An 82,134-nucleotide genomic window follows, 5' to 3' on the forward strand; every position below is an offset into this window, starting at 1 on the left:
GGGCACGTTGTGCCGGGTTGCCGCCGACGGCGGCGTAGCGCAGGGGCAGCAGTTCGAAGCGGCGGGTGCAGTCGGCGACGGGGCTGTTGCGCAGGGCCGGGCGGTAGCCGGAGGTGATGCGCCTGCACAGTTCGAGGGTTTCTTTCAACGAGTCCATGTATAGCTCCAGCGAGCAGGGATGATCATCAAATGCATGCAAGCGTTGCATTCGACCCGAGGCTGGACACTAGCGAGGAATCACTTCTCAAAGGAGCATTGCGCTTCCGATAGGTGCGTAGGAAATTTCTGATTAAGCGGTATCGTTGACGTTACCAGGGTTTTCATCGCCTTTCACGTCAACCCGTCCGCTGTCACGGGGCAGGCCCATCGTTACTGGGTGGAGGCGCCACCCTGGTCGCTATTTTAAATACGGTCCGCATCCAGACAGGGCCGCAAAGCGGCCCGATCGTTCCCCGGAAAGTACTTCAGAACGCCCCTTGCAATGTCACCATGAAATTGCGCGGTTCACCATAGAAGTTGCCCCACGCCGGCGCGCCGATGGTGGCGTAGTACTTCTTGTCGAACAGGTTGTTGCCGTTGAGCGCGACAGTCCAGTTCGGGTCGAGGCGGTACTGCACACGGCCGTTCCACACGGTGTAGCCCGCCTGCTCGACACGGGTAGTGCCGGTGGTTCGGAAGTTCTCGCTCTGGCTGTTCAGGCCTGCGCCGAGGGTCCAGCGCTCCAGAGCACCGCCCAGCTGGTAGTCACCCCATACCTTGAGCATGTGCCGTGGGATGAAGCTGGAGGTGAAGGTCAGCTCGGTCGGGTCAGTGTCTTCGATGGTACTCAGGTACTTCGTCTGGGTGTAGGTGTAGCCCGCCAACAGCTGCAACCGCTCGATCGGCGAGCCGCTGATCTCGGCTTCGAACCCCTGTGCGCGTACCTTGCCGCTGTCGTTGTAGCAATACCCGTCGCCTGAGGGGCAGGTATCGACGTAGTCCGTTTCTGCGCGGTGATTCTCGACAGTGCGGAACAGGTTGAAGGAGGTGTTCAACGCGCCGTCGAGCAGCTCGCCCTTGATGCCGACTTCATAGTTGGCGCCGGTCTTTGGCTGTAACGCCTGCCGCTCGGCATTCACCTTGTCGCTCTGTGGCTGGAAGATGTCGGCGTAGCTGGCATAGGCGGTCCACTGCTCGTTCAGGTCGTACAGCACGGCGGCAAACGGCGTGACCTGACCGTTTTCCTGGCTGCGATTATGCACCCAGTAATCGTAGAACTGGGTATAGGAGTCGCTCTTGTTACGGTACCAGCTGACCCGCGCGCCCAGCACCAAGGTCAGTGGCTCTGCCAGTTTCAGGCGCAGGTTGGCGTAAGTGCCGTACTGGGTGGTAGTGGTATCGGTTGGCACACTGCCACCGCGGCTCGGGTTGACCAGGTAATCGGCCTTGGACGGGTGTGTGAAGTTCGCGGATGGGTTGAACGGGTCCTGCTTGCCGTCCAGCAGCATCAGCGCGAAGTAATCATGGGTTTTCTGTCGGCTGGCGTTGACACCCATGATCAGCTCGTGCTGCAGGCCGAACGCCTCGAACTTGCCATCGACATAGCTATCGAAGCCGTAGTCGTCCTGGTCGTAGTCGAAACGGCCGGCCCGGACGTTCATGCTGGCGGTGCTGGCGCCGACGGGTACCGTGCCTTCGGAATAAGCGTATTCGATGTCCTGGGTGTTGTGGGTGTAGATCGAGGCGAAGTTCAGGGTCCAGTCATCGTTGAAGCGGTGCTTGAGGTCGGCAAAGCCGGTAATACGCTGGCTTTGCATGTCGTTCCAGCTGGCCCCCAGGCAGGTGGAGCGCGACAGCTTCAGGTCACTGCCATCGGCGTAGCGTGGCAGGCCGGCGTAGCAAGGGGTGGCATCGACATCCTCGTAAGCCAGGCCAGCGCCCACGGTGGTGTCGGCCGTGACGTCCCAGTCGATGGCGCCGTACAGTATCTGGTCCTGGCGCTTGGCCGTGTCATAGAAGTACTGGCGGTCCTGCAGCGTCGCCACGGCGCGCCCCCGCACGGTGCCCGACGCGTTCAGCGGGCCGCCCACGTCCACTTGCCCGCGGTAGTTGTCCCAGCTGCCGGCTGACAGGGTGACGGTGGTGGCGGCTTTTTCCTGCCCCCGTTTGCGCACGAAGTTGACGCCCCCGGCGGAGGAGCCAGAGCCTTTCATCATGCCGGCCGCACCTTTAAGCACCTCGACGCGGTCATAGAACGCCATGTCGCTGGAAAAGCTGTTGGCCTGCACGTAGTTGCCGCCCACGTCCAAGGGCACGCCGTCGTACTGGTACTGGCCATCCAGGTTGAAACCACGGGAATAGAAATACTTGCCGCCCATGGGCGAGTCATACACGGTGATGCCCGGGGTCTTGTCCAGTACCTGCTCCAGTGTGTTGAGGTTCTGGTCGTCGAGCATCTTGCGGGTCATCACGGTGACCGACTGCGGGGTTTCTTTCAGCGTGTGTACGCCCTTGCCGATGGTGATGGCACGGGCGGCGTAGGACTGGGTGCCTTCGCTGGTCGCATCCAGGCGGTTGGCGTCGATGTTCATCGGCGCCAGTTCCATGGCCGAGCCGTTTTGCGCAGCGACCAGCACATAGCCACCATTACCCTGACGCTGCGCCTGCAGGCCACTGTTGCCCAGCAGCCGCGCCAGACCTTCCTCGACACTGAAGCTGCCTTCCAGGCCCGCGCTGTCGAGGTTGCGCGTCTGTGCGGTGTCGAACGAAATGGTCACACCCGCCTGTACGCCAAACTGGGTGATGGCGTTGCCCAGTGAGCCAGCGGGGACATGGTAGGTGGCCTGGCTTTGGGCCATTGCCTGGGCAGGCACCAGCAGCAGGCCGGGCGCGCTGGCCAGGGACATGCCGAACAGCACCAGGCGGACGGCCTGGCTGAGCTTGGTTGCTGGGGTAGGGTGCAGGTGTGGCATTTCGTGGTCCTTCCGAGTCATGGCAGAAAGTCGCTGTCGTCGCGGCTTGTGTCAGGGACGGACGAGAATAGAAATCAGCAAGATTGCGGCGAAAGTTTTCCCGCAGTTGCTCAGGCGGGCTCCACACTCACCCAGTAGCGGCTTAAGTAGCGCACTTTCACGGGCAAGGTTTTCGGCAGGTTGGCCAGGGCGATATCGGTGTCGTCAATGCGGAACGCACCGGAAATGCTCATGGCCTGGATCGACGAGGCACAGCGCAGCACACCTGGACGATAGCGCCCCAGTTCTTCGAGGAAATCGCCAAGGCGCCAGTCGTTCACGCTGAGCATGCCTTGCAACCAGGCCGTGGAATCGGCGGGGAGGGCATGGGCGTCGAGGACGACATCCTGATCAAAACTCACTTGCTGGCCAGCGTGCAGTCGCAGCACTCGATCAGGGTGGCGCAGGGGGCGAACTTCGACGCTGGCCTCAAGCACACCCACGCGGGTCTCCTGCGCCAGTTTGCGGACGCTGAGCGCGGTACTGCGGGCCAGTACGCTGCCGTCATCGGTGTGCACGATAAACGGGCGCTGCTGACGATCGCTGACCGGACGCACCAGAATTTCCCCCTGATACAGCTGAATCGCCCTCACCTTTGTGGCGTAGCGCACATCCAGCGCGGTATCCACGTTCAGTTCCAGCTGTGAACCATCCTCCAGGTGCAGGGCGCGGCGCTCGCCGCTGCGGGTACTGTGCTGGGCCAGCAAGGCACGATAGGGCACCTGCTCGGCCGCCAGCCAGCTGCCGCCCCCCATGGCCATCAGCAGGCCCAGCACTTTCAGCACGTCACGCCGCTGCGCCTGGGCCGCGCCAAGGCCGGACAGCGCCGCCTGCGGCGGCACCATGGCCCATTGCTGCTGCAGCTTTTCTACCCGCGCCCAGGCGGCTGCGTGCAGGGGGCTGGCCTGCAGCCACTGTCGCCAGGCCTGGGTGCGGGCCTCGCTATTGGCGCCGTCGTTGAGCTGAACATACCAGGTGGCAGCGGCTTCGAGTGTCTTGAGATCCATGGGCGTCAGCCTTCGACTGCCAGCAGGCAGCGAGTCATGGCCTTGATCAGGTGATTCTTCACGGTGGTGATCGACACGCCGAAGCGCTCGGCCGCAGCGCCGTAGGTCAGGCCTTCGAGTTGAACGGCAAGGAAGATGGCGCGGGTCTTGGCGCCGAGTTCGTCGAGCAGGCTGTCCACGGCCACCAGCATCTCTATGATGGACAAGCGCACCTCCGGCGACACCTCTACCGGTTCCGGACGCAGGGCCAGCGCCTGCAGGTAAGCTTTTTCGATGATGCGACGGCGAGCTTTGTCTATCAGAAGGGCGCGGGCGATAGCGCTGAGGTAGCTGCGCGGCTCACGGATCGGCAACGGGTTACGCGCGGTCATTACCCGCAAGAACGTGTCGTGCGCCAGGTCGGAAGCGTCGGCGGCGTTGCCCAGGCGGGCGCGCAGCCAGCCCTTCAGCCAGCTGTTGTTTTCGCTGTACAGCTCGTGCAGGGCCTGGGGATCGAGCGTTGCCATGGCGTCAAGACCGCAATATTAATGGGAATTGATCGCATTGTCGCGAGAGGCGGGGCTTATTGCAAGGACCGCGAGCACACACCCTGTGGGAGCGGCCTTGCGTCGCGATTGGGCCGCAAATCGGCCCGGGTTTCGGCATCACGGCTACATTTGTGGGGCTGCTGTGCAGCCCTATCGCGACGCAAGGCCGCTCCCACAAAGAGTCGTGCAGGCTTGCAGGGCAGTGGTTAGAACCCGGCCTCCAGGCTCAGCAGGTCCTGCACCGTCTGGCGCCGGCGGATCATCCGCAGGGCACCGTTCTCGATCAGGAACTCCGGCAGCAGCGGCCGGCTGTTGTAGTTCGACGACATCGACGCGCCATAGGCCCCGGCATCGTGGATCACCAGCAGGTCGCCCACCTGTGCCTGAGGCAGGTCCTGCGGGGTCAGCGCCTGGTCATCCTGAGTGAACACGTCACCCGATTCACACAACGGCCCGGCCACGACGGTCGGCTGGCGCGGGCGATCTACTGCCTGGCCATCGGCATCGAGCAGGGTCATGCCGTGGTAGGCGCCGTACATCGCCGGGCGCATCAGGTCGTTGAAGCCGGCATCGATCATGACGAAGGTATTGCGCCCCACCTGTTTCACGGCACGGACTTCGGCCACCAGGTAGCCCGACTCCGCCACCAGGAAGCGCCCGGGTTCGATCTCCATGCGCACCGGGTGGCCGAGCATCGCTTCGATCTCCTTGCGCGCCACCGCCCAGGTCTGCGCATAACGCTGCAGGTCGACCGGTTTGTCGGTGCTGCGGTAAGGCGTGGAAAGCCCGCCGCCGATGGAGAACGCCTCGATGTCCACGCCCAGGCGGCCGATCAGCTCGATCATCGAGCGGGCCACCTGTTCCAGGTGCTGGTAGTCCACCCCGGAACCAATGTGCATGTGCACGCCCACCAGGTGCAGGCCATGGGCCTTGATGCACGCCAGCGCCTCGTCCAGCTCTTCGTGCCAGATGCCATGCTTGCTGTTTTCGCCGCCGGTATTGGTCTTGCGGCTGTGACCATGGCCGAAGCCCGGGTTGATGCGGATCCACACGCGGTGGCCGGGCGAGCGTTCACCCAGTTGGCGCAGCATGTCAATGGAGCCGGCATTGACTTCGATCTTTGACGCCACCACGCGCTCCAGGGTGGGGCGGTCCAGCGCGTCGCAGGTCAGCACCACGCCGGCAGGGTCACCGTCCACGCTCGCACCCGCGGCGAAGGCCCGTTCCATCTCACCCAGCGACACGGCGTCCAGCACCAGGCCATGGGCGCGCATCAGGCGCAACACATGCAGGTTGGGGTTGGCTTTCTGGGCGAAGCGCACGGTGTCGAATACGTTCAACTGCTCGACACGCTCGGCGATGGTGCTGGCGTCGTACGCCCAAAGCGGCGAGCCGTGCTGGCGAACCGCCTCGGCCAGAAGGGTGAAGGGTGCGGTCATGGTGGCGCTACTCGGATAAGGAAGGCCACGAGGATGAATCAAAGCGTGGATTCAGAAAAATAGCTATTTTTCTGCCAGTCATTCATATCTGATATACCCATTGTCGACTCACCGGGTGCTGCCGTGAAACTGTCCGTCCGCCACATCGAAGTGTTCCGCGCCATCATGGCCGCTGGTAGTGTCACCGGTGCGGCGCGCCTGCTGTTCACCTCGCAGCCGACTGTCAGCCGCGAACTGGCGCGGCTGGAGCAGGTGACTGGCCTGAACCTGTTCGAGCGCGAGGGCGGGCGCCTGGTGGCGACGGCCCAGGCGCTGCTGTTGATCGAAGAGGTCGAGCGCGCCTACGTCGGGCTGGAGCGGATCGATCGCTTTGCCCAGGCCATCCGCAACTTCGAGCAGGGCCGGCTGGCCATCACCTGCCTGCCGCTGTTCTCGCAAACCTTGTTGCCCAAGGCCTGCCAGCGCTTTCACCAGCAGCACAGCGGCGTGAGTGTGAGCATTCTGGCGCAGGAGTCGCCTTTGCTGGAGGAGTCACTGGTTGCCCAGCAGCATGACCTTGGCCTGACTGAAGTCGAACAGATACCGCGCGGCGCGTATGGTGAATTGCTGTTCAGTGCCAACATGGTGTGCGTGTTGCCCGAGCATCACCCGATGCAGGTGAAGGCTGAACTGGAGCTGAGTGATTTCCATGAGGTCGATTTCATCAACCTGGCCAGCCTGGATACCTACCGCCAGCGTCTGGATCAGCACTTTCGTGCGGCCGGGGTTAACCGCCGCACGGTCATCGAGACCACCAGTGCCGCTTCGGTGTGCGCCATGGTCAGGCAAGGCCTGGGGGTGGCGATCATCAACCCACTGAGCGGGCTGGAGGCGGCGCAAGGCGGGTTGCCGATCCGCAGGTTACGGGTTTCGGTGCCCTATCAGGTGATGCTGATACGCCCGGACCATCGGCCGGCATCGGCAGCGGTGGAGCCGTTTTGCGAGGCGTTGCGGGTGCAGGCCAAAGAGATGCAACAGGCGCTGGCCTGATCATTGTGGGGGCGGCCTTGTGTCGCGATAGGGGCGCAAAGCGGCCCCAGCAATCTATGCATGATGTCGAGATCCTGGGGCCGCTGCGCGGCCCTATCGCGACACAAGGCCGCTCCCACAGGGATCGCGCCAGCTTTTAGAAGTTGAGCAAGACAGTTGCTCCCACAGGGACCGCGCTCCCACTAGGCAGGGGCAGGGTTCAAAGCTCGCAGACCAAGGTTCCAGTACCGGCCAGGATGTTCTCCAGGGTTTCCTTCACTTCATCCATGTCACTCAGCTCGCTGGTCAGGTTGATTTCCAGTGCTTCATCCCCCTTCAGCGCGTCCCGGTCGCCGGCCGCCACTTCGATCAGCAGGCGCTTGGCGCTCAGGGTCACTTTAAGGCCATCCAGCGTCGACGGCTCGTCATCCAGCGTCAGGTCGACGGTGTCCTCGTCCGGGTAACGGGTAAGCAGGAACATCTGACCCTTGTCGCTGTGGCAGCACAGGGTCGCCATGTTGTCTTCCTCGTCATCGCAAGGGGTGGCGAACAGCAGGGCGGTGTTGATTTGCATGAGCAGGCTCGGGTCAAAGGAAACGGAAGGGAATTCTGACAGTCTTGCGTACAGGTATAAACGTAAAGTTACCGCCCCTTGACCGAAATTGTCGCAGCGCTGCAAGCGTAGATGACCGATCAGTCGTTAAGCTTCGGCGAGCCCTGGGCGTGCCTGCGCACGTTCAACGTCTGGTTTTTACCGTCCGTCATGCCACGGGTTGGCTATCGTTGATCCGTACACGGCGCACGCAGCGACGCTTCAATTATTACAAAGCCCAAGCGGAGTACCACAGATGGCGTTCTTCACCGCAGCCAGCAAAGCCGACTTCCAGCATCAACTGCAAGCGGCCCTGGCGCAGCACATCAGCGAGCAGTCCCTGCCACAAGTGGCGCTGTTCGCCGAGCAGTTCTTCGGCATCATCTCTCTGGACGAACTCACCCAGCGCAGGCTTTCCGACCTGGCCGGCTGCACCCTTTCAGCCTGGCGCATCATCGAGCGTTTCGACCCCGAATACCCGCAAGTGCGGGTGTACAACCCTGATTACGAACGCAATGGCTGGCAGTCGACCCATACCGTGGTCGAAGTGTTGCACCATGACTTGCCGTTCCTGGTCGACTCGGTGCGTACCGAGCTCAACCGCCGTGGCTACAGCATCCACACCCTGCAAACCACCGTGCTCAGCGTGCGCCGTGGCGCCAAGGGCGAGCTGTTGGAACTGCTGCCCAAGGGCACCCAGGGCGAGGGCGTGCGCTACGAGTCACTGATGTACCTGGAGATCGACCGCTGCGCCAATGCCGCCGAGCTGACAGTGCTGACCCGCGAGATCGAGCAGGTGCTGGCCGAGGTACGGGTGGTGGTGGCCGACTTCGAGCCGATGAAGGCCAAGCTGCGTGAAGTGGTGGCGCAGGTGGAACAGACCGGCTTTGGTCCTGCCCAAAACGAGAAGGGCGAAGTCAAGGCCTTCCTCGAGTGGCTGCTGGATAACCACTTCACCTTCCTGGGCTATGAAGAATTCACCGTCAAGGGCGACGCCGATGGCGGCCAGATGGTCTACGACGAGCAGTCGTTCCTCGGCTTGCCGCGCCGTCTGCGCGTGGGCCTGACCGCAGAAGAGCTGCGCATCGAAGACTACGCTGTGGCCTACCTAAACGAGCCGCTGCTGCTGTCGTTCGCCAAGGCTGCGCTGCCCAGCCGCGTGCATCGCCCGGCCTACCCGGACTATGTGTCGATCCGCCAGCTGGACGCCGACGGCAAGGTCATCAAGGAGCACCGCTTCATGGGGCTGTACACCTCGTCGGTGTATGGCGAAAGCGTGCATGCCATTCCGTACATCCGCGTGAAGGTGGCCGAAGTCGAGCGCCGTTCGGGCTTCGATCCCAAGGCCCACCTGGGCAAGGAACTGGCCCAGGTGCTGGAAGTGCTGCCGCGCGACGACCTGTTCCAGACGCCGATCGACGAGCTGTTCAGCACGGTCATGGCAATCGTGCAGATCCAGGAGCGCAACAAGATCCGCGTGTTCCTGCGCAAAGACCCGTATGGCCGCTTCTGCTACTGCCTGGCCTACGTCCCGCGGGAAATCTACTCCACCGAAGTGCGGCAGAAGATCCAGCAGGTGCTGATGGAGCGCCTGAAGGCCAGCGACTGCGAGTTCTGGACCTTCTTCTCCGAATCGGTACTGGCCCGTGTGCAACTGATTCTGCGGGTCGACCCCAAGAACCGTATCGACATCGACCCGCAGCAGCTGGAACGCGAAGTCATCCAGGCCTGCCGCTCGTGGCATGACGACTACTCGGCACTGGTGGTGGAGAACTTCGGCGAAGCCCAAGGCACCAACATCCTCGCCGATTTCCCCAAAGGCTTCCCGGCCGGATACCGCGAGCGCTTCGCCGCGCACTCGGCGGTGGTCGACCTGCAGCATGTGCTGAACCTGTCGGAAAGCAAGCCGCTGGCAATGAGCTTCTACCAGCCGTTGACCCAGGTGGGCGAGCGCATCCTGCACTGCAAGCTGTACCACGCCGACACCCCGCTGGCGCTGTCCGACGTGCTGCCGATCCTGGAAAACCTCGGCCTGCGCGTGCTCGGCGAGTTCCCGTATCGCCTGCGCCATGCCAATGGCCGTGAATACTGGATCCACGACTTCGCCTTCACCTACAGCGAAGGCCTGAGCCTGGACATCCAGCAGCTCAACGACACCCTGCAGGACGCCTTCATCCACATCGTCCGTGGTGACGCCGAGAACGACGCTTTCAACCGCCTGGTGCTCACCGCCGGCTTGCCGTGGCGCGACGTGGCCTTGCTGCGTGCCTACGCCCGTTACCTGAAACAGATCCGTCTGGGCTTCGATCTGGGCTATATCGCCAGCACCCTGAACAACCACACCGACATCGCCCGTGAGCTGACCCGGTTGTTCAAGACCCGCTTCTACCTGGCGCGCAAGCTTACCCAGGACGACCTTGACGACAAGCAGCAGCGCCTGGAACAGGCCATCCTGAGCGCCCTGGACGACGTGCAGGTGCTCAACGAAGACCGCATCCTGCGGCGCTACCTGGACTTGATCAAGGCCACCCTGCGTACCAACTTCTACCAGCCCGACGCAAACGGCCAGAACAAGTCGTACTTCAGCTTCAAGTTCAACCCCAAGCTGATCCCCGAACTGCCCAAACCGGTGCCAAAGTTCGAGATATTCGTCTATTCGCCACGCGTCGAGGGCGTGCACCTGCGCTTTGGCAACGTTGCCCGTGGTGGCCTGCGCTGGTCCGACCGCGAAGAGGACTTCCGTACCGAAGTGCTGGGGCTGGTGAAAGCCCAGCAGGTGAAGAACTCGGTCATCGTGCCGGTCGGCGCCAAGGGTGGTTTCCTGCCGCGTCGCCTGCCGCTGGGCGGCAGCCGTGACGAGATTGCCGCCGAAGGCGTGGCGTGCTACCGCATCTTCATTTCCGGCCTGCTCGACATCACCGACAACCTCAAGGACGGTGGCGTGGTGCCGCCGGCCAACGTGGTGCGCCATGACGATGACGACCCGTACCTGGTGGTAGCGGCCGACAAAGGCACCGCGACCTTCTCCGACATCGCCAACGGCATCGCTATCGACTACGGTTTCTGGCTGGGCGATGCTTTTGCTTCCGGCGGCTCGGCCGGTTATGACCACAAGAAGATGGGCATTACCGCGCGCGGTGCCTGGGTGGGCGTGCAGCGCCACTTCCGCGAGCGCGGCATCAACGTGCAGGAAGACCCGATCACCGTCATTGGTGTGGGCGATATGGCCGGCGACGTGTTCGGCAATGGCCTGCTGATGTCCGACAAGCTGCAACTGGTGGCCGCGTTCAACCACCTGCATATCTTCATCGATCCCAACCCGGAGCCCGCTTCCAGCTTCGCTGAACGTAAGCGCCTGTTCGACCTGCCGCGCTCGGCCTGGAGCGACTACGACACCAGCATCATGTCCGAAGGCGGCGGGATCTTCCCGCGCAGTGCCAAGAGCATCGCCATCAGCCCGCAGATGAAAGAGCGCTTCGCCATCGAAGCCGACCGCCTGACCCCGACCGAGTTGCTCAATGCGCTGCTCAAGGCCCCGGTAGACCTGCTGTGGAACGGTGGCATCGGGACCTATGTCAAGGCCAGTACGGAGAGCCACGCCGATGTCGGCGACAAGGCCAACGATGCGCTGCGGGTCAACGGTAACGAACTGCGCTGCAAGGTGGTGGGCGAGGGCGGCAACCTGGGCATGACCCAGCTTGGCCGCGTCGAGTTCGGCCTGAACGGCGGCGCCACCAACACCGACTTCATCGACAACGCCGGCGGCGTGGACTGCTCCGACCACGAGGTCAACATCAAGATCCTGCTCAACGAAGTGGTGCAGGGTGGCGACATGACCGAGAAGCAGCGCAACCAGCTGCTGGGCAGCATGACCGACGAAGTCGCCGGGCTGGTACTGGGCAACAACTACAAGCAGACCCAGGCATTGTCGCTGGCTGCCCGCCGCGCCCGCGAGCGGATTGCCGAGTACAAGCGCCTGATGGCCGACCTCGAGGCGCGGGGCAAGCTGGACCGTGCCATCGAATTCCTGCCGTCCGAAGAGCAGTTGGCCGAACGCCTGGCTGCCGGCCACGGCCTGACCCGCGCCGAGCTGTCGGTGCTGATCTCGTACAGCAAGATCGACCTCAAGGAGCAACTGCTCAAGTCGCTGGTGCCGGACGACGACTACCTGACCCGTGACATGGAAACCGCTTTCCCGCCGTCCCTGGTCAGCAAGTTCGCCGAGGCCATGCGCCGCCACCGCCTGAAGCGCGAAATTGTCAGCACCCAGATCGCCAACGACCTGGTCAACAACATGGGTATCACCTTCGTCCAGCGCCTGAAGGAGTCGACCGGCATGAGCCCGGCCAACGTGGCCGGTGCTTACGTGATCGTGCGCGACATCTTCCACCTGCCGCACTGGTTCCGCCAGATCGAGGCGCTGGACTATCAGGTGCCGGCGGAAATCCAGCTTACCCTGATGGACGAGCTGATGCGCCTGGGCCGCCGTGCCACCCGCTGGTTCCTGCGAAGCCGCCGTAACGAACAGGACGCCGGGCGCGATACCGCGCACTTCGGGCCGAAGATTGCGCAGTTGGGTCTGAAGCTGGATGAGCTGCTCGAAGGCCCCACCCGCGAACGCTGGATGGTGCGCTACCAAGGCTTTGTCGACGCCGGTGTGCCGGAGTTGCTGGCGCGTATGGTGGCGGGTACCAGCCACCTGTACACCCTGCTGCCGATCATTGAAGCGGCCGACGTTACCGGCCATGAGCCTGCGCAGGTGGCCAAGGCATTCTTCGCCGTGGGCAGCGCGCTGGACCTGACCTGGTACCTGCAGGAAATCAGCAACCTGCCGGTGGAAAACAACTGGCAGGCGCTGGCGCGCGAGGCATTCCGCGACGATATCGACTTGCAGCAGCGGGCGATCACCATTTCGGTCCTGCAGATGGCCGATGCACCGCAAGACATGGATGCCCGCGTGGCGCTGTGGTCAGAGCAGCATCGGGGAATGGTGGAGCGTTGGCGCGCCATGCTCGACGACCTGCGCAATGCCACGGGCACTGACTATGCGATGTACGCGGTGGCCAACCGCGAGCTGGTCGACCTGGCCATGAGCGGGCAGGCAGCGGTGGTGCCGTCCTGAGCCTTGTGGTGAGGTAAAACAAAGCCCCGGCAGTGATGCCGGGGCTTTTTTTGTATGCCTGGGCTGGCCCTTTCGCGGGTGAACCCGCTCCTACAGCGACCTGTGCCAAACCACCGAGCTGGGCCCAACCCCTGATGCGTTTTCTCCTCCGTGTAGGAGCGGGTTTACCCGCGAATACGGTGGCGGCGGCAACGGTGAACGGCCGCTGGAGATTGGCCAGCAGGGCCGGCCCTTTCGCGGGTAAACCCGCTCCTACAGGGGGGGCGGGGCCGTTACTTGAACCGTCTCTCCACGCCTTTTTCGACCAGGATCTTGGCGGAAATCTCTTCCACCGAAAAATGCGTGGAATTGATATTGGGAATGTTCTCCCTGCGGAACAGGCTTTCCACTTCACGCACTTCGAATTCGCACTGGGCAAAGCTGGAATAACGGCTGTTGGGCTTGCGTTCGTGGCGGATGGCGGTGAGGCGGTCGGGGTCGATGGTCAGGCCGAACAGCTTGCTGTGGTGCTTTTTCAGCACCGCCGGCAGCTGCAGGCGCTCCATGTCGTCCTCGGTCAGCGGGTAATTGGCGGCACGGATGCCGAACTGCATGGCCATGTACAGGCAGGTTGGGGTTTTGCCGCAACGCGACACGCCAACCAGAATCAGGTCGGCTTTGTCGTAGTAGTGGGTGCGTGCACCATCGTCGTTATCCAGGGCGAAATTCACCGCCTCGATGCGTTCCATGTAGTTGGAATTGCCACCAATCGAGTGGGATTTGCCCACGGAATACGACGAATGGGCGATCAATTCCTGCTCAAGTGGGGATAAAAACGAAGAAAAGATGTCGATCATGAAGCCATTCGACGTCGCCAGGATCTCGCGGATGTCCTGGTTGACAATGGTGTCGAAGATGATCGGGCGGACCCCATCCCGCTCGGCCGCAGCGTTTATTTGCTGGACCATGGCCCGCGCTTTGTCCGGCGAATCGATGTAAGGACGGGTGAATTTGTTGAAGGGAATGCTCTCAAATTGCGCGAGCAAACTCTGGCCCAGGGTTTCGGCAGTGATACCGGTGCCGTCGGAGATGAAGAACGCGGTTCGTTTCATTTGCGATCTGGGCCTTAAGCTGATGACGATTCTTGGATATGATAAGTTCGGTTTGCCGAATGCGGCTGTCGACATTCTGCCACATTTGCAGCGCCTATTTTCCAGGTACAGGCCACAAACGCCCGGCCAAGTCATAGAAGACAGGCGGGCGCCTTTTGAGCTTTTCCAACACAGTTAGTGGAGAGATCACCTTGGTAGAGTACGTAGTTTCCCTCGATAAGCTCGGCGTCCATGATGTGGAGCATGTGGGGGGCAAGAACGCATCCCTGGGCGAGATGATCAGTAACCTCGCCGGTGCCGGCGTGTCGGTGCCGGGCGGCTTTGCCACTACGGCTCAGGCGTACCGTGACTTTCTCGAGCAGAGTGGGCTGAACGACCGCATTCACGCCGCGCTCGACGCGCTGGACGTTGACGACATCAATGCCCTGACCAAGACCGGCGCGCAGATTCGCCAGTGGGTCATGGAAGCCGAATTCCCGCCACGCCTGGATTCGGAAATCCGTACGGCCTTCGCCGAAATGGCCGCCGGCAACGACAACATGGCCGTTGCCGTGCGTTCCTCGGCTACCGCTGAAGACCTGCCGGACGCCTCGTTCGCCGGCCAGCAGGAAACCTTCCTCAACATCCGCGGCGTCGATAACGTGATCCGCGCGGCCAAGGAAGTGTTCGCTTCGCTGTTCAACGACCGCGCCATCGCCTACCGCGTGCACCAGGGCTTCGACCACAAGCTGGTGGCCCTGTCTGCCGGCGTGCAGCGCATGGTCCGCTCGGAAACCGGCACTGCCGGGGTGATGTTCACCCTCGACACCGAGTCGGGCTTCCGCGACGTGGTGTTCATCACTGGCGCCTATGGCCTGGGCGAAACCGTCGTACAGGGTGCAGTCAACCCTGACGAATTCTACGTGCACAAGAACACCCTGCAGGCCGGCCGCCCGGCCATCCTGCGCCGTAACCTGGGCAGCAAGGCGATCAAGATGATCTACGGCGACGAGGCTAAGGCCGGTCGTTCGGTCAAGACCGTCGAAGTCGACCGCGCCGAGCGCGCACGCTTCTGCCTGACCGATGCCGAGGTCAGCGAGCTGGCCAAGCAGGCCATGATCATCGAGCAGCACTACCAGCGCCCGATGGACATCGAGTGGGCCAAGGACGGTGACGACGGCAAGCTGTACATTGTCCAGGCCCGCCCTGAGACGGTGAAGAGCCGTTCCAGCGCCAACGTCATGGAACGCTACCTGCTCAAAGAGAAAGGCACCGTGCTGGTCGAAGGCCGTGCCATTGGCCAGCGTATCGGCGCCGGCAAGGTTCGCGTCATCAACGACGTCTCGGAAATGGACAAGGTCCAGCCGGGCGACGTACTGGTCTCCGACATGACCGACCCTGACTGGGAACCGGTGATGAAGCGCGCCAGTGCCATCGTCACCAACCGCGGTGGCCGTACCTGCCACGCGGCGATCATCGCTCGTGAGCTGGGTATCCCGGCGGTTGTCGGTTGCGGCAACGCTACCCAGGTGCTGAAAGACGGCCAGGGCGTGACCGTTTCCTGTGCCGAAGGCGACACCGGCTTCATCTTCGAAGGTGAGCTGGGCTTCGACATCAAGCAGAACTCGGTCGATGCCATGCCGGAACTGCCGTTCAAGATCATGATGAACGTCGGCAACCCGGACCGCGCCTTCGACTTCGCCCAGCTGCCCAACGCCGGTGTCGGTCTGGCACGCCTGGAGTTCATCATCAACCGCATGATCGGCGTGCACCCCAAGGCACTGCTGAACTACGCGGGCCTGCCTGCCGACCTGAAAGACAGCGTCGACAAGCGCATTGCCGGCTACAACGACCCGGTCGGCTTCTATGTCGAGAAGCTGGTCGAGGGTATCAGCACCCTGGCGGCGGCCTTCTACCCGAAAAAGGTCATCGTGCGCCTGTCGGACTTCAAGTCCAACGAGTACGCCAACTTGATCGGCGGCAAGCTGTACGAGCCAGAAGAAGAAAACCCGATGCTGGGCTTCCGCGGTGCGTCGCGCTACATCAGCGAATCGTTCCGTGACTGCTTCGAGCTCGAGTGCCGTGCACTGAAGCGTGTGCGCAACGAAATGGGCCTGACCAACGTCGAGATCATGGTGCCGTTCGTGCGCACCTTGGGCGAAGCCAGCCAGGTTGTCGACCTGCTCGCCGAAAACGGCCTGGCCCGTGGCGACAACGGCCTGCGCGTAATCATGATGTGCGAACTGCCGTCCAACGCCATCCTCGCCGAAGAGTTCCTGGAATACTTCGACGGCTTCTCGATCGGCTCTAACGACCTGACCCAGCTGACCCTGGGCCTGGACCGTGACTCGGGCATCATTGCCCACCTGTTCGACGAGCGTAACCCTGCGGTGAAGAAGCTGCTGGCCAACGCCATTGCCGCCTGCAACAAGGCTGGCAAGTACATCGGCATCTGCGGCCAAGGCCCATCGGACCACCCGGACCTGGCCAAGTGGCTGATGGAGCAGGGCATCGAAAGCGTCTCGCTGAACCCGGACTCGGTACTCGAGACCTGGTTCTTCCTGGCCGAAGGCCAAGGCGCGGCCTGATGCAGTAAAACGCGGGGGGACGTCTGGCGTCCTCCTGCCTGGTTTTTTCCAGGGCGAGCTCCAGCAATGGACCCCGCCCTTTTTTGTGCACCAAGCAACCTTATGCAAAGCAGCAGCACTTTATTTCCCGTGGCCCTGCTCAGTGCCGAGCGCCGCGGCGATCTCAGCGAAGACGTGTATCGGATCAAGGCCGGTAATGGCCCGGACCCCAGCGTCGAGCTCGCCATCACCCGTCTGGGACTGGCCGACCAAGGGCAGGCCCAAGGCGTGCCGGTCATTCTCCTGCACGGCAGTTTTTCCAATCGGCGATTCTGGTATTCGCCCAAAGGGGTTGGCCTGGGTGCCTACCTTGCGCGCGCCGGTTTCGATGTCTGGATCCCGGAAATGCGAGGCCATGGCTTGTCGCCGCGCAACCTTGCCTGGAAGCACAACAGTGTTGCTGCCTACGCCCGTGATGACCTGCCGCTGATCAACGCCTTCGTGCGCGAGCAATCGGGCCAGGCGCCGCACTGGGTGGGCCATTCGCTGGGGGGGACGACATTGGCGGCAGCACTGGGTGGCGGCTTCCTGGCGCCTGGGCAAGTCGCCAGTGTGGCGTTGTTCGGTACCCAGATCAGCCGTGTCTATTGGCCATTGAAAGTGCCGCCGCTGGCTTGGGGCGCGAAGCTGGTGCTCAAGCGTTGGGGACAGATATCCGGGCCACGTTTCAAGCGTGGGCCTGAAGACGAGCCGATAGGCCTCGCCTTGGAGAGCATGCGCTGGCACGGCCTGTTCGGGCGCTTTGGCGACAAGCAGAACGATTGGTGGGCAGGGCTGGCTGAAGTGGATGTACCGCTGCTGGCAGTGGCCGGTGCAGGGGACTTCCAGGACCCGGTGTGGGCCTGTCGCAAGCTGTTCGAGCAGTTGGGCGGCGAGCGCAAGCAGTTCCTGCGGCTGGGTCGTGAAGAAGGTTTCGAGGCCTTTGGGCATGTCGACATGCTGGTGAGCAAGGCCGCGCAGGTGCAGGTGTGGCCGCTGGTGGAGCGCTGGCTGCGCAACCCGCTGCTGCCGGTGCATGCGTCCACTGTCGTTGCGGAACCTGTGCCTGCCAGCTGAGTTTGCTGTACCTGTTATGGCCTCTTCGCGGGTGAACCCGCTCCTACACAGATTGGTGGTGGACGCACATCGGGGGGTGGACACAGGCCGCCGTAAGGGCGGGTTTACCCGCGAAAGGGCCGGGCCTGCTGGCCAATTTCCTCCGGCCGTTCACCGTTGCCGCCGCCACCGTATTCGCGGGTAAACCCGCTCCTACACCGGATTGGTGGTGGACGCACATCGGGGGTTGGACACAGGCCGTCGTGTAGGAGCGGGTTTACCCGCGAAGAGGCCGGCCCTGCTGGCCAATCTCCACCGGCCGTTCACCTTTGACGCCGCTACCGTATTCGCGGGTAAACCCGCTCCTACACCTGGATAACGGCGCGTTCCTGTGCAGGAACGGGTCACGCGTGGAAGGCCCGGTGCAGGATGAATACAAATGACTGCCCGGTCCCGGATGACTGCGACAGCCTCCAAGGTGTAGCCTTGGCCGATACCCGCTTTCGTTGTGACTGACAGGAGCTTCCCATGCAGCATTACGTAACGCCCGACCTGTGTGACGCCTACCCGGACCTGGTACAAGTGCTGGAACCGATGTTCAGCAATTTCGGTGGCCGCGATTCGTTCGGTGGCCAGATCGTTACCATCAAGTGTTTCGAGGACAATTCGCTGGTCAAGGAGCAGGTCGAACTCGACGGCAAGGGCAAAGTGCTGGTGGTCGATGGCGGGGGGTCGCTGCGCCGTGCGCTGCTGGGCGACATGCTCGCCGAAAAAGCCGCAAAAAACGGTTGGGAAGGCTTGGTGATCTACGGCTGTGTGCGTGATGTCGACGTGCTGATCCAGACCGACGTTGGCGTGCAGGCCCTGGCCAGCCACCCAATGAAGACTGACAAGCGCGGTATCGGCGATCTCAACGTGGTGGTGACCTTCGCCGGGGTCACCTTCCGCCCGGGCGAATATGTGTATGCCGACAACAATGGCGTGCTGGTCTCGCCGAGCCCGCTGAAAATGCCGGAGTAATGCGCAGCACGCGCTGATGGAGCTTTGATGTTCGAGGAAGACAACGCGCAGTGGGGGCTGGTGCATGCCCTGGTGCTCGATGGCAAAGGCGGCGCGCGTTCTATTGCCCGTACCGAACTGGACGACCTGCAGTTGCAACCGGAGCAGAGCCTGTGGCTCCACTGGGATCGCAGCCATCCGCAAACCCGCTCCTGGCTGCTGCACGACAGCGGCCTGAGCGAGTTCGCCTGCGAGCTGCTGCTGGAAGAAAACACCCGCCCGCGCCTGCTGCCCATGGCGGACGAACAGCTGTTGCTGTTCCTGCGGGGGGTCAACCTCAACCCGGGTGCCGAGCCCGAAGACATGGTTTCGGTACGCATCTTCGCCGAGGCGCAGCGGGTTATCTCGCTGCGCCTGCGGCCGTTGCGCGCCAGCGATGAAATTCTCCAGCTGCTGGAACAGGGCAGGGGACCGAAATCGGCCTCGGAACTGTTGTTGTTGATGGGTGAGTTGCTCACCGAAAAGGTCCAGGGCCTGGTCAGCGACCTGGCCGAGCTCGTCGACCTGGAGGAAGAAAAGGTCGAATCCGACGAGCGGTATGCCCCGGAGCAGGGCAGCCTGCAGCAGATTCGCCGCCGTGCCGCTGGCTTGCGCCGCTTTCTCGCCCCGCAACGGGAAATCTACGCGCAGTTGTCGCGCAGCAAATGGAGCTGGTTCGCCAATGCCGACGCCGATTACTGGAATGAACTCAACAACAGCCTGATCCGCTACCTCGAAGAGCTGGAACTGGCCCGCGAACGCGCTGCGCTGGTGCTGGAAAGCGAGGACCGGCGGCGCAGCGAGCGGATGAACCGCACCATGTACCGCTTTGGCATCATCACCTGCATCTTCCTGCCCATGAGCTTTGTCACCGGGCTGCTGGGCATCAATGTCGGCGGCATCCCCGGGGCGGAAAACCCTTTGGGCTTCCTGTTCGCCTGCATCGTCGTGCTGGGGTTGGCCGTGGGGCAGTGGTGGCTGTTCCGGCGGTTGCGATGGGTATAGCGGTGCAATTTGAAACCGTCGTGCCAACAGGATGTGTGACCCGTCGCCCGGCCGTCTCGTCTCTTGCTGACACTGCGCGAGGTGCCCATGCACGATCCGTTTGAAGAATCCCTGCGCGACCTGCTCAAGGCGTCACCCTCCGGCAATGACCGGGACGACCGGGACGACGCCGCTTGCCTGGGTCGCGTGCTGAAAACCGCCAACCGCCAGGTTGGCGCGGGTGATCTGTTCAGCCTGCTTGGCCGTTGGAGCCAGGCGCTGCTGATTGCCGTGAACAATGGCTCGGCGCATGTTGCGCCGGTGCGTCGACACTCTTCCCGCAACGCTGCCCCCGGCAGCAAAGCAGATAAGGCCGATTGAATATGGAACTCGATCTCTGGACCCAGAGCCTGGTCACCGCGATGACAGCCCTTTGGACCAAGGTAGCGAACTTCATCCCCAACCTGTTCGGCGCGCTGGTCGTGGTGCTGCTCGGTTTCGTGGTGGCCAAGCTGCTCGACACGCTGCTGTCCAAACTGTTGGCCAAATTTGGCCTGGACCGCCTGATGGCCGGTACCGGCCTCACCAAAATGCTCGGTCGGGGCGGCATCCAGGTGCCAATCTCGACCCTGATCGGCAAGATCGTCTATTGGTTCGTGCTGCTCATCTTCCTGGTCTCGGCCGCCGAATCGCTGGGCCTGGAGCGGGTTTCGGCAACCCTCGACATGCTCGCCCTGTACTTGCCCAAAGTGTTCGGCGCGGCCCTGGTGCTGCTGGCCGGCGTGCTGCTGGCGCAGGTGGCCAACGGCCTGGTGCGTGGCGCTGCCGAAGGTATCGGCCTGGAATACTCGGCAGGCCTGGGGCGTATCACCCAAGGCCTTGTGATCATCATCAGCATCTCGGTGGCCATCAGCCAGCTGGAAGTGAAAACCGACCTGCTGAACCACGTCATCGTTATCGGGCTGATTACCGTTGGTCTGGCCGTTGCCTTGGCCATGGGCCTTGGCAGTCGCGAAATTGCCGGGCAGATCCTGGCCGGCATCTACGTGCGCGAGCTATACCAAGTGGGCCAGCAGGTGCGGATTGGAGAGGTCGAAGGGCATATCGAGGAGATCGGTACGGTGAAGACGACGCTGCTGACCGATGATGGCGAACTGGTGTCGCTGTCTAACCGCGAGCTGCTTGAACAGCGCGTCAATAGCCGCTAACCGCACAAAAGCTGTTAATGTATGCCGCCGCGAAATTCGACCCACGGGGTCGCGCGGCGACATTGACCTGACTGTCGGCCAGATCCGTTTTGAATAAAGTTCATTCGCCGCCCATGCGCTATGACCCCCGCGAGCTCACAGACGAAGAGTTGGTGGCGCGTTCGCATGAGGAGCTGTACCACGTTACCCGCGCCTATGAAGAGCTCATGCGGCGCTACCAACGGACCCTGTTCAACGTCTGTGCGCGTTATCTGGGGAACGACCGTGACGCGGACGATGTCTGTCAGGAAGTGATGCTGAAAGTGCTGTACGGGCTGAAAAACTTCGAGGGTAAGTCGAAGTTCAAGACCTGGCTCTACAGCATCACCTACAACGAGTGCATTACCCAGTACCGCAAGGAGCGCCGCAAACGTCGGTTGATGGATGCCTTGAGTCTGGACCCTGTTGAAGAGGCGTCCGAGGACAAGGCTCCAAAGCCGGAAGAAAAAGGCGGGCTGGACAAGTGGCTGGTGCATGTGAACCCGATTGACCGGGAAATTCTGGTGCTGCGTTTTGTCGCAGAGCTGGAATTTCAGGAAATTGCCGACATCATGCACATGGGCCTGAGCGCGACGAAAATGCGTTACAAGCGCGCGCTAGACAAGCTTCGGGAGAAATTTGCCGGCCTTGATGAAACTTAGGGGCGGGCAAATATCTCTAACGAACCGGCGAGTTCTGCTAGACTCGCCGTCGAGTTGTCCCTCTTGTTTGTGGTGGGACTGCTTAACTATCACCAGATGGGGATTTAACGGATGAAATTGAAAAACACCTTGGGCTTGGCCATTGGTTCGCTTGTAGCCGCCACTTCGATTGGCGCTATGGCACAAGGTCAAGGCGCCGTCGAGACTGAAATCTTCTACAAGAAAGAATTCTTCGACAGCCAGCGCGACTTCAAGAACGACGGCAACCTGTTCGGCGGCTCGATCGGTTACTTCCTGACCGACGACGTAGAGCTGCGTCTGGGCTACGACGAAGTGCACAACGCTCGTGGCGAAGACGGCAAGAACATCAAGGGCTCGAACACCGCCCTGGACGCCGTTTACCACTTCAACAACCCGTACGACGCCATCCGTCCGTACGTTTCCGCTGGTTTCTCGCACCAGTCGCTGGGCCAGACCGGCCGTGGCGGTCGTGACCACTCCACCTTCGCCAACGTTGGCGCTGGCGCCAAGTGGTACATCACCGACATGTTCTATGCCCGTGCCGGCGTAGAAGCTCAGTACAACATCGACCAGGGCGACACCGAGTGGGCCCCGAGCGTTGGTGTTGGCCTGAACTTCGGCGGTAGCCCGAAGCAAGCTGAAGCTGCTCCTGCTCCAGTTGCTGAAGTCTGCTCCGACTCCGACAACGATGGCGTGTGCGACAACGTCGACAAGTGCCCAGACACCCCGGCCAACGTTACCGTTGACGCCGACGGCTGCCCGGCTGTTGCCGAAGTCGTTCGCGTTGAGCTGGACGTCAAGTTCGACTTCGACAAGTCGGTCGTCAAGCCTAACAGCTACGGCGACATCAAAAACCTGGCTGACTTCATGAAGCAGTACCCACAAACCACCACCGTGGTTGAAGGTCACACTGACTCCGTGGGTCCAGACGCTTACAACCAGAAGCTGTCCGAGCGTCGTGCCAACGCTGTCAAGCAAGTGCTGACCCAGCAGTACGGCGTAGAATCCAGCCGTGTTGACTCGGTTGGCTACGGCGAAACCCGTCCGGTTGCTGACAACGCCACCGAAGAAGGCCGTGCTATCAACCGTCGCGTTGAAGCTCAGGTAGAAGCCCAGGCCAAGTAATTGGTTTGAAGCTTCACGAAAAACCCGGCCTCGGCCGGGTTTTTCTTTGCCTGGGGTTTAACCGGCCTCGAAGGCTGTTCCTGCTGTTAGCCTGCGATTGCGATCCGCCCCACAGCCTGTTGCTCTCCCACCACCTCTCCAATCACCAGGATTGCCGGGCTACGCAAGCCAAACGCCCGCGCAGCTTCCACCATTCCCTGCACATCGCTTCTGCACTCCCGCTGCTGCGGCAACGAGGCATTTTCGATCATCGCCACCGGCATTCCCGGCGCCATGCCCCCTGCCAGCAATCCTTGGCGCACTTGTTCCAGCCGCGCCACCCCCATGTAGACCACCAGTGTTGTCCCGCCCTGAGCCAAGGCTGCCCAGTTCAGCTCGCTATCGTCCTGGGTGTGCGCCGTCACCAGCGTCACCCCTCTGCTCACGCCCCGTGAAGTCAAGGGGATCCCGCACTGCGTGGCCCCGGCCAGGCCGGCGGTGATGCCATTGATCACCTCCACTTCGATGCCATGGCCCTGCAGCCACAGTGCCTCCTCACCGCCACGGCCGAAGATGCAAGGGTCGCCGCCCTTGAGCCGCACCACGCAACGGCCCTGTCGCGCGTGGCGCAGCATCAGGCGCTGAATGAACGCTTGCGGTGTAGAGCGGCAGCCGCCGCGCTTGCCCACGGTCATTACGCGGGCCTGCGGGCAATGCTCGAGCACTGCCGGGTTGACGAGGTCGTCGACCATGACCACGGTGGCTTGCTGCAACGCACGCACGGCCTTGAGGGTGAGCAGTTCAGGGTCACCAGGGCCGGCACCGACCAGCCATACTTTTGCATTCATCAGGGTTTCCTCATCGGCAAGGTGCGTTCAGCCCTTGAGCAGGGTGAACAGCAGTATCAGATTGATCAGCAACGACAACAGGGCCAGGGTGCGCCACACCTTCAGCGGCTCGCGCTCCAGCAGCGGCCGGGGTCGGCTGGGCAGTTCCTGGCGGTCGCCGCGCTCGAGCAGCAGCAACCAGTGTTCGGCGGTTTCGAAGCGCTGCGCCGGGTCGCTCGCCACGGCCTGCAGCAGGTTGTGCTGCAGCCATTCCGGCAGGTCGGGTCGGTAGCGCGCGGCGTTGACCGGCTGGCCGAAGCGCGGGCGCTGAAAGGCCTCTACCTCGCCGTACGGGTAGTGTCCGGTCAGCAGGTGGTACAGGGTCACGCCCACTGCATACAAGTCCTGACGCGGGCTGGGCGGGTGGCCTTCGAATGCTTCCGGGGCGATGTACGAGGGTGTGCCGGGCAGCTCGTGCAGCGGGTCTTCGGACAGGCCCGGGCAATAAGCCAGGCCGAAGTCCAGCAGGCGCAGCTGGCCATCACGGCCCAGGTGCAGGTTGTCTGGCTTGATATCGCGGTGCAGCAAGTTGCGCCGATGCAGCACACCGACTGCCTGCAGCAGTTGCCGGGCGACTTCCAGCCATTGCGGCAAGGGCAGCGGGCCTTGTTCGGCCAGCCACGCCGCCAGGTTTCGGCCGGGATATTCGCGCATCACGTAGTACAGGTGCTGACGCTGACTGGCGGTGTGTAGCTCGGGGAAGTGCCGGCCGGCGATGCGGCGCAGAAACCACTCTTCCAGCAACAGCCCTTGTGCCGCCCCCGGTTCCTGTTCGCGTGCCTGGGGCAGGGTCTTGAGCAGCCAAGGCTGGTTCTGGCTATCGCGCACTTTGTACAGCAAGGACTGGCGGCTGTGCGCATGCAGTGTTTCGACCTGCCAGCCGTCGATCACCTGGCCTTCGCGCAGCGGGCCGGGCACTGGCCATTGTTGCAGTTGCGCCAGGGTATCGCCCAGGTTGGCCGTGCCCAGTTGATCGACTTGCACCAGCAAGGCGCTGGCGTTGTCCTTGCTGCCGTTGAGGTGCGCACTGGCCACCAGGGTGTCGGCGGCCAGTTGCAGGTCAGTTTGCTCGCGCAGCACGGCCTGGATGTGCTGTTCGCCCAGGCTGGCCCAGACCCCGTCGCTGAGCAGCAGGAAGCATTCACCCGGTTGCAGCTCGCCTTCCAGGTAATCCACCAGCAGGTGCTGGTCCAGGCCCAGTGCCCGTTTCAGTACATGCTGCATGCCCGGTTGGTCCCAGACATGGTCTTCGCTCAGGCATTGCAGCGTCCCCCCGTGCCAGCGGTACACCCGGCAGTCGCCTACATGGGCCAGGGTAAAGCGTCGGCCGCGCAACACCAGCGCGCTAAGCGTGGTCAACAACGGCTGGCCGCTGCCCTGGGCGCGCAACCAGCGGTTTTGCGCCAGCAGCAGACGGTCGAGGGCCTGGGCCACGCTCCAGGTGGCCGGCGTGGCGTAGTAATCCAGGGCCAGTGCCTGCAGGCTGGCGCGTGCCGCCAGGCCGCCGTCGGCACATTGGCTGACGCCGTCGGCCAGCGCGAACAGGTAGCCTTTGCTGGCGGCCAGTTCTGGTGCCGGTGTCACCAGGCGCAGGGCGTCCTGGTTTTCCGCGCGCGGCCCGGTGGCGCTGGCCTGGGCAAAGCTCAGTTGCAGGCTCATCGGCGTGCCTCAGACCCGCGCTGCAGTGACTGCAGTCGAGCCCCAGGTGGTGCGCCAGCGCTGTTTCACCCCGTGCAGGCCGAACCAGGCCAGCAGGCCCAGGCTGGCGAACAGCCACAGCCCCAGTTGGTAGTCGCCAGTGTGCTGCTTGATGGTGCCAAGCCCGGCCGCCAGCAGGAAGCCGCCGATGCCACCGGCCATGCCGATCAGACCGGTCATTACCCCGATTTCTTGGCGGAAGCGTTGGGGCACCAGTTGGAACACGGCGCCATTGCCGGCACCCAGGCCGAGCATGGCGCTGACGAACAGCGCCAGTGCGGCCGCGGCAGAGGGCAGGTTGAAGCCGACGGCGGCAATGCAGATGGCGGCGACGCCGTACATGCCCAGCAGGGTGCGGATGCCGCCAAAACGGTCAGCCAGGGCGCCGCCAAGCGGGCGCATCAGGCTGCCGGCGAACACGCAAGCGGCGGTGTAGTAACCGGCGGTGACCGGGCTCAGGCCGTACTGGTCGCTGAAGTAGCCGGGCAGGGCACTGGCCAGGCCGATGAAGCCGCCGAAGGTAACGCTGTAGAAAAACATGAACCACCAGCTGTCACGGTCGCCCAGTGCCTTGAGGTAGTCGGCCATGGCTTTTGGCTTGGGCCGTTGCGGGGCATTGCGCGCCAACAGGGCGAACACCACCAGCGCCAGTGACAGCGGGATCAGCGCAAAGCCGAACACATTGTTCCAGCCAAAGCCCGCTGCCAGTGCCGGTGCCAGCAGGGCCGCGAACACCGTGCCGGAGTTGCCGGCGCCGGCGATGCCCATGGCCTTGCCCTGGTGCTGTGGCGGGTACCACTGTGAGGCCAGCGGCAGCGAGACGGCGAAGGACGCACCGGCAAAGCCCAGGAACACGCCGAGCAGCAGGGCCTGTTCATAGCTGTGTACGCCAAGGTACCAGGCTGCGGCGAGGGCGACGATGACCACGACCTGGCCGATCAGGCCAGCCGTCTTGGGCGACAGGCGGTCGACCAGAATGCCCATGGCAAAGCGCAGGATTGCCCCGGCCAGGATCGGCGTGGCCACCATCAGGCCCCGCTGTTGTGCGCTCAGTTGCAGGTCGGCAGCAATCTGCACCGCCAGCGGGCCCAGCAGGTACCAGACCATGAAGCTGAGGTCGAAATACAGAAATGCGGCGAACAGCGTGGGCACATGCCCGGATTTCCAGAAGCTGGTACTCATCGAACACCTCACTCGGTAGTACAACGGAACGAAAAAAACGCCGCTACCCGCTCCACGGGCGTGGAGGGGAGAGCGACGTCTTTGTCGGGATTCAAGTGGGGTAACCGCCGTTGGCTACCGGTGAGTTTTGTTGAGCAAGAGATGGGCCAACTTCTGGTGGGCTGGCTTGAGATTTTCAGCGCATCAGCCGAGCATCTCATGCATGGCAATGATCTGTTCGGCCACCTGGATCAGCTTCTGCTGCCGGCTCATGGCCTGGCGACGCATCAGGGTATAGGCCTGCTCTTCGTTGCAGTCCTTCATCTTCATCAGCAAACCCTTGGCTTGTTCGATGCGCTTGCGTTCGGCCAGTTGCTGGTCGCGCGCCAGCAGCTGCGCCTTCAGTGCCTGGTCGCTCTCGAAGCGGGCCATGGCCACGTCCAGGATCGGCTGCAGCCGCGCAGCATGGATACCCTCGACGATATAGGCGCTGACCCCGGCCTGGATCGCCTGACGCATCATCCCGGGGTCGTGCTCGTCGGTGAACAACACGATGGGCCGCGGCTGGTCACGGCTCACCAGCACTACCTGTTCCATCACATCGCGGTCTGGTGAGTCGGTATCGATCAATACCACGTCGGGGCGCACCGTTTCGACGCAGGCGGGCAGGTCGATGGTCAGGTCTGGGGCTTCGATGATCTCGAAGCCGGCCTCACTCAACGCCGCCCTGAGGCGGCCGAGCTTGCTCTGGGTGTCGTCGATCAGCAGGATGCGCAGCATGTTCGCCCCCCTCACGCGCCGACACGGGCATCGGGCAAGTCACCCAAGGCATGCAAGCTGAAACTGCGGGCATAGCCGAAGGGGTCGCTGCCATCCCAGCGGGAGCCATCGATCAGCAGGCTGCTGCGCATCGTTTGGCCTGGGCAAGCGATGCCCAGGCTGTGTGCGGCCTCGCTGTACAACTGCAGTTGCTGGACCTGCCGGGCCACGCCGAAGTAGTCAGGGTCTTCGCGCAGCAGGCCCCAGCGGCGGAACTGGGTCATGAACCACATACCGTCGGACAGATAGGGCAGGTTGGCCCGGCCCTGGTCGAACAGGCGCAGGGCATGTGGGTCTTGCCATTGGTTGCCCAGGCCATCCTCATAGTGGCCGAGCAGGCGGGGGGCTATGCTGTCCAGCGGGGTGTCCAAATAGGCACTTGCGCTGAGCAGTTGCGCGGTGCTGCGGCGGTTTTCCGGGCTTTGCTCGATGAACCGGCTGGCGGTGAGGATCGCCTTGATCAGCGCACGGGCGCTGTTGGGGTATTGCTCGGCAAAGACGCGGGCGCAGGCCAGGACCTTTTCCGGGTGATCCGGCCAGATCGACTGGCTGGTGGCCAGGGTGAAGCCTTGGCCTTTGGCCACCGCGTCGGCGGCCCAGGGCTCACCAACGCAGAAGCCGTCAATGCGCCCGGCCTGGAGGTGTGCAGCCATCTGCGCCGGTGGCACCACGACGCTGTCGACGTCACGCAGCGGGTGGATGCCCTGGCTGGCCAGCCAGTAATACAACCACATGGCGTGTGTGCCGGTGGGGAAGGTCTGGGCGAACGTCAGGCGTGCGCCATGCTGGTGCACCAGGCGCGCCAGCGCCTCAGGGTTGGTCACGCCCTTGCGCTGCAAGGCAGGGGACAGGTTGATAGCTTGGGCGTTCTGGTTCAGGCCCATGAGCACGGCCATGTCGCTGGCGGGTACGCCGCCAATGCCCAGGTGCACGGCGTAGACCAGGCCATACAGGCAATGCGCGGCGTCCAGTTCGCCGCTGACCAGCTTGTCGCGCAGCCCGGCCCACGAGCCCTGGCGCTTGAGGTTGAGGGTAAGGCCGTGCTGCTGGGCGAAGCCCTGGGTGGCGGCGACCACGACCGAGGCGCAGTCGGTCAGGGCCATGTAGCCGATGTTCAGGCTGGTTTTTTCCGGCGCGTCGCTGCCGTTGACCCAGGCCAGGGGCGTTGCTCGGGGTACAGTGTTCACAAGAGTCCTCGCCCTTACTGATAAGGCTGTGGGCTGAACAGGTGCAACCGATGTGCCAAGCGCTCCACGATTTGCTGTCCTGCCAGCCCCACGCTGGCTATAATCGCCCCCTCACTCACCCTGAGCCTTGCCCGCCCATGTATACCCTGGCCCGCCAGCTGCTGTTCAAGCTTTCCCCGGAAACTTCCCACGACCTGTCCCTGGACCTGATCGGCGCCGGTGGCCGTATGGGCCTCAACGGCATGCTGTGCAAGCAACCGGCGTCATTGCCGGTTTCGGTCATGGGCTTGAACTTTGCCAACCCGGTGGGGCTGGCAGCTGGCCTGGACAAGAACGGCGCGGCCATCGACGGCTTCGCCCAGCTGGGCTTCGGCTTTGTCGAAATCGGCACTGTCACCCCGCGTCCGCAGCCAGGCAACCCCAAGCCACGGTTGTTCCGCCTGCCGGAAGCCACGGCCATCATCAACCGCATGGGCTTCAACAACCTGGGCGTTGATCACCTGCTCGACCGCGTACGCGCCTCGCGCTACAAGGGGGTGCTGGGCATCAACATCGGCAAGAACTTCGATACCCCGGTCGAACGTGCCGTCGATGACTACCTGATCTGCCTGGACAAGGTCTACACCGCCGCCAGCTACATCACGGTCAATGTCAGCTCGCCCAACACCCCGGGCCTGCGCAGCCTGCAGTTCGGCGACTCGCTCAAGCAGTTGCTCGATGCCCTGGCCGAGCGACGCGAGCAACTGGCCGGTACACATGGCAAGCGCGTGCCCCTGGCAATCAAGATCGCGCCGGACATGAGCGACGAAGAAACGGCGCTGGTGGCCGCCGCGCTGATGGCGTCGGGCATGGATGCGGTGATCGCCACCAACACCACGCTGGGGCGTGAAGGTGTCGAAGCACTGCCGTACGGTGGTGAGGCGGGCGGCCTGTCGGGCGCACCGGTGCGGGAGAAGAGCACTCATATCGTCAAGGTGCTGGCAGGTGAGCTGGGCGGCAAGTTGCCGATCATTGCCGCCGGTGGCATTACCGAAGGCCGCCATGCTGCCGAGAAGATCGCGGCCGGGGCGAGCCTGGTGCAGATCTACTCGGGCTTCATTTACAAAGGGCCGGCGCTGATTCGCGAAGCGGTGGATGCTATCGCGGCAATGCCGCGGTGACCTGACGGGCCGATTCGCGGGCATGCCCGCTCTTGCAGGGGTAGTGTGGGTACAGCTTATGAGGTTTGCCAAGGCATAAAAAAGGGCCCCTTCAAGGGGCCCCTGGGCCTTCGCCCGCCGCCCGGATGGGGCGTGCATGGTAAATCGAATTCAGTGTCCTCGTTCAGCCAACGGCGTGATTTTCGTTGAGTCTATGGATGCCAGCGGTGCCAGTCATTCCGTCCCAGTTATCACCGCGACCTTCACGCCAGCCGTTGATCCAGGCTTGGCGAACAGAAGGAAGATTGAAGGGGCAAAGTTCGCGGGATTTGCCGGTAACCCCGTATTGGTAGCCACGTGAATATGCTCTTTCCAACGGATCACGCTTAAGTCTTCTCATAGGGTGTTGCCCTCACTTGTTGACTGTAATGTCCCGTCGGCCTCTCCGAGGCCGGGCAGAGTCGTTCTGCCGGTTTGCGCTCGCTGCCGGCGTGGCGAGCTGAAAGTGCCGCCTCGTTGCGAAGCGGCCTGAGACCAGTTCTATCGAATGCGAGTCACGGTGTGAATGATCGATTTGTCATAAGCACGTAACCTTTCCAAGGGTGAGGGGATAAGTAAATAAATGCGACTCAACCTTGTTTGGTGTTTAGCCCTGCAATGATCGGGGTTTGCCGTTCTTTGACGTCATTTCGCCAGCGTTGTTTGCGGATGACAGAAATAATTTGAAATGCGACGAAGGGTCACATTGGCCCGCAGATCGCCAGAATTACGCGTACTGCCTGATGATCTAAGCTGTCTTTGCCACTGGGCCAAGCACGGATCGGTCAGGCGGCCCGGCTTTTCTGCAGCACGTTGTGTGCCGCAGAGGGCCACCCGCACGCCTGCTGGAAAGGTGTACGGGCAAACATCGCGGGGCGATGCGTCGCCCCGTCAGTCAAATAGCCCAAGGCGCTGGAATACTCATGTCGGACCGTTTCGAACTTTACCTCACCTGTCCCAAAGGCCTTGAAAGCCTGCTCGCCGAAGAGGCCAAGGGCCTCGGCCTTGACGAGGTGCGCGAGCACACCTCGGCCATTCGCGGCGCCGCCGACATGGAAACTGCTTACCGCCTGTGTGTCTGGTCACGTCTGGCCAACCGCGTATTGCTGGTGCTCAAGCGCTTCTCGATGAAGAACGCCGACGACCTTTACGACGGCGTGCACGCGGTCGACTGGGCTGACCACCTGGCAGCCGACGGCACCCTGGCTGTGGAGTTCAGCGGCCATGGCTCAGGCATCGACAATACTCACTTCGGTGCGCTGAAGGTCAAGGATGCGATCGTCGACAAGCTGCGTAACCGCGAAGGCCTGCGCCCGTCAGTCGAAAAGATCGACCCTGACGTGCGTGTGCACCTGCGCCTGGACCGCGGCGAGGCCATTTTGTCCCTCGACCTGTCCGGGCACAGCCTGCACCAGCGTGGCTACCGCCTGCAGCAAGGCGCCGCGCCGCTGAAGGAAAACCTGGCGGCAGCGGTGCTGATCCGTGCTGGCTGGCCGCGTATTGCTGCCGAAGGTGGTGCGCTGGCCGACCCGATGTGCGGTGTGGGTACCTTCCTGGTCGAGGCCGCGATGATCGCCGCCGATATCGCCCCCAACCTCAAGCGCGAACGCTGGGGCTTCAGTGCCTGGCTCGGCCATGTGCCGGCGCTGTGGCGCAAGGTGCATGACGAAGCGCAGGCGCGCGCGCAGGCCGGCCTGGCCAAGCCACCGCTGTGGATCCGTGGCTACGAGGCTGACCCGCGGCTGATCCAGCCGGGCCGCAACAACGTCGAGCGTGCCGGCTTGGGCGACTGGGTGAAGATCTACCAAGGCGAAGTCAGTACCTTCGAGCCACGCCCGGACCAGAACCAGAAAGGCCTGGTCATCAGCAACCCGCCCTACGGTGAGCGTCTGGGTGACGAAGCCAGCCTGCTGTACCTCTACCAGAATCTGGGCGAGCGCCTGCGCCAGGCCTGCATGGGCTGGGAAGCAGCGGTATTCACGGGTGCGCCGCAACTGGGCAAGCGCATGGGCATTCGTAGCCACAAGCAGTACGCGTTCTGGAACGGCGCATTGCCATGCAAGCTGCTGCTGTTCAAGGTGCAGCCTGACCAGTTCGTCACCGGTGAACGCCGCGAAGCGCAGCCTGAAGGCACCGAAGCCCGCCAGCAGGTGCCGCAGGCCAGCGAGCCCGCGCGGCTGTCGGAAGGGGCGCAGATGTTTGCCAACCGCCTGCAGAAGAACCTCAAGCAACTGGGCAAGTGGGCCCGTCGCGAGCAGGTCGACTGCTATCGCCTGTACGATGCCGACATGCCTGAATATGCCCTGGCGGTCGACCTGTACCAGGACTGGGTACACGTGCAGGAATACGCCGCGCCACGTTCGGTCGACCCGGACAAGGCTCAGGCGCGTCTGCTCGATGCACTGGCGGCCATCCCGCAGGCGTTGGGCATTTCGCCGCAGCGTGTAGTGCTCAAACGTCGCGAGCGGCAAAGCGGCACGCGCCAGTACGAACGTCAGGCTACCGAGGGCCGCTTCCAGGAAGTGAACGAAGGTGGCGTCAAGCTGCTGGTCAACCTCACCGACTACCTGGATACCGGGCTGTTCCTCGACCACCGCCCGATGCGTATGCGCATCCAGCGTGAGGCTGCCGGCAAGCGCTTCCTCAACCTGTTCTGCTACACCGCCACGGCCACCGTGCACGCGGCCAAGGGCGGTGCGCGCAGCACCACCAGCGTCGACCTGTCGAAAACCTACCTGGACTGGGCGCGGCGTAACCTGGCACTCAATGGCTATTCCGAGCGCAACCGCCTGGAGCAAAGCGATGTAATGGCTTGGCTGGAAGGCAACCGTGACAGCTACGACCTGATCTTCATCGACCCGCCAACCTTCTCCAACTCCAAGCGCATGGAAGGTGTATTCGACGTGCAGCGTGACCATGTTCAGCTGTTGGACCTGGCCATGGCCCGTCTGGCGCCGGGTGGTGTGCTGTATTTCTCCAACAACTTCCGCAAGTTCCAGCTGGACGAGCACCTGATGGCGCGTTACGTGGTGGAAGAAATCAGCGCGCAGACCCTGGACCCGGACTTCGCCCGTAATAACCGTATCCATCGCGCCTGGCGTTTGCAGCTTCGTTGAGGCGACGAGGTACATTGCACGGCTAATGGCCAATAGCTATAACTGAGGGCAGGGCAAGATAATCCGCAGGACGCTGACGTGACGAGATGGGTGTATGTCAAAGTGTGGCGTGCGTGCGCGGTTGCTTGGCTTGTGCACAGAGAGGGCGTCCGCCTGGGCGATGGCGCTGATTGCACTGGTGGCGGGCGGCTTGTTGACCGCCGCCTTGGCATTTGCCGCGCACACCTTCTACAAACAGCAGCTGCGCCAGCGCTTTGAGCTGCTGGCCAGCGAGCGCGCCAGCCGTATTGCCGAGCGTTTTGACGAACAGCAGCAGCGCCTGGATGGGCTGCGGCGGTTCTTCAGTTTTTCCAGCGAGATCACCCCGCGCGAATTCGACGGCTATGCCCGACCACTGCTGCAACGCACCTTGGCCTATGCCTGGGCGCCGCGCGTCGAGGCTGCGCAACGCGCCGAATTCGAGCGCCTGGCCAGTGACCATACCGGCCCAGGCTATGTGATCCGGGACAAGGACGCGCAAGGCCAGTGGCGCCCGGCGTCGCAGCGCGATCATTACTTCCCGGTACTCTATACCCAATCGGGCGAACTGCCCGGGTTGCCCTACGGCCTGGACCTCGCTGGCCGAAGCGAGCCTCAGGCGGCCTTGGCGCGGGCGTTGGGGCCAGGCAGCATGGCGGTGTCCGAGCCATTGGCCCTGTTCGATACCCACTCGGCAGAGCGCGGCCTGTTGATGGTCGCGCCGGTATTTTCCGATGCCGACCCCCGCGGTGCTGCAGCGGGTTATGTGGTGGCCTTGCTGAGCATGCGCGAGCTGGTCAGCGACGGTCGGCCGGTAGCGACTGATGACAACCTTGTCGTGCGCATCACGGACCCGTCTGGGTTACAAGGCCCCGTCGTGATGTTCGATTCGCAAAATCAGGTCGCGCCCTTGGCCCTGGCCAGCAATCAGTTGTTGCGCCTGGCCGATCACTATTTCCAGCTGAGCATTCAGCCGAGCCAGGCGTTTGTGCAGGCGAACCGCTCCTCGGCAGTGCTGGCGGTCGGTTTGTTGGGCGGACTGTTGAGCCTGTTGCTCAGCGTGCTGCTCTACAGCCTGTTGAGCCAGCGTCAGCGCGCCCTGGCCTTGGTCGCTCAGCGTACGGCCGAGTTGCAGGTCAGCGAGCAGTCGTTGCGTGGCACCCACAACCAACTGCGCAGTGTGCTGGATGCCGCGACCCAGGTGGCGATCATCGCCACCAACCTCAAGGGGGTGGTCAGCACGTTCAACGCCGGTGCCGAACGCATGCTCGGTTACGCGGCCAGCGAAGCGATCGGCCGCTTGCGCCTTGAAGACCTGGTGCTGCCGGAGGAGCTGAACCTGCGTGCCCATGCCTTGAGCTTGCGTTTTGGCCGCGCCATTGCTGGGGGCCAGGCGATGTTCGCTGAAACGGTACAGGAGCACGGGGCCGAGCCTGGCGAGTGGACCTTGCTACGGGCTGATGGCAGCCAGCTGGTCGCCAACATGCTGGTGACTGCCATGCTCGACGAACAGGGGTTGTGGGTTGGCTACCTGGCCATCTGCATTGACGTGACCGAGCGGCGCCGGGTGCATGAGGCGTTGGCAGCGCGTGACCGGTTGCTGGAAAAGCTCAGTGCCGAGGTGCCGGGCGGCATCTACCAATATCGCCTGGATGCCAACGGCCATTCGTGTTTTCCATATGCCAGCATGGGCCTGTATGACATTTATGAGGTCGACCTCATGCAATTGCGTGAGGATGCCTCGGGGGTGTTCGAACGTATCCACCCCGATGACCTGGAGCGCGTGCGCCGCTCGGTGCGTTATTCGGCCGAACACCTGTCACCCTGGCGCGAGGAGTATCGGGTCTGCCTGCCCCGGGCCGGACTGCGCTGGGTGCGTGGCGAGGCGACCCCGGAAGTGGGCGAGCAGGGCTGCACGCTGTGGCATGGCTACCTGACTGACATCTCCGACCTGAAGGGCGTGGAGGAAGAGTTGCGGGCGCTGTCGGTCACCGACTCGCTGACCGGTATCCATAATCGTCGCTACTTCCAGGAGCGGCTCAAGATCGAACTGGAACGGGCCCAGCGCGATGGCTTGGCGCTGGCGGTGATCATGCTCGACATCGATCACTTCAAGCGCATCAACGACCGCTTCGGCCATGCCGTCGGCGACCGGGTGCTGCGTAGCCTGTGCCAGCGCATCGGTCAGCGTTTACGGCGTACCGATGTGTTTTGCCGCTTGGGCGGGGAAGAGTTCATGGTGCTTTGCCCGGGCAGCGATGTCGATCAGGCGCGGTTGCTGGCGCTGGAGTTGTGGCAAGGGGTGCGCAATGTGCCGGTGGAAGGCGTGGGCCAGGTGACTGCAAGCTTTGGGGTGGCGGGGTGGCGGTCGGGCGAAGGCGCTGATGCCTTGCTGTTGCGCGCCGACGCCGGCGTGTATGCGGCCAAACAGGCCGGGCGGGACCGGGTGGAGGGGGAGTCGGCCTAAGCGCTGTCGGTTGCCGGTACCGAGCCTTTCGCGGCGAAAACCGCTCCTACAGGTTGCACAGGTTTGGTAAGCCGTGCTCACCCCTGTAGGAGCGGGTTCACCCGCGAAAAGGCCAATACAGGCTAACCAATCAATTAGCTGCTGTACTGCCAGCCAGCTTCGGCTGGCGATACAGGTCAAGCAACACCTGATCCAGCACCTGCGAGGCACCCCACGGTTTAGGGTCGTTGAGAATCGCTGCCACCGCCCAGGTATGGCCGTTGCTGTCGCGACTGAAGCCGGCAATCGCCCGCACAGTGTTCAGTGTGCCGGTCTTGATGTGCCCTTCACCGGTCATCGCGGTGCGCTTGAGACGCTTGCGCATCGTGCCGTCCATGCCCACCAGCGGCATCGAGCTCATGAATTCGGCAGCGTAAGGGCTCTTCCAGGCGGCTTTCAGCATCTCGGCCATTTCCCGGGTACTGACCCGTTCGGCACGCGACAGGCCAGAGCCGTTTTCCATCACCAGATGCGGCGCAGTAATACCTTTTTTCGCCAGCCATTGGCGTACCACGCGCTGGGCAGCACGGGCGTCGTCACCATCGGCATCGGTGCGGAACTGCGCGCCAAGGCTCAGGAACAGCTGCTGGGCCATGGTGTTGTTGCTGTACTTGTTGATGTCGCGGATCACTTCCACCAGGTCTGGCGAGAAGGCGCGGGCCAGCAGGCGAGCACTCTTGGGCACATTCTCGATGCGGTCGCCACCCTGGATGTTGCCACCCAGTTCGTTCCAGATTGCGCGCACGGCACCGGCGGCGTAGGTGGAATGGTCGAGCAGCGACAAGTAGGTTTGCGAGTTGCAGCCGTCACCCAGTTGGCCGCTGACCGTGACACTGATGCCGTCGGCCTGGGGCACCGGGTTGTAGCGCACATCACCGGTGCATTTCTTTGAGGCTACCGGCTTGACCTGGTTGTCGATACGGATACTGGCAATCGGCGGCTCGACTGCGACGGTGACTTTGCCACCATCATTGCGCGCCACGAAGCGCAGGGCCTTGAGGTTGACCAGCAGCGAGTCGGGCTTGACCAGGAACGGCTTGTTATCATCGCCGCCGTCGTCGTTGAACTGCGGCAGGTTGGGCTGCACGAAATGGCTGCGGTCCAGCACCAGGTCACCGGTGACGGTGCGCACGCCATTGGCGCGCAGGTCACGCATCAGCAGCCACAGCTTTTCCATGTTCAGTTTGGGGTCACCGCCACCTTTAAGGTACAGGTTACCGTTAAGCACACCGTTGCTCAGGGTGCCGTCGGTGTAGAACTCGGTTTTCCACTGAAAGGTCGGGCCAAGCAGTTCGAGGGCAGCGTAGGTCGTGACCAGTTTCATGGTCGAGGCCGGGTTCACCGACACATCGGCATTGAACACGGTCGGGGTGCCGGGGCCATCCAGCGGCAGCATCACCAGCGACAGCGCTGTGTCCTGCAGCTTGTTGGCCTTGAGCGCCTGCTGCACTTTGGCAGGCAGGGTGGTATTGACGGCGGCGTGGCTGGGCAAGGCAAGTGGCAACAGCAGGCCGGCAAGAACGAGGGGACGAAGCGTTTTGATCATAGTGAGTGAATACCCTGCGGCGAGGGAAAAGGGCTTTGGGGCTGTAAGAGATGATGGCCCCACGACGTAAACACTACGCATTATGCCCCAAGCGCAGCCACGATGCGTCACGTTCGACGGAAAAGCATCGCCAATAAAAAGGCCACCCGAATGGGGTGGCCTTTTCAGCAATCAACCTTTCAGCTCGAAGCTGACAAGTATCACTCAGCCTTGTTGATAGGCTTTTCCGGGTACCAGGCATCCAGCAGCGGGCTGACTTCGATTTTGGTCAGTTCGCTGCGGCCTTTGAGCCAGGCTTCAACGGCAGCGCGCTGTTCTTCGCTGACCGAGCCGCGTTTGACCGAGCACACCAGGCCGAAATCGTCACCGCCTACATAATCCAGGCCGTTGGCGTCCATGGCTTCTTCCAGGAACGCGTCGAGGAAAGCATCGATTGCCTGGTCATCCAGATCTTCCTTGAATTCCAGGTTCAGCTCGAAGCCCAATTCCTGAAACTCGTCGACACACAGCTTCTTGCGCAGACGACGGGAGCGGTTTGTGGCCATGAAACAATCCTCTTAGGTAATAACGCCGCGCAGTCTACCAGTTAACACGTCTGGTTGCCTGCCTGAGTATCTCTGCTGGTGGCCAATTCCTTGGCCAGGGCACGTTCCACTCGGCACATATGCCGTGCCAGTGCCTGGCGCCGCAGGCGCACCTGGGCAGTGGGCAAGTCGCTGGCCTCGAGGGCTTCACAGGCCGCCATCAGGTCAGGGGCTTCCAGCATGCGTGCGGCGCTTAGCACCTTGTGGGCCTGCTCGGCAATGGCGCCGCTGTCGTGTTGCGGGTGAAGCGCCATCAGGCTGGCCAGATCGGCCTGAAGGCTCTGGTGCAGGGCCTCCAGGAAGCGCTGGCGATCGACCGGGTCAGGCCCGACCACGGCGGCCAGGCCGTCCAGCTGGTACAGCTTGCGGCGGGGGCGTTGCTGGCGGCGCGGGCGAATGCCAGCCAGGCGCTGGCTGAGGGTGCTCAGGCTGATGGGCTTGAGCAGGCAGTCGTCCATGCCGGCGGTCAGGCACTTGCGGCGTACTTCCGGCTGTGCGTTGGCGGTATAGCCGAGGATGGTGCAGGGGGGGCGCTTGCCCTGGCGTTCTTCGGCGCGCACGGCAGTCGCCAGCTGGTAACCGTTCATGTGCGGCATGTTGCAGTCGAGTACCAGCACATCGAAGTCGCCTTCCCGCCAGGTCGCCAGGCCTTCCCGCCCATCGCGGGCGCTGGCGTGCTCCAGGCCCAGGTAGCCAAGTTGTTGCGCCATCAGTTGCAGGTTGGCCGGGTGATCATCAATGACCAGCACGTTCAGCCGTGGGTCGGGCACGTCGAGCTGCTCGGGCAGCGGTTTCGGCTGCTCTGCGCCATCCACCCGTTGCAGCGGCATCTTCAGGCGCACCTGGGTACCGACATCCTCCAGGCTTTTCATGGACAGGCTGCCGCCCATCATTTCGCACAGGTTACGGCAGATGGCCAGGCCCAGCCCGGTACCTGCGCGGGCGCCCTGGCTGTGCGGGTTGGCCTGGATGAACGGGTTGAACAGGCGCTGCAGGTCGTCGGGGTGGATGCCGATGCCACTGTCGCGCACCTCCAGCTCCAGTACGGCGGGTGTGCTGGTACCGTCATCCAGCAGGCTGACGCAGATGCGCACCTGACCATGCTCGGTGAACTTGATGGCATTGCTCACCAGGTTGGACAGCACCTGCTTGAAGCGCAGCGGGTCAAGCAGGACAGGGCAGCGTGCGGCCGGGGCGATCTGCACTTCCAGGGCCAGGCCTTTCTGCCGCGCCTGGCCATCGAAAATGCGCGCCACCGATTCGACCAGCGCCGCCAGGTCGACCACCTCCGGGGCCAGGGACAAGTGCCCGGACTCGATGCGCACGATGTCGAGAATGTCACCGATCAGGCCTAGCAGGTCTTTGGCCGAATGGTGTGCCAGTTCCAGCGCGCTTCGGTCCACCCGGCCCTGGTCGGCGCGCTTGACCGCCAGTTCCAGCATGCCGATGACGGCATTCATCGGGGTGCGGATTTCGTGGCTGATGGTCGCCAGGAACGTGCTCTTGGCGCGGTTGGCATCGTCGGCCTGCTGCTTGGCCTGGCGCAGCTCCATGACCAGTTGCCGGCGTTCGCTGATGTCGATCCAGCCGCCGATGATCCCCTGTACCTCACCCAGAGAGTCGCGGTACGGCAAGATCCAGTGGTAGATAGTCAATGCCCGGCCTTTGATCCGTAGTGGGCGGTCCTTGATCAGCGGCGAGCCCGCCGCCATGACTTTCTGGTAATCAGCCTGGATCTGCCGAGCCTGCTCGGAATCGGCAAACAGGCTGTCCTTGAGTTTTTTGCCGATCACCTGATCGGAGCGGGCCTGCACGGCTTCAAGGTAGCTGTAGTTGCAACTTTTCAGGCAACCCTCGCGGTCGCGCACATACATGGGGTGGGGCGTACCGTTGAGCAGGGCGCGCATGAATGCCAACTGGTCGTTCAGCGCGCGTTCGGCGCGCTGGCGCTGGCGAATCTGCAGGCGCAGGCGGGCATTCCAGAGCAGGGCCAGCAACAAGAGCACGACCGTGGCCAGCACCACCTGCAGGGCAAGGCGGCTGTAGACTTTGGTGTTGTCATCCTCATGCCTGCCAAAGCCGCGCCAGCGGTTGTTGATTACCCCCAGCTCCTCGGGTGAGATACTCAGCAAAGCCTTGTCGAGGATAGACAACAGCGCCGGTGACGGAGCCGTGGTGGCCATGGCGAAGTTGGCGGGTTCGCTGCCGACCGAGGTGCGGATGACCAGTTCGGGGTTGCTGGCCAAGGCGTGGTTGGCGTCGATCAGGGTGGTGATCACCGCATCGACGGCCCCGCTGTTGAGCAACGCCATGGAGTAGAACGCGCTTTCGGTCTCGACCCAGCTTATCTTTGGGTAGTCCCGGGACAGCATGGCGTTCATGGTGCTGTCCCGGGTAATGGCGATGCGATGCCCCTGCAACTGCTCCAGTGAACTCAGTGTGTTGTTGTCCTTGTGGTTGACCAGCACATAGGCGCTTTCGAGGTAGGGGCGGCTGATTTGCAGGTCGTCCCCTGGTTTACCGGCGCTGGCCAGTGCGGCGATGACATCGGCCCGGCCATCCTTGAGGCGGGCGACCATGTCGGCAATGCCACTGGCGCGCTGCACTTCGAAACGCAACCCGGTGCGCAGGCGAATGAGTTCCAGCAGGTCGGCGGTGATGCCTCGGAAATGCCCCGAATCATCGAAATAGGACAGTGGTGCAGCCGCGTCATCGGCTGCCACGCGCATCACGGGATGCTTCTGCAGCCACTGCTGCTCGGCCGCGCTCAATTGCAGTTGGCGATCGCTCAGCAACAGGTCGCTGCCGGCGCTCCAGCGTTTGAAGATACTGGAGCGTATGGCCGGGCTTTGCCTGTCCAGGATGGTGTTCACCAGGTCCAGCAGCACGGTATCTTGCTGACGCAAGGCAAAACCGAAGCCGATGGCCTCGTGTTTGCCGAAGTTGGCCATGCGCAGGCGGGGCAGATGACCACGGTTGAGCTGGTAGTGCGTGGAGATGGTGTCGCCGATGAACACGTCGGCCTGGCCGAATGCGACAGCATTCAGTGCCTGGCTGGAAGAGCCAAAGGCCAGCAGCTCGGCCTTGGGGTAGGCGGTGAGTACTTCCTGTCTGGGCAAATAGTGGTAGAGCATACCCAGGCGCATGCCGGCAAGGTCCATGTCCAGTGCCCGGTTTTCGTCTTCACGCGTTACCAGTACAGGTTGGTCGACGGCATAGGGGCGCGACAGTGCCAGGCCGTCACTGGCCGCTTCGTAGCCATTGGCGCTGCCCAGCAGGTCGATATCCCCGTGCCTGAGCGCCTCCACCGCCGCCTGCCGGCTGGAGAAACGCAGCACCCTCACTGGCAACTGCAAGGCCTTGCCGATCAGGCTTGCATACTCGGCGGTCAGGCCCTGGTAGTCGTTGCCGCCACCGGTGATGTCGAACGGCGGATAGTCGGGGGCCGACGTGCCCAGTACCAGTTCCTGCTGGCCTTCGAGCCATTGCCGTTGTTCGGGCGTGAGCACGGGCTGGACCGGGCGGGCCGATGAGCGCGCCAGTAACGTAAAAGACGCGGCTTCACGATGGCCAGCCTGTGTTGCGCCGCTGAGCAGCAGAACGAGCAGCAGGCAGTTGATAGCTCGGGCCATGACCATGTTCAGACCAGCGCGTTGCGCTTGGCCATCTCGATCAGATCGACCAGCGTATTGACTTGCAGTTTGTGCATGAGGCGCTTCTTGTAGGTGCTGACAGTCTTGCTGCTGAGAAACATGCCCTTGGCAATTTCCTTGTTGCTGCGGCCTTGGGCGAAAAGTTGAAGCACCATCAGTTCGCGATCATTTACCTGGCGGAAAAGTTGCAGGTCACTGTCGGTCGTCTGGTTGTTTTTTATTGCCTGGCTGGGGAAGTAGTTATAACCGGCCAGTACGGCCTTGATTGCACTGAGCAGTTCGCTCAGGTCTTCCTGCTTGCAAACATAACCCGCTGCGCCCGAGTGCATGCAACGTACGGCAAACAATGCCGGGGACTGTGCAGTCAGTACCAGAACCTTCAAGGGCAGGGCCATGCTCTGAAAGCGGGCCAGCACCTCCAGGCCGTCTAGCTTGGGGATGCTGATGTCGAGAATGACCAGGTCGGGGTTGCTCTCGCGGATCATCTGCATGGCGTCTACGCCGTTGTCCGACTCGCCGACAATCTTGTAGTTCTGGTTTTCCAGCAGCATACGGACGGCCAGGCGAATCACCGGATGGTCGTCAACGATAAATATGGAATGCATGTTCAACTTCCCTGCGGTCGATTGAGGGTGACAGTGGGCACCTTATCGCAGTTGGAAGTCGTCAGGCGTGCGAGGAATGGCTGTTAGGCTTATATGGGAAACGGCTTACAAGATAAAGCAAAATGGGCTACGGAATAGGTGTGCTTAACTCGCTGTCAAAGCGATTTTGGTAACTTTTCATTAGTTTTTATTCGTGCCGTTTAGTGTGGTTACCTCGGTGTAGGAAGTTTCCTGCAGCGTGGTGCAGCGCCTGGCCGAGCCCGCGCTGCACCGACGCGTTTCAGGTCGGGCTGGAGCGCCCGGTCATCTCCCGGGCCATTTCGCTGGCATAGCTGTCGGTCATGCCGGCGATGAAGTCGATCATGCGCAGGAAGGCGCTGTGCAACGAGGCATGCGGGTCTGGCGCATTGTTGCCGATCAGGTCCAGCACCCTGCGACTCTTGAACGATGGCGTACGTCCACCGTGCTGCTCGAGGGCCGCACCGCAGAACGTGTTCAGCAGAATCTCCAGGGTGGTGTAGGCGCCGATTTCGTGCAGGGTCTTGCGCTTGTCCTGGAAGATTTTGTTGCGTGCCATGTCCTTGGCTTGCAGTACACAGCGTTTGGCTGGGCCATGCATGTGTTCCACCAGGTCGCCCGGCAGTTGCCCGGCCAGCAACGCCTGCTGCTGCTCGACGAAGGCGTGGGCGGCGGCGTTGGTCAGGTGTTCGATGGCCTTGCCGCGCAGGATGGCCAGTTTGCGCCGACGAGAATCGCGTGGGCCGAGCTGGCGGTAGGTTTCTGGCAGGTCTTCGCCGACCAGGTCAAGCAACAGCGCTTCGACTTCGGCATATTGCAGCAGCTCCATTTCCAGGCCGTCTTCCAGGTCGATCAGCGCGTAGCAGATGTCATCGGCAGCCTCCATCAGATACACCAGTGGATGGCGCGCCCAGCGCTGGTGTTCCAGCTGCGGCAGGCCGAGCTTGCGGGCGATCTGTTCGAGCAGGGGCAGTTCGCTCTGATAGCTGCCGAACTTGTGCTTCTTGTAGCCCAGGGCGTCAGCATGGCGGGCGCTCCACGGGTACTTGAGGTAGGTGCCGAGGGTGGCATAGGTCAGCCGGGTCCCCCCATCGAACTGGTGGTATTCCAGTTGGGTGAGCACACGAAAGCCCTGGGCATTGCCTTCGAAGTTGAGAAAGTCGGCCCGTTCGTCATCGCTCATGTCGTCCAGCCAGCCACGCCCGGCGGCCTGCTGGAACCAGTGGCGAATGGCGTCTTCGCCGGAGTGGCCGAATGGCGGGTTGCCGATGTCGTGGGCCAGGCAGGCTGACTGCACAATCATCCCCAGGTCACTGGGGGCGCACCAGTCCGGCAGGTTTTCGCGCAGGGTCTCGCCGACGCGCATCCCCAGCGAGCGGCCGACGCAGCTGACTTCCAGCGAATGAGTCAGGCGCGTATGGATATGGTCGTTGCTCGACACCGGGTGCACCTGGGTCTTGCGGCCGAGGCGGCGGAAGGCACCGGAGAAAATGATGCGGTCATGGTCTTTGTGGAAGGGGCTGCGCCCGAGTTCATCGGCGCTGTACAGGGCTTTGCCCAGCCGTTCGCGGGTAAGCAAGGTGTGCCAGTCCAAGGCGCGGTCTCCTGTCGTTCGAAGGCAGCAGCATACCCTGCAGGGAGCGCATTGTGCTGCGAAGAAAAGGCCGGCCCTTTGATGCATTTGTATCGATCGTACGGGCCTCTTCGCAGCACAAGGCTGCTTCTGCCGGGGCGAGCGTCAGGGCCGGCGGCCGCCTTGCAGGTAGAGGCGTACCAGCGGCAGCAGGGTGCTGCCCAACCGTACCAGGCGCGTCAGGTTGCCGCTGCGTACGCCCTTGCCGGTGAGAAAGCCCAGCGCCACCACAGCGCCGATGCCCCACAGTGGCGCATGCTTGATACCCAGGCCTTCATGTAGCGAGCTGCCCATGCCGCGCACGCGGCGCAGCGGTTCAAGCAACTGACCGGACTCATGACGGATTTCCTGGCGGTGCATCTCCATGCGCAGGCGCAGCAGCGCCTTGCGCAGTTCGCGCGGGTTACGCGTGTTTGGCAGTTCTGGCAGGCTCATGGCAACAGGCGCTCCCTGTCCTTGGCAAGTTCGTCGAGGGTGGCGCCGAAGGGCGATGATTCGTCGAACACCGCCGCCTTCAGGCGCACGCCGCAGTACAGGGCGGCAATGCCATAGAACACGCACAGGCCAATGATACCGGCCAGTCGATAGCTGTCCCACAGCAGCACCAGCAGCAGCCCGGACAGCGCGGTCAGCAGCAGCAGGGCGAACACCAGCGCCAGGCCGGCGAACAGCAGCAGGCTCAAGGTACGGCCCTTCTGCTCCTGCAACTCGATACCGAACAGCTCGATGTGGCTGTGCAGCAGCCCCAGCATGGCCGCGCCCAGGCGCTTACCCGAAGCGCCGGCGCCGTTGGCGTCATTCTCCATGGGTTCCCCTTAGCGCCGGTTGGCCAGCAGACCGATCAACAGGCCGACGCCGGCCGCGATGCCGATTGCCCGCCACGGGTTTTCCTGCACGTACTGCTCGGCGCTGCCAAGCGCTGCCTGACCGCGTTCACGTACCGAGTCCTGGGTCAGTTGCAGGGTTTCGCGGGCCTGGGTCAGGCGCTCGTGAATCTGCTCGCGCAACTCGTCGGCCTGGTCGCCGGCCAGGTTGGCGGTGTCGGCCAGCAGCTTCTCGGTGTCGCGCACCAAGGCCTGGAAGTCAGCCATCAATATCTCTTGTGCATTCTTTGCCGATTTGCTGGCCATGGGTCTCTCCCTGTCGATGAGTGTTGGTAGTTCGAGTGACAGCACGCATGGAAGGTTCAAGTGCGGCTGCTGGTATGGGCCTTGCTAAGTTTTTGCCACGTTGCGGAGCGCCTATGACCGGTTTTGCGCCGATTCAGGGCGCCCACGCAGCGGATACCGATAAACCTTAACCCAATCCACGACAAACCCAAGAAAAAACCACGCAGGCTTCACCCCGCTCACCTGAACAGGGTAGGGGCTGGCACCGATTCGGTGCAGGGATGCAGGTTCTTGAACTGTCCTGGTGCCTTTTTCAGCAGGTCTGCCTATTTCATGGAAAACATGCACAGCGCTATGGACTCTCTGGTCCACGGTTCCAACACCCTGTTCATTCTCATGGGCGCCATTCTGGTGCTGGCCATGCATGCCGGCTTCGCGTTCCTTGAAGTGGGCACGGTGCGCCACAAGAACCAGGTCAACGCCTTGTCGAAGATCCTCAGCGACTTTGCCATCTCGGCGCTGGTCTACTTCTTTATAGGCTACTGGATCGCCTACGGAGTCAACTTCTTCCAGCCGGCGACAACACTGGCTGTCGACCATGGCTATGCGCTGGTCAAGTGCTTCTTCCTGCTGACCTTTGCGGCGGCGATTCCGGCGATCATCTCCGGGGGCATTGCCGAGCGGGCGCGGTTCGTGCCGCAGTTGTGCGCCACGGCATTGATCGTGGCGTTCGTCTATCCGTTCTTCGAGGGCGTGGTGTGGAACGGCAACCTGGGCGTGCAGGCTTGGCTGCAGGCACGCTTCGGCGCACCGTTCCACGACTTTGCCGGGTCTGTGGTGGTACACGCCATGGGGGGCTGGCTGGCGCTGGCGGCGGTGCTGCTGCTGGGGGCGCGCCGTGGGCGCTACCGCGAGGGCCGATTGGTGGCGTTTGCGCCGTCGAGCATTCCCTTTCTGGCGTTGGGCTCGTGGATCCTCATCATCGGCTGGTTTGGCTTCAACGTCATGAGTGCCCAGACCTTGCAGGGCGTCAGCGGCCTGGTGGCGATCAACTCGCTGATGGCGATGGTGGGTGGCACCCTGTCGGCGTTGCTGGCCGGGCGCAACGACCCGGGCTTTCTGCATAACGGCCCGCTGGCCGGGCTGGTGGCGATTTGCGCAGGTTCCGATCTGATGCACCCGGTTGGAGCGCTGGTCACCGGCCTGGTGGCGGGGGCGCTCTTTGTCTGGACCTTCACCGCCGCGCAAAATCGCTGGAAAATCGACGACGTCCTGGGTGTGTGGCCGTTGCATGGCCTGTGTGGCGTGTGGGGGGGCATCGCCTGTGGCGTGTTCGGCCAGGTGGCGCTGGGCGGCATGGGCGGTGTCAGCCTGGTCAGCCAGTTGCTGGGCAGCCTGATGGGCGTGCTGGTGGCCTTGGCCGGTGGCTTTGCCGTGTACGGAGCCATTCGAGCGTTGCATGGCCTGCGCTTGAGCCATGAGCAGGAGTTCCAAGGCGCGGACCTGTCGCTGCACCGGATCGGTGCTACCAGCCAGGATTGAGCCTGGTCAGGTGCAGGGTGGGCGTGGCGCGCCTAGAATAGGCTTCTGTGTATGCCACCCGGGACCTGCCACATGCTGCCTGAATGTCAACTGTTCGGCACCCTCGGCTGCCACCTCTGCGAAGTGGCCGAGGCTGTGTTGATGCCTCTCGTCGATCATGGCCTGCTGGTAGAGCTGGTCGATATCGCCGAGAGCGAGCTTTTGTTCGAACGTTATGGCCTGATCATTCCGGTGCTGCGGCGCTGTGACAACGGCGCCGAGCTGCACTGGCCGTTCGATACCGAACAAGTGGTGGCTTTTCTTGGGCAATGATGGCTGCAGAGGAGTTGCAACCCTGCTCCATGATCTGTGAAGCGAGCTGATGATCCGGTGGAGGCGCACCGTCGCCGGTAACCTTCTCCATCATCGGAATAGCTCGCCATGTTCATCACTCCACATTTCACCTTCGATGAAATGACCGTTTCCCAGCTCGCCGCCCGCGAAGGGTTCGATAATGCACCGCCCCTCGAAGCCAGGGCCAACCTGCAATTGCTGTGCTGTGCGCTGGAACAGGTACGTGCATTGTTCGACGCGCCCATCATCATCAGCAGCGGGTATCGCAGTGAAAGGGTCAATCGGTTGATCGGTGGCGCCTCCGATAGCCAGCACGTGCAAGGGCTGGCGGCGGACTTCACGGTGATCGAGGTCAGCCCGCGTGAGACCGTTCGGCGAGTCAGCGAAAGTACGGTGCCCTTCGATCAGCTGATCCTGGAATTCGATAAATGGGTGCACCTGTCGGTGACGCGCGGCACGCCGCGCAGGCAGGTGCTGACCCTGCGTAAAGGCAGCGGCTACCTGGCGGGGCTGCAATGAAGCGCATTGACGGCAGCAAGGGGATGTTCGTATGCTGTATATAAATACAGTATCGAGGTGAAGCCATGCTCAATGTCGAGCAACTCAAGTACAGCGTCAACCGCATGCCCGTGGATCGGGTGGCTGACGCCGTTCTGGAACTGCGCCTCGAAGGCCTGGTGACGGGCGACTGCACGCCGTTCGGCAAAGTCCACTTCAATACCTGCTTCGCCGAGATCGAGGCCTTGTTCCAGCGGGCCGGATACCACCGAGGGCTGGATGTGGTGGGTTATGAGGGGTTGCTCTATGCACTCTACGACCCTGGCCGCTGGGAGCCGGTGCAGGTACTGCGCTGGCTGAAGGAGCGCTGCGAGGCGATGGCCCAGGCTGGTTGAGGGGGCGGGCTTGGGCGATAATGCGCGGCCATGAACGTCTCGAGCCCAGCCATGACCACGCCTTTCGACCCCGCCCGCCAGCAAGCCAGTACGGTGTGCCTGCCACCTGGTAACTGGGTGACGGTGCTCGATTGCTTGTGTGACCATTTCAAGGCCATCGACCGCGCCCAGTGGCTTGACCGCTTTGCCCGTGGCCGGGTGCTGGATGCCAACGGGCACGCAGTTGCCGCCGACCTGCCTTACAAGCGTGGCATGCGTTTGCATTACTTCCGCGAAGTGCCGAACGAACGGCCGATTCCGGTGCAGGAGGTGGTGCTGCATGTGGACGAGCACCTGGTGGTGGCCGATAAACCGCATTTCCTGCCGGTGACGCCGACCGGTGAATACGTCGAGCAGACCTTGTTGCGTCGCCTGATCCGTCGCCTGGACAATCCGCACCTGGTGCCGTTGCACCGCATCGACCGGCACACCGCTGGGCTCGTGCTGTTTTCCGCCAACCCGCACAGCCGCAGCGCCTACCAGCGGCTGTTCCCCGAGCGGCGTATCGACAAGCGTTACCAGGCCATTGCCGCTGCCATGCCGCAGCATGCATTTCCGCTGGTGCACAAAAGCCGCCTGGTGCATGGCGAGCCATTTTTCCGCATGCATGAGGTGGAGGGTGAGGCCAACAGTGAAACCCTGGCCGAGGTGCTGGAGAAGAACGGTGAGCGATGGCGCTATGGGCTATCGCCCGTGACCGGCAAGACCCATCAGTTGCGTGTGCACATGGCGGCCTTGGGGGCAGGGATCAGCAATGACCCGTTCTATCCGCAGTTGCTCAATGAAGAGGATGACTACCAGCGGCCGCTGAAACTGTTGGCGCAGAGCCTGCGTTTCGAGGACCCGCTGAGTGGCGAAGAGCGCTACTTCGAGAGCCGGTTGCGGTTGGACTGGTAACACAGCAAGCGGGTTCACCTGCGAAAGGGCCGGGCCTGCTGGCCAATTTCCACCCGCCGTTCACTGTTGCTGCCGCCACCGTATTCGCGGGTAAACCCGCTCCTACACACGCATCGGTGGTTCGGCACAGGCCGCGTGTAGGAGCGGGTTTACCCGCGAAAGGGCCGGCCCTGCTGGCCAATCTCCACCCGCCGTTCACCGTTGCCGCCGCTACCGTATTCGCGGGTAAACCCGCTCCTACGCACGCATCGGTGGTTCGGCACAGGCCGTCGTAGGCGCGGGTTTACCCGCTAATGGGCCGGGCCTGCTGGCCAATTTACACTTGCCGTTCACCGTTGCCGTCGCCACCGTATTCGCGGGTAAACCCGCTCCTACACACGCATCGGGGGTTCGGCACAGGCCGTCGTAGGCGCGGGTTTACCCGCGAATGGGCCGGGCCTGCTGGCCAATTTACACTTGCCGTTCACCGTTGCCGTCGCCACCGTATTCGCGGGTAAACCCGCTCCTACACACGCATCGGGGGTTCGGCACAGGCCGTCGTAGGAGCGGGTTTACCCGCGAAAGGGCCGGCCCTGCTGGCCAATCTCCACCCGCCGTTCACCGTTGCCGCTGCTACCGTATTCGCGGGTAAACCCGCTCCTACGCACGCATCGGTGGTTCGGCACATTCCGTTGTAGGGGCGGGCTTGCCCGCGAACACCGGCAGAGCCGGTGCCCTCCACCGCGGCGGAGGGCCAAGTCGCGAGCTTCAGCGGTTGAAGCGCTCCACCAGCGAATACTGGCTGCCCGCCGTGCTGGTCAGTTCCTCGCTCAGCAGTGCCGAGTGCTGCGCCTGTTCGGCGGTCTGGTCGGCCAGTTCGGCAATGGTGCTGATGTTGCGGCTGATCTCGTCAGCCACTGCGGTCTGCTCCTCGGTTGCAGCTGCAATCTGGGTGGCCATGTCGGTGATATTGGCCACCGCTTCGCTGATGCCTACCAACGCCTCGTCAGCCTGCATTACCCGGTCGACGCCTTCCTGTGCCTGGCGGTGGCCGGTTTCCATGGTCTGCACTGCGTTACTGGCGGTCTGTTGCAGCTTGGCGATCAGGCCATGGATCTGCCCGGTGGATTCGGCGGTGCGCTGGGCCAACTGACGCACTTCATCAGCCACTACGGCAAAACCACGGCCCATTTCACCGGCGCGCGCCGCTTCAATGGCTGCGTTCAGTGCCAGCAGGTTGGTCTGGTCGGCGATGCCCTTGATCACGTCGACCACGCCACCAATCTCGTCGCTGTCCTTGGCCAGTTGCGTAACCGTCTGGCCGGTCTCGCCCACTGCCGCCGACAGACGTTCGATGGCCTCGCGGGTTTCTCCGGCAATTTGCCGGCCTTGGCTGGTCAGGCGGTTGGCTTCCTGGGTGGCATCGGCGGTGCGCTGCACATGGTTGGCCACTTCCTGAGTGGTGGCGGCCATCTGGTTTACCGCAGCGGCGACTTGCTCGGTCTCCACCCGCTGGCGCTCCAGCCCCGTAGAGCTCTTGTGCGCCAAGGCATCGGACTGGCGTGCCTGGTCGCTCAGGAGTTCGGCACTGTCTTGTAGGCGGGTCAGGCAGGTTTTCATGCGTGCGTCCTGGCTGAGCATGGCCATTTCCAGGCGCGCCTGCACGCCACGGCTGTCGGTGTACATCTGCGCGATCAGTGGGTCGGAAGTGGTTTGCTCGGCCAGGCGCAGCAGGCGCTTGAGGCCGCGCTGCTGCCAGCTCAGGCCGAGCAGGCCCAGTGGTACCGAAAGCCCTGCGGCCAAGGCAAAGCCCCAGGAATGACCCAGCCAGTTGCCGATCAGGAAGCCCACCTGGCTGATCAGGATGAACGGTAGCCAGTCCTGCAGCACTGGCAGCCACTTGTCGCGGCGCGGTACCGGTGGCTTGCCCTGGTTGATGCGCTGATACAGGGCCTCGGCGCGGCGGATCTGCTCGGCGGTGGGCTTGACCCGCACCGACTCGAAACCGACAACCTGGTTGTTATCGAAGATGGGTGTGACATAGGCGTTGACCCAGTAATGGTCACCGGACTTGCAGCGGTTCTTGACGATGCCCATCCACGGCTGGCCCTGCTTGAGGGTTTGCCACATATGGGCAAACACGGCAGGCGGTACGTCGGGGTGACGCACCAGGTTGTGCGGTGCGCCAGTCAGCTCCTCGCGGGTGAATCCACTGATTTCGATAAAGGCATCGTTGCAGTAGGTGACCACACCCTTGGCGTTGGTAGTGGAGATCAACCGCTGCTGGGCAGGGAAAGTCCGTTCTCTCTGGGTAATCGGCTGGTTGTTACGCATGGGTGATAGTCCGCAGGGCTTTCGACAGGTATCGGCAAGCCGCTGGTTTTATTGAATGGATATTTGGTTCATTGATTGCACTCAATGACGGGTAAGTCAGATGATGACCGAATGGATGGCCAAGGGCCAGTGCTGTCGCGTGGGACTTTAAAGCATATAGCCTTGAGGTATTGGCGTGTAGGAGACCGAGCGCCGCCCGCGCAGCGCTCGGTCTAGAGAGCGGAACACATCTTCGGCCAGACGCTCCGTCTCAACCGGCGATCATCTGGCGCAACACATAGTGCAGAATCCCCCCGGCCTTGAAGTACTCCACCTCGTTCAGGGTATCAATCCGGCATAGCACCTCGATCTGTTCCTGCTGGCCATCCTCGCGGGTAATGCGCAAGGGCAGGCTCATGCCGGGGCGAATATGTGCGCCGTCCAGCCCCAGTACATCGATCTGTTCCTTGCCGGTCAGCCCCAGCTGTTTGCGGTTGTGCCCGGCCTTGAATTGCAGTGGCAACACGCCCATGCCCACCAGGTTGGAGCGGTGAATACGCTCGAAGCTTTCTGCCAGCACGGCCTTGACCCCCAGCAGGTTGGTACCCTTGGCTGCCCAGTCGCGGCTCGAGCCGGTACCGTACTCCTGGCCGGCAATCACCAGCAGCGGGGTGCCCTCCTGCTGGTAACGCATGGCCGCGTCGTAGATCGACAGCTTCTCGCCAGTGGGCACATGCAAGGTGTTGCCGCCTTCTTCACCTGCCAGCATTTCGTTGCGGATACGGATGTTGGCGAAGGTGCCGCGCATCATCACTTCGTGGTTGCCACGCCGCGAACCGTAGGAGTTGAAGTCGCGAGGCTCCACACCCTGTTCGCGCAGGTAGCGCCCGGCCGGGCTGTCGGTCTTGATGTTGCCCGCGGGGGAAATGTGGTCGGTGGTCACTGAGTCGCCCAGCAGCGCCAGCACCCGTGCGCCGTGAATATTGGCAATTTGTGGCGGCGGCCCGCCGATGCCGTCGAAGAACGGTGGGTGCTGGATGTAGGTGGAGTCAGCCTGCCACACGTAAGTGGCGGCCTGTGGCACCTCGATGGCCTGCCATTGCGCATCACCGGCGAACACTTCGGCATATTCCTTGTGGAACATCGCCGTATCGACCTTGGCCACGGCCTCGGCAATTTCCTGCTGGGTCGGCCAGATATCACGCAGGTAGACCGGTTGGCCGTCCTTGCCTGAGCCCAGCGGATCGCGCGTCAGGTCCAGGCGCACGCTGCCGGCCAGGGCGTAGGCCACCACCAGCGGGGGCGAGGCCAGCCAGTTGGTCTTGACCAGCGGGTGCACGCGGCCCTCGAAGTTGCGGTTGCCCGATAGCACCGAGGCCACGGTCAGGTCGGCGCTGCCAATGGCTTTTTCGATCGCCTCGTCCAGCGGGCCGGAGTTGCCGATGCAGGTGGTGCAGCCATAACCGACCAGATCAAAACCCAGTTGGTCGAGGTAAGGCGTGAGCCCGGCTGCCTTGAAGTAGTCGGTGACTACCTTGGAGCCTGGCGCCAGCGAGCTCTTGACCCAAGGTTTGCGTTGCAGGCCTTTTTCCAGTGCTTTTTTTGCCACCAGCCCGGCAGCCATCATCACGCTGGGGTTGGACGTGTTGGTACATGAGGTGATCGCGGCAATCACCACGGCGCCATCGCGCAGGGTGTGGGTCTGGCCCTGATGGCTGTAGTCGACTGCACCGGCCTGGTCGGCGTTGCCCACTGCTACACCGCCGCCACCTTCGCTTTCCAGGCGACCAACTTCTTTGGCCAACGGTTTGGGCTGCAGCGCGATGAACTGGTCGAAGGCTTGACTGACCTGGCCCAGCGCTACGCGGTCCTGTGGCCGTTTGGGTCCGGCCAGGCTGGCTTCGACGTCGTCCATGTCCAGGGCCAGCGTGTCGCTGAATAACGGCTCCTGGCCGGGCAGGCGCCACATGCCCTGCGCCTTGCAGTACTGTTCGACCAGCTGCACGGTCGCTTCGGGGCGGCCCGAAAGCCGCAGATAGTCCAAGGTGACCTGGTCGACCGGGAAGAAGCCACAGGTGGCGCCGTATTCCGGTGCCATGTTGGCGATGGTTGCGCGGTCGGCCAGGGGCAGCTCGGCCAGGCCGTCGCCGTAGAATTCAACGAACTTGCCCACCACGCCTTTCTTGCGCAGCATCTGTGTCACGGTCAGCACCAGGTCAGTGGCAGTGATGCCCTCCCGCAGCTTGCCGGTCAGCTTGAAGCCGATCACTTCGGGGATCAGCATCGATACCGGCTGGCCGAGCATGGCCGCTTCCGCTTCGATGCCGCCGACACCCCAGCCGAGTACGCCCAGGCCGTTGATCATGGTGGTGTGCGAGTCTGTGCCCACCAAGGTATCGGGGAAGGCATAGGTGCGGCCGTCGGCCTCACGGGTCCACACCGTGCGGCCCAGGTACTCCAGGTTGACCTGGTGGCAAATGCCGGTGCCCGGGGGAACTACGCGGAAGTTGTCGAAGGCGCTCTGGCCCCAACGCAGAAAGGCATAGCGCTCGCCATTGCGCTGCATTTCGATGTCGACGTTTTCGGCAAAGGCTTGCGGCGTGCCGTAGCGGTCGACCATTACCGAGTGATCGATCACCAGGTCGACCGGTGACAGCGGGTTGATCCGTTGCGGGTCGCCGCCAGCCTTGGCCATGGCGGCGCGCATGGCGGCCAGGTCGACCACGGCGGGCACACCGGTGAAGTCCTGCATCAACACCCGCGCCGGGCGGTACTGGATCTCGCGGTCCGAGCGGCGTTCGCCAAGCCATTGGGCAATGGCGCGCAAGTCGTCGCCGGTGACGGTCGCGCCATCCTCCCAGCGCAGCAGATTTTCCAGCAGCACTTTCAGCGACATGGGCAGGCGCTGCAGGTCACCCAGCTGGCGGGCGGCCTCGGTGAGGCTGAAGTAGTGGTAGGTCTGGTCGCCGACCTTGAGGGGCTTGAGGGTGTTCAGGCTATCGAGCGAGGGCATTGCCAACTCCTTCTGCACCGGTGCCCGGCAAATAGTCACGGTTTGCCGGCAGCACCGCTCTGTATCGGTCCGCACGGCACGGACCTGGCTGAATGGTCAGGTTAGACCGGTTTACGCTACCTGACCCTTTTCTGGACCGGCGGGGCGTGTCGCAGGTTCCGAACTTCCTTTATCATCGCCGCCCTGCCGGCGCCTGTGGTGCGCCAGCCGTCGTGGAGTGAGAGATGAATACCCTGTTCATGCATTGCCGGCCCGGTTTCGAGGGCGAGGTTTGCGCCGAAATCAGCGAACATGCCGCCCGCCTGGGTGTTGCCGGCTATGCCAAAGGCAAGCCGCAAAGTGCCAGTGCCGAGTTTGTCTGTAGCGAGGAGGGCGGTGCCGAGCGCTTGATGGGGGAACTGCGTTTCAACCAGCTGATTTTCCCGCGGCAGTGGGCACGTGGCGGTTACGTTGAACTGCCGGAAAGTGACCGCATCAGCGTACTGCTGGCGCAGTTGGCTGACTTCCCGGTGTTCGGTAGCCTTTGGCTGGAGGTGCTGGACAGCAACGAAGGCAAGGAATTGTCCACTTTTTGCCGAAAGTTCGAAGTGCCGTTGCGCAAGGCCCTGGAGAAGGCCGGCCGCCTGGTCGACGACCCCGGTCGCCCACGCTTGCTGCTGACCTTCATCAGCGGCCGGCGGGTATTTGTCGGCGTGGCATCGGCCAGCAACAGCGCCTTGTGGCCCATGGGCATCCCGCGCCTGAAGTTCCCTCGCGAGGCACCTAGCCGTTCGACACTCAAGCTGGAAGAAGCCTGGCACCAGTTCATTCCGCGTGAGCAGTGGGAGCAGCGCCTGGGGGATGACATGACCGGCGTCGACCTGGGAGCCTCACCGGGTGGCTGGACCTACCAGCTGGTGCGCCGTGGCATGCTGGTGACAGCCATCGATAACGGGCCGATGGCCGAAAGCCTGATGGACACCGGCCTGGTCCAGCACTTGATGGCCGATGGGTTTACCTGGCAGCCGAAGCAGCCGGTAGACTGGATGGTGTGCGATATCGTCGAGAAGCCGGCGCGTACCACCTCGCTGATTGAAACCTGGCTGGGTGAGGGGCTGTGCCGCGAGGCGGTGGTCAACCTGAAGTTGCCGATGAAGCAGCGTTATGCCGAAGTACGGCGCCTGCTCGACCGTATGGAGGCAACATTCAAGGCACGCAAGATCAAGGTGTCGATTGCCTGCAAGCAGCTGTACCACGACCGTGAAGAAGTAACCTGCCACCTGCGGCGGCTCGACTTGAAGCCCCGCTGAGGCCAGCGCGTCGTTCTGCTTCTGCTTCTGCTTCTGCTTGTGCTTCTGCGTCTGCTTTTGCTTTTGCTGTTGCTTCTAAGCGCGCGATAGTTCATGCGACGCAGATTGCGACTTCAGGAGGCCGAGTGCAGGGCTTGCGAAGGGAGGTGACGGGCATGGATGCCCGTCAAGCGCTGGGCCCCAGGATGGGGCCTGCAGCGCGGTCCTCCCGGGAGCAAGCCCGGAGCGAGGGGACCCCGGAGCGCAGCGCAGGGGCCGGATGATGGGAGCCGACGGTTTTTGGTTCCTTTTTGCCACGACAAAAAGGGACCCGCCGTAAGGGCGGAAAGGTGACTATGCGCCACCTGCGTGAACGAATACCTGCTCAATCTAAATGCCCACATCCAAGAAGCAAGAAGCAAATTCGTCTGTCCTGACTCAGCGCTGGGTTTGAAAGCCGTGCTTGGACCGCGTCGCGCTATGCGCGACAATAGCGATCATTTTCGGAGCCCCCCATGACCGATTTCACCCCCGACGCCATCCTCGATGCCACCGGCCTGAACTGCCCGGAACCCGTGATGATGCTGCACCAGCACGTACGCAACCTGGCCGCCGGCGGCCTGCTCAAGGTCATCGCCACCGACCCGTCGACCCGCCGCGACATCCCCAAGTTCTGCAACTTCCTCGGCCACGAGCTGCTGCAGCAACAAGAGGACGCCGGCACTTTCCTGTACTGGATCCGCAAGAAAGCCGACTGAATCGCTCTGGAACACGCCCGGCGTTGCGCCTACACTGCGCTCCCCAGACAGGAGAGCGCCATGCTGATAGTTGCCGACGAGAACATCCCGCTGCTCGATGCCTTCTTCCAGGGTTTCGGTGAAATTCGCCGCTACCCCGGCCGAAGCCTCGATGCTGCCAGCGTCAAGGACGCCGATATCCTCCTGGTGCGCTCGGTGACCAAGGTCGACCGTCAGTTGCTCGAAGGCAGCCGTGTACGCTTTGTCGGCACGTGCACCATCGGCACTGATCACCTGGACCTGGACTACTTTGCAGAAGCTGGCATCCGCTGGAGCAGCGCACCTGGCTGCAATGCCCGCGGCGTGGTCGATTACGTGCTGGGCAGCCTGCTGACCCTGGCCGAACTGGATGGCGTGGCATTGCCTGAGCGCGTATATGGCGTTGTCGGCGCGGGTGAAGTGGGTGGCCGCCTCGTGCGGGTGCTGCATGGCCTGGGCTGGAAGGTGCTGGTGTGCGACCCGTTGCGTCAGGCCGCGGAGGGCGGCGACTACGTCAGCCTCGAAACCATCCTGCAGCAGTGCGATGTGATCAGCTTGCATACCCCGTTGCAACGCGGCGGCCAGCACCCGACCTGGCACCTGCTGGGGCAGGCGCAGCTGGCACAGTTGCGCCCGGGTGCCTGGCTGGTAAACGCCAGCCGTGGCCCGGTAGTGGACAACGTGGCCCTGCGCGAGCTGCTGCTGGACCGTGAAGACGTGCACGCGGTGCTGGATGTGTGGGAAGGGGAGCCGCAGGTCGACCTGACGTTGGCCGACCTGTGCACCCTGGCTACGCCGCACATTGCCGGCTATAGCCTCGATGGCCGCCAGCGTGGCACGGCGCAGATCTACCAGGCGCTGTGTCGCTTCCTCGGTGTGAATGAGCAGGTGCGACTGGCCGAGCTGCTGCCCAAGCCACCGCTGGCGCAGATCGAGCTGGATGCCAGCACCGACCTGTCCTGGGCCTTGGCCACCCTGTGTCGCGCCGTGTATGACCCGCGCCGTGATGATGCCGATTTCCGCCGTAGCCTCAGCGATGATCCGCAGCAACAGCGAGCAGCGTTCGACCAGTTGCGCAAGCAATACCCGCCAAGGCGCGAGATCGAGGGGCTGGCCGTGCGCTTGCACGGGGAGGCGCCGCAGTTGGCGCAGTTGGTCAGTGCCCTGGGTGGGGTGTTGGTCTAAGCACGCCTTGCCTTGATCTTGCAGGTAGGTGCGGTTACCTGTGGGGGCGGCCAAGCCCACTGGCTGGGCCAATAAAAACCCGGCGCAAGCGCCGGGTTGCAAAGAATTCGCCGATCAACCTTTGCGTACGCGCTCGACACGGCTTTCTTCCAGGGCCTTGCAGGCCTGCTGGATCATCTGCTCGGTGATCGGCACTTCGCGCCCCTTGGCGTCAATGATCGAACCGCATACTTGCGGTTGCGGGGAGGTTTGGGGCTTCTGGTTATCACTGCCATGCTGCAAGCTCATGCACTGTCTCCTCTTCAGGTTCAAGCTCAGGGTAGCCCTGCGCCGTGACTGGCCTGTGACAGCTTCCGGGTCACGGCAGCAACAGTCCAGCAGAAACCCTGTGAAAGCTCCATAAGCTGGTTAGATCGATGCGTTATAGCAACCTTCATGCAGTCTCCCGACCGGGATGAGTGGTAGGCTGCCGCTTCCCCACCCTTTGTGGTCGTCGCCATGCCCGAATCGGTTTCCCCGCGCCAACGCCGTGCCTTGCGCCTGGCTTGGCAGTTTGTTCGCCCTTATCGCCGTCAGGTGCTATTGGCATTGCTGGCGCTGGTGGTCACCGCTGGCATCACCCTGTCGATGGGCCAAGGCATCCGCCTGCTGGTGGATCAAGGCTTCATGACCCGCTCCGCGCATCAGCTCAATCAGACCATCGGGCTGTTCCTGCTGCTGGTGCTGGCGCTGGCGGTGGGTACCTTCAGCCGTTTCTATCTGGTGTCGTGGATTGGCGAGCGTTGTGTGGCCGATATCCGTCGTGCGGTCTTCGATCACCTGATCGGCCTGCACCCAGGTTTTTTCGAGGACAACCGCAGCTCCGAGATCCAGTCTCGGCTGACTGCGGACACTACCTTGCTGCAATCAGTGATCGGTTCATCGCTGTCGATGTTCCTGCGCAACGCGCTGATGGTCATTGGCGGTGTGGTATTGCTGTTCATCACCAACCCCAAGCTCACCAGCATCGTGGTGGTAACGCTGCCGCTGGTGTTGGCACCGATCCTGTTGTTCGGCCGTCGGGTGCGCAGCCTGTCGCGGCAGAGCCAGGACAGGGTCGCCGATGTGGGCAGCTACGTGGCTGAAACGCTGGGGCAGATCAAGACCGTGCAGGCCTACAACCACCAGGCGCACGACCGCGAACTGTTCGCTGATACGGTCGAAGCAGCGTTTACTGTTGCCCGCAAGCGGATTACACAGCGTGCCTGGCTGATAACCCTGGTGATCGTGCTGGTGTTGGGGGCGGTGGGGGTGATGCTGTGGGTCGGCGGCATGGATGTGATCGCCGGGCGTATATCCGCAGGCGAGCTGGCTGCATTCGTGTTCTACAGCCTGATCGTCGGCAGTGCCTTCGGTACCCTCAGTGAGGTGATCGGCGAACTGCAACGGGCCGCGGGTGCCGCCGAGCGCATTGCCGAACTGTTGGCAGCGCGAAGTGCCATCCTGCCCCCCGACGTGGCGCAGGTGCTGCCGCAGCCGCGGGCCAGCGGGCATATCGAGCTGCAACAGGTCGTGTTCGCTTACCCTTCACGGCCCACGGTGGCAGCTGTCGACGGCCTGAGCCTGACCATCGAGCCCGGGCAGACCGTCGCCCTGGTAGGCCCTTCCGGGGCAGGCAAGTCGACCCTGTTCGATCTGTTGCTGCGTTTTTACGACCCCCAACAAGGGCGCATCCTGCTTGATGGCCAGCCGGTTACCGCATGTGATCCCGACCAGCTACGCCGGCAGTTTGCTTTGGTGGCACAAAACCCCTCGCTGTTCCGTGGCACGGTGGAGGCCAACATTCGTTATGGCCGGCCCGAGGCGACCTTGGCTGAAGTCGAAGCAGCAGCCCGCGGCGCCCATGCCGACGAATTCATCCGGCAACTGCCCCAAGGCTACCAGACACAACTGGGGGAGGGCGGCATCGGCCTTTCCGGCGGGCAACGCCAGCGCCTGGCGATTGCCCGGGCCTTGCTGGTCGATGCGCCGATCCTGTTGCTGGACGAAGCCACCAGTGCCCTGGATGCACAAAGCGAATACTTGATCCAGCAAGCGCTGCCCAGCCTGATGGCCGGCCGTACCACGCTGGTGATCGCCCATCGCCTGGCCACGGTACAGCATGCCGAGCGCATCGCGGTCATCGACCAAGGCCGGCTGGTGGCGGTGGGCACCCACCGTCAGTTGATCGAGGACAGCCCGCTGTATGCGCGGCTGGCTGCGCTGCAGTTCACCACGGGCTAGCGTGTCGTGGCTTTGTAACATTTCTGTAGTAATTGCCTGAGAAGATTTGCCTCAACTGTTGCGTAAGTGCTCGACCTGGCTGCCATTGCGTGATGGCAGCTTTTTTTTGGCCTGCCAGTAATGAGGCTGTACAGCGGCCTCAGCCTACTCCCTCTGGTTCCGAGACCCTCGATGTTGCGTAAATCCCTCAGAGTGCAAATTCTCTCGCTGCTCGGCGGCAGTGTGTTGGCGATGCTGCTGATCGCCCTGGTGTGTTTCCAGTTCCTGTCGTCCAGCGTGCGGGGCTACGCCGAGCTGGTCGACGGGCCGCTGCGGGCCTCGCAATTGATTGACGAAGCCAACCTGCAGTTCAAGATCCAGGTGCAGGAATGGAAGAACGTGCTGTTGCGCGGCCGCCAGCCTGCGGAAATGGACAAGTACTGGCAGCAGTTCCAGGCCCGCGAACAGCAAGTTCAACAACTGCTCGGGCAATTGATCGACAACAGCGATGCCAGGCTCAAGCCGTCGCTGCAGCAATTGCGCGACAGCCATCGCCAGTTGGGCCAGGCCTATGCGCAAGGCCGTCAGGCCTTCCTGGCGGCAGGCGGTGACCCGGTAGCGGGCGACCGGGCGGTCAAAGGCGTGGACCGTGCCGCCAGTGAGCAAATGAGCGAACTGGTCGAGCAACTGCGCGCCGATGCCCGCCAGCGTGCCGCCAGCATCAACGCCAGTGCCGAGCGCACGGTATGGTTGGGCCTGCTGGTGATGCTGGCTTCTGCGGTGCTGGTGGGGCTGCTCAGCCTGTGGCTGGTCAACCGTAGCCTGATCGAGCCGATCCGCCAGTTGATCGAGTACGTCGCGCAGCTCAGTCAGGGCTGCTTTGCTGCCCGGGTCGACAGCCGTCGGGAGGATGAGCTGGGGCGCCTGGCGCGGGCGGCCAACACCCTGCGTGACTTCCTTGCCGATACTGTCGGCCGGCTGCAGGACAACGCTCAGGAGCTGGAAGGTGCCAGCGGGCAGTTGCGCAGTATTGCCGGTGACATGGCCCGCGGTACTCATGACCAGTTCCAGCGTACCGACCAGGTGGCCACGGCCATGCACGAAATGTCCGCCACTGCCCAAGAGGTCGCTCGCCACGCCGCCGAGGCTGCCCGTGCGGCCGATGACGCCGACCACAGCGCCCAGGCGGGTGAGCAGGTGATGCAGCAGACCATCGACATCATCGGGTTGGTCAACCGCGAAATTGCCGGCACGGCGTCGGTAATTCGCGACCTGGAGCATGACAGCACACGTATAGGCAAAGTGCTGGAAGTGATCCGCGGCATTGCTGAGCAGACCAACCTGCTGGCGCTTAACGCGGCCATCGAAGCGGCCCGTGCGGGCGAAGCCGGGCGTGGTTTTGCGGTGGTCGCCGATGAAGTGCGCAGCCTGGCCCAGCGCACGGCAGCGTCGATTGCAGAAATTCACCAGATCATCGAAGCGGTACAGTCAGGGGCGGTGGAGGCGGTCAAGGCCATCGAAAGCGGCCAGCAACGCAGCCAGGAAGGGGCTGAGCAGGTCGAGCAGGCCGGGCAGATGCTGCAGCGTATCACTCAGGCGGTGGAGGCGATCCGCGACATGAACCGGCAAATCGCCACTGCGGCCGAGGAGCAGACCAGCGTGGCCGAAGATATCTCGCGTAACCTGATCGAAATTACCCGGATTGCCACGGCCAACCAGGAAGCGGTGCAGCATACCGAGCAGGCGGGGCAGCGCCTGCATGGTTTGTCAGGGCAGTTGGGCGAAGTCACCTCCCGGCTGACCGCCTGACTGGGTCTGCAGGGGTTGCATGTGCCCCTGGAGGCTGAAGCGGCGCACTGACGTATTTTTCGCACACAACAAAAAGCCCGCGCAAGGCGGGCTTTTTGACAAGGATTTGGTCGGAGAGACAGGATTCGAACCTGCGGCCTTCTCGTCCCGAACGAGACGCGCTACCTGGCTGCGCTACACTCCGATGACCAAAATCCTACTGCATCCCGTTTTTGCCCGCAAGCCCTTGTTGTTTAAAGGGCCATGGCCTGAACGGGGCCTTGATCAGAGCTCTTTGACGGTGCGGATCTGGTCCTTGTTCAGGCGCGTGCGCTTGCCGTCGAGTTGCTCGAATTCATAGAAGCCAGAGTCTTCGTCGTAGGACGGTTTGTCGGTTGCCTGGATCTCCCGGCCATCGTTCAGGGTAATGACGGTTGGGGTCGAGCAGCCAGCAAGGGCGCCCAAACCCAAGGCAAGCAGGAAGGCGGGTAGGGTCCGTTTGATCATCGTGTTTCTCCAAGTGCGATGGTGCTAGATGACTTTTATGACGCAGGACGTTAGTGCAAGTTCACTCCAAGTGCAGCATAGCGATTAATTCGTTCTCTTGACCCAAGGCAAGGCTGAGGGGGGCAACGCTGGAAAAGGTGCGCTGTGATATAACTGCGTCCATCTCATCCTGTTGTGACGGACACCCATGAAAGCCAAGGCAGATACCCCCTTCGTGGCGCTAAGCATCGCCGTACTCACGGTCAGCGACACCCGTACCTTCGACACCGACACCTCTGGCCAGATGTTCGTCGACCGCCTGAGCGCCGCCGGTCACCGCCTTGCCGAGCGCGTGCTGCTCAAGGATGACCTGTACAAGATCCGAGCCCAGGTTGCCACCTGGATTGCCGATGACAGCGTGCAAGTGGTGCTGATTACCGGCGGTACCGGGTTTACTGGCCGCGACAGCACCCCCGAGGCGGTGGCCTGCCTGCTGGACAAGCAAGTGGACGGCTTTGGTGAGTTGTTCCGGCAGATTTCCGTGGCCGACATTGGCACCTCCACCGTGCAATCGCGAGCCTTGGCCGGGCTGGCCAACGGCACGCTGGTGTGCTGCCTGCCGGGCTCGACCAACGCTGTGCGCACCGGTTGGGATGGCATCCTTGCCGAGCAGCTTGATGCCCGTCATCGCCCGTGCAACTTCGTGGCGCACCTGAAGCAGGCAGCGGCCTGTGACAGCCGTGGCTGAGGTCAGCCAGGCCCGGCCGCTGATGCCGGTGGAACAGGCGCTGGAGCAACTGCTGGCGCTGGCCGAAGCTGCACCGATCCGCGAGACCGAAAACCTGCCGCTGGCCGAAGCCGAAGGCCGCGTGCTGGCCACTGACCTGGTGGCCTCCCTCGACCTGCCGCCTTGGCCGAACAGCGCCATGGACGGTTATGCCTTGCGCCTGGCTGATTGGCAGGGCCAGCCGCTGCCGGTCAGCCAGCGTATTTTCGCCGGCCATGCGCCCCAGCCGCTGCAACCGGGTACCTGCGCGCGGATCTTCACCGGCGCGCCTGTGCCGGAGGGGGCCGACTGCGTCGAGATGCAGGAAAACACCGAAGTACTCGAAGATGGCCGGGTGCGCTTTCTCGAAGCGTTGCGCACCGAGCAGAACATACGCCCTCAAGGTCAGGAGACCCGCAAGGGCGAGCAGGTGATGAGCGCCGGCACCCGCCTTGGGCCGATCGAACTGGGCCTGGCGGCGACCTTGGGGCATGGCCGTCTGGACGTGGTGCGCAAGGTAAAAGTGGCGGTGCTGTCCACCGGCGACGAACTGGTCGAGCCAGGCCTGCCGCTCGGGCCTGGGCAGATCTACAACAGCAACCGCAGGCTGCTGGTCAGCTGGTTGCAGCGGCTGGGTTGCGAAGTGGTCGATGCCGGCATCCTGCCGGATGACCTGGCCCGCACTCGCGCCTGCCTGGCTGAACTGGGTGGCGTAGACCTGATTCTGTCCACCGGAGGCGTCTCGGTGGGCGAGGCCGACTACCTCGGTGCCGCCCTGCGCGAGGCCGGCGAACTGGCGTTGTGGAAGCTGGCGATCAAGCCGGGCAAGCCGCTGACCTTCGGCCACTTCCAGGGCGTGCCGGTGATTGGCTTGCCGGGCAACCCCGCCTCGACCTTGGTCACCTTCGGTCTGCTGACCAGGCCCTACCTGCTGCGTCGTCAGGGTGTGATTGACGTCACGCCGTTGCGGTTCGACATGCCGGCAGGGTTTGACTGGCCCAAGCCGGGTACGCGTCGCGAATACCTGCGCGCGCGCATCGAACAGGGCCGAGTGCGCATCTACAAGAACCAGAGCTCGGGTGTGCTGCGCAGCGCAGCCTGGGCGGAGGGCCTGGTGGAAGTGCGTGAAGGCAGCACGCCGAAGCAGGGCGACATCGTGCCATTCATCCCCTTCAGCGAGCTACTTGGCTGAGCGGCCCAGCCAGGCACTGGCCAGCGGCGCGGCCTCGGCCGGTGCCGCCTGGGTCAGGCGTATGTGCACATTCTCCAGTTGTTGGGCAGCCACGCTCCAGTCGTGGCGCTGGCGGGCAAACTGGCGCCCGGCGGCGCTCAACTGGCTCATGCGCCAGGGCTGATTGAGCAGCTGGGTGATCAGCAATGCCAGTTGATCACCGTCGTCACTGCCCAAGTAGTGTTCGCCGTTGTTCACGGTCAGGCCTGAAACGCCCTTGTCGGTGGTGATCACGGGTAAGCCGGCGGCCATCGCTTCGAGGATTTTCACCTTCGAGCCACCGGCATAGCGCAGGGGGGCAAAGAACAGTGCTGAACGTCGTTGCAGTTCACGCAGGTCGGGGCGGTAGCCGAACCATTCAATGCGTGGGTCGTTCCAGTGAAGCTTCCAGTTGGCCGGCATGGCGTGCCCGGCAATCGCCAGGCGCACCGCCGGGTTGCTCATCCACACCTTCGGCATGATGTCGTCCAGTGCCCATTCGATGGCCTCCAGATTGGCGCCATATTCGAAATTGCCGACGAACAACAGACGCTGGCTGTGCAGCGCAGGTTGCACCTGCTGGTAGAAATCACAGTCCACGCCGTTAATCACCACATTCACCGGGCGCCCGCTGATCTGCGCGATCAGCTCGGCATCATGGGCGCTGACTGCCACCAGTTCGGTGGGCTGACGCAGCACACGGTGCTCCCAGCGCCGGTAGCGCCAGCGGTCGAAGGCGTTGAGCGGGCGCAGCCACAGCGGCAGGCGATCGTGGCAGGCGCCGCCCATTACCGACTCCAGGGTGTGCTCGCTAAGCATGTAGGGCAGCCTGCGGGCCTGCAGGGCTTTTTCGAACGGCTGGAAGCTGTAACTGTGCTCAATCTGGATCACGTCCCAGGGTTCGTCCAGCAGTTGCTCGAACCGGTGCCGCAGGCAAGGCGCCAGGCCATTGATGATAGCCCGCATGGGGTAGTCGATGATGGGTGAAGCCAGCAGGTTGAGTGGGCTGTGCAGCGGTCTGCGGGGTAGCACGATCAGGCGTTCGAGTAGGGGCTCAAGGGCCTCACGTGCTGCGTCGCAGAGAGGGATCTTCGACTGCACCAGCAGGGTAATCCGGTGGCCGCGCTGGGCCAGTGCGCGCAGCAGATGGTATTGCCGGGTCTTGTGGCCGCTGGTGGTCGGCCAAGGCAGGTAGGGCAGTGTCCAGAGAATGCGCATGACCCGAAGTCCTCGCGAAAGGCTGCAGATAGCAAAACGCGCCCGTTGGGAGCAGTGGGGGAGCCACTGCCGGGCGCGTCCATGGCAATAGGGGTATTTGCTGAGCATAGCCGGGATTGTCAGGTGTGGAAAAAATGACCGGCGACGTGACCAGTTGCAGGCCTGGCGCCGGCACACTGTTTTTTCCAGGGCATGCAACGATCCGGGTGGGCCAGTGGTCGAGATAGGGGGTGGTCCACTTTACGGAGACGCGCACATGCAAGGGCGCAAGGCAATGTTGGTGCTGCACGGCAAGCAGGCGATGAACGAAGACGTGCGCAGCGCCGTGCGCGACCTGCGCGATAGCGGCTGGGTGCTGGATGTACGGGTTACCTGGGAGGCGGGCGACGCCCAACGGCTGGTCGCCGAGGCACTGGCGGCGGGTTACAGCCATATCGTCGCCGGTGGCGGGGACGGCACGTTGCGGGATGTGGCCGAGGCCATGGGCTTGGCTGCTACCAACGCCAGCCTGACCTTGTTGCCATTGGGGACGGCCAACGATTTCGCCAAAGCCGCTGGCATCCCCCTGGAGCCAGCGTCGGCGCTGGCCTTGCTGAATATCGCGCCACAACCAATAGACTTGGGGCAGGCTGGCGATCAGTTGTTCCTCAACATGGCCACGGGTGGCTTTGGCAGCCAGGTCACCGCCAATACCTCCGAAGACCTCAAGAAAGTGCTGGGCGCTGCCGCCTACCTGTTCACCGGGTTATCCCGCTTCAGTGAGCTACAGGCGGCTTCGGTAGAGCTACAAGGGCCAGGCTTCCACTGGCAAGGGGATTTGCTGGCGCTGGGTATCGGCAATGGCCGACAGGCTGGGGGCGGGCAGGTGCTGTGCCCCGAAGCCATGGTCAACGACGGTTTGCTTGACGTCGCTATTCTGCCTGCACCACAGGAAGTGGTGGGGGCTCTGCGGGACCTGTTGGGCGGTGACGGCCTGTTCGTTCGGGCCAGGCTGCCATGGGTCGAGATCAAGAGTTCGCAAGGGTTGGACATCAACCTCGATGGCGAGCCGTTGCAAGCTGCCAACCTGCGCTTTCAGGCAAGGCCGGCGGCGTTGCACCTGCACCTGCCGGCCGGGTCACCGTTGCTCAGTCATCCAGGCTGATGATTTTTTCGCGTACGGCGAACAGCACCAAGCCGGCCACGTCGTGAATCTGCAGGCGCTTCATGATTTGTGAGCGGTGAGTTTCCACGGTCTTGATCGACAGTCCCAGGCCTGCCGCGATTTCCCGGGTGGACTTGCCGCGCACGATCAGGCGGAGGATCTCAAGCTGCCGTGAAGTCAGATTATGCCGTTCGCCAGCGCTTTGCTTGCCTAGTTTGGTGTGCCGCAGCGCCTGGTTGATGACGGTGTGGGCGATGGCCGGGCTGAGGTAGCGCTCACCGTGGCGTACGGCACCCAGCGCCTGTTCCAGCTCGGTGGCGCTGGTGTCCTTGAGCAGGTAGCCGTGGGCACCGCTTTCCAGGGCCCGCATGATCAGGTCCGGGTCGGTGTGCATGGACAGGATCAGCACTTTGCAGGTACTGCCGCTGGCCCGCAGTTGGGTGAGGGCGTCCAGGCCGCTGGTCGAACGCATGGAGATGTCCAGCAAGATGATGTCGGGCGCCAGTGTGCGTACCTGGTCGAGTAGCTGGCTGCCGTCGTCGGCTTCGCCGACCACGTCATAGCCGGGGATATCGCAGACCAGTGCACGCACCCCGGCGCGGATCAGCGAGTGGTCATCTACCAGCAGTAGTCTACAGGTCATGGTTGGTAATACTCCTGGCGCGTTGCTGAGTGCGCGGGGACCACGGGAACATCGCTTCGATCTGTGTGCCTCGGCCAGGCTGACTGGTGATGTCGAGGCTGCCCTGCAGCGCGATTACCCGCTCCTGCATGCCGGCCAAGCCGCGCTGACCGGCCTCGGCCGGGTGCCGGGCAGGGGCGAAACCACGACCATCGTCGTGGATCGACAACGCCAGCCCCTCAGGGGTGCGTTGCAGGCGGATGACCAGGTTGTGTGCCTGGGCGTGGCGCAGCATGTTGGTCACTGCCTCCTGGGTAATACGGAACACCGCCATGGCCACGGCTTCGTCGATGCCGCCCAGGCGCTGGTTGCACGCCAGGCTCCAGTGCACGCCGCTGCTGGCCAGGGTGCGTACCAGGTGCGCGCGCAGGCTGGCCTCCAGGCCAAGGCTGGCCAACTGCCGGGGGTTGAGCAGCGCGGAAACATCGCGCACGTTACCGAGGGTGTCATCCAGCGTGCTGCGCAGGGCCTCGCAGTGCCCCTGCAAGTCTTCGGGCATGCGCCGTTGCAGCCACTGCAGTTGCAGCTTGGCAGCGGTGAGCAGTTGGCCGATGTCGTCGTGCAGTTCCCGGCTCAGATGCTGACGCTCGTCTTCTTGCACCTTGAGCATGCGCTCGGCCAGCTCGGCCGGGCGCAGGTGGATCGACCTGGCGCTCAGGCCCAGTTGTACAACAGCACCCAGCGTGGCGACCAACTGCAGCACCAGCAGGGTGGCCGGGATTGTCTGGTTGGCCAGGTATAGCGCCATGTTGGCAACCAGTGAGGCCACGCAAAGCCCGACCGTTGCCCAACGCAGCACGGCGGCGCGGGAGCAGCAATGCAAAGAAGTCTTCAAGCGTGGAAACATAGGTAGGGAGGCCACTGAAGTATTGCTGATGGAGGCCTTGCACAATGCTGGTCAGAGGCTTTGGCGCAGTACTTTCGATGTTTTTTCGAACACGCATTCTTGCCACCGTTGTTCCGGCAGCAAGCGTTTGTGGGGGCGCATATTATCACTTTGCATTGCATTGGTCGCGGCCGTGTAACGCGTTGAAACGCCTACTGGTCGGGCCTTTTCGGGTAGCAAAGTGCCACCCTTTAATCGCGCTGTACCCACTTGTGCTGTAACTAGCGCGGCAATGATTCAACGGCATGCACCGAAAGCCTGGTGAACTTTCCAAGTTCGACCATGGTCGGGTTTCAATCAAGTTGCTTAGTTGCACTTTGCGTCAGGTTAATGCATGCGATTAGAGCGGCTGGGGCGGTTGCCGGTTGCCACGTCACTGTGCGGGTGAATGCACGCGCTGCCTTCTTCATCGCAGGACGCGCAGGCTGGCGCAAAGGGTGCTTGTACGACTTTGGCCAATTCACCCAGCAACACCAGTTGCTCGCCGATGTCCAGGTTCAGCCGCCCTGTACGGCTATCGACCAGCTCCAACTGCCAGGCCAGCAAGGTCAGGCATGCCCCTATGGCGGGTAGGGCTTCACGCTGCAGGCAACCACCGTGACAGGCCGGGGCGAGCAACTGTTGCAGGGCGGTGGTGTAGTGGGCGACTTCACGCAGGCCCAGGCGCGTAGCTTGACGGGCGATAGTGTCGAGGGTGTTGTTCAGGCAACTGCAGGCATCCGGGTCATTGTCTATAAGCTCCAGATGCTGCAGGCATTCCTGGGCCTGGGTCAGCAGTACCTGGGCATCCAGCAGGAAGCCCTGCAGGGCGTCATCGAACGATAAGGCAGTGTCCATCATCAAGTCCCCGCGCGTGGGGTAGGCGCAGGGGGCGGGCACGCCGAAACGATAGCTAGCAAAAGCCTGACTCCATTCATGCAATGAGAATGGCGTCACATTAATGGCTAAAGGATATCGCGAACATCAGGTTGCACCCGATTGCCGCTAAGGGTTTCCCTGATCAAGGGCTAGGGTAGGGAACTTTTGTTGTGCCCCTGATTTGCCCTGGCGTGTCGGCAGTAAAGCATGATGGTAAAGTGATATCAATTATCTGCGCGGCATTTTCCCGCAGGGGTCAAGGTGTGCGTGAAGCCGCCGATACAGGGTAGATGATTTCACCTTTTAAGACTCAAGCCTGGGGGCTTTCCAATGGCTGGCATTCTCGACACGGTAGACCAACGCACGCAACTGGTGGGTGAGAACCGCCTGGAAATTCTGATGTTTCGTCTGGCCGGTCGCCAGCTGTTCGCGATCAACGTGTTCAAGGTGCAGGAAGTACTGCAACTGCCCAAGCTGACCCTGATGCCCCAGCGCCACGCCTATGTCTGTGGTGTGGTCAACCTGCGTGGGCAGACCCTGCCGGTGATCGACCTGTCTCAGGCGATCGGTATGCGCCCGCTACAGCCGGGGCCGGACAGCACCATCATCGTCACCGAATACAACCGCTCGGTGCAGGCCTTCCTGGTGGGCGGTGTCGACCGCATCGTCAACATGAACTGGGAGTCGATCATGCCGCCGCCTTCCAGTGCCGGTCGCCAGCACTACCTGACTGCCATCACCAAGGTTGATGAGAAGCTGGTGGAAGTGATCGACGTGGAAAAGGTGCTGGCCGAAATCGTGCCCTACAACGCCCGGGTTTCTGGCGACAAGCTCGCCGACCCAGTGCTGGCCCGGGCCCGCGGCCGCGAAGTGCTGCTGGTGGACGACTCCAGTGTGGCCTTGGCGCAATTGCGCGATACCCTGTCTCAGTTGGGCATGAAGCTGCACGTGGCCAGTGATGGCCTGAAGGCGCTGCGCATGCTCAAGGGCTGGGCCGACGCCGGCGAGGACGTGTGCGAAAAGCTGCTGATGGTGTTCACCGATGCAGAAATGCCGGAAATGGACGGCTATCGGCTGACCACCGAGATCCGCAGCGATGCCCGTCTGCGCCAGCTCTATGTGGTGCTGCACACTTCGCTGTCGGGCAGTTTCAACGAGTCCATGGTGAAGAAGGTGGGCTGTGACAACTTCCTTTCCAAGTTCCAGCCTGATCGCCTGGTCGATGTGGTCAAGCAGCGCCTGCTGCTGGATACCACCGCCGCGTGAACGTTGTGCCGGCCAGGTATAAGCTTGGCTTTTGGCATGAAGCGAGGCAGCAGGGATGTTTCTCAGTGAGTTGTATCGATACCCGGTGAAGTCGGGGCAGGCGCAAAGCCTGAAGGCATCACCGGTGGGGTTGCTGGGGTTGCAAGGCGACCGGCGCTGGATGGTGGTCGAGGAAGAAAACGGACGCTTCCTGACCCAGCGTGCCTGGCCACAACTTGGCCAGATCGACGCGAGCGATGACGACAGCGGCCAGTTGCTGCTGCAAGCCCCTGGACAGGCGCCGTTGCGGGTGCCTGTACCGCCTGCCGATGACGCTCTGCGCGGCGTGACGATCTGGCGCGATACCCTGCGTGTGCCGGACGCTGGCGATGCCGCAGCGGCCTGGTTGAGTGAGTTGCTGGGCAAAGCCGTACGCCTGGTGCATTGCCCGGAGCAGCGTGCGCGTTACCTGCCCAATGGTTACGGCTTCAACAGTGACCGTGCGGCGTTTCCGGATGGCTTCCCCTTGCTGCTGATTGGGCAGGGCTCGCTGGACGAGCTTAACCGGCGTATTGGCCGGCCCATGTCGATGCGGCGCTTTCGGCCCAACCTGGTGGTGCAGGGCGCGGAGCCGTTTGCCGAGGATGCCTGGAAGCGGATTCGCATCGGCAGCTTGGTGTTTCGCGTGCTCAAGCCCAGTGTGCGGTGCATCTTCACGACCATCGATCCAGCCACCGGGGAGCGTAGCGCTGACCGTGAGCCGATGGCTACGCTGAAGACTTTCCGCGAAAAAGAAGGCGACGTGCTGTTCGGCCAGAACCTGGCTGTGGATGGCAGTGGGTGGCTGGAGGTGGGGATGGAAGTAGAAATCCTGGAATAGGTGTGTTGCCTGTGCCGGCCTCTTCGCGGGTGAACCCGCTCCTACAACGACCGCGTAACCCTTGTAGGCGCGGGTTCACCCGCGAAGAGGCCGGTACAGGCTCAACAGCAATCACATGTCATCGAAATACCGTTCATGCCAATCCACCAGTGGCTGCGGTGAATTCAGCTTCTGCCCGTAGATCACCGAATACGACAGCACGTTCTGAACATACTGGCGTGTTTCGTCGAACGGGATCGACTCCACCCACACATCGAAGCTCAGGTGCTTGGCCCCTTTGAGCCACTGTCGCACGCGCCCGGGGCCGGCGTTGTAGGCTGCCGAAGCCAGCACCCGGTTGCCGTTGAACTGGCTGTGTACCTGGCTCAGGTAGGCCGCACCCAGCTGGATGTTCTTGTCCGGGTTCAGCACTTGCGCCGGTGAGGCCAGCGGGATGCTGAACTTGCGTGCGGTTTCTTTGGCCGTGGCCGGCATCAGTTGCATCAAGCCGCTGGCGCCCACGGGTGAGCGTGCGTCCTCCATAAAGGCGCTTTCCTGGCGAGTGATGGCGAATACCCAGCTCGAATGCAGGCCGCGAACCTTGGCTTCACGCACCAGCGTGTCGCGGTGGGCCATGGGAAAGCGGATGTCCAGGTCGTCCCAGTACTGGGCCTGGCTGATGGTGCGGATGGCTGGGAAGTACCAGCGCAGCTCATAACCCAGGCGTGCCTGCGCAACCATTTCGTCACGGGTGAAGTGGCGGCTGACGTGGTACCACTCACGGCGGCCGTCGACGATCTGGCCGCGGGCGTGGAATTCCAGTGCGCGCTGGATGCCGGGCGTGTTGCGGACCTTCTTGACCAGTTGTGGGCTCAGCAGCAGCGGCTTGTTGTTCAGCTGGTAGGGTGTCTGTGCCCGATCGGCGGCGAGGAAGCCATAGAAGTCACGCTCACGCGCTGCGGTCTTGTAAAGCAGCGGGATCTGCGGGTTGTTTGGCTGTGCCAGCTCCAGGCTGCGAGCCTGCCAGTACTTCCAGCGGCTGGTGCTGGCCAGGTCCTGGGGAAGGCGTTTGGTCAGCTCGTAGGCGTCCTCCCAGCGGCCCAGGCGCAGCAGCAGGCGAAGGCGCCATTCGCTGACAGTGTTGTCACGCAGCTCGGGGTCATAGCGGGTCATCAGGTCGAGCGCGCGTGGGTCGTAGCGGCGTGCGAGGGTCAGGCCGATTTCGCGGGCGATGGCCACCTTTTCGTCACGCGAGAAGTGCATGCGCTGGGCGTAATCGTCGAGCAGCGCCATGGCCCGCTCCGGGTCCTGCCGGGCCAGGCGACGAAGGCCGAGGCTGACCACGTCGGACATGGCCTCGTTGACCGGGGTAAAGCGCGACGGCTGGTTGAGCAGCTCGGGCTTCTGCGCGACGTCGATCAGCAGGCGCCCCTGCGGGCCGAGGGTGGTCAGGGTCTTGACCAGGGTGTTGGCCAGGCCGTAGTTGCGCGCCTGGGCGGCCAGCTTGGTGCGTTCCCAGCGCTTGGCCTCGGTCAGTTGGCCTTCGGCTGCCCACATGCCGAACAGCGTGTCGCAGGCGGCAGGTTGCGATTTGCCGACGCTCCACAGCTTGTCGGCGGTGGCGTAACCTTCGGCGCGCAGGCCGTGGCTGAGCTGGTATTGGCCGTTGAGGCAGTCCAGTTCGGTGAAGTTGAGCTTGGGGTCGTAGTACTTGACGAAGGTATCCCACTCGCCGCGTTCGGCCAGCCAGCGCAACCAGCGCAGTTTCATCCAGTTGGCCTGGGGCAGGTCGCCATGCTTGGCAAGGAAACCTTCGATTTCCTGGTTGCTGGCACTCTTCAGGCGGGCGGTGAGTTCGTCGTAGACCAGGTAGGGCGTCAGCGGGTAGTCGCTCAAGGCCTGGGCATAGCGCAGGTACGGGCCTTTGTCGCCTTTGGCCAGCGCTCGCTTGGCCTCGTCATAGTACTGGCGTTGCAGGGTCAGGTCGGTGGCCTGCGCTGCGCAGGTGGCAGCGGTAAGCAGCAGGCAGGATGCGATATGTAACAGGCGGCTGCGCATGATACGTCCGGGCAGTTGAACCATGGGAAGTGTCGGCGGAGCCAGCACTATTGAAAGCTATTGCCTTAGCTTAGCTGTTTGCCGGCAGTGGGTGAAAGCACTGTGCTTGTATCGGGATATTAAGTTCGACCAGATGTCACCAGGTGCTCACTGGTTGGCCTGGCGGATGCCGTCGAAGGCCAAGTCAGGTAGAATGCGCGCCCGATTTATGGAGACGAACATGACCCTGCTCAAATTCAGCGATGTGTCCCTCGCATTCGGCGCCATGCCGCTGCTGGACAAAGTGTCCTGGCAGATCGCTCGTGGCGAGCGGGTGTGCATCATCGGCCGCAACGGCACCGGCAAGTCGAGCATGCTGCGCCTGGTCAAGGGCGAGCAGAAGGGCGACGACGGTGAAATCTGGCGAGCGCCTGGCCTGAAGATCGGTGAGTTGCCACAGGAGCTGCCGGTGGCCGACGAGCGCACGGTGTTCGACGTGGTAGCCGCTGGTCTGGACGGCGTGGGCGAATTGCTGGCGCAGTTCCACCACCTGAGCATGAACATCCAGGGCGATGAAGACCTGGAAAAACTCATGCACGTCCAGCACGAGCTGGAAGCCCGCGACGGCTGGCGCCTGCAACAGGTGGTGGAAAGCACACTCAGCCGCCTGCAGCTGCCGGCCGACAAGACCCTGGCCGAGCTGTCCGGTGGCTGGCGCCGCCGCGTACTGCTGGCCCAGGCGCTGGTGTCCGAGCCCGACCTGCTGCTGCTCGACGAACCGACCAACCACCTGGACATCGGTGCCATCGCCTGGCTCGAAGAGGCCCTGCGTGGCTTCAACGGCGCGGTATTGTTCATCACCCACGACCGTTCGTTCCTGCAGAACCTGGCCACCCGTATCCTCGAACTGGACCGCGGCGGCCTGATCGACTGGAACGGTGACTACGCCAGCTTCCTGGTGCACAAGGAGGCCGCACTGGCCGCCGAAGAAACCGCCAACGCGCTGTTCGACAAGCGCCTGGCCCAGGAAGAAGTGTGGATCCGCCAGGGTATCAAGGCCCGCCGTACCCGCAACGAAGGCCGCGTGCGTGCACTGAAGGCCCTGCGTGTGGAGCGTGGCGAGCGCCGTGAACGACAGGGCAAGGCCAACATCCAGATCGAAGCCGCGGACAAATCCGGCAAGCAGGTGATGGTGCTGGAAAATGTCAGCTTCCATCACGCGGACGGCCCCCTGCTGGTCAAGGACTTTTCCATGGTCCTGCAGCGGCAGGATCGCATCGGTCTGCTGGGCGCAAACGGCACTGGCAAGACCACGTTGCTCAAGATGATGCTGGGCGACCTTGAGCCCACTGCGGGCAAAGTGGAGCGCGGCACCAAGCTTGAGGTGGCCTATTTCGACCAGATGCGCCACCAGCTCGACCTGGAAAAGACCGTAATCGACAACCTGGCCGAAGGCCGTGATTTCATCGAGATCGATGGCCAGAACCGCCACGTGCTGAGCTACCTGGGCGACTTCCTGTTCAGCCCCCAGCGCGCGCGTACGCCGGTCAAGGCGTTGTCGGGTGGTGAGCGTGCACGGTTGCTGCTGGCCAAGCTGTTCAGCAAGCCGGCCAACCTGCTGGTACTCGACGAACCGACCAACGACCTGGACGTGGAAACCCTCGAGCTGCTGGAAGAGGTGCTGTCCAACTACAAGGGCACCGTGCTGATGGTCAGCCACGACCGGGCCTTCCTCGACAACGTCGTGACCAGCACCCTGGTGTTCGAAGGCGAGGGCAAGGTGCGTGAGTATGTGGGCGGTTACGAGGACTGGATTCGCCAGGGCGGCTCGCCGAAGCTGCTGGGTGTGACCGAGAGCAAGGGCGGTAAGTCTGCGCTCAACAGCGCGGTAGTGGAGAAGGTCGAGGCCAAGCCTGAGCCTGTTGCGGCGCCGGTGGTGGAAGACGCTTCGAAGAAGAAGCTGAGCTACAAGCTGCAGCGTGAGCTGGAGATGCTGCCGGGGCAGATTGATGAGCTGGAGCAGCGTATGGCTGAAGCCCAGGAAGAAGTGAATGCGGCGGGCTTCTATCAGCGGCCGATTGCAGAAACTTCGGCGGTGCTGGCACGGATCGAGAAGCTGCAGGGCGAGCTGGATGTATTGGTGGAGCGCTGGGCTGAGCTGGAAGGCTGATTGGCGTTAGCCTGTTCCGGCCTCTTCGCGGGTAAAGCCGCACCTGCAGGGATTGCCATACCCTTGCAGGCGCGGGCTGGCCCGCGAAGAGGCGGGTTCAGGTCCAGTCAATCCTTCTTCAGCAAGCGTACCGCCAGCACGTCACACGGCGCACCGTGCAGCACATCATTGGCCGTGGACCCCAACAGCAACGCCAGGCCATGACGGCCATGGCTGCCCACCACGATCAGGTCGCACTTTTGCTCCTTGGCCAGCTGGTGGATTTCCTGGCGCGGTTGGCCGTAGGTCAGATGCGAATCGCCACGCTGGATGTCCGGGTACTTGTTGAACAGGCGTTCCATGCGCTCCTTGGCTTGGTCGAACTGCTGCTGTTGCAGCTGCGACAGGTCCATCGGCACGTCACCGCCGAATGCCATCGCCATCGGCTCGACGATATGCACCAGCGATACCTTGGCGTTCGAAGGTTTGGCGAGCGCCATGGCGCGCTTGATCACCGGGTCGCATTCTTCGGTCAGGTCGACGGCGACCAACAAATGTTCGTATTCCATGAGCGGTACTCCTGGCAATCGCGATAGAAGAAGTATGGTCGCTTTCGGGCGGGTCTTCCGTGAAAAATGGCTAACCAGCTCATTTGCAACGCTTTATGGGAACTACTGATATGACGGTATTGCTGGTGGTGTCAATCCTTGCGCTGATTCTCAGCCCGCTTTCCTGGCTGCGCAGCTCGCGCAAGCAGAGCGAGCAGATGAAGTTGCGCCTGGAGGCGCGGCGCATGGGTTTGGCCATGCAACTGGCGCCGCAGCAGTGGCCGCACTGGCTGGAAAAGGAGCCGCCAAGCCCCTGCCCGCAGTATCACAGAGCCCGGCGCCGTGGGCATGAGGACAGCTTCAGCTTCTGGCAGGTCAGCCCCGGGGTGTGGTGGAACCAGTGGCGCGAGCCCTGCGAAGACCCACGTTTCATGGGCGCGTTGTCGCGCTTGCCGGCGAGTGTGTACAAGGTCGAGGCCGATGCGCGGATGATTGCCCTGTACTGGACCGAACGTGGCGATACTGCTGTGTTGCAGGATGTTGCCTACGCCCTCGAAACCTTGGCTTGAGCGCCGCCCATGCGCGACTCCTGTAGGCGAGGAGACACTTGCGAACACCGGCAGAGTTGGTGCCAAGCTCCGCGGTGCCTGCTTCGCGGGTAAACCCGCTCCTACGGGGGCATCCAGGCTGGTCAATCTGTTCTGCAACGACAAAGCGGCGGCTCGGCATAACCCTGAAGGGGTGGGGTGCCAAGTCGCCGCTTTGCGTTCTGCTGCGCAGAAAAGGCCAGGCAGGCCGGGTTATTCATTCAAGCAAGTGCCAGTGTAGTCGCACTGGCTCGCCGCGCAAGCGCAAAGCCGTCAGCCAATGCTTGTGGTCAATCGCTGACATGAATGACCGGCGATCACTGTCATCATGTTTTGTACCCGGACGATAGAAAATGACTGGAAAGTCGCGTTTTCGCCGTGCTCGTGAGCATTTGACAACGCCCATCTTTTCGGAGAATGTGTGCACACCCAAATCAAACGGGCGTATGAATTGAGCGTTTGTATGTCATGACGCCAAGCCATACTTCCGACTAGCGCGCTGACGGGTGTGCCTGGGGCAAGGCAGCTTAGGCCTGCTTCTGCTGCAGTGATCGGCGTGTACAGTTCAGCTTCCATATCGTGGAGATCAGTTGATGATTTACGAAGGTAAAGCCATCACGGTTAAGGCTCTTGAAAGTGGCATCGTCGAGCTCAAGTTCGACCTCAAGGGTGAGTCCGTCAACAAGTTCAACCGCCTTACCCTGAACGAGCTGCGCCAGGCCGTCGATGCCATCCAGGCCGATGCCTCGGTCAAAGGCGTGATCGTCAGCAGTGGCAAGGACGTGTTCATCGTCGGCGCCGACATCACCGAGTTCGTCGACAACTTCAAGCTGCCTGAGGCCGAACTGGTCGCCGGCAACCTGGAAGCCAATCGTATCTTCAACGCCTTCGAAGACCTCGAAGTGCCGACCGTTGCCGCCATCAACGGCATCGCGCTGGGCGGCGGCCTGGAAATGTGCCTGGCGGCCGACTACCGGGTCATGTCCACCAGCGCCAGGATCGGCCTGCCGGAAGTCAAGCTGGGTATCTACCCGGGCTTTGGCGGTACCGTGCGCCTGCCGCGCCTGATCGGCTCGGACAACGCCATCGAGTGGATCGCCGCCGGCAAGGAAAACCGTGCCGAAGACGCCCTGAAAGTGGGGGCCGTCGACGCGGTGGTCGCCCCTGAGCTGCTGCTGGCCGGTGCCCTCGACCTGATCAAGCGTGCCATCAGTGGCGAGCTGGACTACAAGGCCAAGCGCCAGCCGAAGCTGGAAAAGCTCAAGCTCAATGCCATCGAGCAGATGATGGCCTTCGAGACGGCCAAGGGCTTCGTCGCTGGCCAGGCCGGCCCGAACTACCCGGCCCCGGTCGAAGCGATCAAGAGCATCCAGAAAGCCGCCAACTTCGGTCGCGACAAGGCCCTGGAAGTTGAAGCCGCAGGCTTTGCCAAGCTGGCCAAGACCTCGGTCGCCGAGAGCCTGATCGGCTTGTTCCTCAACGATCAGGAACTCAAGCGCAAGGCCAAGGCGCATGACGAGATCGCCCACGACGTGAAGCAGGCCGCCGTGCTCGGCGCCGGCATCATGGGCGGCGGTATCGCCTACCAGTCGGCGGTCAAAGGTACGCCGATCCTGATGAAAGACATCCGCGAAGAAGCCATTCAGCTGGGTCTGAACGAGGCCTCCAAGTTGCTTGGCAACCGCGTCGAGAAGGGCCGCCTGACCCCAGCCAAGATGGCCGAGGCCCTCAACGCCATTCGACCGACCCTGTCCTATGGCGATTTTGCCAATGTCGACATCGTCGTCGAGGCAGTGGTCGAGAACCCGAAGGTCAAGCAAGCGGTACTGGCGGAAGTGGAAGGCCAGGTGAAGGACGATGCGATCCTCGCTTCCAACACCTCTACCATCTCTATCAACCTGCTGGCCAAGGCGCTCAAGCGCCCGGAAAACTTCGTCGGCATGCACTTCTTCAACCCGGTGCACATGATGCCGCTGGTGGAAGTGATCCGTGGTGAGAAGTCCAGTGAAGTGGCGGTCGCCACCACCGTGGCCTACGCCAAGAAAATGGGCAAGAACCCGATCGTGGTCAACGACTGCCCCGGCTTTTTGGTCAACCGCGTGCTGTTCCCGTACTTTGGCGGTTTTGCCAAGCTGGTCAGCGCCGGTGTCGACTTCGTGCGCATCGACAAGGTCATGGAGAAGTTCGGCTGGCCGATGGGTCCAGCCTACTTGATGGACGTGGTCGGCATCGACACCGGCCACCACGGCCGTGACGTCATGGCCGAAGGCTTCCCGGATCGCATGAAGGACGAGCGCCGCTCGGCAGTCGACGCGTTGTACGAGGCCAACCGCCTGGGCCAGAAGAACGGCAAGGGCTTTTACGCCTACGAAACCGACAAGCGCGGCAAGCCGAAGAAGGTTTTCGATGCCACCGTGCTCGACGTGCTCAAACCGATCGTGTTCGAGCAGCGTGAAGTCACTGACGAAGACATCATCAACTGGATGATGGTCCCGCTGTGCCTGGAGACCGTGCGTTGCCTGGAAGACGGCATCGTCGAAACCGCTGCCGAAGCCGACATGGGCCTGGTCTACGGCATTGGTTTCCCTCCCTTCCGCGGTGGTGCGCTGCGTTACATCGACTCGATCGGTGTGGCCGAATTCGTCGCCCTGGCCGATCAGTATGCCGACCTGGGGCCGCTGTACCACCCGACCGCCAAGCTGCGTGAAATGGCCAAGAACGGCCAGCGCTTCTTCAACTGAGCGGTCAACGAGCTAGAGCGAGAGATTTGATATGAGCCTGAATCCAAGAGACGTGGTGATTGTCGACTTCGGTCGCACGCCAATGGGCCGCTCCAAGGGTGGCATGCACCGCAACACCCGCGCCGAAGACATGTCGGCGCACCTGATCAGCAAGCTGCTGGAACGCAACGGCAAGGTTGACCCGAAAGAAGTCGAGGACGTGATCTGGGGCTGCGTCAACCAGACCCTGGAGCAGGGCTGGAACATCGCCCGCATGGCCTCGCTGATGACCCAGATCCCGCACACTTCCGCGGCGCAGACCGTCAGCCGCCTGTGCGGCTCGTCCATGAGCGCGCTGCACACGGCCGCTCAGGCGATCATGACCGGTAACGGTGATGTGTTCGTGGTCGGTGGCGTGGAGCACATGGGCCACGTCAGCATGATGCATGGCGTAGACCCCAACCCGCACCTGTCCTTGCATGCCGCCAAGGCTTCCGGGATGATGGGCCTGACTGCAGAAATGCTCGGCAAGATGCACGGCATCACCCGTGAGCAGCAGGACCTGTTCGGCTTGCGTTCGCACCAGCTGGCCCACAAGGCCACGGTCGAAGGCAAGTTCAAGGACGAGATCATCCCGATGCAGGGCTACGACGAGAACGGCTTCCTGAAGGTGTTCGATTTCGACGAAACCATTCGCCCGGAAACCACCCTCGAAGGCCTGGCATCGCTGAAGCCTGCATTCAACCCGAAAGGCGGTACGGTCACGGCCGGTACCTCGTCGCAGATCACCGACGGCGCCTCGTGCATGATCGTCATGTCCGGTCAGCGTGCCATGGACCTCGGTATCCAGCCATTGGCGGTGATCCGTTCGATGGCAGTGGCCGGTGTCGACCCGGCAATCATGGGCTACGGCCCGGTGCCATCGACCCAGAAAGCCCTCAAGCGTGCGGGCTTGACCATGGCCGATATCGACTTCATCGAGCTCAACGAAGCCTTCGCTGCACAGGCCCTGCCCGTGCTGAAAGACTTGAAAGTGCTCGACAAGATGGATGAGAAGGTTAACCTGCACGGCGGCGCCATTGCTTTGGGCCACCCGTTTGGTTGCTCCGGGGCGCGGATTTCCGGCACCCTGCTCAACGTCATGAAGCAAAATGGCGGTACGCTGGGTGTTGCGACCATGTGCGTCGGCCTGGGCCAAGGTATCACCACTGTCTTCGAACGCGTCTGATCGCGTAGCGGGACAGCAGCCGGGGCCTAGTGCCCCGGTTTTGTTTTTTCAGGTTTTATTCAGGAGGTGAGCAACATGCAGATACAACCAGGCGTATACCGGCATTACAAAGGGCCTGAGTACCGTGTCTTCAGTGTTGCGCGGCACTCCGAAACCGAAGAGTGGATGGTGTTCTACCAATGCCTGTATGGTGATTACAGCTTCTGGGTACGTCCCCTGTCGATGTTCCAGGAGTCCGTCGAATTTGACGGCGAGCAGGTGCCACGCTTTGCTTTGGTCAAGGCCGAAGAGGGGCTGCCCGGGTTGCTGGGCAAGTCGCACGCGTGATCGTCCGAGCTTGACCTCACACTTTTGCCACTATATATAGCGGTGCCGCGTCTGGCACTTGGCGCGTTTTTTATCTTCAGATTCAGGAATACTCCGATCCATGGGCAAATCGCTGGTCATTGTGGAATCCCCGGCCAAGGCCAAGACCATCAACAAGTACCTGGGCAACCAGTACGTGGTGAAGTCGAGTATCGGCCATATCCGAGACCTCCCCACCAGCGGTTCGGCCAGCGCGAGCAAAGAGCCGGCCGCCAAGCGTGGCAAGGCTGCGGGTGAGGCGCCGGCGCTTTCGCCGAAAGAGAAGGCCCGCCGCCAGCTGGTGGCACGCATGGGCGTCGACCCCGACCATGGCTGGAAGGCCAAGTACGAGATCCTGCCTGGCAAGGAAAAGGTGATCGAAGAGCTGCGCCGCCTGGCCAAGGATGCCGACACCATCTATCTCGCAACCGACTTGGACCGCGAAGGGGAAGCCATTGCCTGGCACCTGCGCGAGGCCATCGGGGGTGACGACACCCGCTACAAGCGCGTGGTGTTCAACGAAATTACCAAGAAGGCCATTCAGGAAGCCTTCTCGCAGCCAGGCGAGCTGGACATCGACCGGGTCAACGCCCAGCAGGCGCGGCGTTTCCTCGACCGCGTGGTCGGTTACATGGTTTCGCCACTGCTGTGGGCCAAGATTGCCCGTGGTCTGTCCGCTGGCCGTGTACAGTCGGTGGCGGTGAAGCTGGTGGTTGAGCGTGAGCGTGAGATCCGCGCCTTCATCCCGGAAGAGTACTGGGAGATCCACGCCGACCTCGGCACCGCCAAGAACGCCAAGGTGCGTTTCGAGGTGGCGCGCGAGAAGGGTGAGGCCTTCAAGCCGCTGAACGAAGCTCAGGCCATGGCTGCACTGGAAAAGCTCAAGGCTTCCAGCTACAGCGTGGTCAAGCGCGAAGACCGCCCGACCAGCAGCAAGCCATCGGCACCGTTCATTACGTCCACCTTGCAGCAAGCGGCCAGTAACCGCCTGGGCTTTGGCGTGAAGAAAACCATGATGATGGCCCAGCGCTTGTACGAAGCCGGTTACATCACGTACATGCGTACCGACTCGACCAACCTGTCGGCTGACGCCCTGGATATGGCACGCAGCTACATCGAACGGGAGTTCGGCAAGCAGTACCTGCCAGAGGCGCCACTGGTTTACGGCAGCAAGGAGGGCGCCCAGGAGGCGCACGAAGCGATTCGGCCTTCTGACGTGAATACCCACCCGACCAAGCTCAGCGGCATGGAGCGTGACGCCGAGCGCCTGTACGAGCTGATCTGGCGCCAGTTCCTGGCGTGCCAGATGCCGCCAGCGCAGTACCTGTCCACCAGCGTTACCGTCGCTGCCGGCGATTTCGAGCTGCGTGCCAAGGGCCGCATCCTCAAGTTCGACGGCTACACCCGTGTGCTGCCACAGCAGAGCAAGCCGGGCGAAGACGACGTGCTGCCAGAGATGGTTCAGGGTGAAGCGCTGAAACTGATCCAGATCGACCCGAGCCAGCACTTTACCAAGCCGCCTGCACGCTTTACCGAAGCCAGCCTGGTCAAGGAAATGGAAAAGCGCGGCATTGGCCGCCCATCGACCTACGCGGCGATCATTTCCACCATCCAGGACCGTGGCTATGTGACGCTGCACAACCGCCGCTTCTACTCCGAGAAGATGGGCGATATCGTCACCGAGCGCTTGTCGGAGAGCTTCTCCAACCTGATGGATTACGGCTTTACCGCCGACATGGAAGAGAACCTCGACGACGTGGCCCAGGGCGAGCGTGACTGGAAGAATGTGCTCGACGAGTTCTACGGCGATTTCAGCAAAAAGCTGCAGACTGCCGAGTCCAGTGAAGACGGCATGCGCGCCAACCAGCCGACCATGACCAACATTCCATGCAAGGAATGTGGTCGGCCGATGATGATTCGCACCGCTTCTACGGGTGTGTTCCTGGGCTGCTCTGGCTACAGCCTGCCGCCGAAAGAGCGCTGCAAGGCTACCGTCAACCTGGTGCCGGGCGACGAGATTGCTGCTGACGACGAGGGCGAGTCGGAGTCGCGCGTACTGCTGGGCAAGCACCGTTGCCCGATCTGCGCCACCGCGATGGACGCCTACCTGCTGGACGAGAAACACAAACTGCACATCTGCGGTAACAACCCGGATTGTGTCGGTTACGAGATCGAAGAAGGCAACTACCGCATCAAGGGTTACGAAGGGCCGAGCCTGGAGTGCGACAAGTGCGGTAGCGAGATGCAATTGAAGACCGGCCGTTTCGGCAAGTTCTTCGGCTGCACCAACCCGGCATGCAAGAACACCCGCAAGCTGCTCAAGAGCGGCGAGGCGGCGCCACCGAAGATGGACAAGGTGGACATGCCGGAGCTCAAGTGCGAGAAGGTCGATGATACCTACGTGCTGCGCGACGGTGCTTCTGGGTTGTTCCTGGCTGCCAGCCAGTTCCCCAAGAACCGCGAAACCCGTGCGCCGCTGGTGCTGGAGATTGTGCCGCACAAGCATGAGATTGACCCGAAGTACCACTTCCTGTGCGATGCGCCGCAGAAAGACCCGGATGGCCGCCCGGCGGTGATTCGTTACAGCCGCAAGACCAAGGAGCAGTACGTGCAGTCCGAGGTCGATGGCAAGCCGACCGGTTGGAAGGCGTTTTACGACGGCAATGCCTGGAAGGTTGAAGACAAGCGCTGATCCATCGGTGCTGTGATTTGGGGCCGCTTTGCGCCCC

64 protein-coding genes, 1 tRNA gene and 1 pseudogene are annotated in these 82,134 nt (G+C 62.7%); 35 read left to right on the forward strand and 31 right to left on the reverse strand.

The features are described from left to right. Positions 1–464 precede the first annotated feature (464 nt). The 4 genes from BJQ17_RS17305 to lysA form a co-directional block, all read right to left on the reverse strand. On the reverse strand, positions 465–2,951 hold the full coding sequence (locus BJQ17_RS17305; protein WP_070096373.1) for a TonB-dependent receptor: 2,487 nt from the start codon (positions 2,949–2,951) through the stop codon (positions 465–467). A gap of 110 nt (positions 2,952–3,061) precedes the next feature. After that, a complete protein-coding gene (locus BJQ17_RS17310) occupies positions 3,062–3,997 on the reverse strand; it encodes a FecR domain-containing protein (protein WP_070096374.1) in 936 nt (311 codons plus the stop codon). 5 nt (positions 3,998–4,002) lie between these two features. Then, the gene (locus BJQ17_RS17315; protein ID WP_014859059.1) at positions 4,003–4,503 is read right to left on the reverse strand and encodes a sigma-70 family RNA polymerase sigma factor; all 501 of its coding nucleotides are present in this window, start codon (positions 4,501–4,503) and stop codon (positions 4,003–4,005) included. A gap of 227 nt (positions 4,504–4,730) precedes the next feature. After that, positions 4,731–5,963 (reverse strand): diaminopimelate decarboxylase, encoded by a 1,233-nt coding sequence (gene lysA / locus BJQ17_RS17320; protein ID WP_019752142.1) that lies wholly within the window; start codon positions 5,961–5,963, stop codon positions 4,731–4,733. A gap of 123 nt (positions 5,964–6,086) precedes the next feature. Between lysA and BJQ17_RS17325 the strand changes: the two genes are divergently transcribed. Further along, complete coding sequence (locus tag BJQ17_RS17325) at positions 6,087–6,992, forward strand: LysR family transcriptional regulator (RefSeq protein ID WP_070096375.1); 906 nt, start codon at positions 6,087–6,089, stop codon at positions 6,990–6,992. A 199-nt stretch (positions 6,993–7,191) separates the two neighbouring features. Here BJQ17_RS17325 and BJQ17_RS17330 read toward each other — a convergent pair whose 3' ends face one another. Beyond that, complete coding sequence (locus BJQ17_RS17330; RefSeq protein ID WP_003248629.1) at positions 7,192–7,545, reverse strand: hypothetical protein; 354 nt, start codon at positions 7,543–7,545, stop codon at positions 7,192–7,194. Positions 7,546–7,819: 274 nt separating this feature from the next. Here BJQ17_RS17330 and BJQ17_RS17335 point away from each other — a divergent pair, with 274 nt between their 5' ends. After that, positions 7,820–12,685 (forward strand): NAD-glutamate dehydrogenase, encoded by a 4,866-nt coding sequence (locus tag BJQ17_RS17335; protein ID WP_004576879.1) that lies wholly within the window; start codon positions 7,820–7,822, stop codon positions 12,683–12,685. Positions 12,686–12,957: 272 nt separating this feature from the next. Here BJQ17_RS17335 and BJQ17_RS17340 read toward each other — a convergent pair whose 3' ends face one another. Continuing rightward, entirely contained in the window at positions 12,958–13,776 is an 819-nt protein-coding gene (locus BJQ17_RS17340) for a pyruvate, water dikinase regulatory protein (RefSeq protein WP_003248634.1), read from the reverse strand. Positions 13,777–13,967: 191 nt separating this feature from the next. Here BJQ17_RS17340 and ppsA point away from each other — a divergent pair, with 191 nt between their 5' ends. From ppsA to BJQ17_RS17380, 8 genes are all read left to right on the forward strand, one after another. Then, the gene (ppsA, locus tag BJQ17_RS17345; protein WP_003248638.1) at positions 13,968–16,343 is read left to right on the forward strand and encodes a phosphoenolpyruvate synthase; all 2,376 of its coding nucleotides are present in this window, start codon (positions 13,968–13,970) and stop codon (positions 16,341–16,343) included. Between the two features lie 102 nt (positions 16,344–16,445). Further along, a complete protein-coding gene (locus BJQ17_RS17350) occupies positions 16,446–17,438 on the forward strand; it encodes an alpha/beta fold hydrolase (RefSeq protein WP_256559808.1) in 993 nt (330 codons plus the stop codon). A gap of 507 nt (positions 17,439–17,945) precedes the next feature. Continuing rightward, positions 17,946–18,437: a ribonuclease E activity regulator RraA gene (gene rraA, locus BJQ17_RS17355; protein WP_003248652.1), complete on the forward strand. Its 492-nt coding sequence runs from the start codon at positions 17,946–17,948 to the stop codon at positions 18,435–18,437. 27 nt (positions 18,438–18,464) lie between these two features. Next, positions 18,465–19,460, forward strand: coding sequence for a zinc transporter ZntB (locus BJQ17_RS17360; protein WP_003248655.1), 996 nt, complete (start codon positions 18,465–18,467; stop codon positions 19,458–19,460). A gap of 87 nt (positions 19,461–19,547) precedes the next feature. Then, positions 19,548–19,820, forward strand: a complete 273-nt coding sequence (locus BJQ17_RS17365) for a hypothetical protein (RefSeq protein WP_003248657.1) — start codon at positions 19,548–19,550, stop codon at positions 19,818–19,820. Between the two features lie 2 nt (positions 19,821–19,822). After that, complete coding sequence (locus BJQ17_RS17370; protein ID WP_003248659.1) at positions 19,823–20,647, forward strand: mechanosensitive ion channel domain-containing protein; 825 nt, start codon at positions 19,823–19,825, stop codon at positions 20,645–20,647. 113 nt (positions 20,648–20,760) lie between these two features. Continuing rightward, the gene (gene sigX / locus BJQ17_RS17375) at positions 20,761–21,327 is read left to right on the forward strand and encodes an RNA polymerase sigma factor SigX (RefSeq protein ID WP_003248665.1); all 567 of its coding nucleotides are present in this window, start codon (positions 20,761–20,763) and stop codon (positions 21,325–21,327) included. Between the two features lie 111 nt (positions 21,328–21,438). After that, positions 21,439–22,473, forward strand: coding sequence for an OmpA family protein (locus tag BJQ17_RS17380; protein WP_003248667.1), 1,035 nt, complete (start codon positions 21,439–21,441; stop codon positions 22,471–22,473). A gap of 86 nt (positions 22,474–22,559) precedes the next feature. Here the strand turns inward: BJQ17_RS17380 and cobA are convergent, their stop codons facing one another. The 5 genes from cobA to BJQ17_RS17405 form a co-directional block, all read right to left on the reverse strand. After that, positions 22,560–23,300, reverse strand: coding sequence for a uroporphyrinogen-III C-methyltransferase (gene cobA, locus BJQ17_RS17385; RefSeq protein WP_070096377.1), 741 nt, complete (start codon positions 23,298–23,300; stop codon positions 22,560–22,562). 27 nt (positions 23,301–23,327) lie between these two features. After that, the gene (locus BJQ17_RS17390) at positions 23,328–24,998 is read right to left on the reverse strand and encodes a bifunctional protein-serine/threonine kinase/phosphatase (protein ID WP_070096378.1); all 1,671 of its coding nucleotides are present in this window, start codon (positions 24,996–24,998) and stop codon (positions 23,328–23,330) included. Between the two features lie 9 nt (positions 24,999–25,007). Beyond that, positions 25,008–26,219, reverse strand: coding sequence for a NarK/NasA family nitrate transporter (locus BJQ17_RS17395; RefSeq protein WP_019752136.1), 1,212 nt, complete (start codon positions 26,217–26,219; stop codon positions 25,008–25,010). A 183-nt stretch (positions 26,220–26,402) separates the two neighbouring features. Further along, a complete protein-coding gene (locus tag BJQ17_RS17400) occupies positions 26,403–26,978 on the reverse strand; it encodes an ANTAR domain-containing response regulator (protein WP_003248677.1) in 576 nt (191 codons plus the stop codon). An 11-nt stretch (positions 26,979–26,989) separates the two neighbouring features. Next, positions 26,990–28,204, reverse strand: coding sequence for a CmpA/NrtA family ABC transporter substrate-binding protein (locus BJQ17_RS17405; RefSeq protein WP_070096379.1), 1,215 nt, complete (start codon positions 28,202–28,204; stop codon positions 26,990–26,992). Positions 28,205–28,341: 137 nt separating this feature from the next. Between BJQ17_RS17405 and BJQ17_RS17410 the strand changes: the two genes are divergently transcribed. Beyond that, positions 28,342–29,364: a quinone-dependent dihydroorotate dehydrogenase gene (locus BJQ17_RS17410; protein WP_003248679.1), complete on the forward strand. Its 1,023-nt coding sequence runs from the start codon at positions 28,342–28,344 to the stop codon at positions 29,362–29,364. 163 nt (positions 29,365–29,527) lie between these two features. Here the strand turns inward: BJQ17_RS17410 and rmf are convergent, their stop codons facing one another. Next, a complete protein-coding gene (gene rmf, locus BJQ17_RS30205; RefSeq protein ID WP_003248687.1) occupies positions 29,528–29,743 on the reverse strand; it encodes a ribosome modulation factor in 216 nt (71 codons plus the stop codon). Between the two features lie 562 nt (positions 29,744–30,305). Between rmf and rlmKL the strand changes: the two genes are divergently transcribed. Together rlmKL and BJQ17_RS17420 are read left to right on the forward strand one after the other, a co-directional pair. After that, positions 30,306–32,498, forward strand: coding sequence for a bifunctional 23S rRNA (guanine(2069)-N(7))-methyltransferase RlmK/23S rRNA (guanine(2445)-N(2))-methyltransferase RlmL (gene rlmKL, locus BJQ17_RS17415; protein ID WP_004576445.1), 2,193 nt, complete (start codon positions 30,306–30,308; stop codon positions 32,496–32,498). 94 nt (positions 32,499–32,592) lie between these two features. After that, positions 32,593–34,983 (forward strand): GGDEF domain-containing protein, encoded by a 2,391-nt coding sequence (locus BJQ17_RS17420; protein ID WP_054889051.1) that lies wholly within the window; start codon positions 32,593–32,595, stop codon positions 34,981–34,983. A gap of 130 nt (positions 34,984–35,113) precedes the next feature. Here BJQ17_RS17420 and dacB read toward each other — a convergent pair whose 3' ends face one another. From dacB to BJQ17_RS17460, 8 genes are all read right to left on the reverse strand, one after another. Next, positions 35,114–36,568 carry a D-alanyl-D-alanine carboxypeptidase/D-alanyl-D-alanine-endopeptidase gene (gene dacB / locus BJQ17_RS17425; protein ID WP_004576444.1) on the reverse strand — a complete coding sequence of 485 codons (1,455 nt, stop codon included), beginning with the start codon at positions 36,566–36,568 and terminating at the stop codon, positions 35,114–35,116. A gap of 200 nt (positions 36,569–36,768) precedes the next feature. Next, positions 36,769–37,113 (reverse strand): YggL family protein, encoded by a 345-nt coding sequence (locus BJQ17_RS17430; protein ID WP_003248695.1) that lies wholly within the window; start codon positions 37,111–37,113, stop codon positions 36,769–36,771. 41 nt (positions 37,114–37,154) lie between these two features. After that, on the reverse strand, positions 37,155–40,784 hold the full coding sequence (locus BJQ17_RS17435) for an ATP-binding protein (RefSeq protein ID WP_070096382.1): 3,630 nt from the start codon (positions 40,782–40,784) through the stop codon (positions 37,155–37,157). Between the two features lie 8 nt (positions 40,785–40,792). Beyond that, the gene (locus tag BJQ17_RS17440) at positions 40,793–41,410 is read right to left on the reverse strand and encodes a response regulator transcription factor (protein WP_003248700.1); all 618 of its coding nucleotides are present in this window, start codon (positions 41,408–41,410) and stop codon (positions 40,793–40,795) included. Between the two features lie 280 nt (positions 41,411–41,690). Next, the gene (locus BJQ17_RS17445; RefSeq protein WP_070096380.1) at positions 41,691–43,022 is read right to left on the reverse strand and encodes a deoxyguanosinetriphosphate triphosphohydrolase; all 1,332 of its coding nucleotides are present in this window, start codon (positions 43,020–43,022) and stop codon (positions 41,691–41,693) included. A gap of 144 nt (positions 43,023–43,166) precedes the next feature. After that, positions 43,167–43,496: a hypothetical protein gene (locus BJQ17_RS17450; RefSeq protein ID WP_003248704.1), complete on the reverse strand. Its 330-nt coding sequence runs from the start codon at positions 43,494–43,496 to the stop codon at positions 43,167–43,169. After that, entirely contained in the window at positions 43,493–43,867 is a 375-nt protein-coding gene (locus BJQ17_RS17455) for a phage holin family protein (RefSeq protein WP_003248706.1), read from the reverse strand. The genes BJQ17_RS17450 and BJQ17_RS17455 overlap by 4 nt, the downstream gene beginning before the upstream one ends. Before the next feature lie 9 nt (positions 43,868–43,876). Continuing rightward, the gene (locus tag BJQ17_RS17460) at positions 43,877–44,191 is read right to left on the reverse strand and encodes a YqjD family protein (RefSeq protein ID WP_003248709.1); all 315 of its coding nucleotides are present in this window, start codon (positions 44,189–44,191) and stop codon (positions 43,877–43,879) included. A 312-nt stretch (positions 44,192–44,503) separates the two neighbouring features. On the opposite strand from BJQ17_RS17460, the gene BJQ17_RS17465 reads away from it, so the two are divergent. From BJQ17_RS17465 to BJQ17_RS17485, 5 genes are all read left to right on the forward strand, one after another. Further along, positions 44,504–45,712: an ammonium transporter gene (locus tag BJQ17_RS17465; protein ID WP_003248712.1), complete on the forward strand. Its 1,209-nt coding sequence runs from the start codon at positions 44,504–44,506 to the stop codon at positions 45,710–45,712. Between the two features lie 72 nt (positions 45,713–45,784). After that, a complete protein-coding gene (locus tag BJQ17_RS17470; RefSeq protein WP_003248714.1) occupies positions 45,785–46,024 on the forward strand; it encodes a glutaredoxin family protein in 240 nt (79 codons plus the stop codon). Positions 46,025–46,132: 108 nt separating this feature from the next. Next, positions 46,133–46,564, forward strand: coding sequence for a D-Ala-D-Ala carboxypeptidase family metallohydrolase (locus BJQ17_RS17475; RefSeq protein WP_003248716.1), 432 nt, complete (start codon positions 46,133–46,135; stop codon positions 46,562–46,564). A 65-nt stretch (positions 46,565–46,629) separates the two neighbouring features. Beyond that, positions 46,630–46,938 (forward strand): hypothetical protein, encoded by a 309-nt coding sequence (locus BJQ17_RS17480; protein ID WP_003248718.1) that lies wholly within the window; start codon positions 46,630–46,632, stop codon positions 46,936–46,938. A 51-nt stretch (positions 46,939–46,989) separates the two neighbouring features. Continuing rightward, positions 46,990–47,874 carry a pseudouridine synthase gene (locus tag BJQ17_RS17485; RefSeq protein ID WP_003248719.1) on the forward strand — a complete coding sequence of 295 codons (885 nt, stop codon included), beginning with the start codon at positions 46,990–46,992 and terminating at the stop codon, positions 47,872–47,874. 747 nt (positions 47,875–48,621) lie between these two features. Here BJQ17_RS17485 and BJQ17_RS17490 read toward each other — a convergent pair. Both BJQ17_RS17490 and acnA read right to left on the reverse strand, forming a co-directional pair. Continuing rightward, positions 48,622–50,187 carry a PAS domain-containing methyl-accepting chemotaxis protein gene (locus BJQ17_RS17490; protein ID WP_003248720.1) on the reverse strand — a complete coding sequence of 522 codons (1,566 nt, stop codon included), beginning with the start codon at positions 50,185–50,187 and terminating at the stop codon, positions 48,622–48,624. A 250-nt stretch (positions 50,188–50,437) separates the two neighbouring features. Beyond that, positions 50,438–53,179: an aconitate hydratase AcnA gene (gene acnA, locus BJQ17_RS17495; RefSeq protein ID WP_070096381.1), complete on the reverse strand. Its 2,742-nt coding sequence runs from the start codon at positions 53,177–53,179 to the stop codon at positions 50,438–50,440. A 224-nt stretch (positions 53,180–53,403) separates the two neighbouring features. Here acnA and rlmM point away from each other — a divergent pair, with 224 nt between their 5' ends. The 3 genes from rlmM to pdxB all read left to right on the forward strand — a co-directional run bounded on the left by rlmM (position 53,404) and on the right by pdxB (position 56,408). After that, a complete protein-coding gene (rlmM, locus tag BJQ17_RS17500; RefSeq protein ID WP_003248725.1) occupies positions 53,404–54,468 on the forward strand; it encodes a 23S rRNA (cytidine(2498)-2'-O)-methyltransferase RlmM in 1,065 nt (354 codons plus the stop codon). A gap of 494 nt (positions 54,469–54,962) precedes the next feature. Continuing rightward, on the forward strand, positions 54,963–55,205 hold the full coding sequence (gene tusA / locus BJQ17_RS17505) for a sulfurtransferase TusA (RefSeq protein ID WP_003248727.1): 243 nt from the start codon (positions 54,963–54,965) through the stop codon (positions 55,203–55,205). Positions 55,206–55,265: 60 nt separating this feature from the next. After that, the gene (pdxB, locus tag BJQ17_RS17510) at positions 55,266–56,408 is read left to right on the forward strand and encodes a 4-phosphoerythronate dehydrogenase PdxB (protein ID WP_004577094.1); all 1,143 of its coding nucleotides are present in this window, start codon (positions 55,266–55,268) and stop codon (positions 56,406–56,408) included. A 114-nt stretch (positions 56,409–56,522) separates the two neighbouring features. Here the strand turns inward: pdxB and BJQ17_RS31720 are convergent, their stop codons facing one another. Beyond that, entirely contained in the window at positions 56,523–56,696 is a 174-nt protein-coding gene (locus BJQ17_RS31720) for a PA1571 family protein (RefSeq protein ID WP_003248731.1), read from the reverse strand. Between the two features lie 210 nt (positions 56,697–56,906). Between BJQ17_RS31720 and BJQ17_RS17515 the strand changes: the two genes are divergently transcribed. The 3 genes and pseudogenes from BJQ17_RS17515 (at position 56,907) to BJQ17_RS32590 (ending at position 60,458) form a co-directional block, all read left to right on the forward strand. Then, on the forward strand, positions 56,907–58,670 hold the full coding sequence (locus tag BJQ17_RS17515) for an ABC transporter transmembrane domain-containing protein (protein ID WP_047604622.1): 1,764 nt from the start codon (positions 56,907–56,909) through the stop codon (positions 58,668–58,670). A gap of 744 nt (positions 58,671–59,414) precedes the next feature. Beyond that, positions 59,415–59,573 (forward strand): annotated as a pseudogene (locus BJQ17_RS32585) (HAMP domain-containing protein); the annotation flags it as partial. Between the two features lie 171 nt (positions 59,574–59,744). After that, the gene (locus BJQ17_RS32590) at positions 59,745–60,458 is read left to right on the forward strand and encodes a methyl-accepting chemotaxis protein (RefSeq protein WP_371044502.1); all 714 of its coding nucleotides are present in this window, start codon (positions 59,745–59,747) and stop codon (positions 60,456–60,458) included. Between the two features lie 107 nt (positions 60,459–60,565). Here BJQ17_RS32590 and BJQ17_RS17525 read toward each other — a convergent pair. Together BJQ17_RS17525 and BJQ17_RS17530 are read right to left on the reverse strand one after the other, a co-directional pair. Continuing rightward, positions 60,566–60,642 (reverse strand) — tRNA-Pro (locus BJQ17_RS17525). Between the two features lie 80 nt (positions 60,643–60,722). After that, positions 60,723–60,944 (reverse strand): YgdI/YgdR family lipoprotein, encoded by a 222-nt coding sequence (locus BJQ17_RS17530; RefSeq protein WP_003248738.1) that lies wholly within the window; start codon positions 60,942–60,944, stop codon positions 60,723–60,725. Between the two features lie 187 nt (positions 60,945–61,131). Here BJQ17_RS17530 and moaB point away from each other — a divergent pair, with 187 nt between their 5' ends. Together moaB and glp are read left to right on the forward strand one after the other, a co-directional pair. After that, positions 61,132–61,671 (forward strand): molybdenum cofactor biosynthesis protein B, encoded by a 540-nt coding sequence (gene moaB / locus BJQ17_RS17535; RefSeq protein WP_003248741.1) that lies wholly within the window; start codon positions 61,132–61,134, stop codon positions 61,669–61,671. After that, positions 61,655–62,881 carry a gephyrin-like molybdotransferase Glp gene (gene glp, locus BJQ17_RS17540; RefSeq protein WP_003248742.1) on the forward strand — a complete coding sequence of 409 codons (1,227 nt, stop codon included), beginning with the start codon at positions 61,655–61,657 and terminating at the stop codon, positions 62,879–62,881. Before moaB ends, glp begins: the two co-directional genes overlap by 17 nt. On the opposite strand, the gene BJQ17_RS17545 is transcribed toward glp, so the two are convergent. Next, positions 62,870–64,117 carry a glycosyltransferase family 4 protein gene (locus BJQ17_RS17545; RefSeq protein WP_003248745.1) on the reverse strand — a complete coding sequence of 416 codons (1,248 nt, stop codon included), beginning with the start codon at positions 64,115–64,117 and terminating at the stop codon, positions 62,870–62,872. The genes glp and BJQ17_RS17545 overlap by 12 nt on opposite strands. Positions 64,118–64,373: 256 nt before the next feature. Here BJQ17_RS17545 and yegS point away from each other — a divergent pair, with 256 nt between their 5' ends. Continuing rightward, positions 64,374–65,261 (forward strand): lipid kinase YegS, encoded by an 888-nt coding sequence (gene yegS / locus BJQ17_RS17550; protein ID WP_003248746.1) that lies wholly within the window; start codon positions 64,374–64,376, stop codon positions 65,259–65,261. Here the strand turns inward: yegS and BJQ17_RS17555 are convergent. From BJQ17_RS17555 to BJQ17_RS17565, 3 genes are all read right to left on the reverse strand, one after another. Next, positions 65,245–65,904 (reverse strand): response regulator transcription factor, encoded by a 660-nt coding sequence (locus tag BJQ17_RS17555; RefSeq protein ID WP_003248748.1) that lies wholly within the window; start codon positions 65,902–65,904, stop codon positions 65,245–65,247. The genes yegS and BJQ17_RS17555 overlap by 17 nt on opposite strands. Next, a complete protein-coding gene (locus BJQ17_RS17560) occupies positions 65,894–66,790 on the reverse strand; it encodes a sensor histidine kinase (RefSeq protein WP_014859338.1) in 897 nt (298 codons plus the stop codon). Before BJQ17_RS17560 ends, BJQ17_RS17555 begins: the two co-directional genes overlap by 11 nt. Positions 66,791–67,156: 366 nt before the next feature. Further along, a complete protein-coding gene (locus BJQ17_RS17565) occupies positions 67,157–67,666 on the reverse strand; it encodes a hypothetical protein (protein WP_003248752.1) in 510 nt (169 codons plus the stop codon). Between the two features lie 351 nt (positions 67,667–68,017). Here BJQ17_RS17565 and BJQ17_RS17570 point away from each other — a divergent pair, with 351 nt between their 5' ends. After that, positions 68,018–68,953 (forward strand): chemotaxis protein CheV, encoded by a 936-nt coding sequence (locus BJQ17_RS17570; RefSeq protein ID WP_003248753.1) that lies wholly within the window; start codon positions 68,018–68,020, stop codon positions 68,951–68,953. A 55-nt stretch (positions 68,954–69,008) separates the two neighbouring features. Beyond that, positions 69,009–69,812, forward strand: a complete 804-nt coding sequence (locus BJQ17_RS17575; RefSeq protein ID WP_014859340.1) for an MOSC domain-containing protein — start codon at positions 69,009–69,011, stop codon at positions 69,810–69,812. Between the two features lie 111 nt (positions 69,813–69,923). Here BJQ17_RS17575 and BJQ17_RS17580 read toward each other — a convergent pair whose 3' ends face one another. Further along, positions 69,924–71,849, reverse strand: coding sequence for a transglycosylase SLT domain-containing protein (locus tag BJQ17_RS17580; protein ID WP_003248757.1), 1,926 nt, complete (start codon positions 71,847–71,849; stop codon positions 69,924–69,926). A 220-nt stretch (positions 71,850–72,069) separates the two neighbouring features. Between BJQ17_RS17580 and BJQ17_RS17585 the strand changes: the two genes are divergently transcribed. Further along, positions 72,070–73,998 (forward strand): ATP-binding cassette domain-containing protein, encoded by a 1,929-nt coding sequence (locus BJQ17_RS17585; protein WP_003248759.1) that lies wholly within the window; start codon positions 72,070–72,072, stop codon positions 73,996–73,998. 107 nt (positions 73,999–74,105) lie between these two features. On the opposite strand, the gene BJQ17_RS17590 is transcribed toward BJQ17_RS17585, so the two are convergent. Further along, complete coding sequence (locus BJQ17_RS17590) at positions 74,106–74,546, reverse strand: universal stress protein (RefSeq protein ID WP_003248761.1); 441 nt, start codon at positions 74,544–74,546, stop codon at positions 74,106–74,108. Between the two features lie 110 nt (positions 74,547–74,656). Between BJQ17_RS17590 and BJQ17_RS17595 the strand changes: the two genes are divergently transcribed. From BJQ17_RS17595 to topA, 5 genes are all read left to right on the forward strand, one after another. Further along, positions 74,657–75,094: a hypothetical protein gene (locus tag BJQ17_RS17595; protein WP_003248762.1), complete on the forward strand. Its 438-nt coding sequence runs from the start codon at positions 74,657–74,659 to the stop codon at positions 75,092–75,094. 611 nt (positions 75,095–75,705) lie between these two features. Then, positions 75,706–77,853, forward strand: coding sequence for a fatty acid oxidation complex subunit alpha FadB (gene fadB / locus BJQ17_RS17600; RefSeq protein ID WP_003248763.1), 2,148 nt, complete (start codon positions 75,706–75,708; stop codon positions 77,851–77,853). A gap of 31 nt (positions 77,854–77,884) precedes the next feature. Next, complete coding sequence (fadA, locus tag BJQ17_RS17605) at positions 77,885–79,060, forward strand: acetyl-CoA C-acyltransferase FadA (protein WP_003248768.1); 1,176 nt, start codon at positions 77,885–77,887, stop codon at positions 79,058–79,060. A 75-nt stretch (positions 79,061–79,135) separates the two neighbouring features. Next, positions 79,136–79,387 carry a DUF1653 domain-containing protein gene (locus BJQ17_RS17610; RefSeq protein ID WP_003248769.1) on the forward strand — a complete coding sequence of 84 codons (252 nt, stop codon included), beginning with the start codon at positions 79,136–79,138 and terminating at the stop codon, positions 79,385–79,387. A 100-nt stretch (positions 79,388–79,487) separates the two neighbouring features. Then, positions 79,488–82,097 carry a type I DNA topoisomerase gene (gene topA / locus BJQ17_RS17615; protein WP_003248770.1) on the forward strand — a complete coding sequence of 870 codons (2,610 nt, stop codon included), beginning with the start codon at positions 79,488–79,490 and terminating at the stop codon, positions 82,095–82,097. Positions 82,098–82,134: the final 37 nt, after the last annotated feature.

Source organism: Pseudomonas sp. NBRC 111139 (assembly GCF_001753955.1).
GTDB classification, from domain to species: Bacteria; Pseudomonadota; Gammaproteobacteria; order Pseudomonadales; family Pseudomonadaceae; genus Aquipseudomonas; species Aquipseudomonas alloputida.

What these genes read in the sequence shown, in the direction of transcription:
- rlmM (WP_003248725.1), top strand. Translation starts at nt 53,404, where the DNA reads ATGAATACCCTGTTCATGCATTGCCGGCCCGGTTTCGAGGGCGAGGTT.
- yegS (WP_003248746.1), top strand. Translation starts at nt 64,374, where the DNA reads ATGCAAGGGCGCAAGGCAATGTTGGTGCTGCACGGCAAGCAGGCGATG.
- BJQ17_RS17365 (WP_003248657.1), top strand. Translation starts at nt 19,548, where the DNA reads ATGCACGATCCGTTTGAAGAATCCCTGCGCGACCTGCTCAAGGCGTCA.
- BJQ17_RS17390 (WP_070096378.1), bottom strand. Translation starts at nt 24,998, where the DNA reads ATGAGCCTGCAACTGAGCTTTGCCCAGGCCAGCGCCACCGGGCCGCGC.
- fadB (WP_003248763.1), top strand. Translation starts at nt 75,706, where the DNA reads ATGATTTACGAAGGTAAAGCCATCACGGTTAAGGCTCTTGAAAGTGGC.
- BJQ17_RS17555 (WP_003248748.1), bottom strand. Translation starts at nt 65,904, where the DNA reads ATGACCTGTAGACTACTGCTGGTAGATGACCACTCGCTGATCCGCGCC.
- BJQ17_RS17450 (WP_003248704.1), bottom strand. Translation starts at nt 43,496, where the DNA reads ATGAGCCTGCCAGAACTGCCAAACACGCGTAACCCGCGCGAACTGCGC.
- BJQ17_RS17455 (WP_003248706.1), bottom strand. Translation starts at nt 43,867, where the DNA reads ATGGAGAATGACGCCAACGGCGCCGGCGCTTCGGGTAAGCGCCTGGGC.
- BJQ17_RS17530 (WP_003248738.1), bottom strand. Translation starts at nt 60,944, where the DNA reads ATGATCAAACGGACCCTACCCGCCTTCCTGCTTGCCTTGGGTTTGGGC.
- BJQ17_RS17610 (WP_003248769.1), top strand. Translation starts at nt 79,136, where the DNA reads ATGCAGATACAACCAGGCGTATACCGGCATTACAAAGGGCCTGAGTAC.
- acnA (WP_070096381.1), bottom strand. Translation starts at nt 53,179, where the DNA reads ATGCCCTCGCTCGATAGCCTGAACACCCTCAAGCCCCTCAAGGTCGGC.
- BJQ17_RS17465 (WP_003248712.1), top strand. Translation starts at nt 44,504, where the DNA reads ATGGAAAACATGCACAGCGCTATGGACTCTCTGGTCCACGGTTCCAAC.
- fadA (WP_003248768.1), top strand. Translation starts at nt 77,885, where the DNA reads ATGAGCCTGAATCCAAGAGACGTGGTGATTGTCGACTTCGGTCGCACG.
- BJQ17_RS17560 (WP_014859338.1), bottom strand. Translation starts at nt 66,790, where the DNA reads ATGTTTCCACGCTTGAAGACTTCTTTGCATTGCTGCTCCCGCGCCGCC.
- moaB (WP_003248741.1), top strand. Translation starts at nt 61,132, where the DNA reads ATGAAAGCCAAGGCAGATACCCCCTTCGTGGCGCTAAGCATCGCCGTA.
- BJQ17_RS17435 (WP_070096382.1), bottom strand. Translation starts at nt 40,784, where the DNA reads ATGGCCCGAGCTATCAACTGCCTGCTGCTCGTTCTGCTGCTCAGCGGC.
- BJQ17_RS17470 (WP_003248714.1), top strand. Translation starts at nt 45,785, where the DNA reads ATGCTGCCTGAATGTCAACTGTTCGGCACCCTCGGCTGCCACCTCTGC.
- BJQ17_RS17310 (WP_070096374.1), bottom strand. Translation starts at nt 3,997, where the DNA reads ATGGATCTCAAGACACTCGAAGCCGCTGCCACCTGGTATGTTCAGCTC.
- dacB (WP_004576444.1), bottom strand. Translation starts at nt 36,568, where the DNA reads ATGATCAAAACGCTTCGTCCCCTCGTTCTTGCCGGCCTGCTGTTGCCA.
- BJQ17_RS17460 (WP_003248709.1), bottom strand. Translation starts at nt 44,191, where the DNA reads ATGGCCAGCAAATCGGCAAAGAATGCACAAGAGATATTGATGGCTGAC.
- BJQ17_RS17350 (WP_256559808.1), top strand. Translation starts at nt 16,446, where the DNA reads ATGCAAAGCAGCAGCACTTTATTTCCCGTGGCCCTGCTCAGTGCCGAG.
- rlmKL (WP_004576445.1), top strand. Translation starts at nt 30,306, where the DNA reads ATGTCGGACCGTTTCGAACTTTACCTCACCTGTCCCAAAGGCCTTGAA.
- BJQ17_RS17485 (WP_003248719.1), top strand. Translation starts at nt 46,990, where the DNA reads ATGACCACGCCTTTCGACCCCGCCCGCCAGCAAGCCAGTACGGTGTGC.
- BJQ17_RS17305 (WP_070096373.1), bottom strand. Translation starts at nt 2,951, where the DNA reads ATGCCACACCTGCACCCTACCCCAGCAACCAAGCTCAGCCAGGCCGTC.
- BJQ17_RS17380 (WP_003248667.1), top strand. Translation starts at nt 21,439, where the DNA reads ATGAAATTGAAAAACACCTTGGGCTTGGCCATTGGTTCGCTTGTAGCC.
- BJQ17_RS17340 (WP_003248634.1), bottom strand. Translation starts at nt 13,776, where the DNA reads ATGAAACGAACCGCGTTCTTCATCTCCGACGGCACCGGTATCACTGCC.
- cobA (WP_070096377.1), bottom strand. Translation starts at nt 23,300, where the DNA reads ATGAATGCAAAAGTATGGCTGGTCGGTGCCGGCCCTGGTGACCCTGAA.
- BJQ17_RS17545 (WP_003248745.1), bottom strand. Translation starts at nt 64,117, where the DNA reads ATGCGCATTCTCTGGACACTGCCCTACCTGCCTTGGCCGACCACCAGC.
- BJQ17_RS17370 (WP_003248659.1), top strand. Translation starts at nt 19,823, where the DNA reads ATGGAACTCGATCTCTGGACCCAGAGCCTGGTCACCGCGATGACAGCC.
- BJQ17_RS17595 (WP_003248762.1), top strand. Translation starts at nt 74,657, where the DNA reads ATGACGGTATTGCTGGTGGTGTCAATCCTTGCGCTGATTCTCAGCCCG.
- BJQ17_RS17580 (WP_003248757.1), bottom strand. Translation starts at nt 71,849, where the DNA reads ATGCGCAGCCGCCTGTTACATATCGCATCCTGCCTGCTGCTTACCGCT.
- pdxB (WP_004577094.1), top strand. Translation starts at nt 55,266, where the DNA reads ATGCTGATAGTTGCCGACGAGAACATCCCGCTGCTCGATGCCTTCTTC.
- lysA (WP_019752142.1), bottom strand. Translation starts at nt 5,963, where the DNA reads ATGACCGCACCCTTCACCCTTCTGGCCGAGGCGGTTCGCCAGCACGGC.
- BJQ17_RS17400 (WP_003248677.1), bottom strand. Translation starts at nt 26,978, where the DNA reads ATGCTGCGCATCCTGCTGATCGACGACACCCAGAGCAAGCTCGGCCGC.
- BJQ17_RS17440 (WP_003248700.1), bottom strand. Translation starts at nt 41,410, where the DNA reads ATGCATTCCATATTTATCGTTGACGACCATCCGGTGATTCGCCTGGCC.
- BJQ17_RS17395 (WP_019752136.1), bottom strand. Translation starts at nt 26,219, where the DNA reads ATGAGTACCAGCTTCTGGAAATCCGGGCATGTGCCCACGCTGTTCGCC.
- BJQ17_RS17420 (WP_054889051.1), top strand. Translation starts at nt 32,593, where the DNA reads ATGTCAAAGTGTGGCGTGCGTGCGCGGTTGCTTGGCTTGTGCACAGAG.
- rraA (WP_003248652.1), top strand. Translation starts at nt 17,946, where the DNA reads ATGCAGCATTACGTAACGCCCGACCTGTGTGACGCCTACCCGGACCTG.
- BJQ17_RS17430 (WP_003248695.1), bottom strand. Translation starts at nt 37,113, where the DNA reads ATGGCCACAAACCGCTCCCGTCGTCTGCGCAAGAAGCTGTGTGTCGAC.
- topA (WP_003248770.1), top strand. Translation starts at nt 79,488, where the DNA reads ATGGGCAAATCGCTGGTCATTGTGGAATCCCCGGCCAAGGCCAAGACC.
- BJQ17_RS31720 (WP_003248731.1), bottom strand. Translation starts at nt 56,696, where the DNA reads ATGAGCTTGCAGCATGGCAGTGATAACCAGAAGCCCCAAACCTCCCCG.
- BJQ17_RS17475 (WP_003248716.1), top strand. Translation starts at nt 46,133, where the DNA reads ATGTTCATCACTCCACATTTCACCTTCGATGAAATGACCGTTTCCCAG.
- BJQ17_RS17360 (WP_003248655.1), top strand. Translation starts at nt 18,465, where the DNA reads ATGTTCGAGGAAGACAACGCGCAGTGGGGGCTGGTGCATGCCCTGGTG.
- BJQ17_RS17410 (WP_003248679.1), top strand. Translation starts at nt 28,342, where the DNA reads ATGTATACCCTGGCCCGCCAGCTGCTGTTCAAGCTTTCCCCGGAAACT.
- BJQ17_RS17515 (WP_047604622.1), top strand. Translation starts at nt 56,907, where the DNA reads ATGCCCGAATCGGTTTCCCCGCGCCAACGCCGTGCCTTGCGCCTGGCT.
- sigX (WP_003248665.1), top strand. Translation starts at nt 20,761, where the DNA reads ATGCGCTATGACCCCCGCGAGCTCACAGACGAAGAGTTGGTGGCGCGT.
- BJQ17_RS17585 (WP_003248759.1), top strand. Translation starts at nt 72,070, where the DNA reads ATGACCCTGCTCAAATTCAGCGATGTGTCCCTCGCATTCGGCGCCATG.
- BJQ17_RS17490 (WP_003248720.1), bottom strand. Translation starts at nt 50,187, where the DNA reads ATGCGTAACAACCAGCCGATTACCCAGAGAGAACGGACTTTCCCTGCC.
- rmf (WP_003248687.1), bottom strand. Translation starts at nt 29,743, where the DNA reads ATGAGAAGACTTAAGCGTGATCCGTTGGAAAGAGCATATTCACGTGGC.
- BJQ17_RS17315 (WP_014859059.1), bottom strand. Translation starts at nt 4,503, where the DNA reads ATGGCAACGCTCGATCCCCAGGCCCTGCACGAGCTGTACAGCGAAAAC.
- tusA (WP_003248727.1), top strand. Translation starts at nt 54,963, where the DNA reads ATGACCGATTTCACCCCCGACGCCATCCTCGATGCCACCGGCCTGAAC.
- BJQ17_RS17330 (WP_003248629.1), bottom strand. Translation starts at nt 7,545, where the DNA reads ATGCAAATCAACACCGCCCTGCTGTTCGCCACCCCTTGCGATGACGAG.
- BJQ17_RS17570 (WP_003248753.1), top strand. Translation starts at nt 68,018, where the DNA reads ATGGCTGGCATTCTCGACACGGTAGACCAACGCACGCAACTGGTGGGT.
- BJQ17_RS32590 (WP_371044502.1), top strand. Translation starts at nt 59,745, where the DNA reads ATGCACGAAATGTCCGCCACTGCCCAAGAGGTCGCTCGCCACGCCGCC.
- BJQ17_RS17565 (WP_003248752.1), bottom strand. Translation starts at nt 67,666, where the DNA reads ATGGACACTGCCTTATCGTTCGATGACGCCCTGCAGGGCTTCCTGCTG.
- BJQ17_RS17575 (WP_014859340.1), top strand. Translation starts at nt 69,009, where the DNA reads ATGTTTCTCAGTGAGTTGTATCGATACCCGGTGAAGTCGGGGCAGGCG.
- BJQ17_RS17480 (WP_003248718.1), top strand. Translation starts at nt 46,630, where the DNA reads ATGCTCAATGTCGAGCAACTCAAGTACAGCGTCAACCGCATGCCCGTG.
- BJQ17_RS17335 (WP_004576879.1), top strand. Translation starts at nt 7,820, where the DNA reads ATGGCGTTCTTCACCGCAGCCAGCAAAGCCGACTTCCAGCATCAACTG.
- BJQ17_RS17590 (WP_003248761.1), bottom strand. Translation starts at nt 74,546, where the DNA reads ATGGAATACGAACATTTGTTGGTCGCCGTCGACCTGACCGAAGAATGC.